This window comes from Brevibacillus fortis (assembly GCF_046196545.1).
In the GTDB taxonomy this organism is placed as follows: Bacteria; Bacillota; Bacilli; order Brevibacillales; family Brevibacillaceae; genus Brevibacillus; species Brevibacillus fortis_A.
In genome coordinates this window covers 4,480,001-4,595,343 of the sequence record NZ_CP176370.1, presented here as the reverse complement: position 1 = coordinate 4,595,343, position 115,343 = coordinate 4,480,001, and the positions used below count along the sequence as shown (strand labels likewise).

General features: G+C 48.8%; 112 protein-coding genes, 2 pseudogenes and 1 riboswitch (2 of these 115 running past the window's edge). Of the genes and pseudogenes, 74 read left to right on the top strand and 40 right to left on the bottom strand.

Translation table 11 applies throughout. The features are described from left to right. The 15 genes from ACKKE8_RS22765 to ACKKE8_RS22695 form a co-directional block, all read left to right on the top strand. A protein-coding gene (locus ACKKE8_RS22765; RefSeq protein WP_409175013.1) for a phage tail sheath family protein crosses the window boundary here: on the top strand, nt 1-1,166 show its 3' portion. The gene continues 595 nt to the left of window position 1, outside the view; only the last 1,166 of its 1,761 coding nucleotides appear in the window; its start codon lies beyond the left edge, outside the window; it ends in the stop codon at nt 1,164-1,166. Nucleotides 1,167-1,203: 37 nt separating this feature from the next. Further along, nucleotides 1,204-1,635 (top strand): phage tail protein, encoded by a 432-nt coding sequence (locus tag ACKKE8_RS22760; protein WP_007721341.1) that lies wholly within the window; start codon nt 1,204-1,206, stop codon nt 1,633-1,635. 86 nt (nt 1,636-1,721) lie between these two features. Continuing rightward, nucleotides 1,722-2,099, top strand: coding sequence for a hypothetical protein (locus tag ACKKE8_RS22755; RefSeq protein WP_007721338.1), 378 nt, complete (start codon nt 1,722-1,724; stop codon nt 2,097-2,099). Then, nucleotides 2,096-2,287 (top strand): DUF6760 family protein, encoded by a 192-nt coding sequence (locus ACKKE8_RS22750; protein ID WP_007721336.1) that lies wholly within the window; start codon nt 2,096-2,098, stop codon nt 2,285-2,287. The genes ACKKE8_RS22755 and ACKKE8_RS22750 overlap by 4 nt, the downstream gene beginning before the upstream one ends. Nucleotides 2,288-2,292: 5 nt before the next feature. Then, entirely contained in the window at nt 2,293-2,757 is a 465-nt protein-coding gene (locus ACKKE8_RS22745; protein WP_409175012.1) for a phage tail protein, read from the top strand. A 33-nt stretch (nt 2,758-2,790) separates the two neighbouring features. Next, on the top strand, nt 2,791-6,678 hold the full coding sequence (locus ACKKE8_RS22740; RefSeq protein WP_409175011.1) for a hypothetical protein: 3,888 nt from the start codon (nt 2,791-2,793) through the stop codon (nt 6,676-6,678). A 57-nt stretch (nt 6,679-6,735) separates the two neighbouring features. Next, complete coding sequence (locus ACKKE8_RS22735) at nt 6,736-7,371, top strand: peptidoglycan-binding protein (protein ID WP_409175010.1); 636 nt, start codon at nt 6,736-6,738, stop codon at nt 7,369-7,371. A 7-nt stretch (nt 7,372-7,378) separates the two neighbouring features. After that, nucleotides 7,379-8,494, top strand: coding sequence for a phage late control D family protein (locus tag ACKKE8_RS22730; protein ID WP_409175009.1), 1,116 nt, complete (start codon nt 7,379-7,381; stop codon nt 8,492-8,494). Then, nucleotides 8,491-9,216: a phage baseplate assembly protein V gene (locus ACKKE8_RS22725; RefSeq protein WP_409175008.1), complete on the top strand. Its 726-nt coding sequence runs from the start codon at nt 8,491-8,493 to the stop codon at nt 9,214-9,216. The genes ACKKE8_RS22730 and ACKKE8_RS22725 overlap by 4 nt, the downstream gene beginning before the upstream one ends. A 16-nt stretch (nt 9,217-9,232) precedes the next feature. Next, complete coding sequence (locus tag ACKKE8_RS22720; protein WP_409175007.1) at nt 9,233-9,634, top strand: GPW/gp25 family protein; 402 nt, start codon at nt 9,233-9,235, stop codon at nt 9,632-9,634. Nucleotides 9,635-9,682: 48 nt separating this feature from the next. Further along, entirely contained in the window at nt 9,683-12,757 is a 3,075-nt protein-coding gene (locus ACKKE8_RS22715; protein ID WP_409175006.1) for a putative baseplate assembly protein, read from the top strand. 17 nt (nt 12,758-12,774) lie between these two features. Beyond that, on the top strand, nt 12,775-15,018 hold the full coding sequence (locus tag ACKKE8_RS22710) for a putative baseplate assembly protein (protein WP_409175005.1): 2,244 nt from the start codon (nt 12,775-12,777) through the stop codon (nt 15,016-15,018). Between the two features lie 24 nt (nt 15,019-15,042). Next, complete coding sequence (locus tag ACKKE8_RS22705) at nt 15,043-17,151, top strand: phage tail protein (protein WP_409175004.1); 2,109 nt, start codon at nt 15,043-15,045, stop codon at nt 17,149-17,151. Between the two features lie 36 nt (nt 17,152-17,187). After that, on the top strand, nt 17,188-18,825 hold the full coding sequence (locus ACKKE8_RS22700) for a hypothetical protein (RefSeq protein ID WP_409175003.1): 1,638 nt from the start codon (nt 17,188-17,190) through the stop codon (nt 18,823-18,825). Nucleotides 18,826-18,903: 78 nt separating this feature from the next. Then, nucleotides 18,904-19,728, top strand: a complete 825-nt coding sequence (locus ACKKE8_RS22695) for an aldo/keto reductase (protein WP_409175002.1) — start codon at nt 18,904-18,906, stop codon at nt 19,726-19,728. Between the two features lie 54 nt (nt 19,729-19,782). Here the strand turns inward: ACKKE8_RS22695 and ACKKE8_RS22690 are convergent, their stop codons facing one another. Continuing rightward, a complete protein-coding gene (locus tag ACKKE8_RS22690; RefSeq protein WP_409175001.1) occupies nt 19,783-20,520 on the bottom strand; it encodes a YheC/YheD family protein in 738 nt (245 codons plus the stop codon). A 236-nt stretch (nt 20,521-20,756) separates the two neighbouring features. Between ACKKE8_RS22690 and ACKKE8_RS22685 the strand changes: the two genes are divergently transcribed. Further along, a complete protein-coding gene (locus ACKKE8_RS22685; RefSeq protein ID WP_409175000.1) occupies nt 20,757-21,503 on the top strand; it encodes an IclR family transcriptional regulator in 747 nt (248 codons plus the stop codon). A 71-nt stretch (nt 21,504-21,574) separates the two neighbouring features. On the opposite strand, the gene ACKKE8_RS22680 is transcribed toward ACKKE8_RS22685, so the two are convergent. Further along, nucleotides 21,575-22,540, bottom strand: a complete 966-nt coding sequence (locus tag ACKKE8_RS22680; protein WP_409174999.1) for an NAD(P)-dependent alcohol dehydrogenase — start codon at nt 22,538-22,540, stop codon at nt 21,575-21,577. 183 nt (nt 22,541-22,723) lie between these two features. Here ACKKE8_RS22680 and ACKKE8_RS22675 point away from each other — a divergent pair, with 183 nt between their 5' ends. The 4 genes from ACKKE8_RS22675 to sigJ all read left to right on the top strand — a co-directional run bounded on the left by ACKKE8_RS22675 (nt 22,724) and on the right by sigJ (nt 26,339). Next, nucleotides 22,724-23,356 carry a TetR/AcrR family transcriptional regulator gene (locus tag ACKKE8_RS22675; protein WP_409174998.1) on the top strand — a complete coding sequence of 211 codons (633 nt, stop codon included), beginning with the start codon at nt 22,724-22,726 and terminating at the stop codon, nt 23,354-23,356. Nucleotides 23,357-23,365: 9 nt separating this feature from the next. Then, nucleotides 23,366-23,869 carry a DUF4188 domain-containing protein gene (locus tag ACKKE8_RS22670; protein WP_409174997.1) on the top strand — a complete coding sequence of 168 codons (504 nt, stop codon included), beginning with the start codon at nt 23,366-23,368 and terminating at the stop codon, nt 23,867-23,869. A 270-nt stretch (nt 23,870-24,139) separates the two neighbouring features. After that, nucleotides 24,140-25,471 carry a phytoene desaturase family protein gene (locus ACKKE8_RS22665; protein ID WP_409174996.1) on the top strand — a complete coding sequence of 444 codons (1,332 nt, stop codon included), beginning with the start codon at nt 24,140-24,142 and terminating at the stop codon, nt 25,469-25,471. Further along, nucleotides 25,449-26,339 (top strand): RNA polymerase sigma factor SigJ, encoded by an 891-nt coding sequence (gene sigJ / locus ACKKE8_RS22660; protein ID WP_409174995.1) that lies wholly within the window; start codon nt 25,449-25,451, stop codon nt 26,337-26,339. Before ACKKE8_RS22665 ends, sigJ begins: the two co-directional genes overlap by 23 nt. A gap of 88 nt (nt 26,340-26,427) precedes the next feature. Here sigJ and ACKKE8_RS22655 read toward each other — a convergent pair whose 3' ends face one another. From ACKKE8_RS22655 to alr, 6 genes are all read right to left on the bottom strand, one after another. After that, nucleotides 26,428-26,712, bottom strand: coding sequence for a hypothetical protein (locus ACKKE8_RS22655; RefSeq protein WP_409174994.1), 285 nt, complete (start codon nt 26,710-26,712; stop codon nt 26,428-26,430). 112 nt (nt 26,713-26,824) lie between these two features. After that, a complete protein-coding gene (locus tag ACKKE8_RS22650; protein WP_409174993.1) occupies nt 26,825-27,058 on the bottom strand; it encodes an NAD(P)-binding protein in 234 nt (77 codons plus the stop codon). 75 nt (nt 27,059-27,133) lie between these two features. Then, complete coding sequence (locus ACKKE8_RS22645; RefSeq protein ID WP_409174992.1) at nt 27,134-27,457, bottom strand: DUF3892 domain-containing protein; 324 nt, start codon at nt 27,455-27,457, stop codon at nt 27,134-27,136. Between the two features lie 70 nt (nt 27,458-27,527). Beyond that, a complete protein-coding gene (locus tag ACKKE8_RS22640) occupies nt 27,528-28,334 on the bottom strand; it encodes a DUF2785 domain-containing protein (protein ID WP_409174991.1) in 807 nt (268 codons plus the stop codon). A 109-nt stretch (nt 28,335-28,443) separates the two neighbouring features. Beyond that, nucleotides 28,444-30,036 carry an alkaline phosphatase family protein gene (locus ACKKE8_RS22635; protein ID WP_409174990.1) on the bottom strand — a complete coding sequence of 531 codons (1,593 nt, stop codon included), beginning with the start codon at nt 30,034-30,036 and terminating at the stop codon, nt 28,444-28,446. Between the two features lie 77 nt (nt 30,037-30,113). After that, nucleotides 30,114-31,298: an alanine racemase gene (gene alr / locus ACKKE8_RS22630; RefSeq protein ID WP_409174989.1), complete on the bottom strand. Its 1,185-nt coding sequence runs from the start codon at nt 31,296-31,298 to the stop codon at nt 30,114-30,116. Nucleotides 31,299-31,638: 340 nt separating this feature from the next. On the opposite strand from alr, the gene ACKKE8_RS22625 reads away from it, so the two are divergent. The 5 genes and pseudogenes from ACKKE8_RS22625 to ACKKE8_RS22605 form a co-directional block, all read left to right on the top strand. Continuing rightward, nucleotides 31,639-32,442: an extracellular solute-binding protein gene (locus tag ACKKE8_RS22625; protein ID WP_409174988.1), complete on the top strand. Its 804-nt coding sequence runs from the start codon at nt 31,639-31,641 to the stop codon at nt 32,440-32,442. Nucleotides 32,443-32,480: 38 nt separating this feature from the next. Then, complete coding sequence (locus ACKKE8_RS22620) at nt 32,481-32,930, top strand: hypothetical protein (protein ID WP_409174987.1); 450 nt, start codon at nt 32,481-32,483, stop codon at nt 32,928-32,930. A gap of 96 nt (nt 32,931-33,026) precedes the next feature. Beyond that, the gene (locus ACKKE8_RS22615) at nt 33,027-33,572 is read left to right on the top strand and encodes an RNA polymerase sigma factor (RefSeq protein ID WP_409174986.1); all 546 of its coding nucleotides are present in this window, start codon (nt 33,027-33,029) and stop codon (nt 33,570-33,572) included. Nucleotides 33,573-33,631: 59 nt separating this feature from the next. Then, entirely contained in the window at nt 33,632-34,291 is a 660-nt protein-coding gene (locus ACKKE8_RS22610) for an anti-sigma factor (RefSeq protein ID WP_409174985.1), read from the top strand. A 71-nt stretch (nt 34,292-34,362) separates the two neighbouring features. Further along, nucleotides 34,363-34,524 (top strand): annotated as a pseudogene (locus ACKKE8_RS22605) (LysR substrate-binding domain-containing protein); the annotation flags it as partial. A gap of 118 nt (nt 34,525-34,642) precedes the next feature. Here ACKKE8_RS22605 and acnA read toward each other — a convergent pair. Beyond that, nucleotides 34,643-37,372: an aconitate hydratase AcnA gene (acnA, locus tag ACKKE8_RS22600; RefSeq protein ID WP_409174984.1), complete on the bottom strand. Its 2,730-nt coding sequence runs from the start codon at nt 37,370-37,372 to the stop codon at nt 34,643-34,645. A gap of 289 nt (nt 37,373-37,661) precedes the next feature. On the opposite strand from acnA, the gene ACKKE8_RS22595 reads away from it, so the two are divergent. From ACKKE8_RS22595 to ACKKE8_RS22585, 3 genes are read left to right on the top strand one after another with little or no spacing between them, the layout of a single operon-like run. Further along, a complete protein-coding gene (locus tag ACKKE8_RS22595) occupies nt 37,662-39,419 on the top strand; it encodes an ABC transporter ATP-binding protein (RefSeq protein ID WP_409174983.1) in 1,758 nt (585 codons plus the stop codon). Nucleotides 39,420-39,422: 3 nt separating this feature from the next. Further along, on the top strand, nt 39,423-40,097 hold the full coding sequence (locus tag ACKKE8_RS22590; protein ID WP_409174982.1) for a response regulator transcription factor: 675 nt from the start codon (nt 39,423-39,425) through the stop codon (nt 40,095-40,097). Beyond that, a complete protein-coding gene (locus ACKKE8_RS22585; RefSeq protein ID WP_409174981.1) occupies nt 40,094-41,152 on the top strand; it encodes a sensor histidine kinase in 1,059 nt (352 codons plus the stop codon). The genes ACKKE8_RS22590 and ACKKE8_RS22585 overlap by 4 nt, the downstream gene beginning before the upstream one ends. Before the next feature lie 63 nt (nt 41,153-41,215). Here the strand turns inward: ACKKE8_RS22585 and ACKKE8_RS22580 are convergent, their stop codons facing one another. From ACKKE8_RS22580 to ACKKE8_RS22560, 5 genes are all read right to left on the bottom strand, one after another. Then, entirely contained in the window at nt 41,216-42,241 is a 1,026-nt protein-coding gene (locus ACKKE8_RS22580) for a ThiF family adenylyltransferase (protein ID WP_409174980.1), read from the bottom strand. Nucleotides 42,242-42,245: 4 nt separating this feature from the next. Further along, the gene (locus ACKKE8_RS22575; protein WP_409174979.1) at nt 42,246-42,953 is read right to left on the bottom strand and encodes a molybdenum cofactor biosynthesis protein; all 708 of its coding nucleotides are present in this window, start codon (nt 42,951-42,953) and stop codon (nt 42,246-42,248) included. Between the two features lie 102 nt (nt 42,954-43,055). Beyond that, nucleotides 43,056-43,874: a radical SAM protein gene (locus tag ACKKE8_RS22570; protein WP_047071884.1), complete on the bottom strand. Its 819-nt coding sequence runs from the start codon at nt 43,872-43,874 to the stop codon at nt 43,056-43,058. A 12-nt stretch (nt 43,875-43,886) separates the two neighbouring features. Beyond that, nucleotides 43,887-44,600: a 2OG-Fe(II) oxygenase gene (locus tag ACKKE8_RS22565; protein WP_409174978.1), complete on the bottom strand. Its 714-nt coding sequence runs from the start codon at nt 44,598-44,600 to the stop codon at nt 43,887-43,889. Beyond that, complete coding sequence (locus ACKKE8_RS22560; protein ID WP_409174977.1) at nt 44,593-45,132, bottom strand: methylated-DNA--[protein]-cysteine S-methyltransferase; 540 nt, start codon at nt 45,130-45,132, stop codon at nt 44,593-44,595. Before ACKKE8_RS22560 ends, ACKKE8_RS22565 begins: the two co-directional genes overlap by 8 nt. 169 nt (nt 45,133-45,301) lie before the next feature. On the opposite strand from ACKKE8_RS22560, the gene moaC reads away from it, so the two are divergent. The 5 genes from moaC (at nt 45,302) to ACKKE8_RS22535 (ending at nt 50,500) form a co-directional block, all read left to right on the top strand. Continuing rightward, nucleotides 45,302-45,784 (top strand): cyclic pyranopterin monophosphate synthase MoaC, encoded by a 483-nt coding sequence (gene moaC / locus ACKKE8_RS22555; protein ID WP_409174976.1) that lies wholly within the window; start codon nt 45,302-45,304, stop codon nt 45,782-45,784. Nucleotides 45,785-45,787: 3 nt separating this feature from the next. Continuing rightward, on the top strand, nt 45,788-47,035 hold the full coding sequence (locus ACKKE8_RS22550; protein WP_409174975.1) for an MFS transporter: 1,248 nt from the start codon (nt 45,788-45,790) through the stop codon (nt 47,033-47,035). Between the two features lie 60 nt (nt 47,036-47,095). Beyond that, a riboswitch (SAM riboswitch) is annotated at nt 47,096-47,210 on the top strand. A gap of 82 nt (nt 47,211-47,292) precedes the next feature. Then, nucleotides 47,293-48,474, top strand: a complete 1,182-nt coding sequence (locus ACKKE8_RS22545; protein ID WP_409174974.1) for a pyridoxal phosphate-dependent aminotransferase — start codon at nt 47,293-47,295, stop codon at nt 48,472-48,474. Nucleotides 48,475-48,625: 151 nt separating this feature from the next. Further along, nucleotides 48,626-49,096, top strand: a complete 471-nt coding sequence (locus ACKKE8_RS22540; protein ID WP_088908737.1) for a hypothetical protein — start codon at nt 48,626-48,628, stop codon at nt 49,094-49,096. Between the two features lie 195 nt (nt 49,097-49,291). Beyond that, a complete protein-coding gene (locus tag ACKKE8_RS22535) occupies nt 49,292-50,500 on the top strand; it encodes a PLP-dependent aminotransferase family protein (protein WP_409174973.1) in 1,209 nt (402 codons plus the stop codon). Between the two features lie 55 nt (nt 50,501-50,555). Here the strand turns inward: ACKKE8_RS22535 and ACKKE8_RS22530 are convergent, their stop codons facing one another. The 3 genes from ACKKE8_RS22530 to ACKKE8_RS22520 all read right to left on the bottom strand — a co-directional run bounded on the left by ACKKE8_RS22530 (nt 50,556) and on the right by ACKKE8_RS22520 (nt 53,002). Next, complete coding sequence (locus tag ACKKE8_RS22530) at nt 50,556-51,374, bottom strand: alpha/beta fold hydrolase (protein WP_409174972.1); 819 nt, start codon at nt 51,372-51,374, stop codon at nt 50,556-50,558. A 142-nt stretch (nt 51,375-51,516) separates the two neighbouring features. Next, nucleotides 51,517-52,365, bottom strand: a complete 849-nt coding sequence (locus ACKKE8_RS22525; RefSeq protein ID WP_007721249.1) for a family 1 encapsulin nanocompartment shell protein — start codon at nt 52,363-52,365, stop codon at nt 51,517-51,519. A gap of 37 nt (nt 52,366-52,402) precedes the next feature. Further along, complete coding sequence (locus tag ACKKE8_RS22520) at nt 52,403-53,002, bottom strand: IMEF encapsulin system ferritin-like cargo protein (protein WP_409174971.1); 600 nt, start codon at nt 53,000-53,002, stop codon at nt 52,403-52,405. A gap of 329 nt (nt 53,003-53,331) precedes the next feature. Here ACKKE8_RS22520 and ACKKE8_RS22515 point away from each other — a divergent pair, with 329 nt between their 5' ends. Both ACKKE8_RS22515 and ACKKE8_RS22510 read left to right on the top strand, forming a co-directional pair. Further along, nucleotides 53,332-53,613 carry a DUF2325 domain-containing protein gene (locus ACKKE8_RS22515; protein ID WP_016742090.1) on the top strand — a complete coding sequence of 94 codons (282 nt, stop codon included), beginning with the start codon at nt 53,332-53,334 and terminating at the stop codon, nt 53,611-53,613. A gap of 63 nt (nt 53,614-53,676) precedes the next feature. Then, the gene (locus ACKKE8_RS22510; RefSeq protein WP_017250462.1) at nt 53,677-53,823 is read left to right on the top strand and encodes a hypothetical protein; all 147 of its coding nucleotides are present in this window, start codon (nt 53,677-53,679) and stop codon (nt 53,821-53,823) included. 30 nt (nt 53,824-53,853) lie between these two features. Here the strand turns inward: ACKKE8_RS22510 and ACKKE8_RS22505 are convergent, their stop codons facing one another. The 3 genes from ACKKE8_RS22505 to ACKKE8_RS22495 form a co-directional block, all read right to left on the bottom strand. Next, nucleotides 53,854-54,132 (bottom strand): S1C family serine protease, encoded by a 279-nt coding sequence (locus ACKKE8_RS22505; RefSeq protein ID WP_173618497.1) that lies wholly within the window; start codon nt 54,130-54,132, stop codon nt 53,854-53,856. A gap of 22 nt (nt 54,133-54,154) precedes the next feature. Further along, the gene (locus tag ACKKE8_RS22500; protein WP_409174970.1) at nt 54,155-55,606 is read right to left on the bottom strand and encodes a recombinase family protein; all 1,452 of its coding nucleotides are present in this window, start codon (nt 55,604-55,606) and stop codon (nt 54,155-54,157) included. A 112-nt stretch (nt 55,607-55,718) separates the two neighbouring features. Then, nucleotides 55,719-56,039: a helix-turn-helix domain-containing protein gene (locus tag ACKKE8_RS22495; RefSeq protein ID WP_017250460.1), complete on the bottom strand. Its 321-nt coding sequence runs from the start codon at nt 56,037-56,039 to the stop codon at nt 55,719-55,721. Nucleotides 56,040-56,237: 198 nt separating this feature from the next. Between ACKKE8_RS22495 and ACKKE8_RS22490 the strand changes: the two genes are divergently transcribed. After that, on the top strand, nt 56,238-57,332 hold the full coding sequence (locus ACKKE8_RS22490) for a YheC/YheD family protein (protein ID WP_409174969.1): 1,095 nt from the start codon (nt 56,238-56,240) through the stop codon (nt 57,330-57,332). Between the two features lie 64 nt (nt 57,333-57,396). Here ACKKE8_RS22490 and ACKKE8_RS22485 read toward each other — a convergent pair. Further along, a pseudogene (locus ACKKE8_RS22485) lies at nt 57,397-57,600 on the bottom strand (trypsin-like peptidase domain-containing protein); the annotation flags it as partial. Between the two features lie 449 nt (nt 57,601-58,049). On the opposite strand from ACKKE8_RS22485, the gene ACKKE8_RS22480 reads away from it, so the two are divergent. After that, nucleotides 58,050-58,583: a PadR family transcriptional regulator gene (locus ACKKE8_RS22480; protein ID WP_047071910.1), complete on the top strand. Its 534-nt coding sequence runs from the start codon at nt 58,050-58,052 to the stop codon at nt 58,581-58,583. 57 nt (nt 58,584-58,640) lie between these two features. Here ACKKE8_RS22480 and ACKKE8_RS22475 read toward each other — a convergent pair whose 3' ends face one another. Beyond that, nucleotides 58,641-59,753: an aminopeptidase gene (locus tag ACKKE8_RS22475; RefSeq protein WP_409174968.1), complete on the bottom strand. Its 1,113-nt coding sequence runs from the start codon at nt 59,751-59,753 to the stop codon at nt 58,641-58,643. Nucleotides 59,754-59,926: 173 nt separating this feature from the next. Then, on the bottom strand, nt 59,927-60,019 hold the full coding sequence (locus ACKKE8_RS22470) for a YjcZ family sporulation protein (protein WP_017250455.1): 93 nt from the start codon (nt 60,017-60,019) through the stop codon (nt 59,927-59,929). Between the two features lie 225 nt (nt 60,020-60,244). Here ACKKE8_RS22470 and ACKKE8_RS22465 point away from each other — a divergent pair, with 225 nt between their 5' ends. The 3 genes from ACKKE8_RS22465 (at nt 60,245) to ytxJ (ending at nt 61,587) form a co-directional block, all read left to right on the top strand. Then, nucleotides 60,245-60,478 (top strand): hypothetical protein, encoded by a 234-nt coding sequence (locus tag ACKKE8_RS22465; RefSeq protein ID WP_015892416.1) that lies wholly within the window; start codon nt 60,245-60,247, stop codon nt 60,476-60,478. A gap of 260 nt (nt 60,479-60,738) precedes the next feature. After that, nucleotides 60,739-61,137, top strand: a complete 399-nt coding sequence (locus tag ACKKE8_RS22460) for a hypothetical protein (protein ID WP_083995130.1) — start codon at nt 60,739-60,741, stop codon at nt 61,135-61,137. 123 nt (nt 61,138-61,260) lie between these two features. Further along, nucleotides 61,261-61,587, top strand: a complete 327-nt coding sequence (gene ytxJ / locus ACKKE8_RS22455) for a bacillithiol system redox-active protein YtxJ (RefSeq protein ID WP_376896318.1) — start codon at nt 61,261-61,263, stop codon at nt 61,585-61,587. Nucleotides 61,588-61,659: 72 nt separating this feature from the next. Here ytxJ and ACKKE8_RS22450 read toward each other — a convergent pair whose 3' ends face one another. After that, on the bottom strand, nt 61,660-63,816 hold the full coding sequence (locus tag ACKKE8_RS22450; protein WP_409174967.1) for a cell division protein FtsA: 2,157 nt from the start codon (nt 63,814-63,816) through the stop codon (nt 61,660-61,662). 314 nt (nt 63,817-64,130) lie between these two features. Between ACKKE8_RS22450 and ACKKE8_RS22445 the strand changes: the two genes are divergently transcribed. From ACKKE8_RS22445 to ACKKE8_RS22430, 4 genes are all read left to right on the top strand, one after another. After that, nucleotides 64,131-65,228: a bifunctional 3-deoxy-7-phosphoheptulonate synthase/chorismate mutase gene (locus tag ACKKE8_RS22445; protein WP_376896315.1), complete on the top strand. Its 1,098-nt coding sequence runs from the start codon at nt 64,131-64,133 to the stop codon at nt 65,226-65,228. Between the two features lie 126 nt (nt 65,229-65,354). Further along, nucleotides 65,355-65,663 (top strand): metal-sensitive transcriptional regulator, encoded by a 309-nt coding sequence (locus tag ACKKE8_RS22440; protein WP_409174966.1) that lies wholly within the window; start codon nt 65,355-65,357, stop codon nt 65,661-65,663. Between the two features lie 116 nt (nt 65,664-65,779). Continuing rightward, a complete protein-coding gene (gene ccpA, locus ACKKE8_RS22435; RefSeq protein WP_106654568.1) occupies nt 65,780-66,781 on the top strand; it encodes a catabolite control protein A in 1,002 nt (333 codons plus the stop codon). A gap of 54 nt (nt 66,782-66,835) precedes the next feature. Further along, entirely contained in the window at nt 66,836-67,768 is a 933-nt protein-coding gene (locus tag ACKKE8_RS22430) for a 5'-methylthioadenosine/adenosylhomocysteine nucleosidase (RefSeq protein WP_409174965.1), read from the top strand. A 62-nt stretch (nt 67,769-67,830) separates the two neighbouring features. Here ACKKE8_RS22430 and ACKKE8_RS22425 read toward each other — a convergent pair whose 3' ends face one another. The 6 genes from ACKKE8_RS22425 to ACKKE8_RS22400 all read right to left on the bottom strand — a co-directional run bounded on the left by ACKKE8_RS22425 (nt 67,831) and on the right by ACKKE8_RS22400 (nt 76,866). Continuing rightward, a complete protein-coding gene (locus tag ACKKE8_RS22425) occupies nt 67,831-68,988 on the bottom strand; it encodes an acetoin utilization protein AcuC (RefSeq protein ID WP_409174964.1) in 1,158 nt (385 codons plus the stop codon). Continuing rightward, nucleotides 68,985-69,629: a CBS and ACT domain-containing protein gene (locus tag ACKKE8_RS22420; RefSeq protein WP_409174963.1), complete on the bottom strand. Its 645-nt coding sequence runs from the start codon at nt 69,627-69,629 to the stop codon at nt 68,985-68,987. Before ACKKE8_RS22420 ends, ACKKE8_RS22425 begins: the two co-directional genes overlap by 4 nt. 34 nt (nt 69,630-69,663) lie before the next feature. Beyond that, a complete protein-coding gene (locus ACKKE8_RS22415) occupies nt 69,664-70,296 on the bottom strand; it encodes an N-acetyltransferase (protein WP_409174962.1) in 633 nt (210 codons plus the stop codon). Nucleotides 70,297-70,366: 70 nt separating this feature from the next. After that, nucleotides 70,367-73,507: a transglycosylase domain-containing protein gene (locus tag ACKKE8_RS22410; RefSeq protein ID WP_409174961.1), complete on the bottom strand. Its 3,141-nt coding sequence runs from the start codon at nt 73,505-73,507 to the stop codon at nt 70,367-70,369. 181 nt (nt 73,508-73,688) lie between these two features. Then, entirely contained in the window at nt 73,689-74,288 is a 600-nt protein-coding gene (rpsD, locus tag ACKKE8_RS22405) for a 30S ribosomal protein S4 (RefSeq protein WP_016742106.1), read from the bottom strand. 292 nt (nt 74,289-74,580) lie between these two features. Then, nucleotides 74,581-76,866: a YcdB/YcdC domain-containing protein gene (locus tag ACKKE8_RS22400; protein WP_409174960.1), complete on the bottom strand. Its 2,286-nt coding sequence runs from the start codon at nt 76,864-76,866 to the stop codon at nt 74,581-74,583. Between the two features lie 230 nt (nt 76,867-77,096). On the opposite strand from ACKKE8_RS22400, the gene ACKKE8_RS22395 reads away from it, so the two are divergent. The 7 genes from ACKKE8_RS22395 (at nt 77,097) to ACKKE8_RS22365 (ending at nt 85,621) form a co-directional block, all read left to right on the top strand. Further along, a complete protein-coding gene (locus ACKKE8_RS22395) occupies nt 77,097-77,678 on the top strand; it encodes a histidine phosphatase family protein (protein WP_409174959.1) in 582 nt (193 codons plus the stop codon). 38 nt (nt 77,679-77,716) lie between these two features. Further along, entirely contained in the window at nt 77,717-79,957 is a 2,241-nt protein-coding gene (locus ACKKE8_RS22390; RefSeq protein ID WP_409179179.1) for a sensor domain-containing diguanylate cyclase, read from the top strand. Nucleotides 79,958-80,023: 66 nt separating this feature from the next. After that, entirely contained in the window at nt 80,024-81,022 is a 999-nt protein-coding gene (locus ACKKE8_RS22385; RefSeq protein ID WP_409174958.1) for an MBL fold metallo-hydrolase, read from the top strand. Between the two features lie 128 nt (nt 81,023-81,150). Beyond that, entirely contained in the window at nt 81,151-82,044 is an 894-nt protein-coding gene (locus ACKKE8_RS22380; protein WP_409174957.1) for a hypothetical protein, read from the top strand. A 270-nt stretch (nt 82,045-82,314) separates the two neighbouring features. Beyond that, a complete protein-coding gene (gene refZ, locus ACKKE8_RS22375; RefSeq protein WP_409174956.1) occupies nt 82,315-82,917 on the top strand; it encodes a forespore capture DNA-binding protein RefZ in 603 nt (200 codons plus the stop codon). A 47-nt stretch (nt 82,918-82,964) separates the two neighbouring features. Next, nucleotides 82,965-85,415 carry a septation ring formation regulator EzrA gene (locus ACKKE8_RS22370; protein WP_409174955.1) on the top strand — a complete coding sequence of 817 codons (2,451 nt, stop codon included), beginning with the start codon at nt 82,965-82,967 and terminating at the stop codon, nt 85,413-85,415. Continuing rightward, on the top strand, nt 85,412-85,621 hold the full coding sequence (locus tag ACKKE8_RS22365) for a hypothetical protein (protein WP_409174954.1): 210 nt from the start codon (nt 85,412-85,414) through the stop codon (nt 85,619-85,621). The genes ACKKE8_RS22370 and ACKKE8_RS22365 overlap by 4 nt, the downstream gene beginning before the upstream one ends. Before the next feature lie 237 nt (nt 85,622-85,858). On the opposite strand, the gene ACKKE8_RS22360 is transcribed toward ACKKE8_RS22365, so the two are convergent. Together ACKKE8_RS22360 and ACKKE8_RS22355 are read right to left on the bottom strand one after the other, a co-directional pair. Next, complete coding sequence (locus ACKKE8_RS22360) at nt 85,859-87,160, bottom strand: NAD(P)/FAD-dependent oxidoreductase (protein ID WP_409174953.1); 1,302 nt, start codon at nt 87,158-87,160, stop codon at nt 85,859-85,861. A gap of 73 nt (nt 87,161-87,233) precedes the next feature. Beyond that, nucleotides 87,234-88,076 carry a GNAT family N-acetyltransferase gene (locus tag ACKKE8_RS22355; protein ID WP_409174952.1) on the bottom strand — a complete coding sequence of 281 codons (843 nt, stop codon included), beginning with the start codon at nt 88,074-88,076 and terminating at the stop codon, nt 87,234-87,236. A gap of 151 nt (nt 88,077-88,227) precedes the next feature. On the opposite strand from ACKKE8_RS22355, the gene ACKKE8_RS22350 reads away from it, so the two are divergent. After that, nucleotides 88,228-89,307, top strand: coding sequence for a M42 family metallopeptidase (locus tag ACKKE8_RS22350; RefSeq protein WP_409174951.1), 1,080 nt, complete (start codon nt 88,228-88,230; stop codon nt 89,305-89,307). Between the two features lie 41 nt (nt 89,308-89,348). Next, nucleotides 89,349-89,864, top strand: a complete 516-nt coding sequence (locus ACKKE8_RS22345) for a hypothetical protein (RefSeq protein ID WP_409174950.1) — start codon at nt 89,349-89,351, stop codon at nt 89,862-89,864. Nucleotides 89,865-89,934: 70 nt separating this feature from the next. On the opposite strand, the gene ACKKE8_RS22340 is transcribed toward ACKKE8_RS22345, so the two are convergent. The 3 genes from ACKKE8_RS22340 to ACKKE8_RS22330 form a co-directional block, all read right to left on the bottom strand. Next, the gene (locus ACKKE8_RS22340) at nt 89,935-90,072 is read right to left on the bottom strand and encodes a hypothetical protein (protein WP_409174949.1); all 138 of its coding nucleotides are present in this window, start codon (nt 90,070-90,072) and stop codon (nt 89,935-89,937) included. A 123-nt stretch (nt 90,073-90,195) separates the two neighbouring features. Next, on the bottom strand, nt 90,196-90,348 hold the full coding sequence (locus tag ACKKE8_RS22335) for a hypothetical protein (RefSeq protein ID WP_409174948.1): 153 nt from the start codon (nt 90,346-90,348) through the stop codon (nt 90,196-90,198). Continuing rightward, on the bottom strand, nt 90,345-91,592 hold the full coding sequence (locus ACKKE8_RS22330) for an MFS transporter (RefSeq protein ID WP_409174947.1): 1,248 nt from the start codon (nt 91,590-91,592) through the stop codon (nt 90,345-90,347). Before ACKKE8_RS22330 ends, ACKKE8_RS22335 begins: the two co-directional genes overlap by 4 nt. Nucleotides 91,593-91,940: 348 nt before the next feature. Here ACKKE8_RS22330 and ACKKE8_RS22325 point away from each other — a divergent pair, with 348 nt between their 5' ends. From ACKKE8_RS22325 to ACKKE8_RS22310, 4 genes are all read left to right on the top strand, one after another. Further along, nucleotides 91,941-92,165, top strand: a complete 225-nt coding sequence (locus ACKKE8_RS22325; RefSeq protein WP_409174946.1) for a hypothetical protein — start codon at nt 91,941-91,943, stop codon at nt 92,163-92,165. A gap of 133 nt (nt 92,166-92,298) precedes the next feature. Then, on the top strand, nt 92,299-92,610 hold the full coding sequence (locus tag ACKKE8_RS22320; RefSeq protein WP_007720892.1) for a YtrH family sporulation protein: 312 nt from the start codon (nt 92,299-92,301) through the stop codon (nt 92,608-92,610). Then, a complete protein-coding gene (locus tag ACKKE8_RS22315; protein WP_409174945.1) occupies nt 92,607-93,152 on the top strand; it encodes a hypothetical protein in 546 nt (181 codons plus the stop codon). The genes ACKKE8_RS22320 and ACKKE8_RS22315 overlap by 4 nt, the downstream gene beginning before the upstream one ends. A gap of 56 nt (nt 93,153-93,208) precedes the next feature. Beyond that, nucleotides 93,209-93,985 (top strand): sporulation protein, encoded by a 777-nt coding sequence (locus ACKKE8_RS22310; RefSeq protein ID WP_409174944.1) that lies wholly within the window; start codon nt 93,209-93,211, stop codon nt 93,983-93,985. Nucleotides 93,986-94,055: 70 nt separating this feature from the next. Here the strand turns inward: ACKKE8_RS22310 and ACKKE8_RS22305 are convergent, their stop codons facing one another. Continuing rightward, nucleotides 94,056-94,145 carry a sporulation protein YjcZ gene (locus tag ACKKE8_RS22305; RefSeq protein ID WP_088908707.1) on the bottom strand — a complete coding sequence of 30 codons (90 nt, stop codon included), beginning with the start codon at nt 94,143-94,145 and terminating at the stop codon, nt 94,056-94,058. 187 nt (nt 94,146-94,332) lie between these two features. On the opposite strand from ACKKE8_RS22305, the gene codY reads away from it, so the two are divergent. The 12 genes from codY (at nt 94,333) to ACKKE8_RS22245 (ending at nt 108,456) form a co-directional block, all read left to right on the top strand. Next, nucleotides 94,333-95,109: a GTP-sensing pleiotropic transcriptional regulator CodY gene (codY, locus tag ACKKE8_RS22300; RefSeq protein WP_409174943.1), complete on the top strand. Its 777-nt coding sequence runs from the start codon at nt 94,333-94,335 to the stop codon at nt 95,107-95,109. Nucleotides 95,110-95,315: 206 nt separating this feature from the next. Then, a complete protein-coding gene (locus tag ACKKE8_RS22295; RefSeq protein WP_409174942.1) occupies nt 95,316-96,809 on the top strand; it encodes a M81 family metallopeptidase in 1,494 nt (497 codons plus the stop codon). Continuing rightward, on the top strand, nt 96,810-97,688 hold the full coding sequence (locus ACKKE8_RS22290; protein WP_409174941.1) for a MurR/RpiR family transcriptional regulator: 879 nt from the start codon (nt 96,810-96,812) through the stop codon (nt 97,686-97,688). It abuts the gene before it with no gap. Nucleotides 97,689-97,713: 25 nt separating this feature from the next. Next, nucleotides 97,714-99,312: an ABC transporter substrate-binding protein gene (locus ACKKE8_RS22285; RefSeq protein WP_409174940.1), complete on the top strand. Its 1,599-nt coding sequence runs from the start codon at nt 97,714-97,716 to the stop codon at nt 99,310-99,312. A gap of 17 nt (nt 99,313-99,329) precedes the next feature. Beyond that, nucleotides 99,330-100,250, top strand: coding sequence for an ABC transporter permease (locus ACKKE8_RS22280; RefSeq protein WP_409174939.1), 921 nt, complete (start codon nt 99,330-99,332; stop codon nt 100,248-100,250). 15 nt (nt 100,251-100,265) lie between these two features. Next, a complete protein-coding gene (locus ACKKE8_RS22275; RefSeq protein ID WP_409174938.1) occupies nt 100,266-101,120 on the top strand; it encodes an ABC transporter permease in 855 nt (284 codons plus the stop codon). A gap of 22 nt (nt 101,121-101,142) precedes the next feature. Then, nucleotides 101,143-102,132: an ABC transporter ATP-binding protein gene (locus ACKKE8_RS22270; protein ID WP_409174937.1), complete on the top strand. Its 990-nt coding sequence runs from the start codon at nt 101,143-101,145 to the stop codon at nt 102,130-102,132. Further along, on the top strand, nt 102,129-103,136 hold the full coding sequence (locus tag ACKKE8_RS22265; RefSeq protein ID WP_409174936.1) for an ABC transporter ATP-binding protein: 1,008 nt from the start codon (nt 102,129-102,131) through the stop codon (nt 103,134-103,136). Before ACKKE8_RS22270 ends, ACKKE8_RS22265 begins: the two co-directional genes overlap by 4 nt. Beyond that, nucleotides 103,117-104,229 carry an o-succinylbenzoate synthase gene (menC, locus tag ACKKE8_RS22260; RefSeq protein WP_409174935.1) on the top strand — a complete coding sequence of 371 codons (1,113 nt, stop codon included), beginning with the start codon at nt 103,117-103,119 and terminating at the stop codon, nt 104,227-104,229. The genes ACKKE8_RS22265 and menC overlap by 20 nt, the downstream gene beginning before the upstream one ends. 26 nt (nt 104,230-104,255) lie before the next feature. Then, the gene (locus ACKKE8_RS22255; RefSeq protein WP_409174934.1) at nt 104,256-105,692 is read left to right on the top strand and encodes a serine hydrolase; all 1,437 of its coding nucleotides are present in this window, start codon (nt 104,256-104,258) and stop codon (nt 105,690-105,692) included. A 151-nt stretch (nt 105,693-105,843) separates the two neighbouring features. Next, entirely contained in the window at nt 105,844-107,079 is a 1,236-nt protein-coding gene (locus ACKKE8_RS22250) for an MFS transporter (RefSeq protein ID WP_409174933.1), read from the top strand. A 120-nt stretch (nt 107,080-107,199) separates the two neighbouring features. Beyond that, entirely contained in the window at nt 107,200-108,456 is a 1,257-nt protein-coding gene (locus ACKKE8_RS22245) for an MFS transporter (protein WP_409174932.1), read from the top strand. Here the strand turns inward: ACKKE8_RS22245 and ACKKE8_RS22240 are convergent. After that, nucleotides 108,433-109,212: an SDR family NAD(P)-dependent oxidoreductase gene (locus tag ACKKE8_RS22240; protein WP_409174931.1), complete on the bottom strand. Its 780-nt coding sequence runs from the start codon at nt 109,210-109,212 to the stop codon at nt 108,433-108,435. The two genes, ACKKE8_RS22245 and ACKKE8_RS22240, sit on opposite strands and share 24 nt — an antisense overlap. Before the next feature lie 100 nt (nt 109,213-109,312). Between ACKKE8_RS22240 and ACKKE8_RS22235 the strand changes: the two genes are divergently transcribed. After that, the gene (locus ACKKE8_RS22235) at nt 109,313-109,534 is read left to right on the top strand and encodes a DUF1540 domain-containing protein (protein ID WP_409174930.1); all 222 of its coding nucleotides are present in this window, start codon (nt 109,313-109,315) and stop codon (nt 109,532-109,534) included. A gap of 64 nt (nt 109,535-109,598) precedes the next feature. On the opposite strand, the gene ACKKE8_RS22230 is transcribed toward ACKKE8_RS22235, so the two are convergent. Next, nucleotides 109,599-110,189: a 5' nucleotidase, NT5C type gene (locus ACKKE8_RS22230; protein ID WP_409174929.1), complete on the bottom strand. Its 591-nt coding sequence runs from the start codon at nt 110,187-110,189 to the stop codon at nt 109,599-109,601. Between the two features lie 97 nt (nt 110,190-110,286). Here ACKKE8_RS22230 and ACKKE8_RS22225 point away from each other — a divergent pair, with 97 nt between their 5' ends. Next, the gene (locus ACKKE8_RS22225; protein ID WP_409174928.1) at nt 110,287-110,868 is read left to right on the top strand and encodes a DUF456 domain-containing protein; all 582 of its coding nucleotides are present in this window, start codon (nt 110,287-110,289) and stop codon (nt 110,866-110,868) included. A 64-nt stretch (nt 110,869-110,932) separates the two neighbouring features. Here ACKKE8_RS22225 and ACKKE8_RS22220 read toward each other — a convergent pair whose 3' ends face one another. After that, on the bottom strand, nt 110,933-111,463 hold the full coding sequence (locus tag ACKKE8_RS22220; RefSeq protein ID WP_409174927.1) for a DUF84 family protein: 531 nt from the start codon (nt 111,461-111,463) through the stop codon (nt 110,933-110,935). A gap of 142 nt (nt 111,464-111,605) precedes the next feature. Here ACKKE8_RS22220 and dapF point away from each other — a divergent pair, with 142 nt between their 5' ends. Then, entirely contained in the window at nt 111,606-112,466 is an 861-nt protein-coding gene (dapF, locus tag ACKKE8_RS22215; RefSeq protein WP_409174926.1) for a diaminopimelate epimerase, read from the top strand. A 114-nt stretch (nt 112,467-112,580) separates the two neighbouring features. Here the strand turns inward: dapF and ACKKE8_RS22210 are convergent, their stop codons facing one another. After that, nucleotides 112,581-112,727, bottom strand: coding sequence for a hypothetical protein (locus tag ACKKE8_RS22210; protein WP_017250402.1), 147 nt, complete (start codon nt 112,725-112,727; stop codon nt 112,581-112,583). A gap of 276 nt (nt 112,728-113,003) precedes the next feature. Between ACKKE8_RS22210 and ACKKE8_RS22205 the strand changes: the two genes are divergently transcribed. Next, nucleotides 113,004-114,173: a cysteine desulfurase family protein gene (locus ACKKE8_RS22205; protein ID WP_409174925.1), complete on the top strand. Its 1,170-nt coding sequence runs from the start codon at nt 113,004-113,006 to the stop codon at nt 114,171-114,173. Nucleotides 114,174-114,198: 25 nt separating this feature from the next. Further along, nucleotides 114,199-115,343, top strand: the 5' portion of a protein-coding gene (gene thiI / locus ACKKE8_RS22200) for a tRNA uracil 4-sulfurtransferase ThiI (protein WP_376896251.1). 55 nt of this gene lie beyond the right edge of the window; the window shows 1,145 of its 1,200 coding nt (coding positions 1-1,145); the start codon lies at nt 114,199-114,201; its stop codon lies beyond the right edge, outside the window.

The following is a 115,343-nucleotide window of genomic DNA, read 5'->3' as shown; positions in this document are numbered from 1 at the left end:
TGCTGCCGGTCAAAATTTTGTCCACATGCGAATTCACGGTGCAAGTCTTCTACAACGATGAGGCTGAAGAGTTCGATAAATGCTCGCTCAATGTCTCTGCTGCCAATCATGTCAGCAAGCTGCTATCCAAGAGCAATATCGTCGAGGTCGAAGCGGGTGCTGCCCCAGCGAGCCCAGAAGTCATTCCGCCTTTTACTGTCATTTCAGGGATGGCGGAAGAAACCCAATCCGAGGGCGGAAAGACAGAATTCGGTCTGTATCAAATCTCTTTGGCAGGAGGCAGTGACGGTTCTGTCGCCAATCTGTCAGCGGGCGAATACATGGGGGAGGATCATGGACCGGGAAAACGTACGGGAATCCAAGCCTTCATTGATAATGACGAAGTGAGCATTATGGCCATTCCTGGCGTGACAGACCCGAATGTGCAGCTCGCGCTTGTGGCTCATTGTGAAAACCTGAAAAGCCGCTTCGCCATCCTCGATATCCCACGCGACAAGAAAAAAGTAAGCGATGTGTTGACGCATCGTAATATTTTCGATACGCAATACGCTGCCATCTACAATCCTTGGCTGCAAGTGTTCGATCCGCTGGACAAGCGCAACATCTACATTCCGCCATCGGGCTCCATGGCTGGTATTTACGCGCGCTCGGACAATACCCGTGGTGTCCATAAGGCTCCGGCAAACGAGGTCGTGCGCGGCTGCACAGGACTGGATTGCCAGTACAATACGGGCGAACAGGATATTTTGAATCCGAAGGGAGTCAACCTGATTCGCGCGTTTACTGGTCAAGGAATTCGCGTCTGGGGTGCACGGACGATGTCATCCAACGGGCTATGGAAATACATAAACGTGCGACGCCTGTTCATTTTCATCGAGCAATCGATTAAAAACGGGACAAACTGGGTGGTATTTGAGCCAAATGACGAGAGGCTGTGGGCCCGCGTCCAACGCACGATTGATTCTTTCCTGACGCGTGTTTGGCGAGATGGTGCGTTGATGGGCTCAAGCCCGCAGGAAGCCTTTTACATTCAAATCGGCAGGAGCACGATGACACAGGATGATATCGACAATGGCAGATTGATCTGCGTGATTGGTGTAGCACCTGTCAAACCAGCAGAGTTCGTCATCTTCCGTATTACGCAAAAAACATCCGATCAGCAATAATTCACGGCGAAAAACGGTGTGAAGAAAGGGGTACAGTATGGCAGATCGCAAGGATCCATACCGCAAGTTTCGGTATCGGGTAGAGATGGACGGCATTCAGCAGGCAGGCTTTAGTGAGGTGTCAGGCTTTGATGCGTCTGTGGACGTAGTCGAGTATCGCGAAGGCAATGAGGTAATTACACCGCGCAAGCTCCCGGGCTTGGCGAAGTACGGGAATATCACGCTGAAATGGGGCGTGACGGATTCGATGGATTTGTACAACTGGATGCAGGACACCATCCAGGGCAAGGTCGCACGCAAAACGGTAACGATCATTGCCATTAATGAAGCCGGAGATGATGTCGCTACATGGAAGGTCATCGAAGCATGGCCGACCAAATACACGGCGCCTGATTTTAATGGTACGTCCTCAGAGGTAGCGATTGAGCAGTTGGAAATTGCCCACGAAGGAATGACACGCACGAAATAATAGAAGATCCCGACGCCTAAGAGTGGCAAGGAAAAGGTTTTTCTTTGTCACTCTTGCCGGCCTAGGGTGATGAGGAGGATGACACCATGGCATTTAAAACGGAATACGAATTTGAGCTCCCGCGCGGCTATGTGGATGAAGAAGGAAACCTGCACAAGCGGGGTGTCATGCGCTTGGCGACGGCTGCTGACGAAATTTTGCCGATGCGTGATCCGCGTGTCCAGCAAAATCCCGGCTACTTGACGATTATTTTGCTGACGAGAGTGATTACCAAGCTGGGAGATGTACGGGGTATTGACACAAGAGTGGTGGAACGGCTGTTTACAGCGGATCTCGCGTACTTGCAAAACCTGTACAGACAGATCAATGAATTGGACAGCTCGATGTTCAAGACATCTTGTCCGAAATGCGAGCATGAATTTCAGGTAGATATGGCTTTTTCAGGGGCGCTGGAGGGAGTATGAGTGGATATCCCGTCGACAAGATCTATGAAGAAGCCGCCTTCATCGCCTACTATTTTCACTGGCCTCACGACGAGATCATGTCGATGGAACACAAGGAACGGCGGCGCTGGTGTGAGGAGATATCCGCCATCAATCGCAAGCAAAATGACGAACCCGAAAATGTTTTTGATGTGTTCAAACGGAGGTGAGTCAGGTGTTCGCCAATGAGAATCCGTATTATACCAACCTCCGATTTCGCGTGGACTTTCTTCCGTTTGGATTGGAGATGGATGGCATCTGGGTCGCTGGATTTAGTGAAGTGTCCGGTTTAGCCGTCGAAACAGAGTTGGAGGAGTACCAAGAGGGCGGCGTGAATCATTTTGTCCACAAGCTGCCGAAACGCAGCAAGTTTCCCAATCTCGTCTTCAAACGAGGCTTTGTGAGATCAAACGAGCTGTGGAGATGGTATGAGGAGTTTCACTTTGGCCCGCCAGAAAAGCGCAAGCGCAAGCAGGGAGCGATCATTCTGATGGACCCAAACGGAAATGATGTAGGGGCTTGGGCATTTGAAGGGGCTTATCCGGTCAAGTGGGTTGGACCGGAGTTCCGGGCCACGCATGGAGAAGTAGCCATCGAGACATTGGAAATCGTGCACCACGGCTTAAAAGCGTATTTTTAAGCCTTATCCCGTCTGCAAGGAGCAAAAGAAACGATGATAACGATCAAGGCGCTCCCACCTTCGCGTCGTCCATCACTGCTGCCAAGGGCGTCCAGCCAAGGCTTTGCACAGAGCATCATGCAGAAGTATCGGCACGGGGAAGGTCGCGATCCCGGCTACCTTGCTTTGATCCATCGTGATTTTTCGCCGAGTATCGGAGGGCAGGAAAACCACTTTCATCAAACCTTCATTCATGTACGCATGCAAGTACAAGTGGACTCCTACCTCGGATTGAATCGAGAAATGTTGCCGAACGGACAGGCTGGCTTACTAGGGCCAAGAGAACGGGTAGTGATAACGCAAGCATCGGGATCAGGACGAAAAGTACGACCAGCTACTTTGATCCATGAGCTTTTTCGGAAGTGGGAGTCATCCAAATTAATCGAGAAGGTTTACCTGCCTCGGATCACGATTGTCTCAAATGAAAGAGATAGATATCGCTGGTCCAGCTATGTTCAGTCTTCGGCACTTGAAAAATGGCTGCCGCTGGGGCGGTTCATAGAGCAGAAAAACACGGTCGATTTTGCGTGGCCTCTTTTGAAAGCAATTGTTTCAGACAGAAAGGAAACCGTACGTGAAAGATTTTGGACGCCTGAGACTCCCTATGTTTCGCCGGAATTTTTGGTACACACGGCGCGAATGGGTGAGCTTGGTGGACTCAAGAGCATGCAAAATGCACGTGAGCGGATACGGCTCGAATCAGCGACAAGAGTAGATGCGATTTCGATTTCACGTGTCAGAGCGACGCGTTCTGAAGCAGGCCGGTTCGAAGGGTTTGGGGTTCGCAATTTTTTGCAGTTGATCGGTAGAGGGATGGAATCAAGGATTGGGACGTGGTCTTTTCCTGTTTTGCTAAAAAGAGTAGAAGGACGGGCTGCGAGCGCTTTCTTGAATCGCTCGGTGTGGACAGAGAGAGCTGGAATTGACGGCAAAGATATCTCTAGGCTAATCGTTCATGAAAGTGAAAGTACACGTGGGTCTGTAGCTTCCCAGCAGACTGAACTTTGGTGGCGCTGGTGGGAAAACCTGAGTCTGTACTGGCAGAAAAGTCGAGCAACATGGCTGCCAGGGACGATGACTGTGCATCCACGTCTACGTGTTTTACAGCCGATTGTTTTTCCGAGAAGCAGTCAACACCCGCAAGCTAAAAGCGAGTGGATGCTTGAAACGCTGTCTGAAGTTTTTTCTAGCCCATTGGCACTGAAGATATTTCAGAGCAATGAGCTTTCGAAGATGTTCACGTCCCTATTGCCTAGCATGCTTCATCGAGCTGATGCTGGTCGGACCGAACAGCAAGCTGTAAGGGAACGGTTCAAACAGCTGTTCCATTTGGCTCAACAGTTTTCGAAGGCAGAAAGCGAACGTGGGCTAGCAGTGCTTGGTTCTCGAGAGAGCTTGAAGCAGATAGAGAGCGGGCGGGAACAACAGCCGAATAGCATTACATTTCACCCGTTGCAACTCTTTCCTTTCGAATCCATCGCAACAAGGAATCAGCGGACATACGCGTTACTTCAACAACTGATATTGCAGGAAGCCAGGTTGAACGAGAGAGTCAGAGAGCAGTCCATTCGCTTGCGATCAAGCTATGAGCAAACCCATTATGGCAAAACGAGTATGATCCCGGCTGTCTCCCGTGCTTCGTATCAGCAGCTTGACATGCTACAGCATGAGTGGTGGACGGGTATGACGTTACACGTTTTGCACCCCGTGCAAGGGCTTTCCAGAACAGTTCCACTTCTCTCGCAGTCAGTTGTCAGGAAGTCGATCGCTGCATATTGGATAAAGAGCTTCCAGTCCACCAATGCTCCTGTTTTCTTTGAAAAACGAGGATGGTTGAACCAGCCTTGGATCAAGGAATATCTTGAAACGCTTAACGAAATCGAGCGTGAGCCAGCTGGTAGAGCAGCTAGCACTTCTCGGTTTGTGTCGAATCGCTTCGGGCCTATCTTCCATACGAATCGCCAACGCTGGCAGACGTTACAGAACCGTATCGTCAGTTCTACCCATCAGGAGACGAACAGGAAGTCTGTGATGGCGTGGGTGCAAGCTCAACAGATGGCTGAAAAACAACTCAGAGCAAGAGAGCTCCTTGCTACTAGCACTCATGCGCCAAGGAACCTTCTGTATGAGCGGGAGAAGCAATCTCTGCATCCTGCGGCAAGCACGCCTAGTAGATGGTTGATTCCCTTGCTTAATGTTCTGACCAAAGAGAGTACATCCCTCAGTAATCATGCAGTTTCGAATCATATCGAAGGCATCTCCCAATCATTTTTCCAGCCAAGAATGCCTTTCTTGCAAGATAGGCACGTTTATCAGCTGTCATACGAGACGGTGCGTCTGCTACTGTCGTTTCAGGGTATGAAAAATAAGCTGGCAGATGTCGCTTTCTCCAAGAATCAAGAAAAATTCAGCCTACCGGGACGAAAAGCGACGATCTCGATGGCACATGAGCATGAGCACAAACCAATACGGCACACCGTCTTCCTAAAAAATGAACGGAGTACAAGTCGAGCATTTGTGCATACTCATCTTCATAATCGGGAAGCCGTTTTCCACATGTTGAACCGTTTGGGTTCTGCAATGCTTCGTGCCACAGAGTGGATTGGACTTGGGGGAAACACGTCTGCGAAGTCGTTTTCTATCAAAGAGGACGTTTCTGTCAGGAACTCATTGCGACGGATAGCTGCTGGATGGAGTGCGGAATTAGGACTTACGATCCTCTTGCAAAAAAGCGCGAAGCTGGAAGCGATGACCGGGATTGCAAAGGTAGGCTCAGCAAGCACCAGTGGGAAAGCTCCCCCGAGCAGTGAAAAGCAATCGAATGATCACCCAAGGTCTCGCAAGGGCGAAGGCAATCCATTACGAGAAAGCCATCAATCCCGTGAAAGCCGCCACTCCTACTTCTTGCAGCAGACAGCCAGCTTGTGGACAAACTCCGTTGCCCTACGTGCTCGCGCCTATCTTCAAGTCCTTCAAGTCCTTCAAGTCATGGAGCAAATCAGAAAGGCTATCCAGACTGATTTCCGGACGGAAACATATGTCCAAAACCATCATTCACTCTCGACTGCTCTCAATCGTCACGATGCACAAATGGTTATTCAGAAACAATGGGGGCCACTCCCTAGCCTTGTGCATGGTCAAAGCGTAGGGGTGCCTGACAGTTTCATGCATGAGAGTGGAAGCAGACGTGCAACAGAGCCACTACTACGAAAAGGTCGAGTCAACAGCTTGGAGCCATTATCTCGCCGCCATCCAATCAGCTCCGTTCCATTCGTGAGAGAAAAATCCATTGATCTTGTCTGGGATAGATTGCATTCCAGACAGCTTAGTCGCCGCAGCCGTTTTCAACAAAACAACCATGAGCAGATTCTGACGGTCAACCAGAAGACGCAGACGATCAAACAGCTAACGAGTGAAAAGACACAAGAGGTCAAGGTTCGAGACGCTAGGCTCACGCCTCTGCAAAGACCAGGGCTATTCAACCTGACGTCAACATCACCAATGGCGAAGCAGCCACCACTCCTGCAAGCTTTGCAACAAGCTCAAAGAACGCCCGGAGAATCCGAGCAGCGCTCCCTGTCCGAAAACGCAACCCATATCCATCGGCGAGGGTTACGCACAGAAGACAGCCATGCAAGCCCTGCTACTACCGTTCAGTCGCCGCCGTCCATGGAGTACCTGCGAAAAAGCATTCAGCCTCAAGAAACCGCCGTGCAGCAGACGACAACACTGCCACTCCAACGACAAGTCGATCTACACGTGCAAGAGAGGGCAGGCAATCAGACGTCGTTATCCCCACAAGAGGTGGATCGATTGATGGATAAAATGATGAAGGAGCTGGACAAGCGCCTCACTCAAGAGCGGCAGCGACGAGGTCTATAGACAGGATTCGCCGCATTCACAGACGACTATTTCTTCGGTAAAGAGAGGCAAATGCCAATGATGGGTCAGGAGAAAAAGGCAAAAATTTTAGTGGATCGCAACGGGCAAGGAGACTTCAAGGAGAGTATTTCCGTTCTCTTTAACCCCTCGGAATACAAGGTAGATGCTTCCAATAACTACTCTTGGCAAAAGATATTGGGGCAATCGGTACCAGTCGGGATGTTCACGAGCGGTGATATCGAGACATTATCGGTCGACTTGTTTTTTGATACATACGAGGCTGGAGTGGATGTGCGTGCCTTCACGAATCAGGTGCTGGGACTGATGGCCGTAGAAAAGAAAATCAGTACACCGCCGATCTGTAAATTCGTCTGGGACAGCTTTCAATTCACCGGGGTTGTCGAAAAGGTTTCGCAGCGGTTTACGATGTTTCTCGACCAAGGGACACCAGTACGAGCCACGTTGGGCGTCACCTTTAAAGGCACGAGCGTGAAAAAGTCCGCGGACGATATCGGGGTTGCAAGGGAAAAGGTCGCACAACAAACGGTCAACCAAGGAGACCAGCTGTACTTGATGGCGTATCGCTCGTACAGTGATGCATCGAAATGGCGAAACATTGCGAACGCCAATCGGATCGACAATCCAAGACTTCTAAAACCGGCTACTACCCTGCATGTGCCACTTGTGAGGTGACGAAGGAATGAGCGAATTAAAATTGACGACAGACCGCCATTCCTTCGATGACCTACGCCAAACGTACAACAACTTTCATTCCCCAGCTTTGGAAATACTCGTTGGAGGAAAAAAGCTGATTAGCCAGGTAGGCGTCGCCATTACCAAAGCAACGATCAACTCCAGCTTGGAAGGCAAAGCAGATACGTTCTCGTTTTCGGTAACCAATGCTTTTGATACGGCAGCGTGGGAATTTCGCTGGGTAGATGACTATTTGGTTCCTGGCAACGAAATCGAAATCCAGCTGGGCTACGGAACCGAGCTTTCCAGTCTCTTTTACGGGCATATTACAGCCGTTTCGTTTGCATGCGAGGAGACGCCAACCATTACGGTAAAAGGGATGGACAAATCGTTCCTGCTTATGGTCGATAACAAGTCTACCTCCTGGAATAAAAAGAAATACAGCGATGTCGTGAAAGAGCTGGGACAAAAATACGGCTTGTCGACGCATGTGGATGATACGGTTCAGACTATCGAGACCATTACAAAGACGGTGTCCGAGACTGACTTTCAATTTTTAAATCGTCTTGCAAAAATTTGTAACTACGATTTTTTTATCGTCGGGAAGAACTTGTATTTCCGTAAGCCACTGAGCAACATGACGCCGGTCCTCACCTTGATCTGGGGAGTTTCCTTGCGCAGCTTTTCCGTCGATGTCAACATTGCTTCCCAAGCTTCCTCTTATACAGTGCGATGGGTAGACAAGGACAAATCAACGGTGCTCCAGGAAGCAAAAGCAACGAGCACTGATATCGGGAAGCTCGGGACCAATTCGAAGACAAGCGCTGATTTGCTGAAAGCAATCGGTGATTATTTTGATAAATACGAGTCTACGAAAAAACTGGACTCACCTGAGGAAATAAAAGCGGTAGCCAAGGCACGCTTGAATCAACTCGCCATGAATCTTCTCGACGGCAACTGTGAGGCAGTCGGTTTGCCAGAAATTCGTGCTGGCCGCTATATCATGCTAGAGGGCATGGGGAAAAAGCTGAGTCAGCCTTATTACATCACATCTGTCACACACACCATCGATGTGGCATCTGGCTATGTCACGACGTTTCAAGTGAAGGGAAATACGATATGAGCTTTGATCATTGGTTCTACCAGGATGAAATCACAGAAGACGAACGGGCAAAAATCCACGGTGTCATTGTCGGCATTGTGACGAACAACGAAGACCCGGAAAAGCTCTCGCGAGTGAAACTGAAGCTGCCTCTGGTAGATAACGAGCGGGAGACAGATTGGGTGCGAATTGCCACGCTTTTTGCAGGAAAAGATCGCGGCAGCTTATTCATTCCGGAGGTAGGCGACGAGGTGTTGGTCGCGTTTCACTGGGGAGATGTACGCGAGCCATTTGTGATCGGGATGCTTTGGAATCAGGAAAACAAAGGCCCGGAAATGGCGGAGAAAAACAACATCCGAAAAATCACGACCCGTGCAGGCCACGAAGTGATTTTTGGTGATGATCCGAATGACGGGAAGATCACGATTGCCACGAAAAAAGGACAACAGGTGGAGCTGTCGGACAAGGATGAAAGTATTGTGCTTAGGGAGAGCAGCGGAAACAACCAAATCTCCATCAAGGGCGGCAGCACGGGCGAAGTTACGGTGAAGAGCGGTTCAAGTACGATTACGTTGAATGCAAAAGGGCAAGTGACCATTCAGTCAGACACATCGCTGACAATCAAGTCCACCCAGCTGAATCTGGAGGCGCAGGGAGCCATGTCGATTAAAGCGGGAGCATCCCTGAACATCAAATCTGACGGAATTGTTGCCGTCAACGGTTCGGTGATCAAATTGAATTAATTCATGGGAGGATGCCATGCAGCAGCCATTCGGTGAAAAAGGATGGAAGTTCCCTATTCAGGTGGATCAGGCTACAGGCCGTATTCGTTTGTCCGACTACGAGGATGATATCGCAGAAGCGATTCGCATCATTCTTTCTACCGCAAAGGGAGAGCGTGTGATGCGACCGAAATTCGGGAGTGGATTGCAAGGCTTCATGTTTGATGGCACGGACGGAACGAGCATGGCGTTGCTCCAGTCGGACATCGCAGAAGCGATCATGATCTGGGAACCGCGTGTACGAGATGTGCAGGTGGAGGCCAAGGTCGACAAGACTCATTCCGAAACGGTGAACGTTACGATCAGCTATACGGTACGTGCCACAAACAAAGGCTATCAGCTGTTGTATCCTGTCCACCGTCTTGGTCCACACGGATAGCAGAAGAGTCACAGTCGTATGAAGAAAAAAGGAAGGGAGGTGGGTAATGTGAAGCCACCTTTGGTCGATTCACGGGACATGCAGGCAGTCATCCGAAAAATGCGCGAAATGGTGCCATTCTACACCCCAGAGTGGCGATTCACTCCAGAAGATCCTGATGCGGGTACGGCTTTATTTCTCCTTTTCGCAGACATGCTGATGAATAATCGTGAGCGTTTGAATCAAGTACCTGAGCGAAATTTTATCGCTTTTCTCAATATGCTCGGTGTCGGAATGGCTCAGGCTAGACCGGCAGAAACCTTTTTGACATTTGAATTGAGTACAGGTGTGCAAAAGCCAGTGTGGATTCCGGCGGGCACAAAAGTTACGGGTAAGTCTGTCCTTGGCGATGAAGTGGTTTTCGAAACAGAGCAGCCTATGCTGGCTACCCCCTCTCTCCCGACAGATCTGTTGTTTTCCAATGGCAGTCGAGACTTTTTAACTGATGCAACGAGTTGGCTTGGAACAAATGCACCGCTCTCTCTCTTGGACTGCAAGGCTTTACCTAATGATCAGGAGCATTGCTGGTATGTGGGGCATGAGTACTTGTTTTGTTTAGGAGATCGTGCTTCGATCCAGCTCACGATGGTTTCCAATCAGGAACGCTACCTGGAATCCTTGCTGACAGAGAAGCTGGCGAATCCAGAGCTGGTCGAGTGGACGTATGTGTCAGAGGGAGAATGGATTTTGTTCGATAAAGTCGAGGCTGATCAAAATCAGCTACGCTTGGAAAAAAAGCAGCGAAAAAAATGGGAGTCTAGTGAAGTGCAAGGAATCGAAAATCGTTGGCTCCGTTGCAGAGTGAAACCAGGCATGATTCATGAGTGGATGAAAAATGGCGGGAGCCTTTCTCTGACCCAAATCCAGCTGAAGACGGATTATTTGCCAACAGATGATCCGGAGGGTCTTGCACCCGACATGCTTTTTTCCAATGATGTGCAGGTTTCCGGGAGTGGCTGCCTTGCATTTGGCGAGCAGCTTGCACCGTATGGCATGTTTTTTTTGTCCTGTGAGGAGGCGTTGACGAAGCCTGGTAGTACTGTTTCCCTTCGTTTTCGGATGAAGACGGAGGCTTATCCCGCTACGCATCTGTCACAACCGGAACCGAAATGGAAATGGATCATGAAGGAATCGTCCTTTGACCCTCCTGCGACGACACCCGTCACGGTCAGCAAGGTGGTATGGGAATACTGGAATGGCAGCGGATGGATGGTGCTCCTGTCAGGAGAGGATCGTGAGAAGCTGTTTGCTGGCACCGATTCGGATAAGGAGGTTGTGGTTGCCTTTACGTGTCCAGATGATTTGCAGCCGACAACCGTCCAATCACAGCATGGGTTTTGGATCCGTGTGCGAATCCTTCAGGTGGAAGGCTTATATGGCCCGAATCCTGTATACATGGCCCCGTGGCTGGAAGACATGCGCCTGACCTACTCGTACCAGGAGTCGCTGCATGAGCCGGAAGCGATTCTCACACAGAACGATTTGGATTGGCAGCAACCTGTCGGTACAGGCAATCATCAGGCTAGCTTCCAGCCGTTTTTGCCGTCCGAATGCGTGCATCCTGCTGTCTACTTCGGATTTGAGCAGCCGCCATTACAAGGGCCGCTCTCTTTCTACTTTTCTTTCCTGCCGATGGAAGAATCCCCAGGGCCTGCTCCGGTTGTGCAATGGGAATACAAGCGCAAAGAAACAGGAACAACGTCTTGGGCCAAGCTGCAGACGATTGATCAGACCGCTGGTTTTACGGAAAGTGGTACCGTCCGTTTCGCTGGTCCTTTTGATATGGAAAAAAGCAAAATGTTTGAGCGAGAGCGTTATTGGATTCGCGCCGTCAACGTAGACAATCGTCTGGGAGGGGGCGCTTCGGATGCACGCTATCCCGTGCTAAGCGGCTTTTATCCGAATACGATACGAGCCATTCAACAGGAGACGATTCGCAATGAAATGGCAGAGCGGATAGCAGAGGGGCAACAAGCCGAGTACAGACTCATCCGCTATCCCGTCATGGGCGAAGAGGTATGGGTAGATGAAACAGGCTTCTTTTTGCCGAGTGAACGAAAGAGCTGGCTGGAACATCCAGAAAATCGGGTGGAACTTCTCTATGATTCTGAAGGAAACGAGCAGAAATGCTGGGTTCTGTGGAAGCGAGTAGAGCATCTGCACGATTCTGGCCCGGATGATCGCCATTACTGCTTGGAGAGCGCTACCGGAAAAATTTTGTTTGGCGATGGTCGACACGGTAGGGAGATTCCACAAACCGGGCTCGGTTCTGTGAGGGTGACGTATAAGGTCGGAGGGGGAACAGCAGGGAATCTTCCTGCTGGGCAATTGAATCAACTGGAACAATCGATTCCGTTTGTCCAAGCCGTCAGCAATCCGGTGCCTGCGATTGGGGGAAGTGATCGGGAAATGCTGTCGGAAGCCTTGCAGCGAGGTCCTCAAACCATCAAGCATCGCTATCGAGCGGTGACGGCTGAAGATTTCGAATGGCTCGTCCGTGAAGCGCATCCGGGGATAGCCAAGGTGAAGTGTTTGCCGAATCGGAACGGCCGCCTGCAAAGAGAAGCAGGGCATGTCACTGTGATCGTATTGCCCGCAGCGGGATGCTTCGGAACACAATTTCTGGAGCTTCGGCGTTGTGTCACGAACTCCTTGCTTACACATGCGGCAGCGACGGTAGCCTCCCCCGAGCGGATTCATGTCATGGAGCCAGTCTACTTGGAAATTGCGGTGACAGCAGAGCTGGCAGTGGGGTCTTTGGAGGAAATCGTTGGGGTGGAGCTGGAGACACTCGGCAAGCTCGAACGATTCCTTGACCCGATATCGGGAAATCTGCACGGTGGGGGCTGGGAGATAGGACAACGTGTGCACCCGTCGCTCTTGTTTGCCTTGTTGAAATCCGTAAAGGGCGTCCGCTTTGTCGATCATCTGACCTTGGCTGTATTTCGAACGGAAAATGGGCAACGAAAGGAAATACTCGCTTCTGAATACGAAACGATCGTCCATGGGATCGTCACAGAGGGCGCGCATCGAATCAGCGTCCGCGTTCACGAAGGCCAGGCTTTCTTCCCACCCAAACATTGAAAAAGGAAGTGTACGCTATGCTTCCATCCAAGAATCTGGATGATCGCTACTTTGAAGAGATCGTAGAACAAGCAAAAAACGCGATCCCCAAGCTTCAGCCAGAGTGGGGTGATCACCGTCATCACGATCCGGGCATTACGCTTTTGGAAATGTTCGCGTGGTTGATGGAAATGCAGCAATACTATCTCAACCGGATAACGGAAAAGAACGAACGCAAATTTTTGCAGCTCATGGGTGTACACCCACTGAACCAGTCATGTGCGACGACTGATGTTACGTTTTTCGACGTGTCAGAAGAAGCGATTCTTCCGGAGAAGACGAGATTGTTCGCGGGGAATCTTCCTTTCGAGACGGAACATTCGCTTGTTCTGGTACCGGCCACCCTGGAGCGTGTTCTGGTTCATACAGAAAGCGGGACGGCGGATGTGAGTTCATCCAATGCGCATAACGGTGTTTCCTACTACGCATTCGGCCAGGAACCAAAGATAGGGAACAAGATTTACTTAGGCTTTGATCGGCCGTTGCCAGTGGAGAAGGCAGTCTCCATCGGATTGCGCCTGTTTGAGGACTATCCTGTCCCAATCGTCCCGCTTACGCCCACAACGCTTTTCGTTCCATCGACCACTCTTGAGTGGGAGTACTATGGACAGAACGAACGTACGCAAGAAATGGGATGGAGTCCGTTGCCACGAGTCTTGGATGAAACGATGAATCTCTCCTTTTCGGGACGAGTCCTGATCGAGCTAGAAGGGGCAATGAAGCCGCTCATGCTTTATCCCGCCAATGATCGGCCTCGATTTTGGCTCTGTGCGACATTGCGTGCAGGTCGATTCGAACTGGCTCCTCGCATGGAAAAAATCGAGCTGAACACCGTGAGTGCCATCCAAATGGAAACCTTCAGTCAAGTATGGGAGTTCGATGGAACGGGGCAAGCGGATCAGACGATCGTCCTTGCAAGCTCGCTATCGTATGAAGGCACAGTAGAGGTTCAATGCAAAAAGGGGCGTCATTGGCAAAGTGGATGGGATCAAGATGAGCCAGACCAAGTGGATACAGGTGTATTTTCGTATCGCGTCTCACGCGACTCAGAACAGGGAGCAACGATGATTCGGTTTGGGAGTGCAATGCCTGAGGGCCGCAAAAATATTCGGGTTATTGCCTATCGGGGTGACTTTGCTGGGCAGCGATTGATTGGAGAAAGCAGTGGATTGCCACATCAAGTGTTTCGGCTGAATATCCAATCGATCTTGCCAGAAACGTTTGTCATTCAGGTGGCGCGTCAGGTCGAAGGCAGTCCGTTTCCCGCTTGGGAAGACTGGTCGCTGGTCACTGATTTTGACCGATCGGGACCACAGGACCGCCATTTTATGTTGAATGATTCGGACGGGGCAGAAATTGTGTTTGGCAACAATGAGCACGGAGCCATTCCCGAAAGGCTGGAAGGCATGGCGGGCATTCGGATCATATCTTGTCAGACAGGCCAAGGTGCGAAGGGGAATGTGCAGGGAGGCCAAATTAACAGATTCCTGCCGCTAGCCCGGCAGCGAACCACTGCGCAGGTGACGAATCCCCGTCCAGCCAGTGGGGGAAGCGAGCGCGAAACGATCGATCAAGCCAAAAGCAGGATGAGAATGGAGTGGAAAAAACCGCAGCGGGCCGTTACAGCAGAAGATTATGAGGCCATCGCGCTCTCGACACCCGGATTGCGAGTGGCCCGCGCGAAGGCAATCCCCCTGTATAAAGTAGGGCAAATGGGAGCATCCGAGAAAAACGCAGCCGCTCAAATGACCGTCGTCATCGTCCCGTTCAGCGACCAGCCGACACCACAGCCAAGTGAAGGCTTCCTGCGGACCGTTCGCCACCAATTGGAACAGCGAAGGCTGCTGACGACAGAAGTCCATGTGGTTGCTCCGGCCTATATCAAGGTGACCGTTTTCGCGACAATCGTGATGGAGCCTGCGTTTGCAGACAAAAAGCAAATCGTGCTACAGGCACTGAAGCGGTATTTGACGCCATTGAATGTCCAAGATTCTTCGACTCATCAAGGAAAAGGATGGGAATTTGGTCGGCCTGTTTATAAAAGCGATCTCTACGAGGTGTTAAACCAGATCGAGGGTGTGCTGTACGTGACGGATTTGTGGGTTTCTGCAGAGGGTACAGGCATCGTCAGGGATGAAGGGGGAGATATTCAGATTCCGCTCCATGCGCTGGTGTACTCAGGAGAGCATGTTCTGGAGCTCGTTGTGGATAGAGAAAGATAGACGGGAACAAACGGAGGAGTGGGCATGGATACAATGAATCGTTTCTTTTCCCTGAACAATCCGTCCGATTGGCAGCGGGGGGCCTGGTATAACCTTCACGTCTCCAACGAGGGGATCGCGTTGAACAAATCGCTCGAATATGTGATCGATCATGTGCATCAGGCTGAGACGACACATCACTCTCGACTCCTGGATTTTGCCATTGCACGCGTTGGTTCGTTGCTTTGGCTGGATGAGAGCGGCCATATCACGCATTACGATGACAGCAACAACTTCAAGGAGACGGTGTTTCGCGCTGGACGCGGGTTGTTTTCCAAAGACTCGTTTCTCGTCGCTGACGATGAATACGTGTACATTATCGACCCCGAAGCGAAGAGAAAAGTCGGAGCGTATTCCATAGCCAACGGCCAGTGCGTTTGGAGCTGGGAAGATGGGGAGGGACAGCAGCTTTTTCCTTTGGATGCAGGGCTGGATGAAGAAGGACGCCTTTACATCACGACACCTGTGGTCGTAGATCGAGACAACGAACGGAAGGAAATCGCGGCGGGAACACAAATCGTCGTCCTTCGGCTGAATCGGGCAGGTAAGATAGACGCTACATACGCGCATGCGGAATTGAAAGTAACAGAGACAGCTACCCTTCGAGAGATCAGGCGTAGGAGGTTGTTTCGCCTGTCCGTTGTCGAATCGGGCATTGCCTATCTATTCTGGGCACAGACGAATCAAGTGTTTCGGTTCTCTTCGGAAGGCTACGATGTGTGCACCCTGGCAATCCCGTCAGGCACCAAGCCCGCGGGATTCGCAGTGGGTCCAGGTCCCATTCTTTACGTGGGTGATAGTCGTTCCATCGATTCAGCTCATGATCATACTCGATTCATTTTGCGTTTTCAACCAACGGGAGAAGCACTTGCGCCATTAACCAACTACCAAGGACGAGCAGACAAGCTCGTTTTTGACAATCAGCAACGTTTGTATGTTTGGGACGCGCAGAAAAATGTTCTGACCATGTTGAGGCTCGTCTCGCGGACGTCCAACCTGGATGCGACCGGAATACCGATGGGCATCTACTTCTCTCGTGCATTGGATAGCGCGGAATTTGAAACGGTGTGGCATAAATTCACGTTGGATGCAGACATACCGGAAGAAACGCAATTACTCATCTCGACGTTTTCTTCAGATCGAAAAGAGCATGTGATTCATGGAGCCGTACACAATCTGGATGATTTTTTGTTGGCACCCGACATGGACTGGAAAACCAAGCTGCAAAGGACGGCCAATTTATGGTCGGAGCCGGTAATCAACGCCTCAGATGCGTTGATTCCTTCAGCAAAAGGCCGCTATTTATGGCTCAAAATTGAATGGCTCGGTACTGACTGTCACTCCCCGTTGCTCAGGCAAATGCGGATTTACTCGCCGCGCGACACATTTTTGCGCTACCTGCCAGCGACTTATCAAAGTGAACCTGCCAGTGCTGATTTTTTGGAGCGCTTCCTCTCCCTTTTCGGGACGTTTTACTTGGAGCTGGAGGAACAGATTGATACCATCTCACGTTTGTTCGATCCTGATACGACACCTGGTGAGTTCGTCCCTTGGCTCGCTTCCTGGTTAGGGATGGGCAGGGAAGAGCATTGGACAGAGGCACAACGCCGAGAGCTGATTCGTCGTGCGCCACAGCTGTACGCAGAGCGGGGCACTCGTACGGGATTGGAAAAGATGGTGGAGCTGTATACCGGGGAGCGCCCGATGATCGTGGAGTATTTTCAAATCAGGGACATGAAAGCGATCCCGGAGCTGCACGGGTTGATCTCTTCCTTGTACATGGATCATCCGTACCAATTTTGCCTGATCGTTTCGCAGGAATGCGCGAAAACAGAGCGGGAGCAGTCGGTTCTGCAAAAGATTTTGGAAGATCAAAAGCCTGCTTTTACAGAGGCGAAGCTCATCGTTCTGCGCCCCGGCATTTACGCCGACCTCCATAGCTACGTGGGGATTAATTCGTATTTGACGGAGCCGTCGTTCCTTACGCTTGATCAAAATTTATCCATGCCATACAACACGGTGCTAAGCGGGAAGGACCGCAGCAGACAAATCGATTATGACACGAGGATTGGCCTGGATGCAGAGCTGGAGTAAGAAGCCAAGATTTTTACGCAAAGTGAGGTGTTCGAGATGAAGAATCTGCGTTATTTTCCACATGAACGGAATGTGTATTTCAAAGGAAAGCTGTTGACCGTCAGAGATTTCGAATCAGAACAGCGCTATTTCAATGACAAACGTCGGCTCACCAATCGGTTGCTTCACGGGGGTGGAGTGGTATGCGGTTTGCAGGTAATCGCTGTGGACGAAAAGCAGATTTCGATCGAGGCTGGAGTCGCTCTCGATTATCTCGGGAGGGAAATCGTGCTTCCCGAACCTGTGAAGCTGAAGCTGTCCATGATGGAAGGCTTTAGCAACAACGATTACGCGAAAAATGTGTACGTCTGCTTGGCTTATGATGAAAAAGGCAAAGAACAGGTCTTCTCCGTCTCTGAAACCGTCGAACAGGAAATGGCTGAATACAACCGAGTGGCAGAAGGATATCGGCTTTTTATCAAAGAGGAGGCACCACATCCTGCTTCCATCGAAGGGGTGCAACTGGTAGAGCAAAGAGTGCTACTATATGCAGATCCACAGGTGCGCATCTGGCAGGCGACTCCACGATACGTCAATCCGGGGGAAGTATTTTCATTACAGTTGCACATTGAGAAGACGGTACAAACCTCACGCGTGCAATTCCAATACAAGCTGGATGCACCAGGGCTGACAGTCTTGGAGAGCAGTGACGGTAGTGTATCCTTCCTAGAGTCTGTTGACGCGAAAGAGACGGATTATGTCGTCTCCATTCCGATCAAGGCTGGCTGGGATCGTGGAACGGTGGAGCTAGGAGTGCTGGGTGGCAAGGCAGAGGTTCGACTCGGCGATCGCTTGGTGTATACCGATCTCGTTTCTGTAGGAAAAATCGAAATCACGCCAGACGATCTGGTAGAGCGGCTCGTGTCCGATTACTACAGTCGCAAGCTGGATCAGGTGACACATGCGAACGAACAGCCTTTTCTTTATTTGGCAAAAGTATGCTTGCTGCAAATGAATGCGACTTATGTGATTGAGAAGGTCGTTCCTGTGCCATTTGGTGAGTACGTGTATACACCAGCGCTTTTGCAAAAGCTTGCGTTGCGTGCGCCGCAGGGAAAGCGAGTCGAGCAAGGGGCCCATGCGGATTCTTTTCGCGTGACCACGCGTGTAAAAGAAATTCCGGCAGGCGATAAGCCGCAGTTCGACGTGAGCTACGATAATCTGGCGTCTGTCTACCAGTTTGAGCTCGGACTGCCCCGGCCCGGAAAAGCAAATGAACAAGTAGCTACTGGCGTGGTAGAAATACCGATTGAGCCGTACTCGTCCAACTGGCCATTTGGAGTCAAGGTCGGCAATCGATATTTTTCTGAAGAGATCAAGCACTCCCTCGGAAAAGGAAACGTGTATGTCAGTGCAGGTATCGAGGATTTTCATGCAGATGTGATCGATGAGTTGCTTTCCCAACATGAGCAAGTGATGTACGGGCATAGCAGTGTTTTTGATGATTCGGAGTATGCGACAGATGCAGCGCATTTTGCTGTAGGGGTCATCGTTTATCCGCAAAAAGGAACGTTTCGGATCGGCGTCCAGGTGAAGGGACCTGTCCAGACAGATCGGGCAAGGATCAGGTGGTGGGCGATCAAACCGCTGGCAGCTGGGACAGAGGACGTGGCGCATCAAGATTCACAAGAGTAGCGAGGTTTGCTTCATTCTGTATTTATGCTACACTTTCTTAATGTAAGTACATATCAGCGTTAGACGGGAGGAGATCCAATGGCAACACATATCACAGATCATTCCGTTTTGAACAACGGGGTGAAGATGCCCTGGCTGGGTCTGGGTGTCTGGAAGGCGAAAGACGGAAACGAGACGTTGGCCGTCCGTTCCGCGATTGAGGCGGGCTATCGCAGTATAGACACGGCAGCCATCTACGGTAACGAAGTCGGCGTAGGCGAAGGAATCCGTCAAGCCGGGATTGATCGCGATCAATTGTTCATCACGACCAAGGTGTGGAATGCGGATCAAGGCTACGAGTCAACGCTGAAGGCTTTTGATGAAAGTATGAAAAAATTGGGTATCGATACGCTCGATTTGTACCTGATTCACTGGCCTGTAAAAGGCAAGTATGTAGATACATGGAGGGCCTTTGAAAAGCTGTACCGCGATGGATATGTACGTGCGATTGGCGTCAGTAATTTTCATAGCCACCATCTCGAGGATTTGCGCCAACATAGCGAGATCATTCCGGTAGTCAACCAAGTCGAGTATCATCCATTGCTTACCCAAAAAGAATTGCATGCGTATTGCAAAGAGCACCACATTCAACTAGAGGCATGGAGCCCGTTGATGCAAGGAAATCTCGATCATCCACTCTTGGTAGAATTGGGACAAAAATACGGCAAGTCTCCTGCACAAATTGTGCTTCGCTGGGATTTGGAAAACCAAGTGGTCACCATACCGAAGTCGATCACACCAGAGCGGATTCGCCAGAACGCAGATGTTTTTGACTTCTCCCTCAGTGCAGAGGATGTAGAAAAAATTAATGCGTTGAATGACAACAAGCGATTTGGGCCAGACCCAGATCATTTTGATTTTTAAGCAGACAACCATCGAGCAGGAAAGGGGAGCCGCGATAGATCGGCTACCCTTTTTTTATGTGTGTCTTCGGTACTTACATATTTGGTTGTACATCGATTTGTCAGAAAGCTTGAGGAACAGCGTGATGTCTGGCCGCAGATTGGCTTCGATAATCCACACCCGACCGCTTGCATCAATACCCATATCAAACCCAAAGACTTGCTGACGGGTATAATAGCTCGCCAACCGTTCCGCAGCGTGGAGGGCGATTCTCCGCAAGCGAGCAATAATCGTGGAGGAGGAAGCACCGTGAATCGACGAGCGTCGAATAGCTGTGCGGATTGGCAGCACCCTTCCTTTGCTTCTTTTGACATTGGTGATGATGTAGCCTCGTCCAGCTACTTTGGCGAGCATGCCAGTGACAACCCAAGGAGAGCCAGGTCTTCTTTGTACCATCACCCTAACATCGAACAAAGAACCGTTGACACGTGCCAGCGATATCCCGCGCTGAATCAGGTAAGGGGTTGTTATTTTCTTGCGCAGATACTGATAGGTCGAAAGCTTGCCGCGCAGCGTGTGCAGGGAGGACCCGCGCTGAACGCGGTATCTGCCTTTGGTTTTTCGAGTGAGCAGCATGACACCAGCTCCACCGCTGCCTGCTGCTGGCTTGGCTATGACCTTTTTGTATCGATCGAGAAAAGCATGCAAAGACTGTTTCGAAAACAGGCGTGTCTTGGGTAATGCCGAGATGAGCGCAGGACTTGCCCGCAGCACGTTATACTTGGTCAGTTTTGATTCGCTTTTTTTGCCCAATGAAGACATTCCCCCAATCGAGTTGTGAAGCATGGGATCTTGCTGTCAGTGTATGTCCTATCTAGTTTCAGCGCTTGTGGGAATGTCCTTGGGAACATAAAATGGGTAAAATCTGTAAGAGTCAGCTTTGGATTCGCTCTTTACTATGCTTTATTTTTTCGTATACTGAAAAGTAGCAAATTCGTTTCATCAGATGAAACGATCGGAACAAAGTAGGAAGCAGGTGTCAAACACTTATGGAAGAAGAACAAAAAGCAAACGTTCGGGCAGTCGATCGGGCTTTGGATATCCTGCTCTGTTTTACGGACGCTACGGATCTGGGCCTGAGCGAGATAGCGAGTCGACTCTCCTTGCATAAAAGTACTGTGCATCGTTTGCTGGCAACGCTGGAGAACAAAGGGTTTCTGATACGAGATGTTCAGACAGAGAAGTATCGACTTGGGTTCCGGGTTTGGGAGCTATCCGCCAATTTGTCGCAAAACGATGATCCAGCGACATTGCTGCTGCCGGAGATGGAGCGTTTGCGGGATTTGGTGGAGGAAACGATCAGTTTGTACGTGCGGGATGGAAACGAGCGGATACGCGTACAGGCAGTCCAAAGCAAGCAACCGATTCGCAGGGTGGCGCCAATCGGTGCGCGTATGCCACTCACGGTGGGGGCATCCAGCAAAGTACTTGTTGCGTACGCAGAGCCGTTCATTTTACAGGAAGTCATCAGCGACCCGGATTGGCCTGACTATGTGAACAAGGAGTCTTTTATTGAGCAATTGGATCAAATCAGGAAACAAGGCTTCGCGACTAGCGTGGAGGAACGGGAGCTGGGGACAGCAGCCGTAGCCGTCCCGATATTCAACCGCAACGGACAATTGGTAGCGTCTATTGCGGCGTCGGGTCCTTCCAACCGCCTGACTCCTGAAAAAATGAGCCAATATGCACCTTACATCATGGAAGCCGCCTATCGGATGGGAAAAATGATGAAATAACGAAGAAGCCAATCAAAACACACAGAGAATGTGTTTTGGTTGGCTTTATTTTTTGGACGATCGATGCGTAATCATTGTCGCACGGTTAACACCACGTTGCCTTTCTTGTGCCCCAGCTCCACATAGGAGTGAGCCTCCGCTGCTTGCTCTAGCGGATAAATGCGATCGATGATGGCACGTAGCTTGCCGGCCTCGATCAGCTCCTTTACATACCTCAAGTCTTTCGCGTTTTCCTTCGCGCTTCCACCTATTACCTTCTTACCGCTTGTCATGTTCGTCCATAACCCGCGAACGATTGGCAGAGGGCTAAAATGGACCGCTCGCAGGTAGTAGCCGTTCGGTGTCAGTCGCTCGACGCATGCCTGAAACGGACTCTTTCCAACCGTATCGAAAATGATATCGTAGACCGCAGCCTCGTCCTCGAAGTTCTCTTTTGTGTAATCGATGATTCGGTCGGCCCCCAACGATCTTACCAACTCTACATTTGCTGTGCTGCATACTCCGGTCACTTCCGCACCGAAATGCTTGGCGAGCTGCACCGCATACGTCCCGACGCTGCCAGAAGCACCGTATATGAGCACACGCCTGCCGCGCTGGATATTGCCCTTCCGGAGAAATTGCAAGGCAGTATAGGCACCGACCGGAACCGCGGCTGCTTCCTCAAACGTCATATTCGCAGGCTTCAGCGAGATACAACCGCTCTCAGGTAAGCATTTGTATTCGGCATACGCGCCGAATCCGTTTCCGCAGGCAGCATAGACGAAATCCCCCGGTTTAAACTGAGAAACACTACTTCCCGTTGATTCGACCACCCCGGCTAATTCGAAGCCGAGAATCTTGATTTTCCTCGGTTTCCACAGACCATTGAACAGACGTGCCAAGAAAGGATCTGCCTTGCGTAAACGCCAATCCCCCGCTGCGGCAGTTGCAGCATAGACTTTGATTAATACCTCGTCGTCCTTTGGGACCGGCTTGGCGACATCCCGGAGCTGCAGGACATTTGGTGGCCCGTATTGCTCGTATACGATCGCTTTCATCTTTTCGCCCTCCAATTAGCCTTGGCTGTTTCCTTATTTTATACGGAGTCATTTGATTAAAGTTCTATTTTTATTTTTTGAATAGGAGTGCTGATTTTTTGGTTACTCGAATAAAAAACTTTACTCAAGTTAATTTATGTACTACTATAAACAAAAGTAGAAATATGGAAAAAGGAGAACAAGATGGCAGAAGCATTATCATTACGTGAGAAAAAGAAAGCAAAAACCAAATTCGCCCTTCTGGACGCTGCCTTGGAGCTTATAGGCGACGGGAGCTTCCGAAATGTACTGGTGGATGACATTTGTGAACGAGCAGAGGTGTCGAAGGTCACATTCTTTAAATTTTTCCCGCAAAAAGAAGAGCTCTTGATTTATTACATGAGCATATGGCAAGCAGAGTGCTTTGTTGAGCTGCGGAGTACTGGCAAGCGGGGATGGGAAGCCGTTCGGCATATTTTTGCCAAGGTTACGCGCGATAGCGAGAAGCAACCTGGGATCATGCTTAGCCTTATCAGCTTTTTAGCCGAGCAAAAAATGCACCCATGTGTACCGCTTTTATCTGATGCTGAATTGTATCTGCGCTTCCCTGAGCATGAGGATAGGGAAGCCATTAGAGCGACTGATCTTCATCAGATGTTGCAAAAGTGCGTACAAGAAGCAGTCGAAGATGGTCAGCTTGCCCTTCACCTGTCAGAGGAGGAAGCCGTAATTCTGTTATTCTCAATGTTTTACGGAGCCTATCTGACTGCCCATTTGTTTCATGTATCTGATTATATGGCGTGTTACGAGCTGCACCTCAAATCTTTGATAAGGTAGGGGAGTCGGATGGCAAAAGTAGTTCCGGGACGTTTTACCGCACAAATGGAAGGTCCTTTCGTCGTATTTATCATCGGGATGCGAATCAACCGTATGCTTGCGGTTCACAAGTGGATGCCAGTTGCTAATGCTATGGGAGGCATGATGCGAGAGTTGTATCAGCACCCGGAGCTCGGACTGTTGGGTCACACTTCGCATGTTAATTTGCGTGAAATCACCCAAATCCAGTACTGGCGATCCTATGAGCATTTGGAAAATTACGCGAGAAAAAGCCACAATCATCTGAGCGCGTGGAGGAAGTTCAACCAAGCGGTAGGAACGGATGGAACGGTTGGGATTTTTCACGAGACGTACTTGGTCGATGCGGGAAAATACGAATGCCTATACGGAAATATGCCTGTCTGGGGATTGGCCAAGGCAGGTGAGCATCTACCGGCAGTGGGAAAAAGGGAGACGGCACGCCGGCGTTTGGGCGGTGAGAATGAGCCAGCGGTACCTACGCCTGCACCTTGATCGATTGACGTCAAAGTCAATTAGGAAGCTACTTTTACATGCAAGCCCGTGACCTTCCGGCTCGACTCCCTCCGTCCGTTGCGAGAGCCATCCGAACAGCCATAGAATCACAAGCACCGAAACCTCGGTACGCTGCTGGCTACATGGCCAGTACCAACCTGGTATCGTTTAGTGCTAGCCATTCGGTGATGATAAAACTTTTCCCTAAACCGTGTCACAAAAAAAAGCCCTCTAAAGACTTATGTGTAAATCGATTGGAGGGATGAAAAGATGGAAAAATGGGATGTTGCCGTTATCGGCGGAGGAATGAGCGGTTGGGTTGCCGCTGCGTATGCAGTGAAAGCTGGCCTGCGGGTGATGCTAACTGAAAAAGCGAGGATGTTTGGCGGAAGGGCCCTAACGGTTCATAAGAATGGAGTGTTCCTTAGTCTGGGAGCGCATGCGATTTACAGAGATGGTGAATGCTATCGTATCCTCAATGAGCTTGGCGCAACACCAGATGGCAACGTACCGGCAATGGCTGGTCATATGCTACGAGAGAAACAGCTCCATGACTTGCCCGGCTCTCCCATTTCGCTTATGACATCACGTTTGCTTTCGATCAGGGGCAAACTAGAGCTGGCTCGCATTATGATGTCCCTAAAAAAGCTGGACAAACGAAACCTTCCACAAGGCTCGCTGAAGGAATGGGCGGAACGATCCATCCGTGAACCGGAGGTCAGACACATGATTTATGCCTTTTGCCGTACGGCCACTTTTGCACACAGGCCAGAGATTCAATCGGCCGGTCCGGTACTGCGACAAGTGAGTCATGTCCTTAATGGCGGAGCAGTATATGTGAACGGTGGATGGAGTTCCATTATAGAGCGGCTGTGCCAAACAGCGATGAAGGCGGGTGTACGGGCCGAGACGGGGAAAGCCGTGGTTAGCGTCACTCGGCAAACGTCGGCCAAGCCGGATTCAGTAGAAAGCTTCTACGAAATCCAGTTCGCGGACGGTGAGGTCCGTTATGCAAATGCAGTCATCTTGGCCGTCCCTCCGACCGAATGCTGCAAAATCGTTAGCGGCTCCGAGAAGACAGCGCTCGAAAGATGGCGTCGTCAAGCGCGACCAGTCACGACAGCCTGTCTTGATCTCGGGATGCGAAGGCTACCTAATCCAAAAGTACAGTTTGTCATGGGGCTTGATTCTCCTTTTCTATTTAGTAATCAGTCGAGAGCGGCGAAGCTTAGCGATAACGGTGGGCTTGCGGTTCATATCCTGAAATATCACGGTTCTTCGCAGCCTGACGCTGAGCAGGATAAAGCCGATCTGGAGCGAACGATGGATATTTTGCAGCCAGGATGGAGGAAGGAATTGCAAGCGACTCAATATTTACCCCATATAACGGTTGTTCACGACTATGCTCACACTGAACGCATGGAAGTGCCCGGGCCTGCTGTCCCTGAGTTGCCAAATCTTTATATCGCTGGCGATTGGGCCGGACATGGCGAACTGCTTGTGGATGCCGCGGCGGCCAGCGCCAAACGCGCCGTTGTTGAATTACTAAATCGATCAATGCCGAAACAAGGGGAGTACCATGAATATCGCAGAACAATATGAAATGTATAGACCGTTGTTATTTTCGATTGCTTATCGGTTGCTTGGCAGTGTATCCGATGCCGAAGATATTGTACAGGAGGCGTTTGTGGTTTGGACGGAACGAGGCGGTGAGAGATCCGTTACCAACACAAAATCGTATCTTTGTCGTATCGCTTCTAATTTGTGCGCAGACCGAATTCGGAAACAGACCAAACAACGGGAAACTTATATCGGTCCGTGGCTGCCCGATCCGTTGGTCGAAGGAAGGGGTGGCCCCGAGGATATTTGCATAAGGAGAGATACGATCAGCACGGCCTATTTGCTCTTGCTGCTACAATTGAGTGAAGTCGAACGCATCATCTTTGTTTTGCGAGAGGCGTTCGGCTTCAGCTATGAAGAAATTGCCGATTTGACCGGCAAAAGTGTAGCCAACTGCCGACAAATCTTTCACCGGGCAAGGCGAGGCATGCCGCGCTCTACGGAAGAGGAGGCCCCGACGTCAACACAAACAGCGCGTGCGCATCATATCGTTCGGCAGTTCATGCAATCGTTCGAAAGCGGTGACATCAGTCGTGTGATGGAACTGCTAACGGCGGACGTTGCACTTATCATGGATGGCGGCGGTAAGGTGAAAGCAGCGCTTAACCCGATTCTTACAACGGAACGGGTTATTGCTTTCTTTACTGGGACGGCCAGCAAGCTTCCAGAAGGCATGGTTTATCACCATGCAACGGTTAACGGATTGCCAGGCTTCCTATTAATGATCGGTGAAACTGTACATTATGTCCTATCCGTGGCGCTCGAAGGTAACCGTATCTCAAGATTTTATATGACGGTGAACCCTGACAAGCTTGTCCACCTGAACATGGCAAAGACTTCACCATTTTAGACGGCGAAGTCCGGAAGCTGCCTAAAGGATAGATTCCCTTATGTCGGGACTGTAAAAGCTAGGGAAAAGACATGATAGATAACCAAGATCAGCTGCGCAAATCTGACCTCACTTCAATTGAGTTATATTCACGAATGACTTCTTGTGCAGCTCGTCTCGCACTAGCAAAAACCGCGTCTGCTAAAACTTCACCTCGTCCAGTCCAATCACCGGCCACATACAACCCGTACACTTCTGGAACGGAGGGGCCATAGCTTTTATCGATCCTATCGATAGAATCAAAGTCGTGAGCAACTTTAATTTTCGGCAAAAATTGACAGGCAACCTGTTCATTTTTCCATCCAGGTTGTATAAAGTCTAATGCCTCCTCCAATTGGCTTTCTTCGTTCCTTGAGTGGTCCGAGCCGAAACCGATATCTTTGCATGCAAGCTCCGGGTAAGGTACAAATGTATTCGTCCTGCAAACAGCGTAATGAGCTGACGAATCATGGAATCGCGTCGCCTTTTGCAGGCGCGTACGCACCTTTAACGGTGATTCCCAGCTCCTGTAGAACTTCTTCGGCAGCTCCACCTTTGTAAAGTGCATGGAGGCCAAGGTTGAGAGAAGCTCCATTCTTTTTGATCGTTGCTGCCCGTCCCCCAAGCTGACTTGATTTTTCTATCAGAACGACTGACAGACCAGCTCTTGCCAAATAAATGGAACTAGTTAATCCGGACAACCGGCCGCCGATTACTAAGTAAATAAACAAGTAGATACAAAAAGGTCGCCCAGATCATGCGGGCGACCTTTTTCATCAAAAGTCGGGCAGATTATCCAAATTGTTTTCCTTAATCCCGTCTGGCTCACTCCGCAGAATGTCTCTCCCATACTTGTGAAACACGTCTACATGAGCCAGCTTGCCAGCCTTTGCGTCGTTGAGTGCGGTGATATAGTCGAGCTCACGGCCGGAGTCTGTTTTAAAGGCGATCAAGTCTCCATCGTCGTTTTTCCTGACGGCCACGATTTGCTCTTTTCCTGTATTCGTCAGTGGGCTGTTATCTTCATTTTCCTGGATCGCCTGTTGTTCTCCAGCATTTTTGTAGGCTTCATAAATTTGTTCAAAGTTCCGTTGATCCATGCATCATCCCTCCTCATAAGTAGGGTGCCTAAAACGGAGGAGAACATGCATTCGTTTTGGTTTTCGGGGACTATGCTCGCTGTGCACTAAGAGGAAGTAAGTTCGCTGCTATCCGCTTATATTTTTCCTGGTCGTGGATGCGATAGTACAGGCTCCGCAAAAAGTTTTTCATATTGATTCGTCCCGTATACGCTTCGATCGAATAGCCACTATCCAAACGATTCGCAAAACTCCGAACCCAGCCATCGAGATCATCCAAGGAGAGTTCATCACGATTCCAGACGGAAAGGACAGCAGTCACCAAGCGCTCATCTTCTTCGTACGCGTAAACCGATTTCGCCCCTGCGATTGTTTCACGGATGACTCCGAGAATTTGCTTCAGGTCTGCTTGCTCCAGTTCCGGGCATTGGGCGAGGTCATCGAGTGCATCTGCAGTATGAGCAATTGCATGCGCCCAGCCTTTTTCTTCTACATAGCCGCGCAGGTCTGTCTCTTGCCGTATGTATGTGAACAGTTTGTCTTTGACGTAATAAATGGCTTCTTTAGCGAGGAAGGGGTGGTTCCGATGCAGGATCAGGATAAGAGGCAGCAATAGCACGGAAAAAGAGCGCGTAAATACTGAGTCTGTACCACTTTCGCCTATGCGATAAAATAAGTGCTGATCATCAAGTGCGATCGCAAGCAGCTCTTGCAACTGCTCAGGGGTAAGCACACCTTCCTCTATCCAATGAGAGAACGTGGAATAGATGAGCTCATCGCGCAGCTGGGGATCGGGCGAACCGATGTGTGCAACCATTTCGAGCGCCAATTCAAAAGCGTTAGGCGGCGCCAGAAAGCTGTTTGTCCGAATTGCGAGCAATGTTTCTTTTAATGACATTTTCTCATCTCCTTTATTTTCCTAATTTTACAACAAAAAATCAGGAAGAAGAAATAGAAAGAAAAGAGCAGATTGCCAGAGCCTGCCCTTTTCAAACATGCTGTTGCACTTATTCGTTTGTCAGGCGCAGCAGCCAGTCCTTAATGTCAACGATGCGCCATGTTTGGGGGCGAGTAGATGTCCCGGTTACTAGCAGGGGGACGAGTGAGTCACCCTCGTGCAGTGATCCGTGAGCCGCTCCACCGATATGGGTGGGGGAGCTTTCTGTAATGAGCTCATGCCCAGGCTGAACAGTAACGACCACATATCTGCCATCATGAGAATTCATCGCACCGTAAAGCCTCGCCAAAACATCCGGATACTTTCCATATGTGATACGGTTTTTGTTGATGGTAATATCGAGCAGACGCGGATCACCACCGAAGGCCCATGATTGACCGTATGGATCGGTAAAGCGACCATTTGGCTGGTAAGTAAACTGTCGTTTTACTATGCCTGCTGTTACGACAACCTTTTTGCCTTCCTTCCTCGCAATGATGTCCAGCTTCGGTTCACGCTGCAAACGGTTAACGATATCGGATAACGGAATACGTGGGTCCAGGGCATAAATATAGGCCATCCGTTCGTTGGTTGCTATCACGATTTGGTCAGTGGGTGTGACGGGTCGACCGATTTTCGCGATCTGATAGGGGTTCAAAAAGTCGCGTAAATCAATGGCAGCGACTTGGCGATCATCCAGAACAGCGCTCTGGGCACTGTCTCCCATGACGATCCAGCGTGCTTCCTTGATTGCCTTGTCCCACGAACCAAAAGCATCAAGCACGGTTTGCAGCGCTTTATCTGCTTTTTCAACCCCTTCAATGCTAGCTGCTCCTTTTATATGCACCTCCATGTCATTTTCCGGCAAGTACGCGATGGTAAGAGGGGGGAGCTTCTTGTTGTTGATGAGATAAGCGATCTCCTGCGCGGAGAACTCATCGTTCATCCCGTATTTTCGCCAAATACGCTTTTCACTCTTTTGATTCGGATCTAACTGAGCAAATGCTGCATACGACAGCAGTTTTGGTCCGTTCACATTCACCACGCCCGGCAAACGCGTGCTGAATTCAACGAGACGGGGAATCTGTAAGGTGTGTGCCGTTTTTCCTCGCCAAATAATACCATTGATCGAAGCGGTATCCTTGCCTTTTTCTGCCAGTTCCTCATGAATGGTTTTCGTATGCGGATTGAGCTGGGCCAGGTTCAATTGATGAAGGATATCCAGCAGCACTTGTGGCTGATCGATTTTCAGGCCCTCTTTGGGACCGTAGCCGTAATAAATCATCCGTTTTTCCTTGTCATTGAACCAGGATAATCCCGGTACATGATGCCGATCTGCATATGTCCCCGTGAGCAAGGTGCTGTCGATGGTTACGGACATGGTGGGAAAAGAGCTCACAACCTCCGGGTAATAGCGCCCGTTTGCAAGTAAATAACCCAAAGCAGGAGCGCGGCCTTGGCGGATCGCTTCTTTTAGAGATTTGTCCATTAACGAATCAATGAGAATGAGCAGGACAGGCTTTTGCGATTCTTTTCTCTCGGCTGAGGGCTGAGCCTTTTGGCTTTGCTGACGGATTTGGGAGGCTGAGTCTGGCTTGCAGCCGAGCACAGTCAGACTCAGCGCCAGCAGGAGAAGGATGGCGTATGTGAATCGCGACTTCATGTTTCCATTCCTTTCCGTGAATTGGTTCTCTCTATTTTTTGTTTTCGCCGAAAAATTATTCTCCAAGGCTGGCTCCATTACCCTTCCGGCAACAGATGAGAGATCTCTACAACCTTTCCTTTTTCCAAAAACAAACGAGGGATGCGATTACTGAGGGTGGCAACGACTTCATAGTTGATCGTCCCGAGCATTTCGGCAATCTCATCGACAGTAATCTCGTGGTTTCCTTGCTTGCCGTAAATCACGACCTCATCGCCTTGCTTTCCACTACCGCCTTCTCCCAAGCTAACCATCATCTGATCCATCGTCACTCGCCCTGCGATTGGCAAACGTCTGCCTCGATACAAAACAAATCCTCTGTTAGAGAGCGCGCGCGAATAACCGTCGGCATAACCGATTGGAACCGTGCCGATGACCTCTCCGCGCTTTGCTATGTATGTAGCGCCATAACTGATGGTATACGGTGGGGTCAGCATTGTTTTTACATAGGAGAAGCGCGATTTCAAGCTGAGCGCCGGAACGAGCTTGACGCGATTGAGTTGTCGGATATAAGCGGATGGATAAAGCCCATACATGCCGATCCCGAGGCGGATCATATCGGCGCTGTATTCGGGAAAAGCAATGGTAGCGGCGGTGTTGTTCATGTGTACGGTCGGAAGCTCGAAGCCTCTTTCCTTTAGATGATGAAGATAAGTAACAAATAACTCGTGTTGCGCTTTGGTCAATGTGTGATCAGGCTCATCCGCAGTGGAAAAATGAGTGAAGATTCCGGCCCATGCAAGGGAAGAGCTTGACGTTAAAGCCTTTACGACTGAAAGCAACCCAGATTTTGTCCGTACGCCCAAACGACCCATCCCGGTGTCTACATTGATATGGATACTCAGACGATTGGAGAAAGCCGTTGATTTGACAATTTTATCGGCTTTTTTAATCCAATCGGTCTGAAACGCGGACAGCTCTATATTCCAGGCGACCGCCTCTTTGACACGTGAAAGAGGCGTGAATCCCAGCACGAGTATAGGTGCTACAATTCCCGCTTTTCGTAAGACGATGCCTTCTTCCAGGATAGCGACAGCGAGGGAGGTAGCCCCGTACTCGAGGGCATGGCGGGCTACTCCGGCAGAACCATGGCCATAGGCATTCGCTTTTACAACCGCCATGATTTTCGTCTGTTCAGGAATATGCCGGCGTATCGCCCGAATGTTTTTCTTGATGGCATCGAGATTTACCTCGATCCAGGTTTCGCGAAACAACTGTTTCATCACGAATCCCTCCCTTTTTCTAGGGAAACAATTCCCTCTTCCATGCGTATTCACGGCACCAGCCACTTAAGCGTGGCCCATCAAGAAGAGATAACAAAAAGCGTTTTCGAAGTAATGATTGGGGTTATTCAAGAGAGCAATCTGAAAGAAATCAATGCATGATATATTTGCGATGACTGAAAAAATGAGTTGATCAATGATGAGGGACGGACATGAACAAAAAAACAACGATTTATAAAACTTTCTAACTATTTTGCGATAACAATCAAACCGTTTACAGCCTCCCTTCGTTTCCTTTGATAGAACCGTTAAAAAACATGTGTGAAATGGAGGAAGAATCATGAAGAAGACCGTGTTACTAGCAGCTCTACTGCTCTTTGTCTTTACTTCTGCCGGAATGTCAACCTATGCACAAATGGACGGTAAGCCGGCGTCCCAGGCGACACCAAATTCCAGCCAAAGTGATCAGGTCATCCGGGTGTACGGACCAGGTGGACCACTTGGACCGATCAAGGAAGCTGCTGAACAATTTTCAGCTGAAACAGGAATGAAGGTGGAAGTAACAGCCGGACCAGAGGGAAATTGGATCGGTCAAGCAAAGCAAGATGCAGATATTATTTTCGGTGGCTCCGAGTATATGCTGCAGGACTTCAACTTTAACCACCCCGAAATGCTCGACACGAAATCACGTACGGAGCTTTACCCGCGTGCTGCAGGAATATTGGTGAGGAAAGGAAATCCTAAGAAGATTGAAAGCCTGGAGGATTTAACGAAAAAGGGAGTAAAAATACTCGATGTGAATGGGGCTGGCCAGCTTGGCCTGTGGGAAGACTTGGCAGGCAGAAAAGGGCTGATTGAAGGCATTTCCTCAAATATTAACCTTTCTGTAAAGTCGAGTGCCGAGGCCATTGAACGATGGAAATCGAATTCCAGCCTGGACGCCTGGATTACCTATGAATCGTGGCATTACCGACTGAAGGATGTGACTGACCTGGTCGAACTGCCCGAAGAAGAAAAGCTCTATCGTGGAACGCCGATCGCCCTGACGAAAATCACTGATCAGAAAAAAGAGGCACAGCAATTTATTGATTATTTAAAAACGGAAGAATCTCACCAAATCTTTCAAAAATGGGGCTGGAAGTAAGGACGAGTCTTACATCTAAAAAACGGGGAGGAACATACATGAAAAAAGCAGTTTTTACCCTTGCGATACTTTTGATTGTTTTTGCTTTGGCTGCCTGTGGAAAAAGCACGGAGGTAAAAACAGAAACGGTTCAACCCCCGGCTGACAGCCTCCAGCTTTTGAAGAATGAGAAAGCTGGAGAGTACCTTGCGGATCCACAGGGAAGGGCCCTGTATTACTTCAAAAAGGACGAAGCAGGAAAAAGCAATTGTAGCGGAGACTGCCTGGCAAACTGGCCGGCATTTACCCTGGAGGATTTCGCCGTCCCGGAAGGTTTTGACAAAAAGGATTTCGATACGATCACAAGAGAAGACAACGGGAAGAAGCAGGTTACGTATAAAGGCTTTCCTCTCTATTATTTTGCAAAAGACCAGCAAGAAGGGGATGTAAACGGACAAGGAGTAAAAGATGTATGGTTTGTCTTAAACAGCGAAACAGCATTTGAATAAGCCTGCCCAGGGAACGATCAGTCGCGATCGTTCTCTTCTTTACTTTTAAAATAGTGTTATGGCAATATATTTTTATCCAAAAGCAGGGAGTGCCACATGAAAGAAAATTACGATGCGGAATTAATGCGATTGGTAAACGAAAAAAATGGTCACGCATTAGAGGAGCTCTATGATCGATATATAAAGCTTGTTTACGGCTTCGTTATGAAGTTTTGCAATGGGAACGAGGATAAGACGAAAGAGATTATTCAATTGGTCTTTTTGAGGCTATGGACAACAAACAGTCATTACGATCCTGCTCAAGGCAGCTTTGTAAATTGGCTCCTCACGATCACCCGCAATATATGCATTGACTACCTCCGCAAAGAGAAGAGGCATACACAACACCATCAAGAGGAACATGAAGAGATCGCTGACCCTGAAAATGCAGTTGAGCAACGAGTAAATACGAATGATATTGCGATGGCGAAAAACAAATTGCCGACGGCGCAAAGAAAATTAATCGATTTGCTTTATTGGAAAGGGTATTCTCTTTCAGAGATCGCCAAGCTGGAACAAGAGCCGCTCGGCACGATTAAAAGCAGGCTTCACCAGGCTCTTAAAGGATTGAGGAAGCATCTGGAACTGGAGGACATAAAATGAGAAGGGTTTGTGATGATTTAATTCCATATATAGCAAATGAGCTCAAGGAGAGCGACCACATGGCCTTTGCTGAACATGTAAAGAATTGTACGGAGTGTAAGAAAGAATATCAGGAATTATCCCAGGCCTGGCATGCTTTGCCGTTTGATTATACCGAGATCGAGGTGCCTGAATCGCTAAAAGGCGAGGTGCTGGGGTTTGTTTTTGATCCCAAAAGGAAAAGCGGTAAGGAAACATTCATGGATAAGATGAGCAAGCGCGCCATGATGCTCAAAAACCAGTTCACTCCAGTTTCAACCAGTATTGTGGCCGTCTTGTTGCTCGCGTTTATTGGTCTTGGAATAGCAAATGTACAGGTAAAAAATCACCATGCCGAAAATATACCCATTGAAATTTTAACGGCGATTCCCTTAAAAGCAGCCAATCAAAGCCACCCGGGAACAAACGGCGTCGCCTATATTGTCCAGCAGGGATCAGAGAAAAATTTGGTGGTGCAGGTTCACGAATTGCCCGGTGTCGAAGGTTCACAGGTTTACCAGGTTTGGCTGCTGAAAAACAGCACAAGGGAAAATGGTGGCATATTCAAGCCGGACGAAAACGGATCCGGAATACTGACCTACCAGCTCGCCGAAGGGCAGACTTTTGATCAAATCGGCATCACTGTCGAACCGGACGCCAACAGCAGACAACCAAGAGGAAAAAAAATAGCCGGGTCATAGATGGTAACAGAAAAGGACAGATACATTTTAAATATCTGACTAACCGTATAGTACGAACGGGTGCTAATGTTCTTACGGGAATCGGTATTGCCTTCCTTCCCGAAATGACAACGAAAGTGGAAGTTGAACGGGGCGAACTTGTTGCTCTTCCATGGCAAATTCCAGACTTGCGCGTGTATACACAGATGTCATGGCATAAAGACAAATGCCTTTCACCAATGGGTCCGGTCTAATCCTTTATTTTCACTGAACATTTGGATGGAAACGTAAAAAGAGCAGACTGCCGAATACTCGGAGTCTGCCCTTTTTGTTGGGTGGGTGCTGATACGAACTTATTTTTTATTCGTTTGCTTACGCAGTTACTGGTTTGCCTTCATCCAGCAATTGACGCAGAACCGTTTGCAGGATACCACCATTGCGGTAGTAGTCCACGTCTACCATGGAATCGAGGCGCACGATTACTTCGAATTCGAAGGTGCTGCCATCTTTCTTGGTTGCTTCTACTTTTACGCGTTGTCCAGGTTGAACATCATCGGAGAGACCTACAATGTTGAAGGACTCAGTACCGTCGATGCCGAGGGACTTCCAGCTTTGGTCACCAGCGAATTGCAGAGGCAGAACGCCCATACCAACCAAGTTAGCACGGTGGATACGCTCGAAGCTCTCAGCGATAACCGCTTTGATACCCAAGAGGAATGTACCTTTAGCTGCCCAGTCACGGGAAGAACCAGTACCGTACTCTTTACCAGCCAGTACAACGAGTGGAGTACCGTCTGCTTGATACTTCATGGAAGCATCGTAGATGGACATTACTTCGTCAGTTGGCAAGTATTTGGTTACGCCGCCCTCAGTTCCAGGAGCTACTTGGTTGCGGATACGGATGTTTGCAAATGTACCGCGCATCATTACATCGTGGCTACCACGACGAGCACCGTAGGAGTTGAAGTCTTTGCGCTCTACGCCGTTTGCTTGCAGATACAGACCTGCTGGGCTAGTTGGCGAGATGTTACCTGCTGGGGAGATATGGTCAGTTGTCACAGAATCACCGAAGAGTGCGATGGTGTTCGCTGCTTTGATGTCTGCGATTTTAGCGATTTCTCCAGCCAGGTTTTGGAAGAATGGCGGCTCTTGGATGTACGTGGATTTTTCATCCCACTCGTACAGGTCGCCAGTTGGAACGTCGATTTTGTTCCAAGCTTCATTTTGCGTGAACACTTGGCCGTACTCAGCGCGGAACAGAGCAGGATTCATAGCTTTGTCCATTGCAGCTGCGATCTCTTGTGGAGTTGGCCAGATGTCTTTCAAGAATACAGGTTGACCGTCTTTGCCAGTGCCGATTGGCTCTGTAGTCAGGTCGATATCTACAGTACCTGCCAGTGCATAGGCGATAACCAATGGAGGAGAAGCGAGGTAGTTCGCTTTTACCTGTGCATGGATACGACCTTCGAAGTTACGGTTACCGGAGAGTACCGCTGCAACTGTCAGATCTTCGTCTGCGATAGCTTTGCTGGTTTCCTCTGGCAATGGACCGGAGTTACCGATGCAAGTGGTGCAACCATAACCTACTACGTTGAATCCGATAGCATCCAGGGAGTCGATCAGACCAGCGTCAGTCAGGTATTGTGTAACTACGCGGGAACCTGGAGCCAGGGAGCTTTTTACGAAAGCAGGCTTTTTCAGGCCTTTTTCCACAGCTTTTTTCGCCAGGATACCTGCACCCAGCATTACGCTAGGATTTGATGTATTGGTACAGGAAGTGATCGCTGCGATAACAACTGCACCTGTTTTCAGCGTAGCTGTTTCACCGTTTGCATAAGCAACTGGTGCGCTAGCTGCGATTTTCTCTTCGGAGAGACCAAATCCGCCTTTGTCGATCGGCGTACGCAAGCTGTTATTGAAGGATTCCTTCATAGCAGTCAGTTCTACGCGGTCTTGAGGACGTTTTGGACCAGCCAAGCTAGGTACGACAGTGGACAGATCCAGTTCCAATGTTTCGGAGAATACTGGGTCAACAGTCTCGTCAGTACGGAAGAGGCCTTGTGCTTTGGTGTAAGTTTCAACCAAGGAGATGAGGTCTTCTTCACGACCAGTTTGACGCATGTAGTTGATTGTTTCAGCATCTACTGGGAAGAAGCCCATTGTAGCGCCATACTCAGGTGCCATGTTTGCTACGGTAGCGCGGTCAGCCAGCGAGATGTTGGACAGGCCTGGTCCGTAGAACTCCACGAATTTACCTACAACGCCTTTTTTACGCAGCATTTGCGTAACAGTTAGAGCGAGGTCGGTTGCAGTTGCACCAGCATTCAGTGTGCCAGTCAGTTTGAAACCAACTACTTCTGGAGTTACGAAATACAGAGGTTGGCCGAGCATTCCTGCTTCTGCCTCGATACCACCAACACCCCATCCAAGAACACCAAGACCGTTGATCATAGTGGTGTGGGAGTCAGTACCTACGAGAGAGTCAGGGAAAGCAACCAATTCGCCATCTACTTCACGAGTAGCGATTACAGTTGCGAGGTACTCCAAGTTTACTTGGTGAACGATACCAGTAGCTGGAGGAACCGCACGGAAGTTGTCAAACGCAGTTTGTGCCCAACGCAGGAAGCGGTAGCGCTCTTGGTTGCGTTCGAATTCCAATTTCATGTTGTTGTCCAGAGCGGACGCGTTACCGAAATCGTCAACCATGACGGAGTGGTCGATAACGAGGTCAACTGGAACCAATGGGTTGATTCGTTTTGGATCTCCACCAGCGCGCTTCATCGCGATGCGCATCGCTGCCAAGTCAACTACAGCCGGTACACCGGTGAAGTCTTGCAGTACGATACGAGCTGGCATGAGAGGTACTTCTTGGTTTTCGTCGCGGCCTTTTGTCCAGGTCGCCAATTGTTGTACGTGTTCTTTCGTGATTGCACGGCCGTCGAACTGACGAACAGCAGCCTCGAGCAGAACTTTAATGGAGAACGGCAGTTTGGAAACATCGCCCAATCCTTGTTCTTCCAACCCTTGCAGGCGATAGTAAGCAAAAGACTTGTCGCCTACTTGCAGGGATGACTTTACTTTGTAAGCATCTTTGTTAGCCAATGTATACAACCTCCCTATAATAACATGGAGTTTCATCTGGTGAAACACTGTTTCGTTTCTTCATTACGAACCTATTATATACGATTTGTTTCCCGGCTTCTACCCCAAATTCATCATTTATATACAAAAATCATAGGTAAAGAAAATTGGATCACGAACGTCTTCTTATTATAAAGAAGAAAATTGCACGCACTTCAATTATTATCCCGTTTATATTTCGTTTACATTCATGCAGTATCTTATCTCTTGCAAGCGACAATGAATGGAGGAAAAGGGGAGAAATGAACGAATGGAACAGAAGAATAGCGTAGCGAAATGGGGAAACTGGCGACCTTTCTTTCGATTAATAATGGAAACAAAGCCATCCAAGCTAAAAATCGGCGTCGCGTTGTTCATGAGCATCGCCACCACACTGGTTAGCTTAGTCATTCCGTTGTTTACGAAGGATTTGGTGGACAGCTTTTCCCTATCTACGATCACGACACCACAAATCATTCTATTGATCGTAGCCTTTATCGCACAAGCCATTGCGGGAGGGCTGTCCATCTACTTATTAAATCATGTCGGCGAGAGTGTGGTGGCCTCACTCCGTGAACGACTCTGGAAAAAGCTGCTCGTCCTGCCGATCTCTTATTATGATAACAACCGGACAGGTGAGACGATCAGTCGAATGACCAACGATACCGGTGTTGTGAAAAGCCTGATTAGTGATCAACTGTCCAGCTTTTTCACAGGATTGATCACGATTGTTGGTTCTGTGGTGACTTTGCTCTACCTCGATTGGCAAATGACGTTGACCATGCTCGTTGCTGTGCCGCTGTGCATCGGGATTCTCATACCGCTTGGTAGTCAGATGTACAAAATTTCAAAAGGATTGCAAGATGAGACCGCCAGCTTTACGACAATTATGAATCAAGTACTCCAAGAGATGCGGCTCGTAAAATCCTCCAATGCTGAAACACACGAACTGGGGATGGGAACAAAGGCAATCGGGAATTTGTTCCGATTCGGGCTGAAAGAAGGGAGAGTCCAAGCTGTCATTGGACCGTTAATGTCCTTTATCCTGATGGTGCTACTCGTGGTTGTAATCGGCTATGGCGGCATGCGGGTGTCCTCGGGAGCATTGACAGCTGGTGAGCTGGTCGCGTTTATTTTGTATCTGGTGCAAATTGTTATACCGCTGGGGCAATTCACACAGTTTTTCACCTCCTTACAAAAAGCCATGGGGGCAACAGAAAGAATCATTGCGACGCTGGACGCCGAGGAAGAAGATCTTTTGACAGGACGGACGCTTGAAAACGCAGGCCAGCCCATTCATGTGAACCATGTGAGCTTCGCGTATGAGAACGGGGAAACGATACTCGATGATGTCAGCTTTACGATTGGGGCCGGAAAAGTAAATGCGATTGTCGGACCGAGCGGAAGCGGCAAGACGACGTTGTTTTCATTGGTTGAAAGGTATTATCAGCCACTGAGTGGAGAAATCAGGCTGGGTCATGATCCTATTACGGATTTTTCCTTGAAGTCGTGGAGAAGTCAAATCGGTTACGTGTCTCAGGAAAGTCCATTGATCGCCGGAACCATCCGAGAAAATATTTGCTACGGGATTTCACGGACGATTAGCGAGGAGGAACTGAAGGAGGCGGCAAAGATGGCCTATGCGGATCAATTTATTGAGGAATTGCCGAATGGCTATGAGACAGAAGTAGGGGAGCGAGGCATGAAGCTATCGGGCGGACAGCGCCAACGAATCGGGATTGCCCGTGCACTGCTTCGGAACCCGCAAATCTTGATGTTGGATGAAGCGACCTCTAGCTTGGACAGCAATTCCGAGATGATCGTCCAGAAGGCGTTGCAAAATTTGATGAAGGGACGTACCACCCTCGTGATTGCCCATCGCTTGTCGACTGTGGTGGAAGCAGATCAAATCATCTTTTTGGAAAAGGGAAAAATCACAGGGATGGGTTCACATGAAGAGCTTTTTCAAACCCATGAGATGTACCGCGAATTGGCTAGTCAGCAATTGCTCGTAAAAGAAAGGGTGTAGAACGTGACCACAATTATGGTTGTCGACGACGATCCGCATATACGCGAGCTCGTCAGCGTCTTCTTGCGCAATGAAGGCTTTACGATAGTGGAAGCCGCAGACGGACAGGAGGCACTGGACAAATTGGAGTCGGTTCAGGCACAACTGGTGATTCTTGACATCATGATGCCGAATATGGATGGCTGGGAGCTGTGTCGGCATCTTCGCAAGCATTATGATTTTCCCTTGCTCATGCTGACTGCGAAGGGAGAGACATCGCAAAAAATCAAAGGCTTCGAGCTAGGGACAGACGATTATTTGGTGAAGCCGTTTGATCCGCAGGAGCTGGTCGTCCGGGTGAAAGCGCTGCTCAAGCGTTACCGGATTGCCGCTTCGCATCAGGTTCAAGCAGGAAAACTGCTACTTGATCGTAAAACGTTTGCAGTCGCCAGTGGCACGAAAACATGGAGCATTCCACTCAAGGAGTTCGAGCTGCTATTCAAACTGGCCAGCTATCCCGGGCAGACCATCTCCCGGGAGCAGCTGATCGAACAAATATGGGGCTATGATTTTGAAGGAAATGAGCGTACGGTAGACGTGCACATCAACCGATTGCGGGAGCGTTTTCCGGAAGCGATGTACGGCTTTTTGATCCGGACGGTCCGGGGACTTGGTTATCGATTGGAGATCGTCGTATGAAAAAGAGGCGGCGAGAACATTCCCATGTTTTGCTGAAACTCGCAGGCGTGGTGGGCTTATGTGCTGTTTTTGCCTTGTGCGGGTTAGGTGCGTACGGGATTACCACTCTCTTTTATGGCTATGTGGGCTATGATCCCAATGGTCTTGTAAAAGCGGTGGTCCATTCAGTTTTGAACTGTATTTTGTTTATTGGGGTAGGCATGATCGTTTCTTTCTTCACCATGCCAAGGCATCGGGGCAGGTTTCAACCATTGATTGATGCGCTCAGACGGATCGCCATGGGGGATTTTCGGGTCAATCTCGATATCAAGCTGGCGCACGAATGGGGGGAGCTGGTGGAAGGCATTAACCATGTGGCGGAACAATTAAATGAAATGGAGAAGCTGCGGCAGGAGTTCATCTCCAATGTTTCCCACGAAATCCAATCACCGCTGACGTCCATCAGCGGGTTTGCTCGCGCCCTGCATAATGAAAGACTTAGCCCAGATGAGCGTAAACGTTACTTGGAGATTATCGAGTCGGAAAGCAAGCGGCTGTCCAAGATCAGTGACAACCTGCTGAAGCTCACTGCGCTAGAGGGCATCCAGCATGATTTAGAGCGGAAGCGGTATCGGTTGGACACGCAACTCCGCGCAATCATCCTCGCATGCGAGCCGCAATGGATGGCGAAAGAGATTGAAATGGACATAGACTTGGAAAAAGTCGAAATCGTCGCCGACGAAGATATGCTGAGTCAAGTTTGGACCAACTTGCTTGGCAACAGCATCAAATTCACGGAGGCAGGCAGGAAAATCAGCGTAAAGCTGGAGACGGTAAACGGAGAAGTGCTCGTGAAAATAACCGACTCGGGAATCGGGATATCCAAGGAAAATCAGGAGCGCATTTTCGAAAGATTTTTCAAGGCGGACCCATCGCGGAATCGAGCCAATTCGGGTAGTGGTCTGGGGCTAGCTATCGTGAAAAAAATAATCGATTTGCATCATGCCACGATCGCCGTTGAGAGTGAAGTAGGGAAAGGTACCACGTTTACGATTACATTTGTTCAAACCGCATAAAAAAGCTGCCCCTTCGTCCGAGCGACGGTCTGGGACAGCTTATTTTCATTACGGGTTAAGCAGTTACGCGCCGATATATTTGGCATGGAGCGAACGTGCCAGGCTGATGTCATCTGTGCCTTGCACAAGGACACGACCATCCGGGAAAATGACGAGCGTGTACGTATCGACACGGAAACGCAGCAAAAACTTGTTTTGCTCGATTTGTCCCAAAGGGGAGAGTCTATCAGCCAATGCGTTCAGATCAAGTGTAATTGCAGCGGCGGGCGAGATTTGTACGGTGTCTCGACCGCAAAGCGAAACGGCTTGTCCATCCTGGGTATCCGGTTGCAAAAACGAAAATTGCTTCTGCCCACATGTCGGACAGTCGTCTCGGCGGGCATTGACCACCTTGATTTGCTGATGGCGGTTATGCCAAATCTCAAAGTGCTCCAAATTCGGATTAAGATCATCCGTTGCGCCTACTAACAGCTTGAATGCTTCTGTTGCCTGATAAGAGGCGACGATGTGAATGATCGGTCCGATGACGCCAGCCGTGTCACAGGTAGGCATCTCACCCGGGTTTGGCGCTTCAGGGAAAAGACAGCGCAAGCAAGGCGTGATCCCCGGACGAATCGCGGTAAATGTTCCGGTCGCACTCACAGCGCCACCGTACACCCACGGAATACTATGCTTAACGCAAACATCGTTCACGAGATATCTCACCTGAAAGTTATCCGTCGCATCCAGAACGAGATCGACATCTGCCAGCAATTCCTCCGCATTGTAAGCGGTGAGGTCTGCGACAATCGGTTCGATCGTGACAGCTGAGTTGATCTTTGCCAGCTTGGCGTGAGCGGCGATTGCTTTTGGCAAATGCTCGGCTGCATCGGATTCGTCGTAGAGCATTTGACGCTGCAGGTTGCTCGGCTCGACGAAGTCGCGGTCAATGATTCGGACAAAACCTACTCCAGCACGGACCATATGATTGGAGAGAACAGTTCCGAGCGCTCCCATGCCGACGATCGCTACACGGCTTTGCCCGAGCTTTTCCTGTCCACTGCGCCCGATCGGATAAAACAATATTTGACGGGAATAGCGAGTATCCAAGGCGTTACTCCACCTTTCCTTCTGGCATCGCAAGCGGATTCCACGGTCCTTGCTGATGTCCCTTCCATTCGCTGCCATCTTCCCACATTTCTTTTTTCCAGATGGGAACGATCTGTTTGAGTCGCTCGATGGCATAACGGCCTGCTTCAAACGATTCATTGCGATGCGCTGTTGCAACGGCACAAACAACCGCAATTTCTTCCACAGCCAAATTACCGATACGATGGTGCATCGCGACTTGAGCGTCTGGCCAGCGTTCCTCGATTTCTGCTGCGACCTGCTTCATTTTTTCAACTGCCATAGGGGCATACGCTTCATAGGACAAATACACCGTGCGCTGACCATGGGTAAATTCCCGAACAGTTCCGACAAAAGTAAGGATCGCGCCTGCATGCGGGTTACTTACCAGACGAACCAGCTTGTCCGCAGAAATGGGCTCCTCAGTAATGGCAAAGCGCGGGTCTTCTTCTCCGCCGCTTACGGGAGGTAAGAGGGCAATCTCGTCGTCGGCTGAAATGACCTGATTTTTCGCCGCATATTCATGATTGATAGAGACAAAGCAACTGCCTAAAAGCGCAGAGAGCGCAGGATATTCTTTTTCCACTGCTTGCAGAAGATCGCTAACGGTCGCGCCTTCAGATAGGGTCAACTGTACTTCCCGGGCATTCGCACGTTCGGCGAGTCCGGCAAATAACAAGATCGTAATGGTCAAGACAATTCCTCATTTCCCTGGATGATACTACTCTCTAGGCTAGACGATATCATAAACCGATCAAAGTTGCCAATGAGTGGGTGTTTCAATCAGCGGTTGATTCTAAGGGGCAAAGCCTTCCTGACTCAAATAGATCTGGTCCGGGGGAAAAACACGTAATAGCCGATCATAAACGATCCGATAAGCGGAAGGATCATACCATTGTTCTAGTCCAAGCTGTTCATAGAGAGCGGGAATGCCGTTTCTTTTCGTTCGTTTACCGCCGCTGCCATCTCCCATATAAAAATCGTCGACACAGACACGTGTGACCAAGGGGCGCAAAATCTCCGGGAATGACTCACTGCTAGGCAAAACAGGGGCAATGGTTGCTTGGGTAGGGATGCCTGCTTCCGCCAAACGCTGGAGTGTTTTGAGCCTCGCTTGAATGGGGGGAGCTTGTGGGCTAAAGTGCCTGCGAATCTCCTCCAAATCGGTCTCGACGGTCATGCTGACGCGGACGCGATCACCCAGCAGGAGCAACAAATCGGCATCCCGCCAAACCAAGGGACTTCTCGTCTGCACCAGCAAAAAATCAGGTGGATTCTCTACCATGACTTCGAGTAAAGACCTCGTTACCTTTTCCGTTTGTTCGATGGGCTGGTACGGGTCTGTACTCGAAGACATGAAGATGGTCACCTTTCCTTTTTTCTTTGCCCGCAAAAGCTCCTTGCGCAATAAATCGGCAGCTTGCTGCTTAATGTCAACCCACGTGCCCCATTGCTCGTTGCGAAACAAAGAGACAGGCATTTGCCGAACATAGCAATAGGAGCAGGCGAAAGAACAGCCCGTATACGGATTGAGCGAGTGGGTGTAATCCGCAAGAAATCCGCTTCCTTTATTGAGGAGTGTTTTCGGCATTTTATAGGAAAGGATACTTTTCATACTGTTCGTTCCTCACTTTGCATCATGAAAAATAATCCCGAGGCTATAGCGCTTTCCTGAGGTAATCGTGCTGACACCGTGGCGCAGCGTGTTTTTATAGTAGCCTCGTGTTCCCTGCACAGGACGATAGGATGTCGGGAAAATCAGGCCAGCGCCTTGGTCCAAGGTTATCACATGTCCCCGGCTCTGCGCGCGCGGCCGTTGCTCCATCAGAAGAAATTCTCCGCCCCTGTAGTCCTTCTCCTTCTGATTCAAGGCAAAAACAACTTGAAATGGGAAGAACACCTCGCCGTACATATCCTGATGCAAGCAATTGTAGCCACCCGTTTCGTATTTCAAAATCAATGGAGTAGAGCGCAGCTGACCCTGAGCGTGACATTGCGACAAAAATTCAGGGAGGGTAGCAGGATAAATAGCTTCGCGTCCAAGCATTTCCAGCCACCGATTCGCAGTCTGCGCAAGCATCGGATAAAAGCCTTCGCGAAGCTCCTGCAAAAGCGAGGGAAGGGGAGCCTGATAATAACGATACTCCCCTTCACCGAAACGGTACCGTGCCATCTGGATCGTATTGCGAAAAAGGTCATCCTGTCCATACGTAGCGATTAATTCTTCGCACGCATCCGCGCTTATTAAGGAAGGAAAAGCAGCGTACCCTTGTTCGTCCAACTCCTGTTGCAGGGAATGCCAGTCAAGTGCAGCGATCCTATCTGTCAGGGAACTAGCCATGCTTCACACCCCGATTCGTCTTTTTCTCCAGATCAAGCAGAGTGGTCTTCATGGGCAGTCCTCCACGATAGCCAGTCAGTGAACCGTTTTTACCGACAACGCGGTGACAGGGGACTGTAATGAGAACCGGATTGGCACCGATTGCTGCACCTACGGCACGAACAGCAGCAGGCTTATCAATGATGTTCGCAATGTCGGTGTACGATGCCGTTTGACCGTATGGGATTTGGCGCAGTGCCTCCCAGACAGCGAGCTGAAAAGGCGTTCCAGACAGGTCGCAATCCATGGAAAAATGCTCACGCGTTCCCTGCAAATACTCCATCAGTTCTGTTGCAAAAGGCTTTAGCCATGGATCGTCTTGCACCAATGCGCTTTGTGGGCGATGCTTTTCAACCCACGCTTCCAATTCAGCAAAAGGCTGGTTGACCGAGCCGACATAACAAAGTCCGGCAGCCGTTGCAGCCAAATATATGGTCCAATCAGCATTCACAAGCATTGACCACCGTACCGTCTGATCCTTAATCGTTTCCATTTCCATACGCCTCCTTTGAGCTGTGTACGCACAGTATACCTCCAACACCTGTTCTTCGTACGTTTTTAGGAGTGGATGAGCAAGATAACGAAACGTCCTCTACATTCCCATTGCTTTTATCCAGCGGTGGGAGTAAGGTAGGATGAGATAGAGGAGGAACGATGCTAGTATGACTGATCAATTAACACATTTTAATGAACAAAATCGAGCGCGGATGGTGGACGTGTCTGAGAAGGACGTCACAAAACGGGTGGCTGTAGCCGAGAGCCAAATCAGCATGAAACCCGAAACACTTGCCCGAATCCGTGAAGGTCGAATCGAAAAGGGCGATGTACTCGCAGTGGCCCAGGTAGCAGGTGTCATGGCTGCCAAAAAAACGTGGGAAATCATCCCGATGTGTCATCCGCTGCCATTGACTGGCATCGACATACAATTTGCTTTTGTAGATGAAACGAAGCTTGCGATTACAGGAACCGTAAAGACGACAGGGAAAACAGGCGTCGAGATGGAGGCGTTGACCGCTGTCAGTGTAGCGGCTTTGACGGTGTATGACATGTGCAAAGCCATGGATAAAGAAATGATAATCGGTCCGACCAGTCTGCAATCCAAGACAGGCGGAAAAAGCGGCGATTTCCATCGGGGAGAGAAGTAAGCCATGAAGCAAAAGTGGGAATCCTATCCGAGCAGCATTCGTTTATTGGCGATTGCTGCCGTCATTTTTTCTACCGGAATGGCATGTATTTGGCCGCTAGTCACGATCTATATTCACAACCATCTCGGAAAGCCGCTGACTGTAGCCGGCTTCTTGTTGCTTTTAAATCAAGGCGCATTTTTGATCGGGAGTATTGTCGGCGGGATGATGTTTGACCGCTGGGGCAAAATGCGCACCATTGTTGTTGGCTCCATCGGAGGAATGGTTATTTCCGTCGGTTTAGGTGTTACACAAGATTTTACCGTTTATGTCCTACTGTTATTATTGAATGGACTGTTTTATGGATCCCTTTCTCCCGTTATGAATGCATTGGCAGTGGTTTTATGGCCGGAGGGAGGCCGTAAAGGAATCAATCTGATTTACGTCTCCCTCAATGTGGGGGTAGCTGCCGGCTCTGCTTTAGGCGGCTTCTTGGCAAGTGTTTCGTTTGCTTGGACGTTTTTCGGAAATGCGATCTCACAAGTCATTGTGCTGATGATGTTCATGTTCATTTTGCCGCGTCAGTTAAAACTGGCAGAGCAAAAACGTCAATTGCAGACGACTGCTCCTGAACAAACAGAGGGCGAACTTCTACGACAACCACAGCAAGAGACGAAGGTCGTATGGGGAGCATTGCTGCTATTATGCGGGGGGCTCTTAATTAGCTGGATTGTCTACGTACAATGGACGACGGTGCTGTCGACCTACATGCAATCTCTGGGCATCTCACTCCGCCAATACAGTCTGTTGTGGACGCTGAACGGCGGTTTGATCCTGTTTGGTCAGCCATTGATTGCGTGGGTTATTCGACGCTTTGCCCGTACACTAAAAGCACAAATGCTCTTGGGCGCTTATATTTTTGCCTTGTCGATGTTGATTTTGTCGCAATCAACGGTTTATGCAGGCTTTGTGGCAGGCATGTTCATCATGACGCTGGGAGAAATGCTCGTGTGGCCAGCGGTGCCGGCAGTAGCTGCACAGTTTACGCCAGAGGGACGAGAAGGCTTCATTCAAGGTCTGATTGCAGGGACTGGATCAGCAGGGCGGATGATCGGACCATTGCTTGGCGCTTTCATTTTCCAATCGATTCATGCACAGGGACTATTGTTTGTGATGGCAGGCTTGTGTCTGTTGTCTGTCGCATTCTTTGCCTTCCACACATCTTTTCAAAAAAGAAGGCATCAAGTTTCGGTACAAAATCAAGCATCTTGACACGGTTTACGTGCTCAAGTAGTATGATATAGACGAAAAAACAGTATATTCCGTGTGTTTGACTTATTCAGAGAGGTGGAGGGACTGGCCCTATGAAGCCCGGCAGCGGATCTGTTCCATGTGATGGACAGATGCTGTGCCAATTCCAGCAGGATTTTTTCCTGACAGATAAGGACGTGACCAAGCTGATCTCCCCCTTTTTCTGTATGGAAAAAGGGGGTTTTACTGTATTGGCCCAAGAAAGGAATGGAAGAAAGATGCGCATTCAACCCTCCGACATGATTGATCGACTCCCTACCCAGTTTTTTGCGACCCTGGTGGCAAAAGTAAACAAGGTCATTGCGCAAGGCCATGACGTCATTAACCTGGGGCAGGGCAATCCAGATTTGCCGACACCGCCACATATTATTGAAGAATTACAGGCGCAAGCGGCACAACCACTCCATCACAAATATCCGCCTTTTCAGGGACGCGTGGAACTGAAGCAGGCAGTGAAACATTGGTATAAGCAAGAATTTGATGTGGACCTCGATCCGGAGGAAGAAGTAGCGATTTTGTTCGGCAGTAAAACCGGACTCGTAGAGATTTGCCAAGTTCTTATGAACGCAGGCGATGTTGCATTGGTTCCAGACCCAGGTTATCCGGATTATTGGTCGGGAGTTGCTGTCGTAAACGGACGGATGGTCATGATGCCGCTGAAGGCGGAAAATGACTTCTTGCCAGACTACAGCCAGCTCTCCCAAGCTGATTTGGATCGAGCGAAACTGATGTTTCTCAACTATCCGAACAATCCGACAGCAGTCAACGCACCACTCGAGTTTTATGAGGAAACCATTCGTTTTGCCCAAAAGCATGAAATCGTCGTCTGCCACGACTTCGCCTACGGGGCGATCAGCTATGACGGGAAAAAGCCGGTCAGCTTCATGCAGGTTCCGGGAGCAAAAGAAGTGGGCGTAGAATTTTATACCTTGTCTAAAACGTACAACATGGCAGGCTGGCGTGTTGGTGCCATGGTAGGAAATCGCGAGCTGGTTCGTCTGATCAATCTCATTCAGGACCATTACTTCGTCAGTCTGTTCGGAGCGGTACAGATGGCGGCAGCCAAAGCGATGACGGATTCGCAGCAGTGCGTTCGCGATCTCGTCGCTGTCTACGAAAGCCGCCGCAATGCCTTGTACTCCAATCTGCATCGGATTGGCTGGCAGGCGCCACCATCTCAAGGGTCGTTTTTTGCTTGGCTTCCTGTTCCAAGCGGCTTCACATCCGTGGAGTTCTCTGACCTGCTTTTGGAAAAAGCGCATGTCGTCGTAGCGCCAGGAAATGGCTTTGGCCCGACAGGTGAGGGCTATGTACGAGCGGCTTTGTTATCAAATGAAGACCGTCTCGCAGAAGCGGTCCAGCGGATTGAGCGGTTGGGGTTATTTACGAAAACAAAATAAAAGCGAGGCAATTTGGCCACACTACCATACAAATGGAGTGTGGCTTTTTTCTTCTAGAATAAAAATCATTCTCATTATTGACAGATAATGATTTTCATTATACGATGGCATTGTTAATGATAATTAGTCTCAGCGAGAGCGGGAGGGTACCATGCGCTATCAGATTAACGGTTACACGGATATGTATACGGTGATCGCCAACGAGCGAAAAATCGGCGGGGCCATTGAAGCAGGCCAGATTCGCCTGCGGACGGGAGAAGTTTACGCTAATGCTGTTCTCACTCGTTTGGAAATGTCAGGTGCGCATTTTTGCTCGATCGGATTTGTTACAGAAGAAGGCAAAAGACTGATTGTCCATGTGAATGATATCAGCATGATCGCTGATGCTCGTCACGTCAACGTTTGTGAGCTGACGAATGAATGCATGAGAGTGGAGAAATCCGCAGAGAGACTGAAGCGATTGAAGCGTCTCTGTGAACTGAATGAAGGCAGCTGTACGCCGACCTTCCAAGAAGAGGCACTGCTGTTGGCAAGCGATATTGGTATGGAAGAAGCGTCCACGCATGTAGACCTCTCTTTCCTCCCACACACAGAGAAACCGCGTGTGTTCCGCATCGCCTAGGAAGATATAGCCCATACATATGGACCCCTTTTCGTTTGATACGAAGAGGGGTTTTTTGCATGCAGTGTGTCAAGACTAACGATTGAACAACCGCTCGACATAGTCAAAACCTATCCGCTCATAGCTAGCAAAGATTGGACTTACGCTGTTGACAGTGATAAAACAAGGATAAGCAAAATCAAGGGGGAACGGAACATGGAGTACTCATTTTCAAAATCTGTCGAAGCACTATCCTCCTCGGCTGTCCGGGAAATCTTGAAGCTGACCCAAGGCAATCAAGTGCTCTCGCTCGCAGGTGGACTGCCAGCAGAGGATTCTTTTCCAATAGCAGAGATGCGTGAAGCGTTCAACCGCGCATTCGAACAAGGAGCAAAGGCTCTTCAGTACGGATTGACTGATGGATATTTGCCACTTCGTGAGTGGATTGCATCCCGCATGAAGCAAAAGCAAATGAACGTCGGTGCAGATAATATGATCATCACAACAGGCTCTCAGCAAGCAGTAGACTTGTTGTGCCGTGTATATTTAGACGAAGGCGATGTCGTTCTCGTCGAAAACCCTACCTATTTGGCAGCGGTTCAATTGTTCCAATTCCGGGGAATTAAAGCGATTCCCGTAGACGGCGATGCTGATGGGATGGATCTGGACGATCTGGCGAAAAAAATTGCCCAGTACCGCCCGAAAATGGTGTACGTCATTCCTACGTTTGCGAACCCGACAGGAAAGGTATGGAGTCTGGAACGCCGTCTCGGCTTGCTTCGTCAATGTAAGGCGCAAAACATTCTCATTCTGGAAGACGATCCGTATGGAGAGATCCAATTCGATGGGGAAACACCGTACCGCTCGATCTTCTCACTGGATGAGCATCCGACCGATTCCTGTGTGGTGTACACCAGTACTTTTTCCAAAATTGTCGCGCCGGGCTTGCGTACCGGATGGGCCATTGGAGATACACGCGTGATTCAAATGATGGTGAAGGCGAAGCAAGCAGTTGATTTACAGTCGAGCACAATCGACCAGTATGCACTGTATGAGCTTTTGTCCCGCTTTGATCTGGAGCGCCACATTGAGAAAATCCGTGAGTCTTATAAGGCGCGCATGGAATGGATGCATGAGCTCTTGGTTGCGCAAAACTGGGAGGGCGTACAGTGGGAAAAACCAAGAGGCGGGATGTTCCTCTGGGTGAATCTTCCTGAGCACGTCGATGCTGAGAAGCTGCTGGCCCGTTCCGTACAGGAAGGCGTGGCATTCGTGCCAGGGAAGCCGTTTTATGCAGCAGAGCCGCATATCAATACGATGCGCTTGAACTATACACTCTTGAACCGGGAAGACACGGAGCTTGCGATTTCCAGATTGGGCAAAGCATTCCACGCCTACAGCGAATCTCTGGTGACAAATGTTTAATAGAAGCAAAAAGACAACCATTGGCATTGTGCTGGTTGTCTTTTTTGATGCATGTTTACAGGGAAAGCTCTCTTTGTGCCCGATCGAGCCATTCATTCACAAGCTCTGCAAACAAAAGCGGCTGCTCGATCTGCAAGTTGTGTCCGGCACAATCGAGTGCGGCAAAAGAAGAGCGGGGATAGCCTTCGATAATATCCCAAATATCGCGATAGCCGACAGAATGATCTTGTTTGCCCACAACAAAAAGACTTGGATGTGGGAAGGGGGCCGTATCCAAAGGGAAGGACACGCCATACGCTTGCCTGATTTTACTGAGGAAAGAAGGGTCAGACAGCATGTAGCCGTCGACAATCTCTTTTTTATAGCGGTTCCACGTATAATCGGTAGCGACTACCGCCATCGACTCAAACTCCGCTCGCTCCGTCTCACTCAACTTCTCCCAGAGAGAAGGCTCCTCTATTAGGACGGGTTTATTCGGCAGTGTGCGCATCTCTTTATCAGGAATAATGTTCGGGCAGATGAACAGGGCGCCCTTCACTTGATCCCGGCGCTTCTCGATAACTGCTCGTGTAAGATATCCGCCGTATGATTCACCCGCAATGAAAAAGGGTTCACCTGGAATGAGCTGATCGATGAACGCGAGGACAACCTCCAGAATATCGTCCGTGGTGTGAATATGTTCGTAGTTTTCCGTTTGTCCCATTCCAGGCAGGTCTATGTAAAGTCGTCGGTATCCCGGACGTTTCTCAAAAATTGGTTCCAGACATCCAGTCATGCAGCGGTGATCAAGTGAAAAGCCGTGAATCATCACGACAGGAAAACCGCTTCCGATCTCTTCATAGTAAAGATTGACGCCATTAACCTCGCATCTCATAAAAGCCCCCCAACGACATTTGTGTCAGATTGTTTTGAAGTTTCGGAACGCACGTTCTTATTATAAGTGATTTGTTACATATTACAAGAATGAAAAAACACACCCACAACGAGAATCGTCAATGGGTGTGCCAAAGGGCTTCCTATTCTTCTGTTTCTTCCAAGGTGCAAATTGCACTTGGACGCTTGATCCGCAATACAACGCACTCATATACACGGAACAGACTGTTCATTTGCTCGTCTCCGAGGAATGCGGAGTCGAAGTCTTCCGCAATCGCCAGGTCGAGATTGTGGCGGCCAGTCGCTACCAATACGCCGGAACGGCCTTTAATGGTAGGAGATTGGAAGACACCATCTGTAACGAGATTGCGAACATGCTCGATCTCAAGCACGTTGGTGCCTTTGTGCACGCGATGCAAGAGAGAGTAGAGTTCAGGAGAAACAACCAGTGCATACGGACCGCTGTGGCCCATTTTCAACAGCTTGTTGCGTGCTTCCACGATATCGGCAAACGCATTGCCAGATTCCATCCAGTCGCTCTTCAGATGAGTGAGGCGGCCTTTTACGTTCATCAGACCAGGGAGGTCAAATTCCGCAGCACCGTTGAAGATCAGATCGTCTTCCATCAGTGCACCACCAGCAGCTGCATTGGCAGCCGCGCTCATGTCCAAAGGCATGCCCAGTGTGCGTGCTTGGGCAACATCGCGCCAGTAGAGCATGAAATCCTTGTACAGGATCGGAATCGTCATGCTAACACGGCGGCTAGGCTGTGTCATTTCCAATGATTCTCCGCGCAGGGAGAGACCGCCAAAACGGGATTCCTCATATACATCGTTGGTAATGGTTTGGATGCCTTCACCCAATGGTCCATAAATATCGATAAAACGACGTCCTACCAGCTGGCGGCGAGCCATGTCAACGACAGTTGCATCCAACTGGTTCCACTCTTCAGTCGTCAAGGGAGAGTCTGGGTATTTACGAAGCTTGTCCATAGTGTAACCTCCATGTTATTTCAGGATTTCCGATTCTTTACATTCCTTTCAAGCTGCCAACTGTCAGTCCTTTTTTGCCGGAAACCGCAGGGGTGGAATGCTTGATCACGGAAGCAACACCGTGAGGAGCGGAAGCTGAAGCTTTCAAATGATCGACCTGGTGAACGTCGTGCCCCTCATCGTGATCAGTGAGATCAGGATGAGCCGCATCAGAGAATCGTTGGCTCATGTTCGCCATGATCTCTTTGACTGTCAAATAGTCTGTATGCGTCTTTTCACGCATGCCATCCAGGAGCTGACGTGTTTCGTCATCCTTGAATTCATACAGAGAGAGCTCCAGATGCTCGCGGAAATTGTGCAGTCCAAAACGTTCCAGATTTACATCGGACAGCATTTGCGAGAGGTCGCGATCACTTAGCTGATCCAGGCTTTTTCCTGAGGATAGCTTCTCCAGGTAGGGAACCAATTCCTGCAAGCGACCCATGCGCTGTTCTTCTTCTTCCAAAATATGATGGTAGTAAAGACGAGTATGCTCGTCCGTTGCCGCGTCGATAATCGGCTGGATAACGCCCATGAAGCTGTTGATATAACCTTTGGTGCGATCAAAAATGGCGTGCAGCTGTGTAATTTCTTGCACCCTACGCCACCTCCTCATTACAATCTATTTTTACATTATACCGTTGGAAAAAACACCCGGGCAACACCTATGTACATTTTCCTATGATTACGAAGAATATAATGCGGTGTAATTTGGAAAAGAGGGCGGGAGCTCTAGAGCGCCGTGGCTTTGCCTATTGGCTTCATTTCTAGTTTTGTTTTTTGACAAAAAAGTTATCATGGAGAGTATTGTCAAAGACAGTTGGGAATGATAATATTTATCAATAAGAGTGATATTCATTATCAATTAGCAAACTGAGAAGAAAACATAAATCCTACAATCACCTAAATTTAAGGAGGTAACAAGTTATGTCATCCATTTTAGTAATTGGCGGAGATCGCCTGGGCAATATTATCGAATTACTGCAAGGTCAAGGCTTCAAGGATATCCACCACGTAACAGGACGGAAAAGCTCGCAAACTGGGGTGAAAATTCCAGCTGGTATCCACATGATTCTGGTGTTGACTGATTTCGTCAATCACAACTTGGCCAAAACTGTGAAAAACCAAGCCAAAGATCGCGAGCTACCCATCGTTTTCTGCAAGCGTTCGTGTTCTGCGATTGCCAAAGCTTTTGATCTCACTGCGTAAATACATACTCTCCAGATCGGGCAGACTACGTTCGTGAGTCTGACACCAACGGAGGAATGACGCATGGAACAGAATCGTTTGAGTGAACTGCCTATCGCACAGCTTACGGCCGCTCAGCTGCAACAATTAAAACAGGCAGAAGAACAAATCAACACAGAAGGTCCAAATGTATATCTGATTGCATTAGAGAAGCAATCCCCGTCCTCCTAGACGGGGTTTTTTTGTTAAATTGTTTGCTTCTCACTTGAATACGTATTGCTCCAGTTGCATTTTGAGGGCGTCAATTCCGATGGCGAAGCCCAAGCATTGGCTGGATTGAATGATGAATGCATTGAGACCAACGACTTCCCCATTCAAATTAATGAGTGGACCTCCGCTATTTCCTGGGTTAATGGCAGCATCCGTCTGAAAAATTTCTTCGTACATTCGCTTCGCAACCTGTAAGCGGCGGTTTTTGGCACTGATGATTCCCGCTGTCACAGAATTTTCCAAACCAAGTGGGGAACCAACTGTCGCCATACTGGCAAAATCAGAGGCAATTTTAATGGAAAGACAATAGATGCAGGCAGACCTCTCGATTTTTCTGACCAGAGGCAGCGTCTGTTGCTTCTGCGTTAATACGCTGGATGAGTGTGCGCACGAGCAATCGCCGTTCTTTTTCATTTGCATGCGTCCAAATCAGTTTCCAATTGGAAAGCGTATCTAGATCAAGCGGTTGTTCTTTTGAAAAAGCAGTGTAAGTCCGTTCCTGTTCTTTTGCAGCCAGCTCCAACGCACTGATTTTCTCTCGTAAGGCCGGGAGAGTAAGAAATCCCTCTTCATAAGCTTGTTCCCAGCGCTGCCTTCGAATTTGCAGCTGTTGCTCGGTTTCTTTCGCGGGAGCGCGGGAATTCGGCTGTAACACAGTTTGATACACTTCCTTTAACGCAGCGATTGACTCTGGCGAATGTTGCATCAGCTCGTGCACAATGGTTTTTTCCAAGCGATCCTCACGTATGGCAGGAGCATCACACGTACCAGCCAGCTTGTTTTTACATAAATAGTAGCGGTGCGTGTAACGTTTTTCCCCTTTTCCCGTGATGGTGGTCGTTTTCCCGCGCATAGAGGAGCCGCAACGCGCGCAGTACAGCAATCCAGAAAAGAGATAGTGGGAGCTGAGAACGCGGGGATGGCTTGTTCCGCGAGCACTCATCCGCTCCTGCACCCGCGAGAAACATGGATGATCGATGATGGCTGGGTGAGTCGCCTCTTCGATAATCCATTCCTCCGGGTCATTGCGTTGTTGATCGGCGTCGGTGTAATTCCAACGCAACGCACCTTGATAGACCGGATTTTTTAACAAGCGAAGCACGGCACTTGCACTCCATGAAGCTCCATTTTTCCCGCGCAAACCGGAATGATTCGCCCATTCAGCGATTTGGCGCGGAGATTCACCTCGATCATAGCGCTCGAACATGCTGCGTACGCCAGCTGCTTCGCTTTGATTCACGACCAGCGTTCCTCGCACCAGATTGTATCCATACGGTGCAGGTCCTCCTGGTCGTTTTCGTTCTCTTGCCATCTGGCTCATTCCCAGCTTGACCCGTTCTGCCAAGTTTTCGCGCTCCCACTGTGCGAGGGCAGCCACTAAGGTAATAAACAGTCGCCCGATTGCCGTAGTCGTATCGTATACCTCAGTGCAGCTTTTAAAGTGTACCGCATGTCGATCGAACTCCTGCAGGAGCTGATACAGATCAAGGACAGAGCGAGTGAGCCGATCAAGTCGATAGACGAGGACGACATCGATTTGACCCGTTCGGATATCCTGAAGGAGCTGACCGAGTGCGGGGCGATTCGTATCTTTGGCACTTACGCCTTCATCTGCGTAGACTGCATGGACTTCCCAACCTTGGGAGTGAACGTACGAGAGCAGCTTTTCCCTTTGAGCGGGAATCGAAAATCCTTCACGTGCCTGATCCTCCGTACTGACACGAATGTAGACGGCCGTTCGCATCGCCCGTCCTCCCTTCACCTTGGGTTGCTAGAGTGTACAGCAAAAGGGAGGAGCTTATGCCTGACCGAAAATAAAAAACCCCGCTTATCCGTCTTGGACAAGTGGGGTTAGGCTACATCCATTTTTGGCCCCATTCATGAATGGAATCAATGACTGGACGTAGATCTTTTCCTTTTTCGGTCAATTCGTACTCAATGCGAACCGGAATCTCTGGGTACACTTTGCGCTCCAAAATCTCCAGCTCCTCCAGCTCCTTCAACCTTTCAGAGAGCATTTTATCACTCATATGCGGAACCATTTCGCGGATATCTTTGAATCGTACAGTTCCGCGTAGCAACACATGAATAATCAGGCCGGTCCAACGCTTTCCGAGGACGTTTATTGCACATTCATATTTTGGACACATGTGTTCGCCAGAAAAATCTTGACTCATATCGGCGTCACCTCTATCTTGCAGCATTATTGTTGCCCTTTATTCTAACAGATTAGCTTGAAAAAAGTAAGTAACGAAAAGTTGGAATGACACTTTGTGAATGGTGAGTAGTCAAGCCTGTTTTTATGGACAAATGTTTCCCTATAAGGTGTCCACACATACACTAATCGCGAAATAAGAAGCAAAGAGGGTGTTACGATGCTTTCGAAACGGGTAATCGGCATTTTAACCTGGCGGGAAGGTATACGCTTTGAGGAGCCAGATTATTTGCGAAGGCTGGTTCAAACAGGGCAAAAGCTAGGCGCAGAAATCTACCTGTTTTCGCATCAGGACGTCAATGTTCCCGCAAGAAAGATCAAGGGCTTCATCCCAAAACCGAACGGGGGCTGGATAAGTAAATCGTTCCCTTGGCCAGAAGTTGTAATCGATCGGTACCGCCGCAGGGTAAAGGAGTATATCCGGCTAAGGAATAGCGATCTGTTTTTCTTTGCAAACAGTCCGTTCAGTAAGAAATGGAGAGTGACGAATCTGCTCGCTTCCGATGAACGCGTCAAACGCTGGATTCCGGAGACGCATATTTACGAAAAAGGCTTGGTCCGAAACATGCTCGCACGCCATGGGCTTGTCTATGTCAAGCCAGGCAATGGCACAGGGGGAAGAAGCATCCTCAGAGTGAAGAGCAGCGGCAAGGACTACAGCCTCTCCGGACGTGACAAAAAGCATAACCATCATGTAGCTCGGATTGATACGGTGGAAGGCGTGGAAAAATGGGTCAAAACGTGGGTGGAGCAACAGCGTATTCGCGATGGCAATTTCCTGGTGCAGCAAGGTTTGGACCTGGGACTGCTACGCAAGCATGTCGCCGATGTACGGTTATTGATTCAAAAGGACGAGCGTGGGGAGTGGGTGGTGACAGGCTGCGCAGTACGTATGGGGGAGAACGGCAGTGCTACATCCAATTTGCATGGGGGAGGCAAAGCGATTCCCTTTGAATGGTTTATGTCCAGGCGATTTGGAGAAGAGAGGGGAGAGCTGATTAAACAGGAATGTTATCAGCTTGCTTTTGATGTAGCAAACACGCTCGAGGATTATTTCGGTCGCATGATGGAATTCGGACTGGACATTGGGGTGGATGTGAACGGACGGGCTTGGTTAATCGAAGTGAACCCCAAGCCGGGGAGAGAGGTTTTTCGCCAGATGGGTAACATGCCGCTATACAAAAAGGCGATCGCTCGTCCCGTTCAATTTGCGCTGTATTTGGCCCGGAACAAGGCTCGTTTTTTGTCTCTTTGAACACAGGTGGAGAACCGACGCTGATGACCCATTCTCCTACTTTTGTATGAGAGGAGTTGCCTAGTGGCAGCGGGTATAGCTTGCAGTCTGCATCAATTTTGATGACGGCGTAATCCCGGACTCGATCGGCTATAATGCGCTTGGCTTCAAACACTCTACCGTTATATAGCTTCACGAAAATGTTTTTGGATTTGCCGATGACATGCTCGCTCGTCAATATATACCCTTTCGGATGAAAAAGAAATCCGGAGCCAAAGCTTCGTTCCATGGGTGGAGAATTATCCTCTTGATCAATGAGGCTGCGAATTAACGAATCCACGTCTTTGGAATGGGGAGCATCCTCAGTAACGATGGAGACTACTCCCTCTTGTACTCGCTCGACAATGGGAACGAAGAAATTGAATGGGTGCAGACTGCTGCTGCTCACAGGGTACTTTACCCGCGTATATTGGGACCATTTTTTACTTTTCACCGATCTCTCCCCCTACAGCAGATAGGTATGTATCATCCTATGGGGAGTGGAGAGGGAAGGGACGCCCAATTTCTAGTCACGTGAAGGATATATCATTAATTTTGATTGATATAATAAAGAAATAGCATTGGTATAATTATTTAAATCCATTTATAATAACATGTAGTTAAAGAATATTTTGAACATAAAGGCTAAGTCCTAGCCGCTAGAGAGAGAAAAAGAACGGTAACGGAGGATGCGAAGAGATGGATGTTAAAACGATCATACTGGGTTTCTTGAGCTATGGGGAAATGAGTGGCTACGATATAAAGCAAGCGTTTACAAACAGTATTGGATTCTTTTATGACGCTAGCTTTGGTGCTATTTATCCAGCATTGCGCAAACTGGAGGAAGAAGGCTTCGTGACGAAGCAAGAAATCATTCAGTCTGGCAAGCCGAACAAGATTTTGTACCGTATTACAGAAGCCGGAAAACAATCTTTCCGTCAAGAAATCCAGACGCCTATCTTGCCGCCAGTATTGCGTTCGGACATGCTGGTTAAGATTTTCTTCGGCAAGAGCCGCACGATCGACGAACAAAAGGATTTGCTAGAGGGCTGCTTGGATACGCAACGTCAATTGCTTCAACAAAGTAAGGCCTCTTATAAAAAGCTGGAAGTAAATTTTGACGAATATCAACGTTTTTGCTGGGAATATACCATTCATCATCTGGAGTCAACCATTTCCTTTATGGAACAAAAAATGACTTCCTTGTTGAAACAACCAGCATATTCTGTTTAGTCACATAAAGCGAAGGGCTCATGTCTTGTGAACATGGAGCCCTTCGCTTATTTTCATTTATTTAAGGTTTTCTGGATTGAGGCATTCGAGCTCAGGTACAACGAAACGTCCGTCTTTGCGGATCAGGCGATCGTCAAACCAAATTTCTCCACCGCCCCACTCAGGACGTTGAATCATAACCAAGTCCCAGTGCACGGAGGATTTGTTACCGTTAAACGCTTCATCGTATGCCTGTCCTGGTGTAAAGTGGAAGCTTCCATCGATTTTTTCGTCGAAGAGGATGTCTTTCATCGGGTTTTGGATGTACGGATTTACACCAATCGCAAATTCCCCAACGAATCTGGCACCTTCATCCGTATCAAAGATTTCATTGATCTTCTCTGTATCGTTTGCAGTTGCTTCGACGATTTTGCCATCCTTGAAAGTCAGCTTGATATTATCGTATGTAAAGCCTTGGTAAGGAGATGGTGTGTTGTACGCGATCGTACCGTTGACGGAATCACGGACAGGAGCAGTGAATACTTCTCCATCAGGGATGTTGGCTTCACCTGCACATTTGATTGCCGGAATATCTTTGATGGAGAAGGTCAGATCGGTGCCTGGCCCTACGATACGTACCTTGTCGGTTTTCTCCATCAGCTCGACCAGGCTGTCCATTGCTTTATCCATTTTGCCGTAATCAAGCGTGCACACTTTGAAATAAAAATCTTCGAAAGCGGCGGTGCTCATATTAGCCAACTGAGCCATAGATGCATTTGGATAGCGAAGCACGACCCATTTGGTATGCGGTACGCGAATATCCAGTACAGGACGCGCTAATAGCTTGGAGTGCAGCTGCATTTTGTCTCCAGGCACATCAGAGAGCTCACTGATGTTGTCGCCGCCGCGGATGCCAATATAGCAATCCATTTGCTTCATGAAAGCCACATCTGCTTCACGCATGATACCCAATTGTGTTTCGGTGGCACCCATCAAGAGTTCGCGCTGAACGGATTGGTCGATCAGTTGGACAAACGGATTTCCCCCAGCTTCGTATACCTTGGCTATTACGGCTTTCGTCAAATCGGTAACGTTGCCAATGGAGTAAATTAAAACGTTTTCACCAGGCTTGACAGTCACCGAATAATTGACGAGGACGTCAGCCAGTTTTTCAATTCGTGAATCTTTCATAGGAAGGGAATCCCTCGCTTTCCATATCATTCTTATCCATTGTACACAACTCAAACAGAAAAAAGCTACCCACTGGCGAGGGTAGCTTGCGGAGGAAACGCGCTTGAAGGATTCGGTACTTCATGTATATGCAACGACCTGCTGAATATGGCTATATCTTTGGGGAAGAAAGATTAGTCGCAGCTGCACCCGATAATAACCAGCAGGATGAAAAGAATCAAAACCAGAGTGAAGCCGTCGAATTCTCCATTAAAGATGCCGCTCATCGAATAAACATCCTCCTCATATGTGTGTTAAGCCTCTTGTGCTTACATCTACAACATATGGGTGATCGTATAGGACCGAACCGGGCATACGCCCATTTTTGAGAAAATTGTTTTGGTAATCTCTCTTTTTCAACCTCTTGCCATTCTCGATGTTTATTATTCTGAAAAGCAGGAAAAGCTAGAGGATACCAAAAGACTTTGCAAGTATGAAAGGATGTTTACGAGATGCAAAGATCATTATCAAGTCTACAGCATGATCTGGTCCAAATTACGATTAATGTTGGAGAAGACTTTAAATCCATTGTGTGGAAAGCGCAGTACGATATGGACTTCAATACAGAATGTCTGTTTTGTTTTTCCGAGCAAATTACTGGCTACCGTGTAGAAGATGAAGACGGAAAAGCGGGGAAAGTCGCTGTTTGTCCACATTGTGAAAAAGTAAACGCTATCTACGCGTAAGATTGAAGTTTGATCGCAAAGGAAAGACGATGCTACTTGTTGGCATCGTCTTTTTTAGTATGGAGACGGACAGTCAATCCCCCCTGCTGGCGTGTCAGAGTCGAAGAGAACTGTGCTTTTTCTTCTCCTCCACTATGTTGACTCTAGTCTATATCTGACTCTATATCCACCAAGTACCACCTGCTCTTTAGCAGGATTGAAAGGAGGACCCTCGAATAGTATGAGAGACATACATAAGTAGATAGGTAGGGGTGAACACCGTGCAAAAGAGATGCAGCCGCTGTGGGAACGAAATGGACATCGAGCTGCGCAACGTCGTGTATCGGAAACGGGTTAAAATCATGAATGTACCTGTACACGTCTGCGTGGACGAAGACTGTGACCATTCCCAAGTGGTAGATGTGATTAAGGATGATTTGAAGTCACTCATGGAGGAACTGGGCCAACATCCGCAGCGCCAGGCAATCGAATTCGAAGAAATGTCAGAGTTATCCAACTTATTGGTATTGATTGCTAATGAGAAGGTGAATTCGACCGTAAGAGAATTACTTGGTGAAAAAGTCAACGAGCTATTGGATCTGTTTTTGTTGGCGCAGTCCCTTGGCGATGAAAAATGGATGCTGGAGCTACGCGAACGTCTCACGAAAATTATGGTGTAAGGAAAAAGAGATGCCTAGAAGAAAGGTATCTCTTTTTTCATTTCTCCACTGCACCGCAAATGTAGACTTTGCTGCTTGGACTTATGTATACTGATAGGCACATAAGATAAGGAGAGATGAATCATGTCACAAAAACAGCTTCACTCCATAGAAGAACTGGATGAGTTCGTAGCGAAAAATGGGAAAAAGCTTTTGTTTAAGCATAGTACGATCTGCCCAATCAGTACGTCCGCTTATGAAGAGTTTCAGGCGTATTTGCTGGACAATCAAGTGGAATCTGCGGTCATTCTGGTACGAGAGGATCGCCCTGTCTCCAACGCCGTAGCGGATCGTTTTTCTATCAAGCACGAATCCCCGCAAATCTTTTTGCTGGAAGACGGCGAAGTAAAATGGCACACGTCTCACTGGAAAATTACAAAGGACGCGATTGGCCAGGCGCTCAACGCGTAATCAAAAAGCCGGAACACCCTTTAAGTGAGGGGAATCCGGCTTTTTGCATGGAGAAAAAGAGCGCGGGAGAGACTATTCCCAGAATAGCTCCAACTTGTCTCCACTTTTCAATTCTGTCTGGAAGCTGGCTTGTTCGCCGTTGACGAGCATGACGAATCCGGAGATACTCTCACGGTCAGGCTTTTCCAAGGAAACCTCGACAAAACGGAAGACGTCGCTAAACACAGGTGTAGACGCAGGTGAGGATTTTACCGTGATGTCGGCACCTTCGCTCACGGGATCAGAGGCATTCGCTGCTTTTCCGTCTAAGGTAATCGTTACCTGTGCGACAGGCAATAAGACCCGTTCACCATTGAAGTGTACGATCATTGTCTCCTGTACCCATTCTTCCAAGGGGATGACATCTTGTATGGAAGGGGCCGGGACTTCATCCAGCCGATATACGAGGACATCACCTTGCCGGACGATATCTGTCAAGGCTGCTGGTCTTCCATTCAGCTCGATCACCTCAATACGGGACGGAATCGAATAATCTTGTCCATTCACAGAAAAACGCAAGCCTGATTCCGCTGACGTTTTCAGTTCTGCGAGCTCCAGTACTTCATAGACAGTGCGGGGAAGGAGGATGGCCACCTCGGCACGATCAGAGATCAATGTATCAAGAGTAGCAACCGCTCCGTTAACATGTACGATTGGACCGAGTGAGTAGGGACGATCATTGCAGATCACTTCAAGCGTGTTCAGCTCATCGAATAAATCTTTGGCAAACACACGTGCATCATCGCCATTTGTACCTGCCACTACGGTGATTTGGTCCCCGTCATTGATTGGCGTGTCGAGACTGACGCCCTCCCCGTTGCGCTCAATCACCGGCGCCGTACCATGACCACCCGGAATCATTTTCATCCGTCCGTTTACGGTAACTGTCATCGCCAACCCGGGGCGACCATACAGACGGCGGATATCCAATCCAGATGCAATGAGCGCATCACCCAACGTCATTTTTCGCAAATCGAAAATGCGCACAGGAGCGTCATTGACCGTAACGGTTACATAGCGCAACGGATGACGGCGCGCAGCAACAGCAATACCGACTGGCGTTACGAACTCAGGTCCACTGAGCGCAGGATTGTCTCCCACGTACTGTTTGATCGCATCCCCGCCTCTGACAGCAACGCGGGCGGCAGGAATATTCAAGACCTGAGCGACTTTTCCCGTAAGTCCTGGGGTGAGGCTGCCGCCGCCGATCAGCATGACCGCTTGCGGAGCTTTTCCGTTGAGTTCCAATATTTTGAAGGCAATTTTATCGGCGAGTTGCTGGATGTCTGCTTCAATCGCACTCGTTACCTCGGCAGCGCTCGTCGTATGCTCCATGCCAAGAATGTCGGTGAAGGTGACGGACTCCTCGGTGGATAAGAGACGCTTCACTTCTTCTGCCATCGGAAAATCCATGAGATAGGCGTTCATGAGCGCATCCGTGATTTCATCGCCTGCAACAGGCACCATGCCGTAGGCGGTAATTGCCCCTTCCTCAGTCAGCGCTACGTCAGAAGTACCTGCCCCGATGTCCACCAATGCGATATTCAGTCGGCGCATGGTCACAGGAATCAGGACATTAATAGCGGCAATAGGCTCCAGCGTCAATGCCTGCATTTCCAGATCGCATCGTTTCAGAGCCGCGATCAGCGAGTCGACAACCACGCGTGGAAGGAAAGTTGCGATCACATCTGCACTTGCTATGTCACCCCGCTGGTCAATCAGACTCCCGATCAATTCTCCATCCAGATGGTAATTAACGACGCTGTAACCCACGCAATAATAGCGGGTGACGTCTTGATCCTTTAGCTCTTGGGCTAATGCGGCTTGGGCTTCCTGTACAGCGGAAAATTCCAATGCGACAACATCTTCACGCGAAATGAAGGCATGTCTGGCTAACGGCATGTCCACACGAACGCGGCGGGTGCGCAATGACCGACCGGCAGCAGCGACCGCTACCTGATGCAGTTTGCCATATTTCCCTTCGAGTTCTTCTTTTATTTGTTGAATCACCTTAGCTACGGCGACAATATCGTGAATTTGCCCATCGAGCATGGAGCGTTCATCGTGCTCTCGAATTGCGCAGTCCAATACGCGGTACTGCTCGCCGGTCGTTTCCACGATCAGGCCGACGACGCTGCGCGTTCCAATATCTAATGAAAAAATAAGCTCAGGGGCTGTGATGTCAGACAAAAGTAGGTCACTCCTTGTAAGAGGTTGTTCAAAAAGTCTTTACAATACTTATCGGTGATTTTGGACTGTATCGGAAAGGAATAATCACTTTTAGCTAGAACATATATCCAAAACTATTCGATTCAAAAGGGAAAGAATCCTGTCGAATCAAGGAATCTTCTTCGTTTTGACGAATAATTGGAAAAGATAAAAAAACAGAAAAAATTTACTTTCGCGCTTTTTGGCGCTAAACTGCTGACAAGGGTGTTTGAATCGATTATAATTACCCTAATTTATCGATAAATCCCTATATAAAAAGAGGAGAGTGGAGAGAGATGGCACACGATCAAATCGAAACCATGCGCAAGCAGATAGACGAGATCAACCTGCAAATTCTTGAATTGATCAACAAACGAGCTACCTTGGTTCAAGAGCTCGGCAAAGAAAAAGAAAAACAGGGCAGCAACCGTTTTGACCCAGAGCGTGAGCGCCAAATGCTCAATCTGCTCGTTGAAAACAATAAAGGTCCTTTCAATGATAATGCGATTCGTCATTTGTTCAAGCAAATTTTCCAAGTTTCCTTGGATCTGCAAGACGACGATAAGAAAAAAGTACTCCTCGTTAGCCGTAAGAAAAAGGCAGAGGATACTGTTATCACTGTAAAAGGCGTTGAGTTCGGAGGAAAAAATCCGATTCTCATCTCAGGTCCATGCTCCGTGGAAAGCTACGAGCAAGTAAGAGCAGTAGCAGAAAACCACGCAAAACGCGGACTGCGTACACTGCGCGGCGGCGCGTACAAGCCTCGTACTTCGCCATACGACTTCCAAGGTCTGGGTGAAGAGGGCTTGCAAATCCTCAAGCGTATCGGGGATGAATTCAACCTCGTAACGATCAGTGAAATCGTGACGCCAGCAGATCTTGAGATGGCAACGAAATACATCGATGTTATTCAGATCGGTGCTCGCAATATGCAAAACTTCGAGCTGCTGAAGGCAGCAGGTCGTGTGAACAAACCAATCCTCTTGAAGCGTGGCCTCTCTGCTACGATTGAAGAGTTCATCTACGCGGCAGAGTACATCCTGTCCGAAGGTAACACACAAGTCATGCTGTGCGAGCGTGGAATCCGCACGTATGAAAAAGCGACACGCAATACGCTCGATATTTCTGCAGTACCACTTCTCAAGCAAGAGACGCACTTGCCAGTGTTTGTAGACGTGACGCACTCTACAGGTCGTCGTGATCTGCTCTTGCCTTGCGCGAAAGCAGGCTTCGCAGTCGGTTCTGATGGAATCATGGTAGAGGTTCACCCAGATCCAGATGTGGCATTGTCTGATGCGAAGCAACAGTTAAACATTCCACAGTTCAACGAGTTCGTTGATGAACTGCTCGCTTCTGGCTTGTACAAAGGCGAGATTGTGGCAACAAGAGCTTAAGAATACCTTTCAGGTACGTTTTGAGGGTCCTTCCTGCGCGCGGGAGGACCTTTCTCATTTGACGAACCATTGGCGACCAAGTAAGCTAGAATTACGTGCTGATATTGGTGAAGGAGGATAGGCCATATGGAAGACAACCATCAATGCTGCTCGACTGATCGGTCCACCGAAAGACCGGATAAAATCAAGTCTAATCTCGTCTCCCGTTTGAATCGGGTAGAGGGACAAGTTCGCGGAATTCGGGGAATGGTAGAAAAGGATGTCTACTGCGACGACATTCTCAATCAAATTGCGGCTGTGCAATCCGCACTGAATGCGGTTGGGAAAATGCTCCTCGAAGGACATATGAAAAGCTGTGTGATGGATCGCATTCAGCAAGGCGATCATGAAGTGATTGATGAGCTTTTGAAAACGATGAATAAACTTATGAAGTAACGGGTGCGCATGCCGTCAAAAACAATTGCAACGGCATACGGCTTGTCGTATCATAGGTGCATATATTTATGAAAACGCTTATGAAAACCAAAAAATAGGGAAAGTGAGGGTGCATGATGCCGGTTACTATATACGACGTAGCAAGAGAAGCGGGGGTGTCGATGGCGACAGTTTCCCGCGTAGTCAACGGGAATCCCAACGTAAAGCCTTTGACCCGAAAAAAGGTATTGGCTGCGATTGAGCGCTTGGGATATCGACCAAATGCGGTTGCTCGTGGACTCGCCAGCAAAAAAACGACAACAGTTGGTGTCATCATCCCGGATATCTCCAGTTTGTTTTTCTCCGAATTGGCGCGAGGGATTGAAGATATCGCTACCATGTACAAATACAACATCATCCTGTGTAACTCTGACCAACGGATGGAAAAGGAATTACAGCTTATTAATACCTTGCTCGAAAAGCAGGTGGACGGGCTTCTGTTCCTGGGCGCAGAAATCAAAGAAGATCATTTGCAGGCATTAACAAGCACGTCTGTACCGACCGTACTCGCGGCGACTCGCGATGCGGACAACGTACTACCGTCGGTTAGCATTGACCACTTCCAAGCCGCATACGATGCGACAGAAGCATTGGTTGCACGCGGGCACAAGCGCATTGCGATGATCGCGGGTCCTGCAAACGATCCATTGGCAGGGTTGATGCGCTATGAAGGCTATAAAAAGGCGCTGAAGGATGCAGGTATCGAGCTGGATGAAGAGCTGATTGCGACAGGCAACTACTTTTATGAATCTGGCTTGTCCACTACAAAAGCTTTTCTTGCCCTTAAAAATCCGCCTACGGCGATTTTCGCAGCGAATGATGAGATGGCCATTGGCGCGATCCATGCCATTCAAGATTCTGGCCTGAATGTGCCAGGTGACATCGAAGTCATTGGTCATGATAATATTCGTCTGGTTGAAATGGTACGTCCACGACTGACTTCTGTCGTACAGCCAATGTATGATATTGGTGCGGTGGCGATGCGCCTGTTGACCAAGTACATGAATAACGAGAATGTCGAAGAGCATGTCGTGCTGCTGCCGCATCGAATTGAGTATCGGGAGAGCACAAAGCCGTAAGCAAGCTTGATTGCAAAGGGACGTAGGCAATTAAGAGCAAGAGGGGGATGGGAAATGCGTTACGGAATTATCGGCGCGATGGATGAAGAAATCGCGCTGTACTTGGAAGCGATGGAAGAGACGACTACTGCCATCAAAGCAGGCATTACCTATTACACAGGTAAAATGGAAGGCAAAGATGTCGTGCTGTGCAAATCAGGTGTCGGCAAGGTCAATGCTGCCGTGACAACACAAATCCTCATCGATTCATTCCAAGTAGAACGTGTCATTTTCACAGGAGTGGCAGGAGCTGTTCACCCTGAATTAAATATTGGTGACATTGTGGTTTCGACGGATTGCATCCAACATGACATTGATGTGACACCGCTTGGCTTTGAGCCAGGACAGATTCCGTTTACAGAGAAATGGACTTGGCAAGCGGATGCTGGGCTGATGCAGCAAGCGATCGATGCGGGCAAAGAGCTGGAAGCGGGAGTTCAAGTAGTGAGCGGGCGTATCTTGTCCGGCGACCAGTTCGTTGCCAGTCGGGAAAAGGTGCAATGGTTGTATGAGCAATTTGCAGCACATTGTACCGAAATGGAAGGGGCATCTGTCGGACAAGTATGTGCGATGAATGGTGTGCCGTTTGTCGTGGTTCGTTCGATGTCGGATAAAGCAGACGGCTCCGCGCATGTAAACTTCGTGGAATTTACCAAGCTGGCTTCTCAGCGCTCCTACGCGATTGTCCGTAACATGCTGACAGCTTCTCAAGCATCATCAGCTGCGGGAGTGATCGTCTACTCAACGAAAAACTGTGTGGATTGCGACATGGTTAAAAATTGGCTGACAGCAAAAGGTGTCTCCTTTGAAGTGCGCGATGTCATGACGAGCCGTGCCTATCAAGAGGAAGTGGAGCGCTTCGGCTTCATGGGTGTGCCTGTAACAGTCGTAGGCGATAAAGCGGTAAAAGGCTTTGCGCCTTCTGAGCTGGAAGAGCTAGTGAAATAGAGTTTGGAATAGAAAAAGCGTGCTGACCAGTACCAAAAGGTACGAGGACAGGACGCTTTTTTTTACTTCTCTGATCCAATAGGGGCGTACAGCATCGCACGCTCTAACGTAAGCCGATTTTTCTCCGTGATCTCTGCTCGTCGTGGGATTGTTGGGAATGGTTCGTCAAAGAGCCGAGGTGGCAAGGGCAAATCCGTCTCAGGTTGCCAGCGCTTGAGCCAGGCTTCGGGAAGATCACCGTCCGTAAGAGGCTGATCGCTCATCTCACTCCATACCAGTGTCCACGCCCGCGGCACCACCCTCCAAATATCGTAGCCTCCGCCGCCGACAGCGATCCAACGACCGTTGCAATATTCATGAGCGAGGCGGTGAGCAAGCCTGGGGATGGCTTGATAAATCTTCATGGAGCAAGACAAATGGGTGAGGGGATCGTACGCATGAGCGTCACAACCGTTTTGGGTCAGGATGACATCGGGCTTGAAGCCAGCCGCTAGCTTTGACACCAGCTCTTCATATACTTCCAGAAAAGAATCGTCTTCCGTGAAGGCATCGAGCGGAACGTTGACAGAATAACCGTAACCGCTTCCATCTCCACGTTCAGACAAATTGCCTGTCCCCGGGAAGAGATACTTTCCCGTTTCGTGAATGGATACTGTCAGTACATGAGGGTCATCGTAAAACGCCCACTGTACCCCATCTCCATGATGGGCATCTGTGTCGATATACAGCACACGCGCATTCCAGTTTTTGCGCAAATAAGCGATCGCGACGGAGCAATCATTGTAAATACAAAAACCAGAGGCGCGTCCACGAAAGGCATGGTGCAGTCCACCGGCGGGATTGAAGGCGTGTTCTGCCTGTCCACTCATAACCGCGTCCACTGCGTTTAACGTACCTCCGACGATCAGCGAGGAAGCTTCATGCATGTTCGAAAAACAGGGAACATCCTCTGTTCCCAAGCCATAACTGGCTGCCTGCGGAAGCTCGAGTTCACTATGGCCCTGATCGCGAACAAATTGGATATAACGTGGGTCATGCACCAAGGCGAGTTCTTCATCTGTCGCCGGTCGGGGAGTCAGGATGTCTGAGTCTTTGAGTATTCCGTAACTGCTCATCAGATCGTGTGTGAGGAGCAGACGACGCTGGTTGAATGGATGATCATCATGAAAATAATATTGCGTGTAGTCTGGAGAGTAGATCAGACGAGCATTTCGGCTCACTGGGGTATCCCTCCTTCCGTAGGTCCGATTACGGAAAAGCCTTTTTCAAGGAGCAATTGCGTCACGATACGTGGATCAATTGTCTGTACCCGAAAAACAAGGTTCTTTTTTGCGGGCTGTTTCCCAGGAAAGACCACAACACTCGTAACATTGACTTGTGCATCGCGAAAGACTTGACTGACTTCTGCCAGCATGCCGACGCGGTCATCTACTTCAACTTCGATATGGGAGCTAGGTTTGTTAACGCCGAAAAGTTCGATCAGGCTAGAGAAAAGATCCGATTCCGTGATCAATCCTACGAGCCGAGTCCCTTCGACAATGGGTAGTGAGCCGATTTTGTGCTCGTATAATTGGAGGGCTGCGTCTTCGATGAAATCCAGTGGGTGGGCAGTAATGACTTGTTGATTCATGATAGTGGCTACAGGTTTGTGCAGGACGGTGTCGTCATCGTCATGCGTCAGTAGGCGAGAGGGGAGAGCGTCTCGCAGATCACGATCCGAGACAATGCCTACGAGTGAGTCGCTTTCAATGACAGGCAAATGCCTGATTCTGTTTGCACGGAGGAGAAGAAGCGCTTCTCCGATTGTAGTGGATGGCTGGATCGTGACAATTTTTTTCCGCATAATCTCTTCAATACGCATAAGAGTGACCTCCTGGAATCAAAAGGCATCCGAACTAGTAAAGAAAACGATTCTGAAACCGCATAGCATCAAAGGCAACGACTGTTTCTGGCGGTACACGCTTGCCGATTTTTGCCATGAGACAGTTGGCGGGATGTGAGCATATTTCTGGATCGTCTGTCGCCATCCAGCTCAGGCCTGCGCTGCCCATGACCTTTTCCATGACCTTTCTGTATTGCCATACATCGAGTCCTGTTCCTTTCAGATCCCAATGCCAGTAATACTCGGTTGTAATAATGACGTAGTCTTCCATGGCATCATCCAAGAAGGCGACTTCGAGCAGCTTTTTGCCTACGCCACCCGCTCTCACTTTATGACTGATTTCAATCGCGCCCAGCTCCAGCAGATCGGGCAGTTGGGCTTGTGACCATCGCTCCAGTGGATCGGGGTGCAGGAAGGTCACGTAGCCGAGGACGAGGTCTCCTTCGCGTGCAATAATAATGCGTCCTTCGGGCAAATCTGCGATTTCGATGAGAGCTTCATGCTGCTGTTCAGGGATACGAAAAGCTTTCAGCCCCTCATCAAAGCGTAATGAGGACAGATAACTTCCTGTAATCGGTCCTTCGACGAGCAGCTCCTTGTTGTTCACCATTAGGCTCAATGAATGATAGCGTTTGACGTGCTCCATCAGTTCCCCCCCTTACGTTTGTAGAAAAACAGAGATGGCGCTAACCATCTCTGTCAGTTGTCATTCCAGTTTATTCTGTGGTGTTGGCAGTTACGATGTTAGAATGTGGCGATTCTCCGTAACTGTTGACTGCGGTAATGTAATAGTTGCTGCCATTCGGTACTTCTGCTGCGTGTGTAAAGCTTGTGCTAGAGACTGTACCGAGTAGCAAATAGCCGGTTGCTGAGTCTGGGCTAAAATATACGTTGTACATCTGCTCAGACGAGCTGCTTCCTTTCCACTGTAGCTGCCAACCGTTTGGCGTATTCTTGATGGACAAGGATTTCGGAGCAGCAGGTGGTGAAGCGGAATCTGTGTTTGTATTCGTGCCTCCTGATCCATCTGGTGGGTTAGTCACAGTTCCGCCTGGATCTGTTTGACCATTCCCGTTATTGTCCGTCGGATTCGGGATGCCTGTGTCCGTACCTTGGTTCGGATCAGGCAGCTGCCATGTCTGATTAGAACCGACAGAAGCGATTGCGGAAGGCTGCGATTCATGGCCAGCAATATCCACAGAAGTGACATAATAGCCTAAATCTCCATGGGTTGCAGTCGTATCGGCAAAAGTCAATACGGATGGATCTTTCACAGTTGCTACTTTGACAAAGCCGTTCTGCACATCAGCGCGGTAGATGCGATAGCCAACCAAGTCAGCTTCTTTGGCTGACTGCCAGGTAAGTGTAATTTGCTTGCCTGAGCCTGTAGCTGTTACACCGCTTGGCGAAGATGGTGTTCCACCTTCCTCTGTACGAGGGTCTTCCTTGTCAGGTAGGCGTTGCTCCCAATCTGGTGGTTGGGTGGAGACCCTACTGTTTTTCGCTTGAATTTGCTCCTTGGTAGGAAGCGGATCTGGTGAGCGGTAGAAGACGCCTTCGGTAACAAAATCTTCCGGTGTTCCTTCCTTCGCCAAATACCGTTCGCCATTATAGGTAATGAGTCGTGCTTTTTGGTGGGTGTCGTCCACCTTCGTCGGAACGAATTTGCTGTTGAATATATCAGTGATCAAATGGCCAGCTTCTTTTGAAAGCTCACTTGGCAAAAGACCCGATTTCGAGTCAACAGTCGCGCTGACGATTCCTCCCGGCTTTTTAAAGGCGGAGTCAGGAGGTGAAAGGTTCGGATGCTTCGCAATGACATCCTTCATGACCTTACCCCATACGACCATCGGAACATATTTGTCCGCGTCTGGCATTGGATATGGCTCGTCAAAGCCAACCCATACCCCCATGGACAGCTCTGGTGTGTAACCGACGAACCAGAGGTCGTTGCTGTTGTTGGTTGTCCCGGTTTTACCTGCCACATCGACTTTGCGCGGCACGTATTTGCGGATGTGTGTACCTGTACCGTTATTGACAACGGAACGCATCAAATCAGTGATCAAGTATGCCGTTTGCTCACTGTACACTTGCACAGGTTTGGTTTCATGACGATAAATGACTTTTCCGGTGTTATCCTCAATTCGGTCAATCAGATAGGCATCCACGAAAGAACCGTGATTCGCGAATGTCGCATAGGCGTTTGTAATTTCCTCGGCAGTTGTTCCGTAGGTAAGACCGCCAATTACGCCAGTGGCTGCATAGTTGTCAGCATCAACCAATGTTGTGATTCCCATTTTCTTCACGTATTCGAGAGCCGTTGGAATGCCAACTTTCAAATACGTCTTGATCGCAGGAATGTTCCAGGACATTCGCAGCGCTTCGCGGGCACTCATAATCCCTTGCCATTTGTTGTTCCAGTTCTTTGGTAAATGGGAACCGTTCTGGCCGTCAGCGAGTAGCACCGGAGCGTCATCGATAGGGGATGCTGGCTGGAGCAATCCCAGTTCAAAAGCAGGAGCATAAGCTGCAAGTGGCTTCATGGCAGAACCAGGCTGGCGAGGTACAGTGGCGTGGTTCGTCTGTTCCACCTTAAAGTCACGCCCCCCGATCATGCCGAGGATGGCTCCTGTTTTGTTGTGAATCAGCATTGCGCCGACTTCTTCCAAAGCATTTTCGATTTTTTCTGTTTTGCCGTTCGAGCGACGAATCGTATAGGTACGATTCTTACCGAAGTTTTTCGGATCGGCTGCAACAGCCTGCATGATGTCATATACGCTCTTGTCGATTGTGGTATGTATCTTATACCCTTTTCGCAGTATGTCGCGACGTTTCTCTTCAACCAGCTGTCGGTATTCGTTGCGGCCGATAGTTGATTTGTCTCGACCTTTTTCCAAGAGGTCTGCATCTACAAGTTGACGTGCGGCACGATCTTCAATTTCCATCATCAAGAAAGGTACTTCTCGATAAGCTTGCTGCGTCGGTTTTGCTAGCTGTGCCTTCAAATCACTTGCGAGAGCCCCATCGTATTGGGTTTGTGTGATGTAGCCATTTTCCAGCATGCGATCCAACACCATTTTTTGGCGATCCTTCCCGCGCTGATAACTTTCTGCACGGAATGGAGAGTAGGCACCTGGGTTTTGAATCATGCCTGCAAGATAGGAGCCCTCAGCGAGCCCAAGCTCTTTTACATCTTTGCCAAAAATCCCTTTTGCGGCAGCCTGAACGCCGTATACGTTTGATCCGTTGGCGTTTTTTCCGAAGTAAATTTCGTTCATGTAGGCTTCCAGAATCTGATCTTTGGAAAACATGCGCTCGATCCGAATCGCGGTAAAGATTTCACGGGCCTTACGGGTGTGGCTAACTTCAGCAGAAAGGATTGTATTTTTTACAAGCTGCTGTGTAATCGTACTACCACCTGTTACGACAGGTTGGTTGGTAATTTCCTGAATCGCTCCGCGCATGGTAGATTGAAGCGAAACTCCGGAGTGATGGTAGTAGGTTTTGTCTTCAGTTGCGATGATGGCATTTATTAAATAGGGAGAAACGTCTGCTTTCTTCACCAAACGTCGATCGCCTTCTTCGGCCCGCAATTGGCCGATCAGAGAGCCGTCGTTGTAGTAGGCGAATCCAGTCAGATAGTTGGTGAAGATTTTATTCTCCAGTTCCTCCTTGCTGCGCACAGGCTCGTCCTTCACGAGTGCGGCAACATAACCTGTCACGATTCCTCCCGCGACTGCAGCTCCCATTAGCCCTAGTACGAAGACGATTTGGAAGATGATCCAGAACGTTCTACCACGGTTTCTGCGTCGCTTTTTCTTCGTCGGTTCAGAGGAAGATGTGTGGTTATTCGACATAATCTACGACCCCCTAGCATACCACCTGATTATACCATACGAGGAACCTAGAGGGTAGAAAATGCGTAGGAGATAGCAAAATGTGTCAAAAACCGTTGAAAGTTGTTGGGTGTATGAAAGCAATAAAAAAAAGAGCAGGCCGACAAGCGGCACTACTCTTTTTCTCTTTATCCTCAGACGATTAACGGCTGTAGAACTCAACGATCAGAACTTCGTTGATTTCAGCTGGCATTTCTTCACGGTCTGGCAGACGAGTGAAGGTACCTTCAGCAGCAGCATCGTTGAATGTAACGTAGTTCGGCAGGAAAGTACGGCTTTCCAGAGCGTCCTTGATCAGTTGCAGACCACGGGACTTTTCACGAATGGAGATTACATCACCCGGTTGTACGCGGTAGGATGGGATGTTTACTTTTTTGCCGTTTACCAAGAAGTGACCATGGTTTACCAACTGACGAGCAGCTGGGCGAGTTGGAGCAAAGCCCATACGGTATACCAGGTTATCCAGACGGGATTCCAGCAATTTCATGAAGTTTTCGCCCACTACGCCAGCCATTTTGCTAGCATTGTCGAAAGTGCGGCGGAATTGTTTTTCGTTAAGGCCAAACATGTGGCGCAGTTTTTGCTTTTCTTGCAACTGGATTCCGTACTCGCTCAGTTTACGACGGTTGTTGTGACCGTGTTGACCTGGAGGGAAGTTGCGTTTGATGTCTTTTCCTGTACCATCGAGGGAGATACCCAGACGACGAGCAAGTTTGTGACGAGGTCCTGTGTAACGTGACATGTATTCATTCTCCTTTAATATGGATTCGCAGGTGTTTACTTCCGGCAGGTTAGTTCCTACTTTATCTACACGAACTTCGGACGGTAGCGTTTCCGCATCGTGCTCCTCACAGATGTTCAGCCGCAGTCTGTCAAGGGAGGGAACTAAGAGGGTATATCCTTCCGTTTTTACCTACAATCAATGCTACCCTGTACACATACATTCAATAATACTAGGCGAGATATAGCAAAGTCAAGGGAAAAGAAGGGCGCCATCCGCCGCAAGAAGTGGGATGGATGGCGCTTTTTGGGTTTTATTTTCGCAACAAAGTAACCGGACCGTCTGGAGTATCCCGTTTTTCGAGGAAACGGGTAAAGGTAATGGCTGCATCGGCACGAGGGACGAGGCTTTGCGGCTGGAACTTCTGCTTGTCAGTCGGCACGATACCGAGTGTAGTCGCGATGATGATCGAACCGCGGTACTTCGAACTGGCAATGTCTGAGAGCTCGGACTGGAACATGCCAGGGAAGTCCGACAGTTTTTTGTAACCGAGTGCACGAACAATCATATCAGCGAGCTCTTCACGTGTAATCGTCTCATTTGGGTTCAGCTTGGAAGCATTTTTATCGAGAAGTCCGCGATCAACAGCACCTTCTACGGCTGAGAAGAAGCGCGAACCATTTGCCACATCGCTATAGGTGGCCTTGCGTTCCAGAGAGTACTGTGGATAGTGTCTGCCTTGGTTGAGACTGATCATGAGCATCTCAATCATTTCACCGCGTGTGATCGGTTTTTGCGGCATAATATTGCCGTTTTCAAGCGTGAGTGCGTCGTATTCATACATCAACAAGAGTTCCTTCTCCGCCGGATGATCCTTCAAATCGGCAGGAGCCGGACGGTGCAGCGCAATCGTTTTGCCAGTAGAGGTGGAGCTCCACTCGCCTGTTTCAGCGTCAAGGTAATACGGCTGCTCAAACGGCGTCATTGTCGCGCGATAGACGATCTTGGCAGTTCGCTTCGGTGAGTAGGAAGGCTGCTCTTTTGCGCGTTTGGCATCCTCAGGACTAAGAGGAACGAGGGCGTATACTTCCTCTGCTTTTGTCTCGGTCCACCACTTTTCGCTCGCTTCGGCAGCAGGCAGGTGCTTGGGAACTTGTGTTGGGTATGTCTCGCTGCCCAGATCAGCGCTGTAACTCAGCAGATCACCTGTTTCTGTGTCAAACGTGAAGTGGGCAGAGCCGCTAGCTGCAGCAATTCCATTGATAAAACGGTCAAATCGGATCTGCGTCCGCCGGGAATCAACAAAGGGGTGGTCTTCCTCTTCAAAACGTTCTGTCCAGTAAAGCTGGTGGGCCATGGTTGGCACCAATTCACGAATCGTTTCCATCGCTTTTGCCTTGAATTTTTCCATGTCTGGTTTTTTAGAAGCGGTTGTTTTTTCTTTATGGCTACGGAAGTCCTTGTTCAAACGGTAGATGTCCCCGGTTACAGCATCTACGGAGACATACGCAAATCCTTCTTCGCTATTGCCTTTTTCGCCGAATTCGAGATCCCAGACAGGGCGATTGCCACGGTAGTCTCTTTCATTGTAATTGGCAGAACGAAGCTCGTATTTGGACGAATTCAATGCCTTCGATGCCCATTGTACAGCTTCCTCTTGGGAGAGTGGTTGTCCGCTGCGGCGTGCAGGTAGGACTTTACTGCTTACAGGCTCAGGATCTTTCGTTGGTTGATACGGGGTCAACGATTGTGTCAATGGTTTGCCAGTCTCCGCATCAATGTAGAATGTGAAGGGATTCATATACCCTAAAGATGGCTTGTTATTTTGAGTCTCCACCCGTTCCCACGGCAGCAGGTAAACTGGTTTTGGATTCGCTTGTTCTTTAAACAGTTTCTCGGCTTCTTCTTCTGAGATTTTCGTATCCGTGTCCTCGAAAGTAACGTCGTTCCAAGACAGAGAATAGTTGGTCACTGTGCCGGAAGCATCTACCGTGATATCTGCGCCGTTGTCAGGAAAGAGAATGCCGTCCACGTCACGAACAAAGCGGAAATTATAGTAGACTTCCGAGTTCAGCGGGGTTTTTGGCTCTGGCATATCGCGCGTATACAGTCTTGTTTCCGCTGCTTTTCCTGCATTGTTTTTCTCGAAGAAGCGCTTCGCCTGCTCTTGCGCCTCTGTATAGGAGATTCGTTTTGCATAGGGAAGCGAGGATGCTTCCTGCTCTTGATGCGAATAGGAAGTCAGTTCGCCTGTATTGGCGTGGATACTGACGCTATATGATAGAAGGACTTTGCCGTTTTCTGGATCTTTCTTCACCCAACTAAACGACCATTCTGGAAATGGGCGCCAACTATCCGCTGAACGAAATGACACATTCTGCACCGTCATCCCGGCGGTAGGCACTATTTTTGTAGCGAGTGCCAAGGCTGCTTCCTTGGACAGTTTTGCTTTGGCTTGTGCCACAGAGTCTGCTTGTGACACAGTAGTCGCCATTTTATTGGTACTCACATGAGGTGATTGTGCATGCGCTTGAGCCACGGGCAGCAACAGACTGGCAGATAGAACAAATGAGCTAGACCGAATGATCCACGGTTTCATAGGAACCCCTCCAACGATGTCATATTCTTCTTATCAACTCTGACGAGAGGAAGTAAAAGTTCGTTTCAGTTCAAATTCTTGAAAAAAAGCACCAGGTATTGGCAGAAAGAAATGAAATATAGGAATTTTGTACCAAATGTTTTTTTATCAATCTAGAATTGTGAACATGCATCTTATATAATAAGAAATACTATCGATAAGAATACAGAACGGTAAGGAGATAATTCGTTTTGGAAACCATCATGTATCTCATTCGTCATGGAGAGACGGAGTGGAATCAGGTTCGTCGTATACAAGGCCACAGTGACATTGCATTGAACGAGCTCGGGGTACGTCAGGCCGAGCAAGTAGCAGACAGGTTCCAAGGCGAGAAGATTCACGCTTTTTATTCGAGTGATCTCAGTCGGGCACACGATACGGCTGCCAAGATTGCTGGTAACTTCCAATCCTCTGTTTCTACGCGGACAACCTTGCGGGAGCGCTGCTATGGGGAGTGGGAGGGGCTCACCTATGAAGAAATACGTGAGCGATTTGAAAATCAGGATGAAGCCTCCTGTGGAATTGAGACATTCGAAGACATGCAGCGTCGAGCTGTAGCTGCCATGACAGAAATAGCAGGGAGCCATCCAGGTGAGGCGATTGTCGTTGTCTCGCATGGCGGTCTCATTAATAGCTTCTTGCATTATGTGACGGTAGGAGAACAAGGAACGGGTATCACGCGTATCGATAATACCGGTATTACGATATTTCGGTATGTAGATCGCAGGTGGGAAGTTCTATCCGTTAATGATACAGACCATTTGAAAGCTTGAGAAAATGCTGAGAGAGGGAGTTTCTCGTGTCAAGTAAAATGTTGGGGAAGTTAGAGACGGTCTTTTCCTACACGGCCCATTTTATCTTACAATCTTGGCCGGAAAAGCGCCCAGGCATCCTTTTCTTGACAGATTCCGGGGGCCGCGTAATCAACTTCATGGAAATGCAGGTTGGTCCATCTCGGAGTTCTCAAGGGCTTACCCTGCAACACGATGTATCGATTGGCAAAGTCTTTGATTTTATTTTAGAGGCACTTTCCTCCAAAGAGATCGTAGTCAAAACGGGAAGTGAAACGAACAACGTGTGTGGAGCCCTTCCGTTGTGTGAAAAAGATGGAAGGGTTCGAGCTGTCATTGGCATGATAGCGCCCGAAGACCAGATCCATTTCGATTTGTCATCCTACATGCGCGGGCTAGAGCCGTTGATTCGCATGGGATATGATGCTTATATTCAACACGTCACAAGCCAGATTGTCATGGATTTGACGCTGCATGATACGACTAAAGAGCTGCTGCAAAGCTTGACGGGCCAGATCAGTGACATTATCCAAAAAGGCTATTGTTCGGCCGTTAAGCTCGCGGACAATGCCACGTTGATTCCGCAGGAGAGTGTAACAACGCAAGAGGCCGAAGTTGGACAGACTCACATTGCCCAACTGGTTTCGAGATTCGGTACGACGCAGATCATGCCTTCCATTTTAGATGAACACAGGCTTGTCGTCGTTCCTGTCTCCTTGAACCAAACGCCGCTCTACGCACTGTTTTTGCATCTGCCACCCGAAGAGACAGATTGCGTGTACGATGAACGGGATGTTGCTTTTTTGCAGGAAGTAGGCGCGAAGGCAAGCTGTGCGCTTTGGCGTTCGATCATGTCGGACGACCTGCGTCGTGAAGCGAGCAAAAAAGACTTGTTGTATCAGTTGATGTCAAAGATTCAGGCATCAATTGATGTGAATGATGTTTTGCATGAAATCGTGACGAGCATACCCAGCCTTTATCCGTACTTGTCGGCAGAGCTTTTCCTGACGGTTGAACCCAATGCAACCACCCCGGTGAAACAGCTATCTTTTCAAGAAGTAGAGCCGTCTACCAGTACCAAGGCCTATTTGGAAGGACGTCTCATTGCCGAAGAAGTGGGAGAAGGGGAGCAACAGGTGACGGTGATTGCAGCGCCACTCTTGGGCAAGCAGGGCATCTACGGAGTTTTGCAAGTGACGTCCGATCAGCGAATCACCTTGAATCAGCATGAAAAGGACTACATCTCGATCTTGGCAGATACTGCTGGCACTGCGTTTGAAAACGCACAGCTCTATCAGCAATCGCGTAATTTGATTCGAGAATTGCGTTTGATTAATGAGATGGCGCGTCAGTTGAACAGAAGTCTTGATTTAAAGGAAATTCTCGATTTTGTTACGACGATGATGCGGGCTACCTTTGATGCGGAGTTTTGTGCCATTTTGCGAAAGACGCCGGGAGAGGATTGCTTCGATGTGCTCTCTTCCTCCATTCCAGCGTTCAACGGCATGGCTATCGATTCTACAGAAAAGCCATTTCAGCAAATCTTGCAAAACAAGCAGGCATTGTTGCTGGCTCAACCAGGGGCAGGACCGCTTCCTTTTTCGCTTTTTTCGTGCTGTTCCTTCATGGGGGTTCCGCTCGTTGTTGAGGGTGAGATTAGTGGAGTCCTTTTAGTCGCAGATTCCCGTTATCATTTTTTTAGTTTTGACGACTACAAACTCCTCGAAATATTTGGACAACACGCGAGCTTGGCAATGACCAATGCCGTCCTGCATAATGAAATGGAACGAATGGTCATTACGGATAATTTGACAGGTCTGTACACGAGAAGACATTTGAATGAACGAGTAAGAGGATCATTACAAAAAGACAACTATGGCTCGTTGATCTTGATCGATATTGATTATTTTAAAACCGTGAATGATACATTTGGCCATCAGGTAGGGGACGAGGTATTGATTCAGGTCTCCAATCTGATTCGACATAGCATCCGAGACAGTGATATCGCGGCAAGATGGGGTGGAGAGGAACTCGCTGTTTATTTGCCACGTGTGGACAAAAACACCGCGCATTCCGTGGCAGAGCGCATACGGGAATGCGTCGAGCAGGAGACGTCTCCACAGGTCACGATCTCGTGTGGACTAGCGAAATGGAGCAGGGAGATGGATGTAAACCTGAGTGTAGAAGCGCTGTTCCATCAAGCAGATATTGCTTTGTATGAAGCTAAAAATTCAGGTAGAAATCAAGTTGTTCTCGCCTAGAGCCAAAACAATGGCTCTTTTCTCTTTTCGGAAAAAAAGGCAAAAAACTTGAGAGGTAGATAAAAAATGACAACGAATGATGGCAAGCAAAGGATCGCGACGCAAGTAGCACCTGATATTTTTTGTCTCGAAATACCTACTCCTTTTGATGTGGGGCCAGTAAACGTCTACTTGCTAAAAGGGGAGCGCTTGACCTTAGTTGATGTGGGTCCATTGACCGACGATGCGTGGGCGGCCTTAACAGAAGGCTTAGAATCGATTGGGGTAAGCGTGCAAGATATCGAGCAAGTCATACTGACGCACCATCATGTGGATCATTGTGGGCAGTTAGAAAAAGTACGGGAGCAATCGGGAGCGAAGACGTTTGCCCATCCGCAGGCAACACCTTATGTACAGCAGGATGAGCAGTTTATGACTTTTCATGATCAGTTTTTCGAAGAGTTGTACATCCAGAGCGGTGTACCAGAAAAAATGATGATCATTATCTCGAAATTTCACAAGCTGATGAAGACGTTTTCTGCGCCAAGCCAGATTGACTTTCATCTGAAGCATGAGCAAAAGGTACCGTACTTGGAGGACTGGCAGGTACTGTATACGCCAGGACACAGCCAAAGCCATCTTTCGTTGTATCGGGCAAAGGATCAAGTCATGATTGGTGGAGACCATATCATCAAGCGAATATCATCCAATGCCTTCATTGAACCACCCCGGAATCGTTCGAGTACAAGACCACTGACTTTGATTCAATACCGCACAGCGCTGCAAATGTGTGCGGACATGGAGATCAAACAAGTCCTCAGTGGACACGGTCAACCGGTTTACAATCATCGAGAGCTCATACTCGCTCGTCTGCAAAAGAACTGGGAGAGAACAGACACGCTCCGCAGGCTTCTTGCAGATGGAGAAAAGACAGCTTTTGAACTGAATGCTCTCTTATTTCCAGGCTTGTACCGAAAAGAATTGCCATTGACGCTATCCGAGACATTAGGGCACATTGATTTGTTGATGATTCTCCATCAGATTGAAGTGAGAGAGCAGGATCGTATCTTGTATTACCACCTCTAAAACCTGATCGTGCAAGAGAGGCTTGCAAGTAGAATAAGCCTATTCCTCCCCGGAAACGCTAAAAGGGACTATTACCCTGGGGACCCCACATGAGGTTGACCCAGGGTAGCCGAGGGAGGGTAGCATCTATGCAGAAGTATTGGCCCATTTACGTGATGGCTCTTGTGTGTACAGTTGTTGTAGGTGGCTGTAATCAAATGAGTGTGAAGCAAGATGCGAATACAACATTTGAGCAGGTGCGTGACAAGTTCGATGCGCAGAAATCGTATGCATTCTACGGGCAAACCAAGCTGTTGACAGCGAATAGTGCCAATGCGAATATGGTTAACTTTTCGGGAAGAAAAGACGGAGAGGCTGTTTACATGAACGTGAAGCTCTCTGTCCCAGAAGAAAACAGAGTGGACAACTTATCCTTGCTCAGCCAAGGGGACAAGCTGTATACCAAGCATGGTCAAAACGAAAGCTGGAAACATGTCGCAGGGGATAGTCCGGCCCTGCATCAAGAAATGAACAACTGGAACCCCATCGCTTCCTTTCAGCAAATCGACAACATGAAAAGAACCGTTCGGATGTTGCCTGATGAGAATCCAAAAGACGATTTTGAGGCGCTCGGAGTTGTATTGGATTCTGCCAAACTAAAGAGCTGGCTTGTTTCCCAAATGCAAGAACAAACAAAGTCGGGAGCAAAAGTCCAATCGATAGCAGGCCGAGAGAAACCCTACATACCGAAGCTAAAGATAGCGATGTCACTCTCGGAAGGCAATTGGAGAGGAGCGCCCGCACATCATTCTGGACCCACGATTCAGTCCACGAAAAAGGTGGACGTAAACGAGCTCGTGAACCAGATGGAAGTGGAGGCAGAGTACACGATTCACTATAATAAAAAAACGATGCTCCCCACGAACATGACGATGTCCATTCGATCTGCGTACGATTTGAACGATCAGCGTGTAAAAGAGCATACACAAGTAGAAACGTATTTGCAGCAATACGGAGCAGTAGCCCCCATCACAGCTCCATAGGAAAAAGGCAAATAGAGAGTAAGAGTAATCAAGTGAGACGTTCCTCTTGCAAAACAGACAGGAGCGTCTTTTTTCTGTCAGGGAAAATTAAAAAATGAGGTAACTTGCTCGATGCTTTTTACGTACTTCTTATGTGGGAAGAAAATCTATGCGATAGCGGTTTTTTCGATGGAATCAGCATTTCTAGAAGGAATAATGGAAAACATTGTCGAACATACAACAAGACTATCTTTTTTCGTCGAATAATCTATACAATGGGAAAGATGCCTGATGGATCAGACGAAAATGCGTATTTTATCCGCAGCAGCGAAGCTTTTTGATGTTCATGGCTACAAAGGGACCTCCGTAAGACAAATTGCCTCTGTTGCTCAAGTAAATTCCGCGCTGATTTCCTATCACTTTGAAGGGAAGCAAGGAGTCCTGGAGACGTTGATTGCTTCTTACTTTGAGACGTTGTTTCGCCTTTTGGAAGAACTGGAAAACGAGCAGGAAAGCATCCCTGCCTATCAACGATTGGAACAAGTTGTGCAGCTGTATTTGCAATTTCAATGTGAGCATGCGCCTATCACGCGTTTGATTCATCGTGAGCTGAGCGTAGAATCCATGCTTGCACGTGAAGTGATGACGCTATATATGAGCCGCTGGAAGCACGGGCTTTCCCGTGTGATCGAAGGCGGTGTCGTCTCGGGTGAGTTTTTGCCCGTCTCTATTGATCGTACAGTGCTGGCTATGACGAGCCAGATGATATATCCATTTTTGCAACCACAAATGGTTCGCCAGGTCTATGATCTGGAGCCATCTTCCGAGGAGTTCGTCCAATGGCTGCAAACCTCGATTATGTGTTATCTGCGAGGTTCTTTGCTGCCCGCTTAGGCGTGGCCTCTCCCAATGAATGATTCTAGTAAGGGGATGTATGACAAGTGAAACGAAAACTATTCATGCTCTGTTTGGCAGGCATGTTGTTATATACGAATCCGGCTTATGCGACGCCGTTTCCAGATAAAAAAGACGAAGTTGTTCAGGACGCTGACAACTATTTGAAAAAAGAAGACAGGACCGCCTTTGCAAATTCATTGAACGGCATACCAGGCAGCTACAAAGTCGTAGTAGTGGAAAGCACTGCACCGGAAGCCGAATCTCCAGATATCTACGCGCAAAAGCTGTTTGACAATTACAATTTAGCCGACGATGCACTCATGATCGTACTCGACATAAACACCGAGCAGCTGGGGATTTATGCCGGTCCCAATTTGCAGGCAAAAGGTGCCACGATGGCATTGCTGCATGACAAGATCGCGTCTTTCTATGAACCATTCCGTACACAAAAGCAGTATTTGACCGGGATTCAGACGTTAATTGCGGAAGTAAACCAAGAGCTTAGCCGTATTGAAAGCAAGCAAGCAACAGCAAACCCGGGGGCGACCGATGCTAGTAAAGCGGAAGAGAGCGAAAGCAGTAGCGCATTCGGAGGCATTCCATGGTGGATCTATCTAGTTGGAGCGGTATTTGCTGGGCTATCCATCGGCTTGATTTACGCGATGATCAGACGCCGTGCTATTTTTGCTCAAGTAGACGATGTAGAGGATTGGAAGGAAGAGCTCGTTGAGAAGATCAATGTCATCGAGGTGGAAAAACCGCTTCGCCGTTCCAGCGGCATGACAGAAGTACGTTACCACCACTTGGCTGACAAAAAAGAAAATCTGTTGCGCATTCGCATCCCTGATGTGGAAATGATGATTCTCGATGCGGAAGAGGCTTGCGATCGCTTCCGTTTTACGTTGGCACTTGGCATGCTGAATGAGGCGAGAGAGGCCATTTCAAAAATTGAGGAAGAGCTGAATGAGCTAAAAACAGACACTTCCAAAGTGGCAGTTACCAAGCAAGAAAACAAAGTTGTTGTTCCTGAGATCGGAAAGCAAGTGGAGCAGATGGAACGACGCTTGTCTGATTTGCGTCTGGAGTACGGCTTGTCTTTCCATGAGCTGAAAGCATCGCTCGATGAAGTAGACACGATGCGAAAACTCGTGAAAACGGCGCGGGCGGCAGGGGACGACATTGCCGCGTACGAAACCACACAAAAAGCGCAGCAAGTATTGGAGCAGGTAGGACAAGCAATGGAGCTCATTCCAAAGCTTGTGCAACGCGTGAAAAAAGAATTGCCGGAAGAATTCAAGCATCTGGAAGAAGGAATTGAGCAGGCCGTTCGTGACGGCTTTGATTTAAAACAGGATTCCTTGGACAATGCCCTCTTGCAGGCGAAGCAATTGGTTATGTCCGCGAAAAGTGCTCTGGAAGAGGGCAGCCTGGAAATGGTGTTGACCCATGTCAAAGCGTTCGAAGTCCTTCTTGATGCGACGTATCAAGCGATAGAAGATGGCGTTCTTGCCAGTGATGAAGCAGCGGCGACAGTATATGCAGAAGTGGAACCGCAAGCAGAAGCGAATCAAGGCAAAGATGAAACAGAATTTGTGCAGGTAGAAAAGAGAGCAGAAGTAGGAGAGTTGGAACAGGATGATTCGCTACAGCAAGTAGCTGCGACATCCGCGCCTGTGGAGCCGGAAATTCTTACACCTGAGCCGACTCCAGCTAGCGAGACCGAGCATTCTACCAGCGAAGCAGATCCAGAAAAGCCGACTCATCTCCAGCAGTCGAAAGTGGAAGAAGAGCGAACGGTGCGAGGAAAATCCGCAGAGCTGAGTGAAGCTGAGCGTTCCGTTTTGTTGCAAGCTATTCCTCAGCTTTTCAATAAAAAAGCACAAAAACCTGCTCCAGCAGTCAAAGCTGAGGAGCCTGCTTACGAAGAAGAAGAAGAGTATGAACTGGTCATGCCGAAGAGTCAGCCTGAACAGGAAGAGATGATTCCGGAAGAAGAAGAGCAAACGTATTTGGTCATCGAAACGGAAGACGATGCGCTGGATGAACTGGAGCGAATTTCTAACACATTAGTCCGCGTCCGTCAGCAAATCAAGCGCAGCTACTTGCCGGGGATTCCGGATCAATTGAAATACATGTTTGAAGAAGTCGTGCAAACGTTGGGGCGCGTGCAAACGATCATGGAGCAATACCGCTATGATCTGGAAGAGGTGGCTATGCTGGTTCAGGACGCAAGTGATTTGGTCGGCGAAACAGAGCGGATGGCAGAACGTATTATCACAACTTGTCAGATGGCAGAGGGTGCCATTCAGTATACCAACCGTTATCGCCGACAAAATCGCCAGGTCAATGAGTTGTTGACGAAGGCAGAGATATCATTTCGACAACTGGCTTTCGCAGAAGCCTATCAGCTTGCCGAGGAGGCCCGTCTGGTAATCGAAGGCGCACCAGCCGAAGAGGACAATCGTTGGCTTCTCCGTCGTAAGAAAAAAGGATGAGTCCGATGATGGTCTTTCCTCTCTTCTTACTGGCAGTTGGCATTCTCGTCATGGTACAGCCGCGGACAAAACGCTGGCAATCGCGGATGAACGCTCATTTTCAAGGAGACGAAAGGCGCATGAAGCAGCGTGCCAACACGTTTTTTCTGTTGGGCTTAGCCTTTTTGTTCGCTGGATTTGCGTATTTGTTCCGCCTTGTCGGATAAACCAATAACGAATAATAAAGCACCTGCTATGAAAAGATGGACTTGCCTTCTTTTGTAGCAGGTGCTTTTTGTTGGGCAAAAAAAGAAGCATCGCTCACGCAGGCGATGCCCCATCTAGGAAGATAAAGGGAGTAAGGTCTGTTAAACCAGCACATTACAACTAGGGGGGAGTAATGTGCTGATTTCTCTTTTCATGAAAAGAGAACCTGATTCATAGTTTCCCCAATCCCTCTTGATCTAAACGTCATTCTCGTAAAAAAATTCAAATGCTTCCTGCGCACTATGCGTACCCGCAGAATGGCCGGAGGAAAAGGCGATGGTGATGTTGTAGCCACCGGTATGGGCGTGGACGTCCATGACCTCGCCCGCAAAATACAACCCATCCATGAGCTTGGATCTCATCGAGCGTGGATCGATCTCTTTCACACTCACACCCCCACCTGTAATGAACGCTTCTTCAAGAGAGAGCGTGCCCGTAATCGTGAGTGGAAAAGCTTTGATCAAGCTCGTGAACTTGGTCCACTCTTGTTTCTTCATATGGCTGTAGGTCGTTTCTTCCGAAATTCCTGCCATCGAAAGCAAGAGTGGGATAATCCGTTCGGGGAGGAAGCCTTTGATTGCATTTTTTACTGCCTTTTTTGGTTGGTCCTCAATCAGCTGCCAGCTTTCCGCCGTGATTTCCTCGGCCGTTCTGTCAGGCATGAGATCGATCGTCAGTGATAGAGGAACCGCTCCGTATTTTCGTTGCGACACAGAGACATAGTGCCCCATGCGCAGGGATGCGGGGCCTGATATTCCGAAATGAGTGAAGATCATATCGCCTTCTTGGGTGTTGATCTTTTTCCCATTGGGCGCATACAAGGTCATCGTGATGTCACGCAGCGACATACCCTGAATTGATTTATCACGAACAAAAGAGTCATTGGCTGTAAGTGGTACTTCAGTAGGATACAGCTCTGTGATCGTATGCCCGGCTGCTTTCGCCCATGCATAGCCATCGCCTGTAGACCCTGTCTGTGGCACAGAACAGCCTCCGACAGCAATAATCACACAAGGCGCGGTGATTTTCTCTCCGGACTGGAGCATGATGCCACCGACTCTGCCTTCCGAATAGAGTACTTCTTTTACAGCGGCATTTAAATGGATGGTGGCACCTTGGCGCTTCAATAAATCAATCAATGCTTGAGCGACTGTCACTGCTTTATCTGTGACGGGAAACATACGGCCCCGATCCTCTTCTTTTAATGCGACACCCATCTCCTCAAAAAACTGGATAATCTCTCGGTTGCCGAAATGGGTGAGAGCACTGTACATGAAGCGGCCATTTCCCGGCATTTGTTTGATTAATTCATCTTGCTCCTTGGCATTGGTTACATTACAGCGACCGCCGCCAGAAATGATGAGCTTGCGTCCGAGCTTCGAGCCTTTTTCCACGAGACAAACTCTTGCTCCTTGACCAGAAGCAGCAATAGCAGACATTAGCCCAGAGGGGCCGCCGCCTATGATGATAACGTCATAATTGTATTGTGATCGATTCATTTCATTCTCGTCCTTTGTTGTATAGGGTTGGGCAACCACCATTTTACCACAACCTGCGCACTCGGGCGCAATTCTAGCTAAGATGAGAGGACGAGGCCCCTAAAATATCAGTCAACGGTTGCCTTTCTAAGACGTAACGAACGGTGGATTCACCACGGAGGATATTCGTAACGACATATCCTTTGGCAAAATAGGTCGTGAACAATTCGCGCGTCATTTCTCGCCACGAGGAAGCGACAGTCATATCTGCTCGTTTTACATCCTGGAAGAAGGCAGGGACAGGCAGCAGCACCACAGGCTCTTCGCGTGACAAATCGATTTCGATGGGATGTGGAATACCATCCTTTATTACTAGGCGCAACAGGTCTGGCGCCTGTTCAAAAGACGGAGCAGAGCTTTTCCCAGACTGACGCAACTCCACACGATTGCTTCTGATCAACCATTCAACGAGAAAACGGTCTGTCGGCAGTCCTCGATTGAAGTCATCATCGAGCTGTCCGTAGCAGTTTGGTAAATAGGTTCGAACGATTCCACCGAGCTTGGCGATGTTCAGAACGCCGTTTACTGTCTCAAGCGGATCGTACGTCCATGTAATTTTGGAATAGCCCGCCGCTACTGCTTCTTCTTTTTGCAGCCATTTCATTTGTACACCCAGCCCTTGCTTGCGATACTCTGGCAAAAAGCCTAGCATGTGCGAGCAAAGATGGGGTTCTCCGTTGGTGAAGCCTGGGAAGCTGTACAAAAAGCCGATCATTTCCTCGCCATCGAATGCTCCTAAAAACAAACCGCCAAACTTTTGCATGGTGAGTGTCATATGGTGGGGAATAGCACTAGAAGGGTCCCATATTTTTCCCTCCATTCCTTCTAATTGCTCAATTTCACTGAATTCGGACAACTTTCGCAACGTGATTGCCATCTGCTTTTTCCTCCTCAAACGATTCGTGTTTTTTTTCATTCGGGACAAGATCTTGCATTCCTGCTTGGGAGTAGTTGCGTCTGAATTCTCTCTCGCTGATAATAGAGAAGGACAACAGGCATGAAACTAGGGTCGAGGAGGATTTTTGGCGATGGAAAATAAATTTCAAGTTGAACTGTGGAACCGTTTGACGCAGGCACCAGGAGCGCCTGGCTTCGAAGGTCCGGTACGCGAGATTATGCGGGAATACATAAGCAGCTATACGAGTGAACTCATGTACGACAATTTGGGCAGTATTTTTGGCGTTATGCGTGGTGACGAGAACGGTCCGAAAATTATGGTAGCGGGTCACATGGACGAAGTGGGCTTCATGGTCACCCGAATTTCTGATAAGGGGTTTATTTCTTTTCAGACGTTGGGAGGCTGGTGGGGGCAGGTCCTGCTCGCGCAACGTGTACAAATTATTACGGACAATGGACCGGTCGAAGGCGTTATCAGTTCGATCCCGCCACATGTCTTGAGCGACGATCAGCGCAATCGCCCGATGGATGTACGCAACATGTACATTGATATCGGCGTAGATTCACGTGAGGAAGCAGAACAGGTAGGGATACGGGCTGGCCAGCAAATCGTTCCGGTTTGTCCGTTGCAGGTCATGGCTAATCCGCGCCGCATAATGGCTAAAGCATGGGATAATCGCTATGGTTGCAGTTTGGCAGTGGAGCTCGCAAAAGAGCTGCACGAAAAACCCGATCATCCGAATGTCGTCTACGTCGGGGCTACTGTACAGGAAGAATTGTCCGGGCAGCGCGGCGCGAAAACTGCCGCTGCGTCCATCGATCCAGATTTGTTCTTGGCATTGGATGCGAGTCCAGCGACAGACATACCAGGTGTAAAAGACGATGGCGGCAAGCTCGGCGGTGGACTTTTGATGCGCATCTACGATCCGATGTACGTCATGCCGGTAGGATTGCGTGAGCTTCTTATCTCGACGTGCGAAGAAGAGAATATTCCGTACCAGATTTATGTGGCAAAAGGCGGGACGGATGCAGGTGTCGTTCAGTACCATGGCAAGGGAGTACCGTCTGCCGTTATTGGAATTCCTTCCCGTTACATTCACAGCCATGCTTCGATCATTGATCGCGAGGATTACGAGGCAGCCAAGCGTCTCTTGTTCAGTGTCATTCGCAAGCTGGACCGTGCGACGTGGGAATCCATTTTGCCTAGATAAATGGTCTGGAGAATATCGTCGAGGAAAGAGAAAGCGGAGGAGTGCTTTTGAACGGGATCAAATTGTATACACGGCGTCAGGGCGAAGCTACGTCCTTTGAATTTAATGTGTTTGACAATCAATTCGCTACGGAGAATCTGGCAGTGCGCAAGGTGTTGATGGCAATGCTTGCAGCCGTTTCTAACAATTTGACCGAGCTGGAAGTAGAGTACAACGACAGCATACTGGTGGAAAAGGTCGGGGCGAAGCGTGCCGGTGAACTGCTTCGTTTTCTCGGGGCAACAAAAGAGAACATGCGGGAAAATCTGAGCAATGGTGTAGTTGTCAGCCGGATTTTTCAAGCGCCTTTTACACAGGAGCACTATGAATACTTCTACAACTTGACGGACATCGCACAGCTGTCACACTATCGCTTGAAAGAGGGCGATGAAGATCGCATCGTGTTTTATTTCACACGCTATCTCCAACTGATTGCGCCTGATGAAAAGTCAAGCCAAGCGTTTTTGAAAAAAATGGAAGAATTTTCCCTGCCGTACAAGCTCGTACCGATTGCGTAATTAAAACGAAAAAAGTCATTTTGCCCTTGCATGAAGGCGCAAAATGACTTTTTTATTGATTGCGTGAGGTTTAGGTGGAAGGACGATTTGGCCCCTCCAGTTTTTTGTCTCCATAGCCCGGTGCATCGTTCTGAACGTTTTTAGGCTGGCGATTGCGCTCGTCTTGTCGATTTTGCTGTACGGATGTGTCCTTGTTTTGCTTGGTCATGTCATTACTCCTTTTTTAACGTATAGAAATTTATAAGCTCATGCTTATGGATTGCGGAGCGCATGAAAACATTCCGCAGAAACGCGGTCGCTCTGCCATGAACAGGCTTCGATAGAAGTTTTCTTACAGCCATGGCTGCCAAGTCGAATTTGTTTTTTGGCGAATGCGGGAGGATACATGGTCCTCCAGTTGGATGAATAGGGAGGTGAGCGGCACTCGCCTAAGCACTTCCATTTGCTTTTCGGGTTGATGCAGTGTGTGTTCCTCTGTGTTCATGTGGCCCCTTCCTTTCTACGATTTTTTGAGGGTGAGCCAAGTACAGCGTTTTTGTGGCGAGGAATTGCGTAAAGGGCAAACAGACCAAGAATGGCCGACAAAAACAGCGTAATCACTCCATAGCCGATCCACGGATAATTGCTGCCGACTCCTCCTAGTTTTTCAACCATCGCTCCACCCAATCCAGTCCCAAGAGCCGTCCCAAGACCAGATACGAAATTGGAAAAGCCAAAGTACGCCCCCAGCCATTCTTCCTTTGCGAAATAAGTGACGAGACTGTCCAACATCGGCATAAACAGCATCTCACCCAAAATGAAAAGAATCGCAGCCCCGCACAGTGTGAGAAAGTGGTTCGCCCATCCCATGAGCGTAAGTCCTGCACCTAACAAGATCGTTCCCATCGTTACAGATAAGTACGGATTGATGCGCTGTAGAACAAAACGTGAGATAAACCCTTGCAAGACGACGACACTGAGCGAGTTGATTGTCCAAATGAGGCCAATCATCGTAGCGGAATGCAGGACATGCTCTCCCCGCAGCGGCAGGATCATAGCGAATTGAGCGTAAAGCGCCCAGATTAAGAGCGAGATCCCGGAAAAAAGCAGAAAGCTGCGATGGGTCAAGATGTGACGATACTCCTTGATCGGCGTTTGCTTGCAATCTGTTCCCACACAGCGATCATCGGGAAGGATGAATCGAGAAAAGACAGCAAGTGCTCCGTACACAAAGGCAGCTACGAGAAACGGCTGTTTCCCACCCGCAGTCATCCACGTAATGACCAAGCCTGCGACAATGATCCCGCTATGAGCGAGTATCCCTCTCCACGAAAAGGCAGCGGTTCTTTGGCTCTCATCCACTTCATCCGCGATCATGGCTTTAATGGTCGGAGCGAGCAGGCCAAGACCCAAGCCGTTGACAGCGGAGAATAACAAGAAGAAACCATAGGAATGGCTGAAGTGATAGCCTGCCATGGCACATCCTTGAAGGAATGCCCCCAAGGCGAGGATGGAGCGTTTGCCCAAGCGATCTGACATCAAGCCGCCTGCCAAGCTTCCGATTTGGTATGTGATGCTTCCCGCTGCCAAAATGATGCCGACTTGGGAGAGAGAAAGAACCCGTACCTTTTGCAAAAAGACTGGGAAGACGGGAATGACCAGATAAGAGGCCATGTGCATGAAAAAGACGACTATCAGTAACAGCAAGTAAGGCTTGTTGCGTAACAGAGATCCAGTAGAGGCTGTCATGTTCGTCTCCTCTTTGATTCATTCCTCCCTAGTATGAGTGGAAAAGGTTTGTCACTATGCAAAGAAAAGGTCATGTCTAGTCGTTTTTCACAAACATAATATAGGCCAGCACACAAAATGGATAGGAAGGCAGGCAAGCGTCCAATCCAACAAGCGTGGAACCACATATACCTATAGGGAAAGGTACCATGGGCGGTAGGGAATGGTGCGAGGAGTGCGGCAGGATGAAGGGGGGATCTGACGTGAGAGGATTTGGTTTCTTCAACGAGGAAGGTTTCGAAGTGATCATCTGGATCATCGTGATCGTATTTCTCCTCGTTATATTTTTTGACGAAGGGATAGATTAAGATGAGTGCATATCGGCCGGTTCGGCAATTGAATCACTATTACAAATCAAACGACGGTTTCAAGAAATGGATTCGTGCCAATGAGCAATGGTTCAAGCAAAATCCAGAGGTGTTTAACCAGATGCTGCGCAATCCGAAAATGGTCAACTTGTTTACAGATCTCATGATCATGAACTCGCCGCGCATTGAAAAGAAACTGAAGAAATGGAGAAGGAACCAACGCTGACCGATCCGGCATGCTGCCAAATATAGCATGCCGCTTTTTTATTTGGAACGCTGACGAGTCCTGTTATAAAACCGGGATGACGAGCGTAGGGATAAGCATATGCTGCTTGTTCGAAGAAAGGATGAAGCACAAGATGGCACAAGTCATTTTGACGTTTTTCGTGGCTTATGGCATTGTGGTCGGCGGCGCTCTTTCAGGTGGGGTGGGCGCGTTTCTCACAGAAAAGCCTCCGCTGTTATCTATGGCCCAATTGGCTGACCAGCTCAAAATATGGGGATTGGTTGGGGCATTGGGCGGAACCTTTGATTCGTTTTTGCAGATCGAAAAAATACTGATGGGAAATTTGACACCTGTCTTTAAACAGCTTGTGATGATCGTCGTCGCATTCTTGGGTGCCCATATCGGAACGATTTGTGTGCATTGGCTGGTACAGGTGCGCTCATGAAGGTGACTCTTTGGAAACGTTACCTCGCTCTTTTGCTCATGGGGTGCGTGTTGGGCGGAACGGTGATTTTATTTACATACGGACGCGAAATGGAACAGATGATGTTGATCAAAAAAAGCTTGGAGCTCCAAAACAAAAAACTGTACGAGGAAAATCTGGAGCTGAAGCAAAATCAGCGGGTCTATCGCAAAAAGCAAGAGTCTGTCATCGAAGACGTACGCGCTTCTGTCCTCACTGCGGATCAGAAGCAGCCGCTGCATGCCACCATTGTGGTACAAGTAGTCGATCGCGTGGAAAAGGATCTCGCTTCGTTAAAAGGGAAGAAGGTTGAGCAGGTTGCGGAGGTCCATCAGGTCTTGCATGAAATGCTGCGACGCCGCGAATATATTTTGTCTGATCGAACGACAGTGGAGGTACGAATCAAAACGGTGGTGATCAGTAGAACGCTGCATGTGTTCGTGACAGCGGACGTTATACCCGATGATGTTTGGCAAAAGATTGCGCGAAACTTTCTATTTCTTCCGCCGTATATTTCAATATAGAATATCTGATAGCCAGATCATGTAGGTCTGGGTCGGTATAAAGGAGAGGCGAACACATGTCCATGTTCAAAAAATTGTTGGCTAGTGTAGGTATTGGCTCTGCCCAAGTAGATGCACGTCTTGAGCAGGATTCACTCATTCCCGGAGATATGGTCAGAGGTGAGGTCCATATCAAGGGTGGAGATGTGGCCCAGGAAATCGACGAAATCTACATGTATGTCGTCACACATTATGAAAGAGAAATCAACGACAGCAAGACGAAGGAAGAATGCACACTAGTAAAATACCGTCTGTCTGAGCGGGTACAATTGAAACCGAAAGAAGAAACCGTTTTGCCATTCGCTTTTCAATTGCCGTATGAAACGCCATTGACGATGGGGCGTCAACCTGTTTACTTGCGGACAGGTCTCGATATTAAAAATGCGATTGACCCGGGGGATTCCGATTTCATCGAGGTTCGCCCACATCCGTTAATGTCCAAAGTGTTGGATGCTGTTCAACAGATCGGATTCCAGCTGTATAAGGTAGACTGCGAATACAATCGCCACCTGGGCCGCAATCATCCGTTTGTACAGGAATTTGAATTCCGTCCGACAGGGCCATACCGTAGCCAATTGGAGGAACTCGAAGTAGTCTTCTACCTTCGCGATGGCGAATTGGAAGTTTTATTGGAACTGGATAAACGTGCGCGAGGCTTTATGGGAGCATTTGAAGAAGCGTTTAATCTCGATGAACGCTATATCCGTTTCCGCTTAACGAATGCAGACGTGAACAAACATACGCATGTCATTGCAGAAGCGATTGAAGCACTCATTAAGCAGCAGCTTCGATAGAGTAGGATACAAAAAAGGCCTGACGGAGTGAAAATGACCACTCTGTCAGCCTTTTTTCTTTATGGAGGTCTTAATCATCTCCAACTCCTACGATAGACAACAGAACGAACAAGACGAGAACCAGCGCAATCCCATTAAAGCCACCGTTAAAAAAACTCATCGATATTCCTCCCACCCGAAAGATGTAGTTAATTCCCTATAGGATAGTCATTGATCTATGAATCGGTGTCGAGGCTTCTACCTAATTCCTGTACACAACTTTCTTTTTAATTTTTCGATTTGCATGTATAGGGCTGGATTTTTCTGACAATACTGTGAGCATGAAGAATCCAGAGGAGGATATTATTATGAATTTGTTAGAAAAAACGAGAAAAATTAATGTGATGCTTCAAAAAACAATGGGTGGAAGCGGAGTAGCCTTCCAAGATCTTGCAAGACTTTTATCTGAAGTGATTTCTGCAAATGTTTATATCATTACAGCAGATGGCTCGATCCTGGGAAGTGGAATGAATCAGGAGATTTCCCTGCAAGAAGACGGTCGTTCCTCCACGCAGCTGCAGGAAGGTGTACACCAGAAGCTGCTGGAAGTTACACAAACCTTGGCGAACGAGCCGATTACCAGTCCGTACAGCCTGGTTCCAAAAGAGCTGAATTCGATCTTCCCGCAAATGATGACGACGATTGTTCCTATCATTGCAGGGGGAAGTCGTCTTGGCACACTAGTCCTGCTGCGTGCTTACGGTCAGTTTGAAACAGAGGATCTGATTTTGGGCGAGATCGGTGCTACCGTAATCGGTATGAAAATCGTTCGTCAGCGCACAGAACAGATTGAAAATGAAGTGCGCGACAAAACATTTGCCAAAATCGCACTCTCTTCGTTGTCCTACAGTGAACAGATCGCGATTGAAAAAATTATGGAGCAATTGGATGCACGCGAAGGCTTGCTGGTAGCTAGTCAGCTGGCAGATCAAGCAGGTCTGACACGTTCTGTCATCGTGAACGCTCTTCGCAAGCTGGCAAGCGCGGGTGTGCTGGAATCCCGTTCGTTAGGGATGAAGGGTACATATATCAAAGTGCTGAATGACAAGTTCCCATCTGAATTGGCGAAATGGAAAACCTCATAAATGGCATGAGCTACGAAAGAAGCTCTCCCTGTACTAGGGAGAGCTTTTATTTATGAATCAACGAGTATAGCAGAATAGATAAAACGTTCATGATTTAGCGATTGAATTAATGATTTTCTTCCCTTTATAATGTCCACAAAGGTTGAAACTTCAAAAAAATCAAAAATTTAAAGTTCATACTTCAAAATCGAATGGAGGGTCTAAGAATGAAGGTGATTATTGGTGGGATTGCGCATGAAACGAACACGTTTTCCAATGTGCCCACGACGCTTGAGATGTTTCAAAGCTATGAGTGGGATTATCATGAAACGATTGTGAATCGCAATCGGGGCGTTCGCAACTTTCCGGGAGGGATGGTGGATCGCGCGGAAGAGCTGGGCATCGAGTTACTGCCGACCTTTCTCACCTTTACGTATCCAGCGGGGACGATTTTACGAGAAGCGTATGACCAGATTAAAAAGGAGCTTCTTGACACCATTGCCGCGACAGAAGGTGCAGATGCCATTTGTCTTGGTCTTCACGGAGCGGGGGTCGTAGAAGGAATCGATGACCTGGAGGGCGACATTCTGGCATCAGTGCGTCAGTTGGTCGGTTATGACATTCCCTTAATTGTTACGCTCGACCTCCATGCAAACATGACACAAAAAATGGTGGATGAGGCCGATGCGCTTCTGGGTGTTCACCTCTACCCGCATGTGGATTGCTATGAACGCGGAATTGAAGCGATCGACCTAGCGCATAAGATGGTTACGGAAGGTATCAAGCCGACCATGCATTTGACCCGACTGCCACTATTGATTCCGACATCAGCTACTCATCATTCCCCGGCACGCGAAATAAACGAAGCCTGCTGGGCGTGGGAAAAGGAAGAAGGCGTCATCGACTGTGCATTCTTCCACGGATTTCCCTACACGGACATTCCTGAGCTGGGCGTCTCCGTATTGAGCGTTACGAATAACGATCAGGAGCTCGCCAAAAAAGTGAGCGAGGATGTCGCCAGTCTGATTTGGGAAAAGCGGGATGAATTCGAGCTGAACATGCCCACTCCTGCCGAGGGAATTGCGATGGCACTGGAAACGGAAGGCATGCCCATCGTAATCAATGAGACCTCAGATAATCCAGGCGGAGGCACACCCGGAGACGGAACGCATTTACTGCGGGCAATGCTGGAAGCCAAGCTGACAAATGCATGCTTTGGTTTTATTTACGATCCCGAAGTGGTCCAGATTGCCCATCAAGCTGGAGTAGGCGCTACCATACAATTATCACTGGGTGGAAAGACAGACTACTTGCATGGAGAACCACTTGAAGTAACAGCCTACGTCAAAGCTTTGACAGATGGAAAATTCATTGCAACGACGCCGATGGGGCAAGGGGGGCATGAGAATTTTGGCAAGTCCGTTCGCTTGCAAATTGACGGGGTTGATGTACTGGTTTGCTCCGTGAAATCGCAAGTGCTGGATGAGCAAATTTTTCTGTTGCACGGAATTGACGTGACCAAATACAAAATCGTGGCCTTGAAATCAAGCACACATTTCCGAGCATCCTTCGAACCGATCAGCGCACGCGTCATTACCGTCGATTCGCCGGGATTGACGACGCTCAACTTCCGATTCTTCAAATACGAGCGCGCCATTCGTCCGATTTATCCGTTAGACCCAGCCACAGAGTGGAACCTACATCAATTGACAAGGAAGTAGATGATCATGGAATCCGTACAGGAGCGCATCCGCAAGCATTATCCGGAATTGACCAACCAACAAAAACTCGCAGCCAAATACATTCTCGCCGAGCCGAAGTCCGTTGCACTGCAACCAGCCAAAGTTGTCGGGGCATTGAGCGGTACAAGCGAAACGACAATCATCCGACTATCCTACGCTCTCGCCTACTCCGGGTATAGCGAATTGCAAAATGAGATTCGCAGCTCCTTATTGGAAAAAGTCCCAAAAGCTGATGCCATCCACAGTTTTCGAACAGCGGCTGTGGAGATGAAGGGAAAACAAGACCTGATTTCTTATAACATGGAGCAGGATGTTGCGTATATTCGGCAAACGTTAGGGGAGTTGCAAAAGAACCATCTTTTGCAAGCGGTTTCAAGTATTATGGCAGCCAAACACATTCTCGTGGTAGGGTTTCGCAGCTCCTATGCTCCAGCCCATTGGCTCGCCTTTACACTGAATGTCGTCAGAGGAAACGCGCATCTGTACAATGGGCCAGTTGATGACGTCAACTATCTGTTGACCCAGATCAATCAGGAGTGGCTCGTGATCGCACTCTCCTTCCCCCGCTATACGAGTGAAACGATCCTGTTTGCAAAAGCAGCCAAAGAGAGAGGCGCCAAAATCATCGGGATTACAGACGATGAGCTATCTCCGATTGGGCCAGTAGCCGACCAAATTTTGAAAGTCAGCGCACCTGCTCCTACTGCCTTAAAAGGAATGACGGCGATCTTTTCCATGCTGAATATTTTGATCAGTGGTGTGGTTCAGGCTGATGGGGAACAGGTACAACAAAGACTGAAAGAATATGAAGAGACAAGTCGACAAATATACCCGTTTGCGGAAGGGACCGAAGTGTAACGGCAATTGATAAGGGGGATGGGACATGAAGATTCACAAGTGGAAGCAAGGGGCCTTGAGTGTATTTGTAGCAACGGCGTTGATTGCAGGCTGCTCCTCACAGCCGACCAATCAAACGGGGAATGACACGTCGGCCAAAGGTAACACATTAGTCATCGCTTCCTTGACGGACCCAGACTCGCTTGATATGCACAAAACGAGCTGGCTGAGTATGGAAAACAGTTTAATATACGAGCCTTTGTTGACCCGCGATGCAACAGGCAAACTCCATCCGGGTTTGGCAGAGAAGTACGAAATCTCGCAGGACGGCAAGGTTTGGACATTTACCCTCCGCAAAGATGTCCGCTATCACTCTGGCGATCCAATGACGGCAGCATCCGTAAAAGATTCGTTTGAGCGTTTGCTTGCCATTTCGCCTGTGAAGGGGCTTGCAGGTCCGATTGAAAAAGTGGAAGCAACAGACGAGCAAACGCTCAAGGTGCATTTTAGCCAACCGTTTGCCCCTTTTGTTAACGTCATTGTCGGTGGATTAGTCTCGCCTCTTGACGCCAAAAAGGCAAAAGAATTAGGGGATGGCTTCGCAAATAACCCATCTGCGACGGGGCCGATCATCTTTGACAAACGCGAGCGGGGTGCTTCGCTCACCTATAAGAAAAATCCTGATTATAACTGGGCACCGGAGTACGCTACCAACAAAGGTCCTCTGCAAGTGGACGGTATTATGTTCCGGCTTATGAAAGACGACGATACGCGGCTGATGGAATTCAAAAAGGGTACGGTCCATGTGTTGTATGATGCGCCGCCGAACTCGGTTGCGGAGCTGGAGACACTGCCCGGAGTCAATATTGAGAAAGTGATGGACATTGGAAACAAATACATCGCTTTTAACAATAAGCACCCGTTGTTTTCAGATGTCCGTCTGCGTAAAGCAGTAGCCCTCTCCGTAGATCGCGATCCACTTGTTCAGGTAGCATTGAACGGATTCGGCAAGCCGGTCTATGGTCCATTGGCACCCACGATTTATGGCTACAGTGAAGCGATTGAGAGCAAGGCGAAGCAGTTGTATACGAGAGATTTAGGCAAAGCTAAGGAGTTGCTAGCGGAAGCAGGCTGGACGGACAGTAATGGGGATGGCATCGTAGATAAGGACGGAAAACCGTTGTCTATAGAAATGCTCGTCTCTCAAGAGCCAGCATTTCAGCGAGCGGTGCAAATTTTGCAGAGCCAGCTGAAAGAAGCAGGTATTGATATGAAAATCAGCGTGCAAGAAATGACGACCATCAAAGAGCGTATTTCGAAAAAGTCGTATGACATGGCTTTGATGTACTATGGCTGGTTTGACGCTGATATCTTGTACCTCATCTTTGAAAAAAGCAATTCAACAAGCCGTACTCATTACAACAGCCCTGAGTTGGATGTTTTACTGAACAAAGGACGTTTGGAAATGAATGAGCAGGCGCGTCTCAAGATTTACGAAGATGCACAGGAGATTTTGCTAAATGATTTGCCGTGGGTCCCTTTATGGGTAAGTGAGACGGTTGTAGCAACTCGCGGGGTCAAAGGCTTTACAGTCAATCCGTTCACGCAAGGTATTACGTTGCATGATGTCACGCTCGAAAAATAGACAACGGAGGTGAAGGCATGCGCCGATATATAGTAAAAAGATTACTTTCCCTGGTGGGTACACTGCTTGGCGTATCCGTCCTGATCTTCTTGATGGTGCACCTCATTCCGGGCGATCCCGCAACACAAATACTCGGACAGTTTGCAACACCAGAGGCCATCAGCCAATTGAGAGCGACGCTAGGTCTGGATCAACCACTGTGGCAGCAATACATGCGATTTGCTGGAAACCTGTTCGCTGGCGATTTGGGAACATCGTTATTCACTGGCGAAAAGGTATGGGATCAGATTATGAACCGTTTCCCGATCACCATGCAGCTTGCCATCCTTAGTGTAATCATTGCCGCAATATTCGGTATCTTGATGGGTACGATTGCTGCCGTCAAACAAAACACCATCATCGATCGGCTTGTGGTGCTTACCTCGTTACTCGGTATTTCGGCACCCGGCTTCTGGATTGCCTTGTTTCTCATCTGGATTTTTGCTTACAAGCTAGCCTTGTTTCCGATTTCCGGCTATGAGGGGATTCATTCCCTGTTGCTGCCAGCGATCACCTTGGGCATGGCGGAAGCGGGAATGATCGCCCGTATGACCCGATCCAGCATGCTGGAAGTCATCAAGCAGGATTACATGCGGACTGCCGAGGCCAAGGGGGCGGCGCTTTTCCGAATCATATTGAGCCACGGTCTGCCGAACGCCATTATTCCTGTTGTCACGATGTTAGGCTTGCAGTTCGGTTCGCTCCTGGCTGGAGCTGTGGTGGTGGAAACCGTATTTACTCTGCAAGGGATCGGCAGCCTGGCGATTGAGGCGATCAGTAAACGGGATATGCCGACCATACAGGGCATGGTGTTTTTCATGGCGCTGATTTTTGCCTTAACCAATTTGATCGTGGATCTCATTTACAGCCGAATTGATCCGCGAATCCATTTCGACTAAGGAAGGAGCAGATGGATGGTGAACAGTAATCGTCCGGAGTCGTATTGGGGAGGGATGGGCAAACGGCTGAGACGCAATAAGACAGCAATGGCGGGTGTGGTCATCCTGATCGTCTTTACACTGGGATCGCTTCTTGCTCCAGTCATTTCCCCTCATCCTGTCGAACAAATGAACTTTAACAGCCGATTAAGCGCTCCGAGTCTGACTCATTTTCTCGGAACAGATGATTTTGGCAGAGATATTTTTTCCCGTTTGTTGCACGGGGGGCGAATTTCCTTGCTGATGGGCCTGATAACGGTTGTGCTTTCTACCTTGATAGGTGTAACGCTCGGTATTATTGCTGGCTATTATCGTCGCGTGGATCTGTTTATCATGCAGGGCATGGATATTCTCATGTCACTTCCTGCCCTGCTTCTGGCGATCGCTGTCATTGCGGTCTTGGGTCCCGGTTTAACGAATGCCATGATTGCGGTAGTGATTGCCGTTATTCCGTCTTATGTGCGGGTCGTTCGCTCTGCAGTCTTATCCATAAGGGAAAAAGAGTACATGGAGGCTGTTCGCGCTCTGGGGATTAGGGACTGGCAGATTTTGCTGAAGCATGTTTTACCCAATATTCTCTCCCCGATCATCGTGCTTTCCACCATTCAATTCGGTGTGAGTATTTTGGCGGCAGCTGCTTTGAGCTTTCTTGGATTGGGGGCGCAACCACCGATGCCAGAGTGGGGAGCCATGGTTTTTGTCGGCAAGGCATTCTTGAGTCAGGCCTGGTGGATGTCCATTTTTCCAGGATTGGCCATCATGCTGGTTGTCCTTGGCTTCAATCTGTTAGGTGACGGATTACGGGATGCATTTGACCCGAAAACGAGGTAATGGATGAAGGGGGCACGAGCTGATGAAAGAGGTACTCTTGGAAGTAAATGATTTACGTTTGCAGTTTAAGACGGACAAGGGCGAGCTGCCAGCGCTGCAAGGTATTTCTTTTCAACTGAAAAAAGGTGAGACGGTCGCACTGGTAGGCGAGTCTGGCTGTGGAAAAAGCGTGACGTCGTTGGCGATCATGGGGCTCTTGTCACGCTCGAATGCGCAGATGGAGGGTAGCATTCGGTTCCGTGATACCTTATTGAACCAGTTGAGTGCCAGTGAACTTCGCAACATTCGCGGAAAAGATATCGCGATGATTTTTCAGGAACCGATGACATCACTCAATCCGGTCCATACGATCGGCCGACAGCTGGAGGAAGTGTATCAGCTGCATACCGATTTATCGAAAAAGGAACGCCAAGCAAAAGCGATTGAGATGCTTAAAAAAGTGGGCGTGCCGAGAGCGGAAGACATCATGCGGGAATATCCCCATCAGCTATCAGGTGGGATGAAGCAGCGTGTCATGATTGCTATGGCGATGGCTTGCAACCCAGATTTACTAATCGCAGACGAGCCGACGACTGCACTAGATGTGACCATTCAAGCGCAAATTTTGGAACTGATGAACGATCTGAAGGAGAACGACCATACCTCCCTGCTGCTCATTACGCATGACTTGGGAGTGGTGGCTGAAATGGCTGATCGTGTACTTGTCATGTACTACGGGGAGATCGTAGAGGAAGCTGACGTTGCCAGTCTGTTTTCCAATCCGAAGCATCCGTATACGATTGGACTTTTACGTTGCATCCCCGATCTGGATGAGGAGGAGAAGCTGCGCCTCGATCCGATTGAAGGCAGTGTCCCGCTATTGGGTGAAGTGACACAAGGGTGTGCATTCCGCTTCCGCTGCTCGCAGGCCGAAGAGCGATGTTACCAAGAAAAACCGCCGCTTAAGGCAACAGGCACAGGCACACAGGCCGTTCGATGCTGGCTGTACGAGAACAAGGAGATGGCGGTATGAGTGATATCTTGTTATCGGTAAACGATTTAAAGACGTATTTTCCCATTAGCAAAGGAATGTTTCGCAATAGCGACGAAGTGATCAAGGCAGTTGATGGGGTTTCTTTCCAGTTGCGAAAAGGCGAAACGCTTGGGTTGGTAGGAGAAAGCGGTTGTGGCAAGTCAACGACTGGTCGCAGCATCATGCGTCTCATTGAGCCGACGGGTGGAACGATTGAATTTGAGGGGCAAAACATTTTGGATATGTCGGCTGCACGTTTTCGTCCACTCCGCAAACGAATGCAAATCGTGTTTCAGGACCCGTATGCGTCGTTAAATCCACGGATGACCGTGCAAGGGGCTTTGGAGGAAGCGTTAGGCGTCAAAGATCCGCAGATGTCTACGAAAGAAAGGCGCGATCAAGTAAAAGAACTGCTTCAGATGGTCGGACTGAATGCTCAATACGCTACTCGCTTTCCCCATGAGTTTAGCGGAGGGCAGCGGCAGCGGATCGGGATCGCTCGAGCACTGGCGGTAGAACCTTCATTGATCGTAGCAGATGAGCCGGTTTCAGCACTTGACGTCTCCATTCAGGCGCAGATCGTGAATCTTTTGCAGGATTTGCAGCAACGTCTAGGCTTGAGCTATCTGTTTATTTCACACGATCTAGGTGTCGTTCGCCACATCAGCGACCGGATTGCGGTCATGTATCTTGGAAGAATCGTCGAAATCGCCAGCAAAAAGGATCTGTTTGCGCGACCGTTGCATCCGTACACGGAAGCGCTCATGTCAGCGGTTCCCAAAGCCAACCCGTTTCGGAAGAAGGAGAGAATCGTTCTTTCCGGGGATGTTCCCTCGCCAGCAAATGTTCCCGTTGGGTGTGCGTTTCATACCAGGTGCTCATATGCCACGGACATTTGCCGCACAGTGCGTCCTGTCGCTACATTAGCTTCGCCACAACATTATGTCGCTTGTCATTTATATGGAACAGAAGGGATGAAGTACATTGAAAATCGAACGAATTGAATTGCAGCAACTGCACATGCCACTTCGTTTCCGTTTTGAAACGAGCTTTGGATATACGACCATCAAAGAGCTCATTCTGGTCAGTGTGTATGGAGAGGGAGAGGTAGGGCACGCGGAAAGTGTGGCGATGTCGGCCCCTTATTATAGTGAAGAAACGACCGAGACAGCATGGCACATGATGGAAAAGTTTATGATTCCGAAGCTATTCACGAGTGAGATCGAGACCCCAGAGGATGTGGATCGGCTGTTTGCCCCCATTCGCCGCAATAACATGGCGAAGGCGGCATTAGAAGGCGCAATCTGGGATCTCTATAGCAAGCAAAAAGGAATCTCTCTCGCCAAAGCATTAGGAGGCGAGAAATCTGTCATAGATGTAGGGATCAGCATCGGTATTGAACCGACTGTCGATCAAGTTTTGGCAAAAGTAGAGCGCCATCTCGGTGAGGGCTATAAGAAGATCAAGGTAAAGATCAAGCCGGGCTTTGATGTAGAGGTGATTCGAGCAATCCGCGAACGCTTTGGCGAGGGTGTCCCGCTGATGGCGGATGCGAACTCCGCCTACACGATGGAGCATTTGGATGTGATGAAGGAGCTGGATCAATATGGGCTGATGATGATCGAACAGCCACTCGCCCATGATGACATTATTGATCATGCCAAGTTGCAAAGGGAGCTGTCCACTCCCATTTGTCTCGATGAAAGTATTCACAATGTGGATGATGCCAGAAAAGCGATAGAGCTAGGCAGCTGCGGCATTATTAATATCAAGGTGGGGAGGGTCGGTGGATTAACAGAGTCCAAACGTATTCACGACTTATGTCAGGCACACGACATTCCGGTTTGGTGCGGAGGCATGATTGAGTCGGGTGTCGGCCGCGCGCACAACATTGCGATTACCTCTTTGCCGAATTTTACGATCCCAGGTGATACAGCCGCCTCCAGCCGTTACTGGGAGGAAGACATCGTGGAGAATGGTGTAGAGCTGATGGCTCCCGGCCAATTGGCAGTACCAGATACCCCGGGCATCGGTTATACCCTGAACCAAAAGGCGATCGGCAATTATGTAATTCGTACGGCAAACTTCCGGCCTTAATCAAAAATGAAAAGGGGAGAAGGAGCATGGCGGATTGGGTTCAATCATTTGAGGAGTACGCGCAGAAGCTGCTTGCAGAGGTAAAAGTAACAGGAACGGCAGTCGGATTGGCGGAGCAAGGAGAGCTGAAGTATTTCCATGGCTTCGGTTTGGCAGACAACACAGAGGATGCAAAAGCATTAACCCCTGATACGGTGTTTGGTATTGGTTCTGTTACCAAGTCCTTTACGTGTGTGGCCATTATGCAGCTTCAGGACGCAGGAAAGCTATCGGTTCATGATCCGGTGATCAAGTACCTTCCAGAGCTACGCACACCTAATGAAACGTATACTCGCGAGATTACCATCCATCAATTGATGACACATACCGCCGGCTTTCCCCCTTTGGATACATTAGCGGGTGCAATGAAAAGAAGCATTGTGGAGGGAGGGGATGACCTGTCCTCTAGCTCCGGTCTTGCTTTTGATCTCGATAAAGCGGAAGAGATCAATACAAAAGAAGAATTCATGGACTATATCGGCAAGCTGAATTATGAATTTCTAGGTGCGCCAGGGACGGAGTTTAGCTACTCCAACGACAGTTATGCCATGCTCGGTCTGATTATTGAGCGAGTGAGCGGGGTTTCCTACGAGCAGTTTGTGCATGACCATATTTTGGAGCCTGCCGGGATGAAGAACAGTGCTTTTCTCGTTGAAGATTTGCCAGAGGAAGCAGAGGTGGCTACGCTATTCACCCGAAAGAGCGAAAAGGATGGCGGTGAGGTATTCCGTTCACCTTCATGGTGGGATTCACCATCGATGCGTGCCGCTGGTTTTCTGAAATCGACCATTCACGATCTATTGCGCTATACGGAAATTTTTAGAACGGGTGGACTGGTGGGCGAGAATCGCTTGCTCTCACCTGAGAGTGCGCAGGCCATGACGGCGCCTCATTTCTCGATTTCGCCGTTTCAAGCATACGGCTATGGATTGTTTGTAGCCAATTGCCATGATGGAACACTCATTGAGCATGGTGGAGCGATCAAGGGAGTTGCGGCACAAATTTTTGTTTTACCGGAGCGGGGCCTGACAGGAGCCATACTGATGAACACAGATGGCGGGCCAATGGCAGATTTGATGCATGGCATATTAAACGCAACCAATGGCCGCCCTCCGAGTACAGTGCCGTTCCAATATCCGGATTATGAAATTTCTGTAGATGCACTCGCTGCATTTACAGGGGAGTACCGCTCGTCCGAAGGTGCTACTGTATCGGTAGAAATCGAAGAGAACGAGCTGGTAGCGAAGAGTAATGGAACGAATATTCCACTTCGTTCAGTGGGAGAAGACAGCTTCGTCATGAAGCGGGGAGAAACGGATGCGTTTATCCGCTTCGTTCGCGATGAGGCAGGAGTAGTAACACGGATGGGCTTTGGGGCTCGTCAGCTGATAAAGGTCCTTGCCGAAAAAGAACAAACGGTATAATACAGCAAAACGCGTACCTGCAAGAGCTTATGCTTGCGAGGTACGCGTTCTTTCTATTTGTAAAAACAAAACGATCCGTTTCGCAAGATGGATTTGCGCTTATTTTTCGACAAATGCTACAATATTGAAAACGGTGAGAGGGTGCATTTCTGTGGCGATTTTGCAACATCCTGTCTTTCGCCGTTTGTATACGGCCCACATTGTACACATCATCGGAAATGAATTTACATTTATTGCGGTCGTTGGACTTTTACATGATTTAAGTGGATCGGGTCTTTCTTTTGCGGCAGGTACTGTGTTTCGCATGATCCCTTATGTATTTGCTAGCTTTTTCGCAGGGACGCTTGTGGAGAATTGGGATAAACGGCGAGTCATGATTGTCGTCAATCTACTTCGCGGCATTCTCGTCAGCTTGTTTTTCTTCATTACATCTGCGACCTACTTATGGGTGGCTTTTTTGTTATTGATTCTGGTTAATATTTGCAGTGCTTTTTTTCAACCAGCCATGCAAGTAGCGATCGTACAATCCGTGGAGGAAAAAGACAGGCTGGCTGCCAATTCCCTTTTGCAAGGGACGACTTCATTTCTCATTATTGTTTGTCAGGGTGTGGCAGCAGTTCTGGTTTACTTGTTCTCCTACCGTTACAACTTTTTGCTCGATGCCGCCTGTTATTTGGTGTCGCTGTTCATCTTGCTTCCGCTTCCGCATATCGCCAATGATGTTGTATCGAAAGCGGCTGTATCTTTTATGGAAAGGCTAAAAGAGGGCTTCCGTTATATCGGCAAACATCGGGAAATTGGCAGTGTGATCGGCTATCAGATGGCGGAACGGGTATGTGGCGCCTATTACATTATGCTGATGTACTATGTTCTTACGGAGCGGGGAGAGGGCTTGTATGTATTCGGACTCCTGGATATTCCGCTGGGCCTCGGGGGTGTGATCGCCGGGATTGCCGTGAACAAGCTGTCTGAGCGCCTGAGTGAAAAGGGAACGTGGCGTATCCAGGGATGGGCGCTCGTTGCGATGGGATGCTCGATTTTCGCCGTGTTTCATACGAAACCACTACTTGGATTGGCAATCGCCATCCTCTTTGCATCAACGGCTCAGTTTAGCTCATCGATATTGTCTGTGACGAAGCTTCAGCGACTGTCTGATCCTGCTTATTTGGCTCGCGTTTTTTCCATTCGAGAAATGGCGACCATGGGAAGCTTTTCTGCGAGCTGCTTGATTCTCGGGTTCAGTGCAGAGCAGGTCGGCAGTGCCGCTGTCTCCGTGTGGCTTGGTTTCTTTGGGGTTGCAGCAGGACTTCTGTGGCTTTGGAGCCGTCGTAAGTTGCAAAAGATCGCAGACGTACAGTCAGACTTAAGGAGAAATTCCTCTGCTTAATTGGAGCAGAGGCTCTTTATTATATAAAATGAAACTTTTAGATTTAATAAATATAATTATTGAAAAAGTATGAATCTGATTATACAATGAATGGAAAAAAGAGAAAAAGGAAGATGCAGCATGAAGGAATTATGGCGGAAGCGTTCATTTCGTTGGTATTGGCTGGGGATGTTTTTATCTGGTCTGGGGGATCAGTTTGGCTGGATGGGCTTGACTTGGTTTGTCATGAATAAAACAGGCTCACCTGCTGCGATGGGTGGGGTTGTTCTTGCGTATATGCTCCCTGCTGTTTTTGCTGGTTTAGTCGCGGGAGTTTTGCTGGATAGGTTTGATCGACGCAAGCTCATCATGATGGACAATGTGGCGCGAGGACTCATTTTTATAGCGTTGGTCGCATTATTGCAAGTCGATCAAGTTCCGCTATTTGTGATATACATACTGATTGTGATTGCAGGAATCCTTTCTCCGTTGAGCACAGCTGGGGCGCAAACATTGTTGCCGAGAATCGTCTCGGACAAAAATCAATTGGTGAAAGCGAATGGCGTGATGGAAACGCAATGGCAAATTGTTTATATGTTTGGACCGGCACTCGCGGGTGTTTTAATCGGGTTGATTGGGGAAGCTTATGTTCTGTTGATCGATGCGGCCAGTTTTTTTGTATGTGCCTTCTGCTTCTCCCGACTGCCGCGTGAGCTTACGAAAAGTGCGAATCCTACTACGATTGCAAAAGGTCAAATGGGCGTGTTCTTTCGTTCTCTCTTGAGTGACATGCGGACAGGGTATCGCTATATATTTGGACGCAAGCAATTGATTATTCTTGTCTTTTTTACATTTTTATTTAACATGTCGTACGGTCCTATTGAAATTGCACTTCCCCTGTATGCGAATCAGGATTTGGCAGGGGGATCTGTTGCATTAGGGATGCTGTGGTCTTCTTTGGCAGTCGGGGCATTACTAGGCTCCCTCTTTTTCTCGACAGTTACGTGGAAACTTCCGTTGGGGTCGACGCTAGCAGGGATTATCGTGGCGTGGGGATTGACCACATTGCCGATCGCATTATTCTCGAGGTTGGAGATCGCGATGGCTTCGATGGTTGTGGCGGGCTTTTGCTTTGCTCCTTATAACATCATGTATAGAAGCTATCTGCAAAAGCAGGTGCCCGATGCTCTCTTGGGGCGGGTATTGACCAGTGTTCGTACGATTACGGGGACAGGAATGCCAGCGGGAGCGGCTGTCTCTGGCTTCCTCATACCCTTCTTGGGCGTTCAAGGGATCATTGGAGCCGGAGCAGCCGTATGTATCATTTTCGGTCTCATTGCATTCGCGGGATTGAAAAACTTGGACGATTCCTCATCACTTCCGATTGAGGAGAGGTGAGACGAGGTTTTTTAGCCACTGAGGCAATAGGAAGTAGATGCGGGAGAGCGCATGCAGACGAAATGGCATGGCAACCTCTGCCCGCTTTGCTTCCGCCGCTCGATAAATGGCCTTTGCCGTTTGTTCTGGCGTCAATAAATACCGACTAACTTTGCTGCGATAGCTACCCGTTTTGTCTGCCTTTTCCAAAAAGGGTGTGTCGATCGGCCCTGGCATCGCACACGTTACAGAAATTCCACTGCCTTGCAGCTCGTGGCGCAGCCCTTCACTAAAGCGGATGACAGCTGCTTTGCTGGCTGCATACACCGCAGCTTTGGCTGTTGCGACCTGTCCGGCAAGTGAGGCAACCGTGATAATATGACCTTGCTTTTGTTGAAGCATCATCGGCAAAAAGGCACGTGTCGTATAGAGAACACCGGAAATATTCGTTCGCAGTGTTTCTTCCAGCTCTTCTACGCGCATTTCGATCAGCGGTTCAAAGACGGCCATCCCGGCATTGTTGTAAAGAAAATCGCAACGTTCGAAGCGGATGTGCACCCATGCAGCAAACTGCCGAATGTCTTCGTTGCTGCTGACGTCTAACGGGTAATGATGGAGTCGATCAGGATTATCTTTTTGTAACGAAACGAGTTCCTGGGTGATCGCTTTCCGGCTTGTGGCAATGACACAGTCTCCTTTTTCCAAATGAAGTCGAGTCAAAGCTAGACCAAGGCCACCAGAAGCCCCGGTGATGACGACAATACGGGGAATCGACATGTCATTCTCTTCTTTCCTTGTAGAGTTTGTTTCCATTGTAAATGACAAAGTATAAGCCCCTGAGTTGATGTGAAGGCTAGCCTCTAGGGGGTGAATGCACATGCCAGCAGTAAAATGTTCTGTAGCAAACTGTGAATACTGGGCGAAGGGCAATCTTTGCAGCGCCGAAGAAATCATGGTAGAGATTGACGCTCACGCAACTGTTAACTTGAAAGAAGAGTTTGCAGGTGAGTTCGGTCAAAATACGCAGCATAAGGATCAGGCGTCCACTTCGTCTGAGACCTGTTGTCTGACGTTCAAGCCGAAGAAATCAGAGAAGTAGTAGCGATGCTTCGGCGCAAAAAGGACGTATCCCGTTAAGGTGATACGTCTTTTTGCTATTCAACCTATACGCTTGTCTTAGCTGGAAAAAGCTCGTTGACTTGTTGGGCAACCTCTTCCCAAGAAGTGACTCGATGGACGAGTGGGGGAAGAGAAGCCTGATTATACGGAGTGTCAAACAAGAACACGGGAATTTGCAGCGCTTCTGACAATTGCAAAGCGTTCTCCAGACGATCCTCCAAAAAAAGGTCCACGCCCCATTTGCGAGCAGCTGAAAGCTTGTCGTGGCTCCCAATCAAATCCACTTCATGGTGAGGGATATTGTAGCGAGCAAACCATTGTAAGGTCACATCGCGGTGACGATCCTCACGAGCACTGATATATACCAGCTTGTGGGAGGAAAACCAATCGCGCAAAACCTGATCGGCAATTCCGTGAACAGGCGCCCCATCATAAAGGCGTTCCCCGTTCTGATCCAGCCACATTTCAAACTCTGCGTCCGTGATTTGATACACATTGGCTAAATTGTACTCCACACAATCTTCATATCGTAAATCTCTTCCAAAGCTCTCATTCATCAACGGAACAATACTGCTAGGTGATGTGACTGTACCGTCAATATCAATACCAATGGTTAGGATTTTGTCTGGTTTCATTCTCTCGCCTCCCGTTTAAATTGTACAACGTAGGCAGACAATAAGGCTACTTCCTTCACTTAATTAATCCTTTACCAAAAAAGGGGCTGAGCATGCTATGTTGGATCGACACGAACGTAATGATGCGAAGCGGAAGGAAGATACCGGTTTTTCCGAGACGGTTGATCAGCACGACAGGGAGTTTGCAGCGAATACGTGGACACAGGCCGTCTTTGACGCAGAGGAAGACCGGTCGAGACGCAGGATTCACTATGATCCCCACTCCTTAACAGAGCGCTATACAGGTGAGCTGGATGAGGAGCGTAACGACTTTTCGGAGCGTTTGGATGGCGTTGTCCTGACCAAAGAGGACCGTTCACCGGTCGCCAAAGTCAGAGATGACGACATCGAGGCAGCGGCGGAAATCGCCGAGCCGATTCCGACCAGTCGTGCTGCCAGTGAGATCGACCCAGACGAGGACAGCCGGGAAAATGGGGCCACAGGTATTGGGATGACTGGCTTGGGCTTATCGATCCTGTCCCTGTTTCTCATGCCGTACTTGGTGGCTCCAATTGGTATGGTGCTTGGCTACCTGGCGTATCGACGCAACTCGAAGACGCTGGGTGCCTGGGCGATGATCATAGGTGCTATTGCCATTTTGGGCGCATTAGTCATCTACCCGTACTATACGGCTCGCTAAAAGTATCAAACCGCAAAACCTCTCCGCTTCATTCAGTCGGAGAGGTTTTTGTGTTGCCCCACTGCTATTTGTACAAGGAGGAGATGAAAGGCGTAATCGCTGCGATAACAGCGTCACAAAACACATCGGAACGACTTACCCGATTATCCGTTAAGAGGGAATAGGCGCCGCCGCGATGATTACTGCCGACGGTTTTCCCCCATTCATCTATGATGGTACTGAGCTCAATTTGCTCCTGCTGGATTCGGTGAACGGCTTGATTCGGGATAGGAAAAGCCAACCCCTTTCCAATAAATAGCTCACTTCCATTCCAGGCTGCGCAGATGGAAATCAAATACCACTGCTTTGTAAACTGCTCATCGTACATAAGTCCGCCTTCCAAGCCTAGCCCAATCTCTGCTTCTGGGGTTTGACTACGTGCAGCTTTTGCTCGATTGATCGCTCCTGTAATTGTTTCCTCTTCACTCATCGGTTGAGCCGCTACGCCAGAGGGGACCGATAAGCAGAAAGGTTCCGTTCCGGTTGCTTTTTGCACAGCCAGACGTTTTGCTTCATTTTTCGTTCCGAGTGCATAGCGGAAAATATGATAATCCAACGGTTTGTTCCACCTCTTTCCATCATCGATGCTAGTGGTAGTATACCACCTTTTGATTCGACCGCGATTCTCCAGGTTGTGATAAGATAATAGGCATAGAAAAAGTCAGACTTAGCATACGAAAGAGAAAGAGGAGTGGGCGATGAAATTTACAAAGCTGCATGGCTTGGGTAATGATTACGTTTACGTCAACTGTTTTGAGGAAGACTTGTCGGGTGTAGATTTACCCGAATTGGCAAGAAGGGTGAGCGATCGGAATTTTGGCATTGGGGGCGATGGACTGATCCTCATTATGCAATCTGAGCGAGCAGACTTTCGCATGCGGGTATTTAACAATGATGGCAGCGAAGCAAAAAATTGCGGAAACGGCTTGCGCTGTTTGAGCAAGTACGTATACGATCACGGTTTGACTCAGCAAACAACGTTTACCGTGGAGACGTTGGGAGGGACCGTCACTCCTGTCGTATCGCTTGGAGCAGACGGCAAGGTCGATCAAATAACAATAGATATGGGAGAACCTCGTTTTGAGCGTGCAGCGATTCCGATGACTGGCATTCCTGAAGAGCAAGTGCGAGAAGAGGTAATCGAAGTAGATGGAACTGCGTTTACAATGACGGCTGTTTCGATGGGCAATCCTCATGCCATCCTATTCGTGGATGAAGTGAAGGAAGAAGATGTTCGTCACTACGGGCCAATGATCGAGTACCATGAATGGTTTCCTGAACGAACCAACGTCGAATTTATCCAAATATTGAATCAGGAGGAAATTCTTTTACGTGTATGGGAGAGGGGATCAGGTGTAACGCTTGCCTGTGGGACAGGAGCTTGCGCTGCTGCAGTAGCTGCCCACTTGAGTGGAAAGGCCGGTAGAAAAGTCACTGTTCACCTGGCAGGAGGCGATCTCTTTATTGAATGGAAGGAAGCGGATAACCGCGTCTATATGACGGGGCCGGCTACTGAAGTTTTTTCTGGTAAGTATTTGGGGGAGATCCCATTTAAATAACAGCAAGCCAAAACCGTTTCCGTCGAAATCGACAGGAGCGGTTTTTTTACAAAAAATAGCGTGGTCACGGCGAATCCTTCATGCCGTCACCACGCTATCGAATTCGAATGAGCGTCACGCGTTATACACCTCATTTAGGTATGCGACATCCGTGCGATCGTACTGAGGGGTATTTTTGTTCATCTTCGCCAGTTCCGCTTGCAGTCTTTTCAATTCGGCTTCCATCTTCTTGATTTCTTCTTGCATAGCTTGTGCTGTCATGGTGGTTCTCTCCTTGTTGTTGTTTTTTATCTAAATTTATTGACTATTCTAACGAAAGGCCAAAACAATGTAAATAGCCTATATCTGGATGTAAGCGCTTTATCCGTGAATAGTCTGTGAACGGTTGTTCAGATTGTCTGATTTGGTCTTTTGAGAGCAACGCAATCGGGGAAAAATAAGGTCGAGAAGTGTAATACTTTGTATGTTCTTTACGAAAAGTCATGTTATGATGAAGCGTAGTATTCGGGCATCTTGCCCTTAGGAAGGTGTGTACTGGTGATTTACTTGGACAACAGTGCGACTACCCGGCCTCATCCTCAAGTGATTGAAACCGTTAGACGCGCGATGGAAAGCTACTATGGAAACCCGTCTTCTTTGCATCAAAAAGGAGTAGAGGCGGAAAATGTACTGAAGCAGGCGCGAAAGGTTGCCGCTCAGTATTTGGGCTGTAAAGAAAGTGAAGTTATTTTTACTTCAGGTGGTACGGAGAGCAATAATACGGCGATCAAGGGTATAGCCTTTCAATATCAAAACAGAGGGAAACATATTATTACGACGCAGGTAGAGCATCCGGCTGTTTACGATGTTTGCAAACAGTTGGAAGGCCTAGGGTTTATTGTGACGTATCTGCCGGTAGATCGTGAAGGTCGCGTATCGGTAGAAGCTGTTCAGAAAGCAATGCGTCCGGATACGATTCTCGTTTCGGTCATGCATGTGAACAACGAACTGGGAACCATTCAGCCGATCTTGGAAATCGGACAATGGTTGAAGCAATTCCCGAAAGTCTTGTTTCACGTCGATGCAGTCCAAGGAATTGGGAAAGTTCCTTTGCGCATCAAGGATTCAGGGATTGATTTGTTGAGCGTCTCTGCACACAAGTTTTACGGCCCCAGAGGAGTCGGCATTTTGTATAAACGGGAAGGCTTGATCATTCACCCTTTGATGATGGGTGGTGGCCAAGAGGGCGGTGTTCGCTCGGGAACGGAAAACCTCCCAGCCATCGCTGGTATGGCAAAAGCAATCCGGATTCTAGAAGAACTGGGCAGCGTGGAGATGATCAGGCTGCAAAAATTGAATCAACAGCTTCGTGAAGGGATTGCAACGATTGAAGGTTGCATGGTGAATACCCCGGAAGCGAATACGGCTCCCCATATTATGAATTTGTCAGTACCAGGAGTAAAAGCGGAAGTCCTGTTGCATGCTTTGGAGGAAAAAGGCTTTCTGATCTCCACCAAGTCCGCATGCTCATCCAAAGTCAATGAGCCAAGCAGAGTACTGACTGCGATTGGCATCGAGCGGGATTGTGCGTTGTCGTCTTTGCGGATAAGCCTGGGCCGGGAAAATACAGCGGAGGACATTCAGCAGTTTTTGAAGGCGTTAGAGGAATGCGTCAGTGTGCTTCGTACTTATATAAAACAACAACCTGCCCCCGCTCATAGAAAATAGTGTGGACAACTAAAAGGAGATAAACATGAACTACGATGTTATTTTAATTCGTTATGGTGAGTTGGCGCTTAAAGGAAAAAACCGCGATCAATTTGAAGAGGCACTTGTAAAAAGTGTGAGAAACGTACTGCGCTCGTTTTTTAAAGTAAAAGTTCGACGCAATTACGGTCGGATGTATGTGGAGCTGCATGGTGAGGACGCCTATGCGGTTATGGAGCGTTTGAAACGCGTTTTTGGTATTTCTTCCTTTAGTCCGACGATCCAGGTAGATCCTGATATTGAAACGATCAAGGAAAAAGCGCTGGAGTTGGTTCGTCAAATGGACCCACAGCCGCGCACTTTCCGTGTGGTTTCTCGTCGTGCAGATAAACGCTATCCAATTCAATCGATGGAAGTGAACCGCATGGTGGCAACACACATCTTGCGTGCACTTCCAGCTATCAGTGTCGATTTGCACGAGCCGGATATGATTGTTAATGTAGAAATCCGCACGGAGGGTACGTACATTAGTTGTGAAACCATCCCAGGACCAGGCGGTTTGCCAGTTGGGGTGAGCGGAAAAGTACTGCTGCTTCTATCTGGGGGGATTGACAGTCCTGTTGCTGGCTGGATGATGCTGAAGCGTGGTGTGACGCTTGAAGCGATTCACTTCCACAGCTATCCGTTTACGAGCGAGCGCGCTTTGCAAAAAGTACGTGACTTGGCTCATAAGCTGACCAAATGGGGAGGAACTGTCCGTCTTCACGTCGTACCGTTTACTGAGATTCAGACAGCTATTCGTGAAAAATGCCCAGAAGACTATTTGATTACCATCATGCGCCGCTTCATGATGCGCATTTCGGAGCGTGTAGCGGAAAATACCAATGCCAAGGCACTCGCAACAGGGGAAAGTCTCGGTCAAGTCGCATCGCAAACCTTGGAAAGCATGGACACGATCAACAAGGTGATTTCGATTCCAATTCTGCGACCACTCGTCGCCATGGACAAGGTAGACATTGTGGACCTTTCTCGCCAAATCGATACGTACGAGCTGTCTATTTTGCCGTATGAAGACTGCTGCACAGTGTTTACCCCGAAAAATCCTGTCACGCGACCGAAGCCTCGCCTCGCTGCAAAATTTGAGGAAGCGCTGGATGTAGAAGCGTTAGTGGAGGATGCTGTAGCGAGAAC

Bases quoted from the DNA above. Each gene is read 5' to 3' on its own strand.
- ACKKE8_RS22760 (WP_007721341.1), top strand. From the start codon at position 1,204: ATGGCAGATCGCAAGGATCCATACCGCAAGTTTCGGTATCGGGTAGAG.
- ACKKE8_RS22755 (WP_007721338.1), top strand. From the start codon at position 1,722: ATGGCATTTAAAACGGAATACGAATTTGAGCTCCCGCGCGGCTATGTG.
- ACKKE8_RS22750 (WP_007721336.1), top strand. From the start codon at position 2,096: ATGAGTGGATATCCCGTCGACAAGATCTATGAAGAAGCCGCCTTCATC.
- ACKKE8_RS22740 (WP_409175011.1), top strand. From the start codon at position 2,791: ATGATAACGATCAAGGCGCTCCCACCTTCGCGTCGTCCATCACTGCTG.
- ACKKE8_RS22735 (WP_409175010.1), top strand. From the start codon at position 6,736: ATGATGGGTCAGGAGAAAAAGGCAAAAATTTTAGTGGATCGCAACGGG.
- ACKKE8_RS22730 (WP_409175009.1), top strand. From the start codon at position 7,379: ATGAGCGAATTAAAATTGACGACAGACCGCCATTCCTTCGATGACCTA.
- ACKKE8_RS22725 (WP_409175008.1), top strand. From the start codon at position 8,491: ATGAGCTTTGATCATTGGTTCTACCAGGATGAAATCACAGAAGACGAA.
- ACKKE8_RS22720 (WP_409175007.1), top strand. From the start codon at position 9,233: ATGCAGCAGCCATTCGGTGAAAAAGGATGGAAGTTCCCTATTCAGGTG.
- ACKKE8_RS22710 (WP_409175005.1), top strand. From the start codon at position 12,775: ATGCTTCCATCCAAGAATCTGGATGATCGCTACTTTGAAGAGATCGTA.
- ACKKE8_RS22705 (WP_409175004.1), top strand. From the start codon at position 15,043: ATGGATACAATGAATCGTTTCTTTTCCCTGAACAATCCGTCCGATTGG.
- ACKKE8_RS22700 (WP_409175003.1), top strand. From the start codon at position 17,188: ATGAAGAATCTGCGTTATTTTCCACATGAACGGAATGTGTATTTCAAA.
- ACKKE8_RS22695 (WP_409175002.1), top strand. From the start codon at position 18,904: ATGGCAACACATATCACAGATCATTCCGTTTTGAACAACGGGGTGAAG.
- ACKKE8_RS22685 (WP_409175000.1), top strand. From the start codon at position 20,757: ATGGAAGAAGAACAAAAAGCAAACGTTCGGGCAGTCGATCGGGCTTTG.
- ACKKE8_RS22680 (WP_409174999.1), bottom strand. From the start codon at position 22,540: ATGAAAGCGATCGTATACGAGCAATACGGGCCACCAAATGTCCTGCAG.
- ACKKE8_RS22675 (WP_409174998.1), top strand. From the start codon at position 22,724: ATGGCAGAAGCATTATCATTACGTGAGAAAAAGAAAGCAAAAACCAAA.
- ACKKE8_RS22670 (WP_409174997.1), top strand. From the start codon at position 23,366: ATGGCAAAAGTAGTTCCGGGACGTTTTACCGCACAAATGGAAGGTCCT.
- ACKKE8_RS22665 (WP_409174996.1), top strand. From the start codon at position 24,140: ATGGAAAAATGGGATGTTGCCGTTATCGGCGGAGGAATGAGCGGTTGG.
- sigJ (WP_409174995.1), top strand. From the start codon at position 25,449: ATGAATATCGCAGAACAATATGAAATGTATAGACCGTTGTTATTTTCG.
- ACKKE8_RS22645 (WP_409174992.1), bottom strand. From the start codon at position 27,457: ATGGATCAACGGAACTTTGAACAAATTTATGAAGCCTACAAAAATGCT.
- ACKKE8_RS22640 (WP_409174991.1), bottom strand. From the start codon at position 28,334: ATGTCATTAAAAGAAACATTGCTCGCAATTCGGACAAACAGCTTTCTG.
- ACKKE8_RS22635 (WP_409174990.1), bottom strand. From the start codon at position 30,036: ATGAAGTCGCGATTCACATACGCCATCCTTCTCCTGCTGGCGCTGAGT.
- alr (WP_409174989.1), bottom strand. From the start codon at position 31,298: ATGAAACAGTTGTTTCGCGAAACCTGGATCGAGGTAAATCTCGATGCC.
- ACKKE8_RS22625 (WP_409174988.1), top strand. From the start codon at position 31,639: ATGAAGAAGACCGTGTTACTAGCAGCTCTACTGCTCTTTGTCTTTACT.
- ACKKE8_RS22620 (WP_409174987.1), top strand. From the start codon at position 32,481: ATGAAAAAAGCAGTTTTTACCCTTGCGATACTTTTGATTGTTTTTGCT.
- ACKKE8_RS22615 (WP_409174986.1), top strand. From the start codon at position 33,027: ATGAAAGAAAATTACGATGCGGAATTAATGCGATTGGTAAACGAAAAA.
- ACKKE8_RS22610 (WP_409174985.1), top strand. From the start codon at position 33,632: ATGGCCTTTGCTGAACATGTAAAGAATTGTACGGAGTGTAAGAAAGAA.
- ACKKE8_RS22595 (WP_409174983.1), top strand. From the start codon at position 37,662: ATGGAACAGAAGAATAGCGTAGCGAAATGGGGAAACTGGCGACCTTTC.
- ACKKE8_RS22585 (WP_409174981.1), top strand. From the start codon at position 40,094: ATGAAAAAGAGGCGGCGAGAACATTCCCATGTTTTGCTGAAACTCGCA.
- ACKKE8_RS22570 (WP_047071884.1), bottom strand. From the start codon at position 43,874: ATGAAAAGTATCCTTTCCTATAAAATGCCGAAAACACTCCTCAATAAA.
- ACKKE8_RS22565 (WP_409174978.1), bottom strand. From the start codon at position 44,600: ATGGCTAGTTCCCTGACAGATAGGATCGCTGCACTTGACTGGCATTCC.
- ACKKE8_RS22560 (WP_409174977.1), bottom strand. From the start codon at position 45,132: ATGGAAACGATTAAGGATCAGACGGTACGGTGGTCAATGCTTGTGAAT.
- moaC (WP_409174976.1), top strand. From the start codon at position 45,302: ATGACTGATCAATTAACACATTTTAATGAACAAAATCGAGCGCGGATG.
- ACKKE8_RS22550 (WP_409174975.1), top strand. From the start codon at position 45,788: ATGAAGCAAAAGTGGGAATCCTATCCGAGCAGCATTCGTTTATTGGCG.
- ACKKE8_RS22545 (WP_409174974.1), top strand. From the start codon at position 47,293: ATGCGCATTCAACCCTCCGACATGATTGATCGACTCCCTACCCAGTTT.
- ACKKE8_RS22540 (WP_088908737.1), top strand. From the start codon at position 48,626: ATGCGCTATCAGATTAACGGTTACACGGATATGTATACGGTGATCGCC.
- ACKKE8_RS22535 (WP_409174973.1), top strand. From the start codon at position 49,292: ATGGAGTACTCATTTTCAAAATCTGTCGAAGCACTATCCTCCTCGGCT.
- ACKKE8_RS22530 (WP_409174972.1), bottom strand. From the start codon at position 51,374: ATGAGATGCGAGGTTAATGGCGTCAATCTTTACTATGAAGAGATCGGA.
- ACKKE8_RS22525 (WP_007721249.1), bottom strand. From the start codon at position 52,365: ATGGACAAGCTTCGTAAATACCCAGACTCTCCCTTGACGACTGAAGAG.
- ACKKE8_RS22515 (WP_016742090.1), top strand. From the start codon at position 53,332: ATGTCATCCATTTTAGTAATTGGCGGAGATCGCCTGGGCAATATTATC.
- ACKKE8_RS22510 (WP_017250462.1), top strand. From the start codon at position 53,677: ATGGAACAGAATCGTTTGAGTGAACTGCCTATCGCACAGCTTACGGCC.
- ACKKE8_RS22505 (WP_173618497.1), bottom strand. From the start codon at position 54,132: ATGGCGACAGTTGGTTCCCCACTTGGTTTGGAAAATTCTGTGACAGCG.
- ACKKE8_RS22500 (WP_409174970.1), bottom strand. From the start codon at position 55,606: ATGCGAACGGCCGTCTACATTCGTGTCAGTACGGAGGATCAGGCACGT.
- ACKKE8_RS22495 (WP_017250460.1), bottom strand. From the start codon at position 56,039: ATGAGTCAAGATTTTTCTGGCGAACACATGTGTCCAAAATATGAATGT.
- ACKKE8_RS22490 (WP_409174969.1), top strand. From the start codon at position 56,238: ATGCTTTCGAAACGGGTAATCGGCATTTTAACCTGGCGGGAAGGTATA.
- ACKKE8_RS22480 (WP_047071910.1), top strand. From the start codon at position 58,050: ATGGATGTTAAAACGATCATACTGGGTTTCTTGAGCTATGGGGAAATG.
- ACKKE8_RS22475 (WP_409174968.1), bottom strand. From the start codon at position 59,753: ATGAAAGATTCACGAATTGAAAAACTGGCTGACGTCCTCGTCAATTAT.
- ACKKE8_RS22470 (WP_017250455.1), bottom strand. From the start codon at position 60,019: ATGAGCGGCATCTTTAATGGAGAATTCGACGGCTTCACTCTGGTTTTG.
- ACKKE8_RS22465 (WP_015892416.1), top strand. From the start codon at position 60,245: ATGCAAAGATCATTATCAAGTCTACAGCATGATCTGGTCCAAATTACG.
- ytxJ (WP_376896318.1), top strand. From the start codon at position 61,261: ATGTCACAAAAACAGCTTCACTCCATAGAAGAACTGGATGAGTTCGTA.
- ACKKE8_RS22445 (WP_376896315.1), top strand. From the start codon at position 64,131: ATGGCACACGATCAAATCGAAACCATGCGCAAGCAGATAGACGAGATC.
- ACKKE8_RS22440 (WP_409174966.1), top strand. From the start codon at position 65,355: ATGGAAGACAACCATCAATGCTGCTCGACTGATCGGTCCACCGAAAGA.
- ccpA (WP_106654568.1), top strand. From the start codon at position 65,780: ATGCCGGTTACTATATACGACGTAGCAAGAGAAGCGGGGGTGTCGATG.
- ACKKE8_RS22430 (WP_409174965.1), top strand. From the start codon at position 66,836: ATGCGTTACGGAATTATCGGCGCGATGGATGAAGAAATCGCGCTGTAC.
- ACKKE8_RS22420 (WP_409174963.1), bottom strand. From the start codon at position 69,629: ATGCGTATTGAAGAGATTATGCGGAAAAAAATTGTCACGATCCAGCCA.
- ACKKE8_RS22415 (WP_409174962.1), bottom strand. From the start codon at position 70,296: ATGGAGCACGTCAAACGCTATCATTCATTGAGCCTAATGGTGAACAAC.
- ACKKE8_RS22410 (WP_409174961.1), bottom strand. From the start codon at position 73,507: ATGTCGAATAACCACACATCTTCCTCTGAACCGACGAAGAAAAAGCGA.
- rpsD (WP_016742106.1), bottom strand. From the start codon at position 74,288: ATGTCACGTTACACAGGACCTCGTCACAAACTTGCTCGTCGTCTGGGT.
- ACKKE8_RS22400 (WP_409174960.1), bottom strand. From the start codon at position 76,866: ATGAAACCGTGGATCATTCGGTCTAGCTCATTTGTTCTATCTGCCAGT.
- ACKKE8_RS22390 (WP_409179179.1), top strand. From the start codon at position 77,717: ATGTTGGGGAAGTTAGAGACGGTCTTTTCCTACACGGCCCATTTTATC.
- ACKKE8_RS22385 (WP_409174958.1), top strand. From the start codon at position 80,024: ATGACAACGAATGATGGCAAGCAAAGGATCGCGACGCAAGTAGCACCT.
- ACKKE8_RS22380 (WP_409174957.1), top strand. From the start codon at position 81,151: ATGCAGAAGTATTGGCCCATTTACGTGATGGCTCTTGTGTGTACAGTT.
- refZ (WP_409174956.1), top strand. From the start codon at position 82,315: ATGGATCAGACGAAAATGCGTATTTTATCCGCAGCAGCGAAGCTTTTT.
- ACKKE8_RS22365 (WP_409174954.1), top strand. From the start codon at position 85,412: ATGAGTCCGATGATGGTCTTTCCTCTCTTCTTACTGGCAGTTGGCATT.
- ACKKE8_RS22360 (WP_409174953.1), bottom strand. From the start codon at position 87,160: ATGAATCGATCACAATACAATTATGACGTTATCATCATAGGCGGCGGC.
- ACKKE8_RS22355 (WP_409174952.1), bottom strand. From the start codon at position 88,076: ATGGCAATCACGTTGCGAAAGTTGTCCGAATTCAGTGAAATTGAGCAA.
- ACKKE8_RS22350 (WP_409174951.1), top strand. From the start codon at position 88,228: ATGGAAAATAAATTTCAAGTTGAACTGTGGAACCGTTTGACGCAGGCA.
- ACKKE8_RS22340 (WP_409174949.1), bottom strand. From the start codon at position 90,072: ATGACCAAGCAAAACAAGGACACATCCGTACAGCAAAATCGACAAGAC.
- ACKKE8_RS22335 (WP_409174948.1), bottom strand. From the start codon at position 90,348: ATGAACACAGAGGAACACACACTGCATCAACCCGAAAAGCAAATGGAA.
- ACKKE8_RS22330 (WP_409174947.1), bottom strand. From the start codon at position 91,592: ATGACAGCCTCTACTGGATCTCTGTTACGCAACAAGCCTTACTTGCTG.
- ACKKE8_RS22325 (WP_409174946.1), top strand. From the start codon at position 91,941: ATGAGTGCATATCGGCCGGTTCGGCAATTGAATCACTATTACAAATCA.
- ACKKE8_RS22320 (WP_007720892.1), top strand. From the start codon at position 92,299: ATGGCACAAGTCATTTTGACGTTTTTCGTGGCTTATGGCATTGTGGTC.
- ACKKE8_RS22315 (WP_409174945.1), top strand. From the start codon at position 92,607: ATGAAGGTGACTCTTTGGAAACGTTACCTCGCTCTTTTGCTCATGGGG.
- ACKKE8_RS22310 (WP_409174944.1), top strand. From the start codon at position 93,209: ATGTCCATGTTCAAAAAATTGTTGGCTAGTGTAGGTATTGGCTCTGCC.
- ACKKE8_RS22305 (WP_088908707.1), bottom strand. From the start codon at position 94,145: ATGAGTTTTTTTAACGGTGGCTTTAATGGGATTGCGCTGGTTCTCGTC.
- codY (WP_409174943.1), top strand. From the start codon at position 94,333: ATGAATTTGTTAGAAAAAACGAGAAAAATTAATGTGATGCTTCAAAAA.
- ACKKE8_RS22295 (WP_409174942.1), top strand. From the start codon at position 95,316: ATGAAGGTGATTATTGGTGGGATTGCGCATGAAACGAACACGTTTTCC.
- ACKKE8_RS22290 (WP_409174941.1), top strand. From the start codon at position 96,810: ATGATCATGGAATCCGTACAGGAGCGCATCCGCAAGCATTATCCGGAA.
- ACKKE8_RS22285 (WP_409174940.1), top strand. From the start codon at position 97,714: ATGAAGATTCACAAGTGGAAGCAAGGGGCCTTGAGTGTATTTGTAGCA.
- ACKKE8_RS22280 (WP_409174939.1), top strand. From the start codon at position 99,330: ATGCGCCGATATATAGTAAAAAGATTACTTTCCCTGGTGGGTACACTG.
- ACKKE8_RS22275 (WP_409174938.1), top strand. From the start codon at position 100,266: ATGGTGAACAGTAATCGTCCGGAGTCGTATTGGGGAGGGATGGGCAAA.
- ACKKE8_RS22270 (WP_409174937.1), top strand. From the start codon at position 101,143: ATGAAAGAGGTACTCTTGGAAGTAAATGATTTACGTTTGCAGTTTAAG.
- ACKKE8_RS22265 (WP_409174936.1), top strand. From the start codon at position 102,129: ATGAGTGATATCTTGTTATCGGTAAACGATTTAAAGACGTATTTTCCC.
- ACKKE8_RS22255 (WP_409174934.1), top strand. From the start codon at position 104,256: ATGGCGGATTGGGTTCAATCATTTGAGGAGTACGCGCAGAAGCTGCTT.
- ACKKE8_RS22245 (WP_409174932.1), top strand. From the start codon at position 107,200: ATGAAGGAATTATGGCGGAAGCGTTCATTTCGTTGGTATTGGCTGGGG.
- ACKKE8_RS22240 (WP_409174931.1), bottom strand. From the start codon at position 109,212: ATGTCGATTCCCCGTATTGTCGTCATCACCGGGGCTTCTGGTGGCCTT.
- ACKKE8_RS22235 (WP_409174930.1), top strand. From the start codon at position 109,313: ATGCCAGCAGTAAAATGTTCTGTAGCAAACTGTGAATACTGGGCGAAG.
- ACKKE8_RS22230 (WP_409174929.1), bottom strand. From the start codon at position 110,189: ATGAAACCAGACAAAATCCTAACCATTGGTATTGATATTGACGGTACA.
- ACKKE8_RS22225 (WP_409174928.1), top strand. From the start codon at position 110,287: ATGTTGGATCGACACGAACGTAATGATGCGAAGCGGAAGGAAGATACC.
- dapF (WP_409174926.1), top strand. From the start codon at position 111,606: ATGAAATTTACAAAGCTGCATGGCTTGGGTAATGATTACGTTTACGTC.
- ACKKE8_RS22210 (WP_017250402.1), bottom strand. From the start codon at position 112,727: ATGACAGCACAAGCTATGCAAGAAGAAATCAAGAAGATGGAAGCCGAA.